Origin of the sequence: Enterobacter sp. Bisph1 (genome assembly GCF_000814905.1) — a bacterium.
Classification (GTDB): Bacteria; Pseudomonadota; Gammaproteobacteria; order Enterobacterales; family Enterobacteriaceae; genus Kosakonia.
The window spans coordinates 57,189-172,009 of the sequence record NZ_JXAG01000032.1 but is presented as its reverse complement, the minus strand read 5'-3'; the positions used below and the strand labels follow the sequence as shown (position 1 = coordinate 172,009).

107 protein-coding genes, 5 pseudogenes and 1 other annotated feature (1 of these 113 only partly in view) are annotated in these 114,821 nt (G+C 53.4%); of the genes and pseudogenes, 55 read left to right on the top strand and 57 right to left on the bottom strand.

Features of this window, described 5'->3' with window-relative positions; genetic code table 11:
- A protein-coding gene (gene adhE, locus RW65_RS07570; protein WP_039056090.1) for a bifunctional acetaldehyde-CoA/alcohol dehydrogenase crosses the window boundary here: on the bottom strand, positions 1–2,455 show its 5' portion. 224 nt of this gene lie to the left of the window's left edge; the window shows 2,455 of its 2,679 coding nt (coding positions 1–2,455); the start codon lies at positions 2,453–2,455; its stop codon lies beyond the left edge, outside the window.
- A gap of 477 nt (positions 2,456–2,932) precedes the next feature.
- On the opposite strand from adhE, the gene RW65_RS07565 reads away from it, so the two are divergent.
- The 6 genes from RW65_RS07565 (at position 2,933) to oppF (ending at position 10,058) form a co-directional block, all read left to right on the top strand.
- Complete coding sequence (locus RW65_RS07565; RefSeq protein WP_039056111.1) at positions 2,933–3,580, top strand: YchE family NAAT transporter; 648 nt, start codon at positions 2,933–2,935, stop codon at positions 3,578–3,580.
- 849 nt (positions 3,581–4,429) lie between these two features.
- A complete protein-coding gene (gene oppA, locus RW65_RS07560; RefSeq protein ID WP_039056089.1) occupies positions 4,430–6,061 on the top strand; it encodes an oligopeptide ABC transporter substrate-binding protein OppA in 1,632 nt (543 codons plus the stop codon).
- A gap of 127 nt (positions 6,062–6,188) precedes the next feature.
- Positions 6,189–7,109, top strand: coding sequence for an oligopeptide ABC transporter permease OppB (gene oppB / locus RW65_RS07555; RefSeq protein ID WP_039056088.1), 921 nt, complete (start codon positions 6,189–6,191; stop codon positions 7,107–7,109).
- A gap of 14 nt (positions 7,110–7,123) precedes the next feature.
- A complete protein-coding gene (oppC, locus tag RW65_RS07550; protein WP_039056087.1) occupies positions 7,124–8,032 on the top strand; it encodes an oligopeptide ABC transporter permease OppC in 909 nt (302 codons plus the stop codon).
- Positions 8,033–8,043: 11 nt separating this feature from the next.
- Complete coding sequence (locus tag RW65_RS07545; protein ID WP_039056086.1) at positions 8,044–9,057, top strand: ABC transporter ATP-binding protein; 1,014 nt, start codon at positions 8,044–8,046, stop codon at positions 9,055–9,057.
- A complete protein-coding gene (oppF, locus tag RW65_RS07540) occupies positions 9,054–10,058 on the top strand; it encodes a murein tripeptide/oligopeptide ABC transporter ATP-binding protein OppF (RefSeq protein WP_039056085.1) in 1,005 nt (334 codons plus the stop codon). Before RW65_RS07545 ends, oppF begins: the two co-directional genes overlap by 4 nt.
- Positions 10,059–10,114: 56 nt before the next feature.
- Here oppF and RW65_RS07535 read toward each other — a convergent pair whose 3' ends face one another.
- Both RW65_RS07535 and cls read right to left on the bottom strand, forming a co-directional pair.
- Positions 10,115–10,444, bottom strand: coding sequence for an HI1450 family dsDNA-mimic protein (locus RW65_RS07535; RefSeq protein ID WP_016495844.1), 330 nt, complete (start codon positions 10,442–10,444; stop codon positions 10,115–10,117).
- A gap of 30 nt (positions 10,445–10,474) precedes the next feature.
- Complete coding sequence (cls, locus tag RW65_RS07530; RefSeq protein WP_039056083.1) at positions 10,475–11,935, bottom strand: cardiolipin synthase; 1,461 nt, start codon at positions 11,933–11,935, stop codon at positions 10,475–10,477.
- A gap of 139 nt (positions 11,936–12,074) precedes the next feature.
- On the opposite strand from cls, the gene RW65_RS22605 reads away from it, so the two are divergent.
- A complete protein-coding gene (locus RW65_RS22605; RefSeq protein WP_156123980.1) occupies positions 12,075–12,248 on the top strand; it encodes a YciY family protein in 174 nt (57 codons plus the stop codon).
- A 166-nt stretch (positions 12,249–12,414) separates the two neighbouring features.
- On the opposite strand, the gene RW65_RS07520 is transcribed toward RW65_RS22605, so the two are convergent.
- Positions 12,415–12,711 (bottom strand): YciI family protein, encoded by a 297-nt coding sequence (locus RW65_RS07520; protein WP_039056080.1) that lies wholly within the window; start codon positions 12,709–12,711, stop codon positions 12,415–12,417.
- 220 nt (positions 12,712–12,931) lie between these two features.
- On the opposite strand from RW65_RS07520, the gene tonB reads away from it, so the two are divergent.
- Positions 12,932–13,651 (top strand): TonB system transport protein TonB, encoded by a 720-nt coding sequence (gene tonB / locus RW65_RS07515; RefSeq protein WP_039056079.1) that lies wholly within the window; start codon positions 12,932–12,934, stop codon positions 13,649–13,651.
- 30 nt (positions 13,652–13,681) lie between these two features.
- On the opposite strand, the gene yciA is transcribed toward tonB, so the two are convergent.
- From yciA to RW65_RS21715, 4 genes are all read right to left on the bottom strand, one after another.
- A complete protein-coding gene (gene yciA / locus RW65_RS07510; RefSeq protein WP_039056078.1) occupies positions 13,682–14,080 on the bottom strand; it encodes an acyl-CoA thioester hydrolase YciA in 399 nt (132 codons plus the stop codon).
- A 100-nt stretch (positions 14,081–14,180) separates the two neighbouring features.
- A complete protein-coding gene (locus RW65_RS07505) occupies positions 14,181–14,723 on the bottom strand; it encodes a septation protein A (RefSeq protein WP_039056077.1) in 543 nt (180 codons plus the stop codon).
- 51 nt (positions 14,724–14,774) lie between these two features.
- Entirely contained in the window at positions 14,775–15,518 is a 744-nt protein-coding gene (locus RW65_RS07500; RefSeq protein ID WP_039056076.1) for a YciC family protein, read from the bottom strand.
- A gap of 15 nt (positions 15,519–15,533) precedes the next feature.
- Complete coding sequence (locus tag RW65_RS21715) at positions 15,534–15,947, bottom strand: YkgJ family cysteine cluster protein (protein ID WP_072037718.1); 414 nt, start codon at positions 15,945–15,947, stop codon at positions 15,534–15,536.
- 280 nt (positions 15,948–16,227) lie between these two features.
- Between RW65_RS21715 and ompW the strand changes: the two genes are divergently transcribed.
- Positions 16,228–16,863 (top strand): outer membrane protein OmpW, encoded by a 636-nt coding sequence (gene ompW, locus RW65_RS07495; protein ID WP_039056075.1) that lies wholly within the window; start codon positions 16,228–16,230, stop codon positions 16,861–16,863.
- A 50-nt stretch (positions 16,864–16,913) separates the two neighbouring features.
- Here ompW and RW65_RS07490 read toward each other — a convergent pair whose 3' ends face one another.
- From RW65_RS07490 to RW65_RS07465, 6 genes are all read right to left on the bottom strand, one after another.
- Positions 16,914–18,185 carry an MFS transporter gene (locus RW65_RS07490; protein WP_052250286.1) on the bottom strand — a complete coding sequence of 424 codons (1,272 nt, stop codon included), beginning with the start codon at positions 18,183–18,185 and terminating at the stop codon, positions 16,914–16,916.
- A gap of 366 nt (positions 18,186–18,551) precedes the next feature.
- Positions 18,552–19,361: a tryptophan synthase subunit alpha gene (gene trpA / locus RW65_RS07485; RefSeq protein ID WP_039056074.1), complete on the bottom strand. Its 810-nt coding sequence runs from the start codon at positions 19,359–19,361 to the stop codon at positions 18,552–18,554.
- Complete coding sequence (trpB, locus tag RW65_RS07480; protein WP_039056073.1) at positions 19,361–20,554, bottom strand: tryptophan synthase subunit beta; 1,194 nt, start codon at positions 20,552–20,554, stop codon at positions 19,361–19,363. Before trpB ends, trpA begins: the two co-directional genes overlap by 1 nt.
- A gap of 11 nt (positions 20,555–20,565) precedes the next feature.
- Positions 20,566–21,924 (bottom strand): bifunctional indole-3-glycerol-phosphate synthase TrpC/phosphoribosylanthranilate isomerase TrpF, encoded by a 1,359-nt coding sequence (trpCF, locus tag RW65_RS07475; protein ID WP_039056072.1) that lies wholly within the window; start codon positions 21,922–21,924, stop codon positions 20,566–20,568.
- Between the two features lie 3 nt (positions 21,925–21,927).
- On the bottom strand, positions 21,928–23,523 hold the full coding sequence (gene trpD / locus RW65_RS07470) for a bifunctional anthranilate synthase glutamate amidotransferase component TrpG/anthranilate phosphoribosyltransferase TrpD (protein ID WP_039056071.1): 1,596 nt from the start codon (positions 23,521–23,523) through the stop codon (positions 21,928–21,930).
- Positions 23,523–25,085, bottom strand: a complete 1,563-nt coding sequence (locus RW65_RS07465; protein WP_039056070.1) for an anthranilate synthase component 1 — start codon at positions 25,083–25,085, stop codon at positions 23,523–23,525. Before RW65_RS07465 ends, trpD begins: the two co-directional genes overlap by 1 nt.
- Positions 25,086–25,107: 22 nt before the next feature.
- Positions 25,108–25,202: a sequence feature (Trp leader region), on the bottom strand.
- Between the two features lie 146 nt (positions 25,203–25,348).
- On the opposite strand from RW65_RS07465, the gene rnm reads away from it, so the two are divergent.
- The 3 genes from rnm to rluB all read left to right on the top strand — a co-directional run bounded on the left by rnm (position 25,349) and on the right by rluB (position 27,861).
- Complete coding sequence (gene rnm / locus RW65_RS07460; protein ID WP_197058873.1) at positions 25,349–26,245, top strand: RNase RNM; 897 nt, start codon at positions 25,349–25,351, stop codon at positions 26,243–26,245.
- Entirely contained in the window at positions 26,242–26,862 is a 621-nt protein-coding gene (locus tag RW65_RS07455; RefSeq protein WP_039056068.1) for an L-threonylcarbamoyladenylate synthase, read from the top strand. Before rnm ends, RW65_RS07455 begins: the two co-directional genes overlap by 4 nt.
- Before the next feature lie 99 nt (positions 26,863–26,961).
- On the top strand, positions 26,962–27,861 hold the full coding sequence (gene rluB, locus RW65_RS07450) for a 23S rRNA pseudouridine(2605) synthase RluB (RefSeq protein ID WP_039056067.1): 900 nt from the start codon (positions 26,962–26,964) through the stop codon (positions 27,859–27,861).
- A 54-nt stretch (positions 27,862–27,915) separates the two neighbouring features.
- Here the strand turns inward: rluB and cobO are convergent, their stop codons facing one another.
- Both cobO and RW65_RS07440 read right to left on the bottom strand, forming a co-directional pair.
- On the bottom strand, positions 27,916–28,506 hold the full coding sequence (cobO, locus tag RW65_RS07445) for a cob(I)yrinic acid a,c-diamide adenosyltransferase (RefSeq protein ID WP_039056066.1): 591 nt from the start codon (positions 28,504–28,506) through the stop codon (positions 27,916–27,918).
- Positions 28,503–29,258 carry a YciK family oxidoreductase gene (locus RW65_RS07440; protein ID WP_039056065.1) on the bottom strand — a complete coding sequence of 252 codons (756 nt, stop codon included), beginning with the start codon at positions 29,256–29,258 and terminating at the stop codon, positions 28,503–28,505. The genes cobO and RW65_RS07440 overlap by 4 nt, the downstream gene beginning before the upstream one ends.
- 214 nt (positions 29,259–29,472) lie before the next feature.
- Between RW65_RS07440 and sohB the strand changes: the two genes are divergently transcribed.
- On the top strand, positions 29,473–30,519 hold the full coding sequence (gene sohB / locus RW65_RS07435) for a protease SohB (protein WP_039056064.1): 1,047 nt from the start codon (positions 29,473–29,475) through the stop codon (positions 30,517–30,519).
- Positions 30,520–30,550: 31 nt separating this feature from the next.
- Here the strand turns inward: sohB and RW65_RS07430 are convergent, their stop codons facing one another.
- Complete coding sequence (locus RW65_RS07430; protein ID WP_039056063.1) at positions 30,551–30,802, bottom strand: YciN family protein; 252 nt, start codon at positions 30,800–30,802, stop codon at positions 30,551–30,553.
- Between the two features lie 394 nt (positions 30,803–31,196).
- Here RW65_RS07430 and topA point away from each other — a divergent pair, with 394 nt between their 5' ends.
- The 6 genes from topA to acnA all read left to right on the top strand — a co-directional run bounded on the left by topA (position 31,197) and on the right by acnA (position 38,684).
- Positions 31,197–33,794, top strand: coding sequence for a type I DNA topoisomerase (topA, locus tag RW65_RS07425; RefSeq protein WP_039056062.1), 2,598 nt, complete (start codon positions 31,197–31,199; stop codon positions 33,792–33,794).
- Between the two features lie 181 nt (positions 33,795–33,975).
- Entirely contained in the window at positions 33,976–34,950 is a 975-nt protein-coding gene (gene cysB / locus RW65_RS07420; RefSeq protein WP_039056061.1) for an HTH-type transcriptional regulator CysB, read from the top strand.
- Between the two features lie 315 nt (positions 34,951–35,265).
- Entirely contained in the window at positions 35,266–35,427 is a 162-nt protein-coding gene (locus RW65_RS21705; RefSeq protein ID WP_082022416.1) for a YmiA family putative membrane protein, read from the top strand.
- 1 nt (position 35,428) lies between these two features.
- Positions 35,429–35,599: a YciX family protein gene (locus tag RW65_RS23345; protein ID WP_502685546.1), complete on the top strand. Its 171-nt coding sequence runs from the start codon at positions 35,429–35,431 to the stop codon at positions 35,597–35,599.
- 138 nt (positions 35,600–35,737) lie between these two features.
- Positions 35,738–35,836, top strand: coding sequence for a small membrane protein YmiC (gene ymiC, locus RW65_RS23005; RefSeq protein ID WP_231564368.1), 99 nt, complete (start codon positions 35,738–35,740; stop codon positions 35,834–35,836).
- Positions 35,837–36,008: 172 nt separating this feature from the next.
- Positions 36,009–38,684: an aconitate hydratase AcnA gene (gene acnA / locus RW65_RS07415; RefSeq protein ID WP_039056060.1), complete on the top strand. Its 2,676-nt coding sequence runs from the start codon at positions 36,009–36,011 to the stop codon at positions 38,682–38,684.
- A 46-nt stretch (positions 38,685–38,730) separates the two neighbouring features.
- On the opposite strand, the gene ribA is transcribed toward acnA, so the two are convergent.
- Positions 38,731–39,318 carry a GTP cyclohydrolase II gene (gene ribA / locus RW65_RS07410; RefSeq protein WP_039056109.1) on the bottom strand — a complete coding sequence of 196 codons (588 nt, stop codon included), beginning with the start codon at positions 39,316–39,318 and terminating at the stop codon, positions 38,731–38,733.
- A gap of 196 nt (positions 39,319–39,514) precedes the next feature.
- Between ribA and pgpB the strand changes: the two genes are divergently transcribed.
- From pgpB to yciH, 5 genes are all read left to right on the top strand, one after another.
- A complete protein-coding gene (gene pgpB / locus RW65_RS07405) occupies positions 39,515–40,279 on the top strand; it encodes a phosphatidylglycerophosphatase B (RefSeq protein WP_039056059.1) in 765 nt (254 codons plus the stop codon).
- A 141-nt stretch (positions 40,280–40,420) separates the two neighbouring features.
- Positions 40,421–40,729 (top strand): LapA family protein, encoded by a 309-nt coding sequence (locus RW65_RS07400; protein ID WP_039056058.1) that lies wholly within the window; start codon positions 40,421–40,423, stop codon positions 40,727–40,729.
- Between the two features lie 6 nt (positions 40,730–40,735).
- Positions 40,736–41,905, top strand: a complete 1,170-nt coding sequence (lapB, locus tag RW65_RS07395) for a lipopolysaccharide assembly protein LapB (protein ID WP_039056057.1) — start codon at positions 40,736–40,738, stop codon at positions 41,903–41,905.
- A 186-nt stretch (positions 41,906–42,091) separates the two neighbouring features.
- Positions 42,092–42,829, top strand: a complete 738-nt coding sequence (gene pyrF, locus RW65_RS07390; protein WP_039056056.1) for an orotidine-5'-phosphate decarboxylase — start codon at positions 42,092–42,094, stop codon at positions 42,827–42,829.
- Positions 42,829–43,155, top strand: coding sequence for a stress response translation initiation inhibitor YciH (gene yciH / locus RW65_RS07385; RefSeq protein WP_039056055.1), 327 nt, complete (start codon positions 42,829–42,831; stop codon positions 43,153–43,155). The genes pyrF and yciH overlap by 1 nt, the downstream gene beginning before the upstream one ends.
- 106 nt (positions 43,156–43,261) lie before the next feature.
- On the opposite strand, the gene osmB is transcribed toward yciH, so the two are convergent.
- From osmB to yciZ, 3 genes are all read right to left on the bottom strand, one after another.
- Entirely contained in the window at positions 43,262–43,480 is a 219-nt protein-coding gene (osmB, locus tag RW65_RS07380; RefSeq protein WP_039056108.1) for an osmotically-inducible lipoprotein OsmB, read from the bottom strand.
- A 257-nt stretch (positions 43,481–43,737) separates the two neighbouring features.
- A complete protein-coding gene (gene yciT, locus RW65_RS07375; protein WP_039056054.1) occupies positions 43,738–44,496 on the bottom strand; it encodes a DNA-binding transcriptional regulator YciT in 759 nt (252 codons plus the stop codon).
- A 93-nt stretch (positions 44,497–44,589) separates the two neighbouring features.
- Positions 44,590–44,772, bottom strand: a complete 183-nt coding sequence (yciZ, locus tag RW65_RS07370; protein WP_039056053.1) for a protein YciZ/DeoL — start codon at positions 44,770–44,772, stop codon at positions 44,590–44,592.
- A gap of 193 nt (positions 44,773–44,965) precedes the next feature.
- On the opposite strand from yciZ, the gene RW65_RS07365 reads away from it, so the two are divergent.
- A complete protein-coding gene (locus tag RW65_RS07365) occupies positions 44,966–45,832 on the top strand; it encodes a crotonase/enoyl-CoA hydratase family protein (RefSeq protein ID WP_039056052.1) in 867 nt (288 codons plus the stop codon).
- On the opposite strand, the gene pdeR is transcribed toward RW65_RS07365, so the two are convergent.
- The 3 genes from pdeR to RW65_RS07350 form a co-directional block, all read right to left on the bottom strand.
- Positions 45,829–47,820 (bottom strand): cyclic di-GMP phosphodiesterase, encoded by a 1,992-nt coding sequence (gene pdeR, locus RW65_RS07360; RefSeq protein WP_039056051.1) that lies wholly within the window; start codon positions 47,818–47,820, stop codon positions 45,829–45,831. The genes RW65_RS07365 and pdeR overlap by 4 nt on opposite strands.
- 298 nt (positions 47,821–48,118) lie before the next feature.
- A complete protein-coding gene (locus tag RW65_RS07355) occupies positions 48,119–50,053 on the bottom strand; it encodes an exoribonuclease II (protein WP_039056050.1) in 1,935 nt (644 codons plus the stop codon).
- 133 nt (positions 50,054–50,186) lie between these two features.
- Positions 50,187–51,347 (bottom strand): CMD domain-containing protein, encoded by a 1,161-nt coding sequence (locus tag RW65_RS07350; RefSeq protein WP_039056049.1) that lies wholly within the window; start codon positions 51,345–51,347, stop codon positions 50,187–50,189.
- Here RW65_RS07350 and RW65_RS07345 point away from each other — a divergent pair.
- Entirely contained in the window at positions 51,346–51,531 is a 186-nt protein-coding gene (locus RW65_RS07345) for a hypothetical protein (protein ID WP_039056048.1), read from the top strand. The genes RW65_RS07350 and RW65_RS07345 overlap by 2 nt on opposite strands.
- Here the strand turns inward: RW65_RS07345 and fabI are convergent.
- The 8 genes from fabI to pspF form a co-directional block, all read right to left on the bottom strand.
- Complete coding sequence (gene fabI, locus RW65_RS07340) at positions 51,524–52,312, bottom strand: enoyl-ACP reductase FabI (protein WP_039056047.1); 789 nt, start codon at positions 52,310–52,312, stop codon at positions 51,524–51,526. The two genes, RW65_RS07345 and fabI, sit on opposite strands and share 8 nt — an antisense overlap.
- Before the next feature lie 418 nt (positions 52,313–52,730).
- Positions 52,731–53,684: a glycosyltransferase gene (locus tag RW65_RS07335; RefSeq protein WP_052250285.1), complete on the bottom strand. Its 954-nt coding sequence runs from the start codon at positions 53,682–53,684 to the stop codon at positions 52,731–52,733.
- Between the two features lie 318 nt (positions 53,685–54,002).
- The gene (gene sapF, locus RW65_RS07330; protein ID WP_039056046.1) at positions 54,003–54,809 is read right to left on the bottom strand and encodes a putrescine export ABC transporter ATP-binding protein SapF; all 807 of its coding nucleotides are present in this window, start codon (positions 54,807–54,809) and stop codon (positions 54,003–54,005) included.
- A 1-nt stretch (position 54,810) separates the two neighbouring features.
- Positions 54,811–55,803, bottom strand: coding sequence for a putrescine export ABC transporter ATP-binding protein SapD (sapD, locus tag RW65_RS07325; protein WP_039056045.1), 993 nt, complete (start codon positions 55,801–55,803; stop codon positions 54,811–54,813).
- Complete coding sequence (sapC, locus tag RW65_RS07320) at positions 55,803–56,693, bottom strand: putrescine export ABC transporter permease SapC (protein ID WP_039056044.1); 891 nt, start codon at positions 56,691–56,693, stop codon at positions 55,803–55,805. The genes sapD and sapC overlap by 1 nt, the downstream gene beginning before the upstream one ends.
- Positions 56,680–57,645 carry a putrescine export ABC transporter permease SapB gene (sapB, locus tag RW65_RS07315; RefSeq protein WP_039056043.1) on the bottom strand — a complete coding sequence of 322 codons (966 nt, stop codon included), beginning with the start codon at positions 57,643–57,645 and terminating at the stop codon, positions 56,680–56,682. The genes sapC and sapB overlap by 14 nt, the downstream gene beginning before the upstream one ends.
- Positions 57,642–59,282, bottom strand: a complete 1,641-nt coding sequence (gene sapA, locus RW65_RS07310) for an ABC transporter substrate-binding protein SapA (RefSeq protein ID WP_039056042.1) — start codon at positions 59,280–59,282, stop codon at positions 57,642–57,644. The genes sapB and sapA overlap by 4 nt, the downstream gene beginning before the upstream one ends.
- 98 nt (positions 59,283–59,380) lie before the next feature.
- Positions 59,381–60,361 carry a phage shock protein operon transcriptional activator gene (pspF, locus tag RW65_RS07305; RefSeq protein WP_039056041.1) on the bottom strand — a complete coding sequence of 327 codons (981 nt, stop codon included), beginning with the start codon at positions 60,359–60,361 and terminating at the stop codon, positions 59,381–59,383.
- 167 nt (positions 60,362–60,528) lie between these two features.
- Between pspF and pspA the strand changes: the two genes are divergently transcribed.
- The 7 genes from pspA (at position 60,529) to tyrR (ending at position 66,248) form a co-directional block, all read left to right on the top strand.
- Complete coding sequence (pspA, locus tag RW65_RS07300) at positions 60,529–61,197, top strand: phage shock protein PspA (RefSeq protein ID WP_039056040.1); 669 nt, start codon at positions 60,529–60,531, stop codon at positions 61,195–61,197.
- A gap of 52 nt (positions 61,198–61,249) precedes the next feature.
- Entirely contained in the window at positions 61,250–61,474 is a 225-nt protein-coding gene (gene pspB / locus RW65_RS07295; RefSeq protein WP_039056039.1) for an envelope stress response membrane protein PspB, read from the top strand.
- On the top strand, positions 61,474–61,833 hold the full coding sequence (gene pspC / locus RW65_RS07290; protein WP_039056038.1) for an envelope stress response membrane protein PspC: 360 nt from the start codon (positions 61,474–61,476) through the stop codon (positions 61,831–61,833). Before pspB ends, pspC begins: the two co-directional genes overlap by 1 nt.
- 9 nt (positions 61,834–61,842) lie before the next feature.
- Complete coding sequence (gene pspD / locus RW65_RS07285) at positions 61,843–62,079, top strand: phage shock protein PspD (RefSeq protein ID WP_039056037.1); 237 nt, start codon at positions 61,843–61,845, stop codon at positions 62,077–62,079.
- 39 nt (positions 62,080–62,118) lie between these two features.
- Entirely contained in the window at positions 62,119–63,516 is a 1,398-nt protein-coding gene (locus tag RW65_RS07280) for a YcjX family GTP-binding protein (RefSeq protein ID WP_039056106.1), read from the top strand.
- Complete coding sequence (locus RW65_RS07275; protein WP_039056036.1) at positions 63,513–64,562, top strand: YcjF family protein; 1,050 nt, start codon at positions 63,513–63,515, stop codon at positions 64,560–64,562. The genes RW65_RS07280 and RW65_RS07275 overlap by 4 nt, the downstream gene beginning before the upstream one ends.
- Positions 64,563–64,706: 144 nt before the next feature.
- Positions 64,707–66,248, top strand: a complete 1,542-nt coding sequence (gene tyrR / locus RW65_RS07270) for a transcriptional regulator TyrR (protein ID WP_039056035.1) — start codon at positions 64,707–64,709, stop codon at positions 66,246–66,248.
- A 54-nt stretch (positions 66,249–66,302) separates the two neighbouring features.
- Here the strand turns inward: tyrR and tpx are convergent, their stop codons facing one another.
- Positions 66,303–66,809: a thiol peroxidase gene (gene tpx / locus RW65_RS07265; RefSeq protein ID WP_039056034.1), complete on the bottom strand. Its 507-nt coding sequence runs from the start codon at positions 66,807–66,809 to the stop codon at positions 66,303–66,305.
- A 117-nt stretch (positions 66,810–66,926) separates the two neighbouring features.
- Between tpx and ycjG the strand changes: the two genes are divergently transcribed.
- Positions 66,927–67,892 carry an L-Ala-D/L-Glu epimerase gene (ycjG, locus tag RW65_RS07260; protein ID WP_039056033.1) on the top strand — a complete coding sequence of 322 codons (966 nt, stop codon included), beginning with the start codon at positions 66,927–66,929 and terminating at the stop codon, positions 67,890–67,892.
- On the opposite strand, the gene mpaA is transcribed toward ycjG, so the two are convergent.
- A complete protein-coding gene (mpaA, locus tag RW65_RS07255) occupies positions 67,883–68,596 on the bottom strand; it encodes a murein tripeptide amidase MpaA (RefSeq protein ID WP_039056032.1) in 714 nt (237 codons plus the stop codon). The two genes, ycjG and mpaA, sit on opposite strands and share 10 nt — an antisense overlap.
- A gap of 188 nt (positions 68,597–68,784) precedes the next feature.
- Here mpaA and RW65_RS07250 point away from each other — a divergent pair, with 188 nt between their 5' ends.
- The 3 genes from RW65_RS07250 to RW65_RS07240 all read left to right on the top strand — a co-directional run bounded on the left by RW65_RS07250 (position 68,785) and on the right by RW65_RS07240 (position 72,234).
- Positions 68,785–70,401 (top strand): peptide ABC transporter substrate-binding protein, encoded by a 1,617-nt coding sequence (locus RW65_RS07250; protein WP_039056031.1) that lies wholly within the window; start codon positions 68,785–68,787, stop codon positions 70,399–70,401.
- 262 nt (positions 70,402–70,663) lie between these two features.
- Entirely contained in the window at positions 70,664–70,852 is a 189-nt protein-coding gene (locus tag RW65_RS07245; RefSeq protein WP_039056030.1) for a YdiH family protein, read from the top strand.
- Between the two features lie 371 nt (positions 70,853–71,223).
- A complete protein-coding gene (locus RW65_RS07240; RefSeq protein ID WP_039056029.1) occupies positions 71,224–72,234 on the top strand; it encodes a hypothetical protein in 1,011 nt (336 codons plus the stop codon).
- Positions 72,235–72,468: 234 nt separating this feature from the next.
- On the opposite strand, the gene RW65_RS07235 is transcribed toward RW65_RS07240, so the two are convergent.
- Entirely contained in the window at positions 72,469–74,610 is a 2,142-nt protein-coding gene (locus RW65_RS07235) for an EAL domain-containing protein (RefSeq protein ID WP_039056028.1), read from the bottom strand.
- A 450-nt stretch (positions 74,611–75,060) separates the two neighbouring features.
- On the opposite strand from RW65_RS07235, the gene RW65_RS07230 reads away from it, so the two are divergent.
- From RW65_RS07230 to dbpA, 4 genes are all read left to right on the top strand, one after another.
- Positions 75,061–76,248: a methyl-accepting chemotaxis protein gene (locus RW65_RS07230; protein ID WP_039056027.1), complete on the top strand. Its 1,188-nt coding sequence runs from the start codon at positions 75,061–75,063 to the stop codon at positions 76,246–76,248.
- 153 nt (positions 76,249–76,401) lie between these two features.
- Complete coding sequence (zntB, locus tag RW65_RS07225) at positions 76,402–77,385, top strand: zinc transporter ZntB (protein ID WP_039056026.1); 984 nt, start codon at positions 76,402–76,404, stop codon at positions 77,383–77,385.
- 271 nt (positions 77,386–77,656) lie between these two features.
- Positions 77,657–77,830 carry a proline-rich small protein YnaL gene (gene ynaL, locus RW65_RS22600; protein ID WP_156123979.1) on the top strand — a complete coding sequence of 58 codons (174 nt, stop codon included), beginning with the start codon at positions 77,657–77,659 and terminating at the stop codon, positions 77,828–77,830.
- Between the two features lie 30 nt (positions 77,831–77,860).
- Positions 77,861–79,234 carry an ATP-dependent RNA helicase DbpA gene (gene dbpA, locus RW65_RS07220; RefSeq protein WP_039056025.1) on the top strand — a complete coding sequence of 458 codons (1,374 nt, stop codon included), beginning with the start codon at positions 77,861–77,863 and terminating at the stop codon, positions 79,232–79,234.
- 36 nt (positions 79,235–79,270) lie between these two features.
- Here the strand turns inward: dbpA and ttcA are convergent, their stop codons facing one another.
- Together ttcA and RW65_RS23000 are read right to left on the bottom strand one after the other, a co-directional pair.
- Complete coding sequence (ttcA, locus tag RW65_RS07215; protein WP_039056024.1) at positions 79,271–80,206, bottom strand: tRNA 2-thiocytidine(32) synthetase TtcA; 936 nt, start codon at positions 80,204–80,206, stop codon at positions 79,271–79,273.
- A gap of 106 nt (positions 80,207–80,312) precedes the next feature.
- A pseudogene (locus tag RW65_RS23000) lies at positions 80,313–80,584 on the bottom strand (site-specific integrase); the annotation flags it as partial.
- Positions 80,585–80,589: 5 nt separating this feature from the next.
- On the opposite strand from RW65_RS23000, the pseudogene RW65_RS21700 reads away from it, so the two are divergent.
- From RW65_RS21700 to RW65_RS07205, 3 genes and pseudogenes are all read left to right on the top strand, one after another.
- Positions 80,590–80,700 (top strand): annotated as a pseudogene (locus RW65_RS21700) (IS3 family transposase); the annotation flags it as partial.
- Between the two features lie 37 nt (positions 80,701–80,737).
- Positions 80,738–80,926 (top strand): annotated as a pseudogene (locus tag RW65_RS07210) (DUF4376 domain-containing protein); the annotation flags it as partial.
- 234 nt (positions 80,927–81,160) lie between these two features.
- Positions 81,161–82,474, top strand: a complete 1,314-nt coding sequence (locus RW65_RS07205; RefSeq protein ID WP_039056023.1) for an AppA family phytase/histidine-type acid phosphatase — start codon at positions 81,161–81,163, stop codon at positions 82,472–82,474.
- A 365-nt stretch (positions 82,475–82,839) separates the two neighbouring features.
- Here RW65_RS07205 and nifJ read toward each other — a convergent pair whose 3' ends face one another.
- Positions 82,840–86,364: a pyruvate:ferredoxin (flavodoxin) oxidoreductase gene (gene nifJ / locus RW65_RS07200; RefSeq protein WP_039056022.1), complete on the bottom strand. Its 3,525-nt coding sequence runs from the start codon at positions 86,362–86,364 to the stop codon at positions 82,840–82,842.
- A 330-nt stretch (positions 86,365–86,694) separates the two neighbouring features.
- Between nifJ and RW65_RS07195 the strand changes: the two genes are divergently transcribed.
- Positions 86,695–86,961 (top strand): putative hemolysin, encoded by a 267-nt coding sequence (locus RW65_RS07195; protein WP_039056021.1) that lies wholly within the window; start codon positions 86,695–86,697, stop codon positions 86,959–86,961.
- On the opposite strand, the gene hslJ is transcribed toward RW65_RS07195, so the two are convergent.
- The 3 genes from hslJ to RW65_RS07180 form a co-directional block, all read right to left on the bottom strand.
- Positions 86,955–87,377, bottom strand: a complete 423-nt coding sequence (gene hslJ / locus RW65_RS07190) for a heat shock protein HslJ (protein ID WP_039056020.1) — start codon at positions 87,375–87,377, stop codon at positions 86,955–86,957. The genes RW65_RS07195 and hslJ overlap by 7 nt on opposite strands.
- Positions 87,378–87,487: 110 nt before the next feature.
- Positions 87,488–88,477, bottom strand: coding sequence for a 2-hydroxyacid dehydrogenase (locus RW65_RS07185; protein WP_039056019.1), 990 nt, complete (start codon positions 88,475–88,477; stop codon positions 87,488–87,490).
- A gap of 130 nt (positions 88,478–88,607) precedes the next feature.
- On the bottom strand, positions 88,608–88,793 hold the full coding sequence (locus RW65_RS07180) for a hypothetical protein (RefSeq protein ID WP_039056018.1): 186 nt from the start codon (positions 88,791–88,793) through the stop codon (positions 88,608–88,610).
- 171 nt (positions 88,794–88,964) lie between these two features.
- Here RW65_RS07180 and RW65_RS07175 point away from each other — a divergent pair, with 171 nt between their 5' ends.
- The 3 genes from RW65_RS07175 to RW65_RS07165 are packed head-to-tail and all read left to right on the top strand — an operon-like array spanning position 88,965 to position 92,126.
- A complete protein-coding gene (locus tag RW65_RS07175; RefSeq protein ID WP_039056017.1) occupies positions 88,965–91,604 on the top strand; it encodes a YdbH family protein in 2,640 nt (879 codons plus the stop codon).
- Entirely contained in the window at positions 91,601–91,792 is a 192-nt protein-coding gene (locus RW65_RS07170) for a YnbE family lipoprotein (protein WP_039056016.1), read from the top strand. Before RW65_RS07175 ends, RW65_RS07170 begins: the two co-directional genes overlap by 4 nt.
- 7 nt (positions 91,793–91,799) lie before the next feature.
- Positions 91,800–92,126 (top strand): YdbL family probable chaperone protein, encoded by a 327-nt coding sequence (locus tag RW65_RS07165; protein ID WP_039056015.1) that lies wholly within the window; start codon positions 91,800–91,802, stop codon positions 92,124–92,126.
- Between the two features lie 135 nt (positions 92,127–92,261).
- On the opposite strand, the gene azoR is transcribed toward RW65_RS07165, so the two are convergent.
- Entirely contained in the window at positions 92,262–92,867 is a 606-nt protein-coding gene (gene azoR / locus RW65_RS07160; RefSeq protein WP_039056014.1) for an FMN-dependent NADH-azoreductase, read from the bottom strand.
- Between the two features lie 201 nt (positions 92,868–93,068).
- Here azoR and hrpA point away from each other — a divergent pair, with 201 nt between their 5' ends.
- Positions 93,069–96,971 carry an ATP-dependent RNA helicase HrpA gene (hrpA, locus tag RW65_RS07155; protein ID WP_039056104.1) on the top strand — a complete coding sequence of 1,301 codons (3,903 nt, stop codon included), beginning with the start codon at positions 93,069–93,071 and terminating at the stop codon, positions 96,969–96,971.
- Between the two features lie 6 nt (positions 96,972–96,977).
- On the opposite strand, the pseudogene RW65_RS22595 reads toward hrpA, so the two are convergent.
- Positions 96,978–97,085: pseudogene (locus tag RW65_RS22595) on the bottom strand (methyltransferase); the annotation flags it as partial.
- A gap of 1 nt (position 97,086) precedes the next feature.
- Here RW65_RS22595 and RW65_RS22995 point away from each other — a divergent pair.
- Positions 97,087–97,277, top strand: a pseudogene (locus RW65_RS22995) (recombinase family protein); the annotation flags it as partial.
- A gap of 37 nt (positions 97,278–97,314) precedes the next feature.
- Here the strand turns inward: RW65_RS22995 and RW65_RS07145 are convergent.
- The 4 genes from RW65_RS07145 to RW65_RS22590 all read right to left on the bottom strand — a co-directional run bounded on the left by RW65_RS07145 (position 97,315) and on the right by RW65_RS22590 (position 100,249).
- A complete protein-coding gene (locus RW65_RS07145; RefSeq protein WP_039056012.1) occupies positions 97,315–97,722 on the bottom strand; it encodes a cupin domain-containing protein in 408 nt (135 codons plus the stop codon).
- Between the two features lie 78 nt (positions 97,723–97,800).
- Positions 97,801–99,000 (bottom strand): multidrug effflux MFS transporter, encoded by a 1,200-nt coding sequence (locus tag RW65_RS07140; protein ID WP_052250284.1) that lies wholly within the window; start codon positions 98,998–99,000, stop codon positions 97,801–97,803.
- A gap of 86 nt (positions 99,001–99,086) precedes the next feature.
- Complete coding sequence (locus RW65_RS07135; protein WP_039056011.1) at positions 99,087–99,917, bottom strand: SDR family oxidoreductase; 831 nt, start codon at positions 99,915–99,917, stop codon at positions 99,087–99,089.
- A gap of 161 nt (positions 99,918–100,078) precedes the next feature.
- Entirely contained in the window at positions 100,079–100,249 is a 171-nt protein-coding gene (locus RW65_RS22590) for an NAD(P)H-binding protein (RefSeq protein ID WP_072037715.1), read from the bottom strand.
- A 132-nt stretch (positions 100,250–100,381) separates the two neighbouring features.
- Here RW65_RS22590 and RW65_RS07130 point away from each other — a divergent pair, with 132 nt between their 5' ends.
- Positions 100,382–101,275, top strand: coding sequence for a LysR family transcriptional regulator (locus RW65_RS07130; protein ID WP_039056010.1), 894 nt, complete (start codon positions 100,382–100,384; stop codon positions 101,273–101,275).
- A 79-nt stretch (positions 101,276–101,354) separates the two neighbouring features.
- On the opposite strand, the gene RW65_RS07125 is transcribed toward RW65_RS07130, so the two are convergent.
- The 4 genes from RW65_RS07125 to RW65_RS07110 form a co-directional block, all read right to left on the bottom strand.
- Positions 101,355–102,344: an aldo/keto reductase gene (locus RW65_RS07125; RefSeq protein WP_039056009.1), complete on the bottom strand. Its 990-nt coding sequence runs from the start codon at positions 102,342–102,344 to the stop codon at positions 101,355–101,357.
- Positions 102,345–102,369: 25 nt separating this feature from the next.
- Positions 102,370–103,221, bottom strand: coding sequence for an aldo/keto reductase (locus RW65_RS07120; protein ID WP_039056008.1), 852 nt, complete (start codon positions 103,219–103,221; stop codon positions 102,370–102,372).
- Positions 103,222–103,341: 120 nt separating this feature from the next.
- Positions 103,342–103,779: a nuclear transport factor 2 family protein gene (locus tag RW65_RS07115; RefSeq protein ID WP_039056007.1), complete on the bottom strand. Its 438-nt coding sequence runs from the start codon at positions 103,777–103,779 to the stop codon at positions 103,342–103,344.
- Between the two features lie 29 nt (positions 103,780–103,808).
- On the bottom strand, positions 103,809–104,375 hold the full coding sequence (locus tag RW65_RS07110) for a DapH/DapD/GlmU-related protein (protein WP_039056006.1): 567 nt from the start codon (positions 104,373–104,375) through the stop codon (positions 103,809–103,811).
- Positions 104,376–104,526: 151 nt separating this feature from the next.
- On the opposite strand from RW65_RS07110, the gene RW65_RS07105 reads away from it, so the two are divergent.
- Positions 104,527–105,432: a LysR family transcriptional regulator gene (locus tag RW65_RS07105; protein ID WP_039056005.1), complete on the top strand. Its 906-nt coding sequence runs from the start codon at positions 104,527–104,529 to the stop codon at positions 105,430–105,432.
- A 13-nt stretch (positions 105,433–105,445) separates the two neighbouring features.
- Here the strand turns inward: RW65_RS07105 and RW65_RS07100 are convergent, their stop codons facing one another.
- The 5 genes from RW65_RS07100 to RW65_RS07080 all read right to left on the bottom strand — a co-directional run bounded on the left by RW65_RS07100 (position 105,446) and on the right by RW65_RS07080 (position 110,507).
- Positions 105,446–106,030: an NAD(P)H-binding protein gene (locus tag RW65_RS07100; protein ID WP_039056004.1), complete on the bottom strand. Its 585-nt coding sequence runs from the start codon at positions 106,028–106,030 to the stop codon at positions 105,446–105,448.
- Positions 106,031–106,174: 144 nt separating this feature from the next.
- Complete coding sequence (locus RW65_RS07095; RefSeq protein WP_039056003.1) at positions 106,175–106,354, bottom strand: hypothetical protein; 180 nt, start codon at positions 106,352–106,354, stop codon at positions 106,175–106,177.
- Between the two features lie 25 nt (positions 106,355–106,379).
- On the bottom strand, positions 106,380–107,756 hold the full coding sequence (locus tag RW65_RS07090) for an efflux transporter outer membrane subunit (protein ID WP_039056001.1): 1,377 nt from the start codon (positions 107,754–107,756) through the stop codon (positions 106,380–106,382).
- Positions 107,753–108,835 carry an HlyD family secretion protein gene (locus RW65_RS07085; RefSeq protein WP_039056000.1) on the bottom strand — a complete coding sequence of 361 codons (1,083 nt, stop codon included), beginning with the start codon at positions 108,833–108,835 and terminating at the stop codon, positions 107,753–107,755. The genes RW65_RS07090 and RW65_RS07085 overlap by 4 nt, the downstream gene beginning before the upstream one ends.
- Before the next feature lie 19 nt (positions 108,836–108,854).
- Positions 108,855–110,507 carry an MFS transporter gene (locus RW65_RS07080; RefSeq protein ID WP_039055999.1) on the bottom strand — a complete coding sequence of 551 codons (1,653 nt, stop codon included), beginning with the start codon at positions 110,505–110,507 and terminating at the stop codon, positions 108,855–108,857.
- A 244-nt stretch (positions 110,508–110,751) separates the two neighbouring features.
- Here RW65_RS07080 and RW65_RS07075 point away from each other — a divergent pair, with 244 nt between their 5' ends.
- The 3 genes from RW65_RS07075 (at position 110,752) to aldA (ending at position 113,727) form a co-directional block, all read left to right on the top strand.
- Positions 110,752–111,213 carry a GNAT family N-acetyltransferase gene (locus RW65_RS07075; RefSeq protein WP_039055998.1) on the top strand — a complete coding sequence of 154 codons (462 nt, stop codon included), beginning with the start codon at positions 110,752–110,754 and terminating at the stop codon, positions 111,211–111,213.
- A 75-nt stretch (positions 111,214–111,288) separates the two neighbouring features.
- Positions 111,289–112,089 carry a YdcF family protein gene (locus RW65_RS07070; protein WP_039055997.1) on the top strand — a complete coding sequence of 267 codons (801 nt, stop codon included), beginning with the start codon at positions 111,289–111,291 and terminating at the stop codon, positions 112,087–112,089.
- Positions 112,090–112,287: 198 nt separating this feature from the next.
- Positions 112,288–113,727: an aldehyde dehydrogenase gene (gene aldA / locus RW65_RS07065; protein WP_039055996.1), complete on the top strand. Its 1,440-nt coding sequence runs from the start codon at positions 112,288–112,290 to the stop codon at positions 113,725–113,727.
- 33 nt (positions 113,728–113,760) lie between these two features.
- Here the strand turns inward: aldA and RW65_RS07060 are convergent, their stop codons facing one another.
- On the bottom strand, positions 113,761–114,687 hold the full coding sequence (locus tag RW65_RS07060) for an alpha/beta hydrolase (RefSeq protein WP_039055995.1): 927 nt from the start codon (positions 114,685–114,687) through the stop codon (positions 113,761–113,763).
- Positions 114,688–114,821 lie beyond the last annotated feature (134 nt).

Here is a 114,821-nt window from a genome sequence, read left to right as displayed (position 1 = left end):
CTGCTTCACGGATAGATTTCGGAATACCCAGTTCAGCTTTCAGACTTTCAAGCCATGCCAGCAGTTTCTCGATTTTCGCTGCGGTGCGGTCGCCAGGTGCGCTCAGGCCCAGGTGATCGGCAATTTCTGCGTAGCGACGACGAGCCTGCGGACGGTCATACTGGCTGAACGCGGTCTGTTTGGTCGGGTTATCGTTCGCGTTATAGCGGATAACGTTGCTGATAAGCAGGGCGTTAGCCAGACCGTGCGGAATGTGGAACTGCGAACCCAGTTTATGTGCCATGGAGTGACACACGCCGAGGAAGGCGTTAGCAAACGCGATACCGGCGATGGTCGCTGCACTGTGAACACGCTCACGGGCAACCGGGTTTTTCGACCCTTCGTTGTAAGAGGCTGGCAGGTTCTCTTTCAGCAGTTTCAGCGCCTGCAGCGCCTGACCGTCAGAGAACTCGGAAGCCAGTACGGAAACGTAAGCTTCGAGTGCGTGAGTGACCGCATCCAGACCGCCGAAGGCGCACAGTGATTTCGGCATTTCCATAACCAGGTTGGCGTCGACAACCGCCATATCCGGCGTCAGCGCATAGTCTGCCAGCGGGTATTTCTGACCGGTAGCGTCATCAGTTACCACCGCAAACGGGGTGACTTCAGAACCGGTACCGGAGGTGGTGGTGATAGCAATCATTTTTGCTTTCACGCCCATTTTCGGGAACTTGTAGATACGTTTACGGATATCCATAAAACGCAGCGCCAGTTCTTCGAAATGGGTTTCCGGGTGTTCGTACATAACCCACATGATTTTCGCGGCATCCATCGGGGAACCACCACCCAGGGCGATAATCACATCCGGTTTGAAGGAGTTCGCCAGCTCAGCGCCTTTACGTACAACAGTCAGCGTCGGGTCTGCTTCAACTTCAAAGAAAACTTCAGTTTCTACACCAGAGGCTTTCAGCACGGAGGTGATCTGGTCCGCATAGCCGTTGTTGAACAGGAAACGGTCGGTCACGATCAGTGCGCGTTTGTGACCATCAGTAATCACTTCGTCCAGCGCGATAGGCAGTGAGCCACGGCGGAAGTAGATTGATTTCGGAAGTTTATGCCACAACATGTTTTCAGCTCGCTTAGCAACGGTTTTCTTGTTGATCAGGTGTTTCGGACCAACGTTTTCAGAGATGGAGTTACCACCCCATGAACCACAACCCAGAGTCAGGGAAGGCGCGAGTTTGAAGTTATACAGGTCACCGATACCACCCTGAGAAGCAGGGGTGTTAATCAGGATACGCGCGGTTTTCATCATCTGACCGAAGTGCGCGACGCGTTCCGGCTGGTTATCCTGGTCGGTGTACAAGCAAGAGGTGTGACCGATACCGCCCATGGCGACCAGTTTTTCTGCTTTCTCAACGGCGTCTTCGAAATCTTTTGCACGATACATCGCCAGCGTCGGCGACAGTTTTTCATGTGCAAACGGCTCGCTTTCGTCAACGACAGTCACTTCGCCAATCAGGATCTTAGTGCTGGCCGGAACGGTAAAGCCCGCCAGTTCAGCGATTTTATACGCTGGCTGACCTACGATAGCGGCGTTAAGGGCACCGTTTTTCAGAATGATGTCCTGAACGGCTTTCAGCTCGCTGCCCTGCAGCATATAGCCACCGTGGCTGGCGAAACGTTCGCGAACGGCATCATAGACAGAATCAACCACGACAACAGACTGTTCAGACGCACAGATTACGCCGTTATCGAAGGTTTTAGACATCAGCACAGAAGCGACTGCGCGTTTGATATCTGCCGTTTCATCAATAACAACCGGCGTGTTACCTGCACCTACACCAATCGCAGGTTTACCGGAGCTGTACGCTGCTTTAACCATGCCCGGCCCGCCAGTGGCGAGGATCAGGTTGATATCCGGGTGATGCATCAGGGCGTTGGACAGTTCAACGGACGGTTGGTCAATCCAGCCAATCAGGTCTTTCGGCGCACCGGCGGCAATAGCAGCCTGCAGAACGATGTCAGCCGCTTTGTTGGTGGCATCTTTAGCACGTGGATGCGGGGAAAAGATGATCGCGTTACGGGTTTTAAGACTGATCAGTGATTTAAAGATGGCGGTGGACGTTGGGTTGGTCGTCGGAACGATACCGCAAATAATACCGATAGGTTCTGCGATTGTGATGGTGCCGAAGGTATCATCTTCAGACAGCACGCCGCAGGTCTTCTCGTCTTTATATGCGTTATAGATATATTCAGAAGCAAAGTGGTTTTTAATAACTTTGTCTTCTACGATACCCATGCCGGATTCAGCAACGGCCATTTTAGCAAGCGGGATACGAGCATCTGCGGCGGCCAGAGCGGCAGCACGGAAGATTTTATCAACTTGCTCTTGAGTGAAATTGGCATATTCACGCTGGGCTTTCTTCACGCGTTCAACGAGTGCGTTAAGTTCAGCGACGTTAGTAACAGCCATAAATGCTCTCCTGATAATGTTTAAACTCTTTTAGTAAACCAGCTGCCCAATAGGAAAGTATAGACAGAGAGGCTTCAGGTTGCGTAAATTCTGGTAAAACAAAGACTTAACGCTTTAACCAATCACCACTGTTTTACTGAAAGAGCCTCACGGAAATAATGCACTTACTAACACTTTTGAGCTCTTTATCGTGTCATCAAGGTTACTCACTTCTGAGTAACTAATGCGTGATCTACATCAAATTTCGATGAAGCTGACACCTTTCAGCAGCCCGTTTTTGGGCATTTGTAGCAGTTGTTAACGGCATCTGGCCAGGCGCCATCTAAGATTATCACAATTACCACAACTGAATAACATATTGTATTAAAGAGAATTTCGGGCGAAATGAGGATGAACTGCGCGACGAAAACGCGTATCTTCTGCGTGGATTTTCCTGATTTGCCGCCAGGCTATGTTTACTACGTTACGCAAACCATTGTGGAGCACACCGTGTTCGATCTTCCTCTCTACTTTAAATTTTTTATTGGCTTATTCGCCCTGGTTAACCCGGTCGGCATCATCCCGGTCTTTATCAGCATGACCAGCTATCAGATGGCCGATGCGCGGAATAAAACGAATCTCACCGCCAATTTATCCGTGGCCATTATTCTCTGGACCTCGCTGTTTCTGGGCGATGCGATACTGCAAATTTTTGGTATCTCAATTGATTCGTTTCGCATTGCAGGCGGCATCCTCGTGGTGACGATCGCCATGTCGATGATCAGCGGGAAGCTGGGGGAAGATAAGCAAAATAAACAGGAAAAGTCGGAGACAGCGATCCGTGAAAGCGTCGGCGTGGTGCCATTAGCCCTGCCGTTGATGGCCGGACCAGGCGCCATCAGTTCCACTATCGTTTGGGGAACGCGCTATCACACCGTTGAGCACCTGTTTGGTTTTTCAGTGGCGATTGCGCTGTTTGCGTTCAGTTCATGGGGACTGTTCCGCATTGCTCCGTGGCTGGTGCGTATGTTGAGGCAAACCGGCATTAACGTTATCACCCGTATTATGGGTTTGCTGCTGATGGCGTTAGGGATCGAATTTATCGTCGCCGGGGCAAAATCCCTTTTTCCAGGTTTGCTGAACTGATTCACTTCTTCCTTATATATAGAGAAATAGTGATAACCCTTAAATCGCTATTTCTTTATTTATATAACGAGCATAGAAGCCGCTTAAAAAGTAAGGTAACGCGGCGCGTATAATCAGCAAAAGTTATGATGCTTTCGCAAATGGGCAGAAACTATAACAAATCGCACTAATCAGAGAATCTGTTTTCAATCAGTACATTATAAGTGTTGCGAATCGCTGCTGTGCGGAATTCGCGCAATCGAGCCTGTTATTTCTGTCACATAATACTATTGGGCTTGCCGAGACATAATTGAAATGATATTAGTACTTTCAATCTTCTCGCAGATGAATGTGCTAAAAAGTAGTCAATTGTTGCTTTTATGTACAAAAAGGCGCGGCATCTAACGAAAAGCATCACACGGCGGTGATGATCATTTATCTCATTGATAATAATAGATAAAAATCAAACAGGGAGGCTGAAAAGCTATCTTCTGAAGGTTGCTGCTGTGTAGCAAAAGAGAAATGGTTAACAAATTTGCAAAATGTATTGGCGGGCGCGGAAGGCATTTGTTATTTTCCGCCCATTATGTTTCTCGCCCTTATAATTTGCAGAATAAATAGAATAGATGAGAATCGTTTTCATTAACGATTCTCAAAAAAATAAAACGCGGCTCGACAGGGGAGACGCGTTACCGAATCGACGCAAGGTTGCCGCTTGAGCAATCAGTAATAAAAAAGTCGGTGATAGCAGCAGTAAAAAAAGATGTCTGGTAGCGCCAAAAAGCTCCTGCGCTATACAGGCCCCCAACAGGGGATGAAAAACAGGCTGGCGAAAACGTCAGTAATTATAATGAGTGGAGTAACAACACAATGTCCATCATCACAAAAAAAAGTCTGGTAGCGGCGGGGATTTTGACTGCGCTAATTACCGGAAACGCGGCGTTGGCTGCCGATGTACCGGCAGGCGTCCAGCTGGCGGAGAAGCAAACGCTGGTACGTAACAACGGTTCTGAAGTGCAATCTCTCGACCCGCATAAAATCGAAGGGGTTCCGGAATCTAACGTCAACCGCGATCTGTTTGAAGGTCTGCTGATTTCTGACGTACAGGGGCACCCGTCAGCGGGCGTTGCCGAATCGTGGGATAACAAAGATTTTAAAGTCTGGACTTTCCATCTGCGTAAAAATGCAAAATGGTCCGACGGCACGCCTGTAACGGCGCATGATTTTGTTTATAGCTGGCAGCGTCTGGCGGATCCGAAAACCGCCTCTCCCTATGCGAGCTATCTGCAGTACGGCCACATCGCCAATATCGACGATGTGATCGCTGGCAAAAAACCGACCAGCGAGCTGGGTGTTAAAGCTATCGATGATAATACTTTCGAAGTAACCCTTAGCGAGCCGGTGCCTTATTTCTACAAACTGCTGGTTCACCCGTCCGTGTCCGCTGTACCTAAAGCCGCTATCGAAAAATTCGGCGACAAATGGACGCAGCCGGCGAATATCGTCACCAACGGCGCGTATAAACTGAAAGATTGGGTGGTCAACGAACGTATCGTTCTTGAGCGCAACACCAATTACTGGGATAACGATAAAACCGTTATTAATCAGGTGACCTACCTGCCGATCTCTTCTGAAGTGACTGACGTGAACCGCTATCGCAGCGGTGAAATCGACATGACCTATAACAACATGCCGATTGAACTGTTCCAGAAGCTGAAAAAAGAGATCCCGAAAGAAGTTCATGTTGATCCGTACCTGTGTACTTACTACTACGAAATCAACAACCAGAAAGCCCCGTTCACTGACGTTCGCGTGCGTACCGCCCTGAAGCTGGCGTTGGATCGTGATATTATTGTTAATAAAGTGAAAAACCAGGGCGACCTGCCGGCATATAGCTACACCCCGCCGTATACCGATGGTGCAAAACTGACCGAACCGGAATGGTTCAAAATGAGCCAGGAACAGCGTAACGCTGAAGCGAAAAAGCTGCTGGCCGAAGCGGGCTATACTGCGGACAAACCGCTCTCCTTCAGCCTGCTGTACAACACCTCCGATCTGCATAAGAAACTGGCGATCGCTGTAGCGTCAATCTGGAAGAAAAACCTCGGCGTAGACGTTAAGCTGGAAAACCAGGAGTGGAAAACCTTCCTCGACACGCGTCATCAGGGCACCTTTGACGTGGCGCGCGCAGGCTGGTGTGCGGACTATAATGAACCGACTTCCTTCCTGAATACCATGCTGTCCGACAGCTCCAACAACACCGCGCACTATAAGAGCCCGGCGTTTGACAAGCTGATTGGCGATACGCTGAAAGTCACTGACGAATCCCAGCGCGCCGATCTCTATTCCAAAGCTGAACAGCAACTGGATAAAGACTCGGCTATCGTCCCGGTTTATTACTATGTGAACGCCCGTCTGGTGAAAACCTGGGTTGGTGGCTACACCGGTAAAGACCCGATGGATAATATCTACGTTAAAAACTTGTATATTATCAAGCATTAATGGCAATGAGTGGGGCAGGGCAACCTGTCCCACAGTGTCTTATTTTTAGCGCACCAGAACACATCAATCGCAGGGTTAATCTCCTGAAAGAGAATGTGTAAAAGGCACAGGCCAGAAGGTACGGGCAATGTTGAAATTTATCCTACGTCGCTGTCTCGAAGCGATCCCAACGCTTTTTATTCTTATTACCATCTCGTTCTTTATGATGCGTCTCGCCCCGGGAAGTCCTTTTACCGGTGAGCGTGCGCTGGCGCCAGAAGTTATGGCCAATATCGAAGCGAAGTATCATTTAAACGACCCGATCACCACCCAGTATTTCAGCTACCTGAAGCAGCTGGCGCATTTCGATTTCGGACCGTCGTTTAAATATAAAGACTACACTGTGAATGATCTGGTGGCGGCTAGCTTCCCGGTTTCCGCAAAATTAGGCGCAGCGGCCTTTATCCTGGCCATTGTCTTCGGCGTGACCGCCGGGGTTATTGCAGCGCTTAGGCAAAATACTAAATGGGACTATGCGGTAATGGGGCTGGCAATGACCGGGGTGGTTATTCCAAGCTTCGTCGTTGCGCCGTTATTAGTGATGATTTTCGCCATCATACTGAAGTGGCTGCCGGCGGGCGGCTGGAACGGCGGGGCACCGCAGTTCATGATCTTGCCGATGGTGGCACTGTCTCTGGCCTATATTGCCAGTATCGCGCGTATTACCCGCGGTTCGATGATTGAAGTGCTGCACTCAAACTTTATCCGTACCGCGCGCGCCAAAGGTTTGCCGATGCGCCGAATCGTTTTACGCCATGCGTTAAAACCCGCGCTGCTGCCGGTACTGTCCTATATGGGGCCGGCGTTTGTCGGCATTATTACCGGTTCAATGGTTATTGAAACCATTTATGGTCTGCCAGGTATTGGCCAGCTGTTTGTTAACGGCGCGCTGAACCGTGACTATTCCCTCGTGCTGAGCCTGACCATTCTGGTCGGTACGCTGACCATTATGTTTAACGCGATCGTTGATGTGCTGTACGCCGTTATCGATCCGAAAATCCGTTATTAACACTGGAGTTCGCCATGATGTTAAGTAAGAAAAACAGCGAGGCGCTGGAACACTTCAGTGAAAAACTGGAAGTCGAAGGACGAAGCCTCTGGCAGGACGCACGCCGTCGTTTTATGCATAACCGCGCTGCGGTGGCAAGCCTGTGTGTACTGGTGCTGATTGCGCTGTTTGTAACCCTGGCACCGATGCTTTCACAATTCAGCTATTTCGATACTGACTGGGGCATGATGTCCAGCCAACCGGATATGGAATCGGGGCACTATTTCGGGACCGACTCATCCGGGCGCGATCTGCTGGTGCGCGTCGCCATCGGCGGGCGCATCTCGTTAATGGTCGGCATCGCCGCCGCGCTGGTGGCGGTGCTGCTCGGTACGCTGTACGGCTCCCTGTCCGGCTACCTGGGGGGCAAAACGGACTCGGTAATGATGCGTCTGCTGGAGATCCTTAACTCCTTCCCGTTTATGTTCTTCGTTATCCTGCTGGTGACCTTCTTTGGGCAAAATATTCTGCTTATTTTTGTCGCCATCGGCATGGTGTCGTGGCTGGATATGGCGCGTATTGTGCGCGGTCAGACCCTGAGCCTGAAACGTAAAGAGTTTATTGAAGCCGCGCAGGTTGGCGGTGTTTCCACTGCCAATATCGTGGTACGCCATATTGTGCCGAACGTACTGGGCGTGGTGGTGGTGTATGCCTCATTGCTGGTGCCGAGCATGATCCTGTTTGAATCCTTCCTGAGCTTTCTCGGATTGGGTACCCAGGAGCCGCTTAGCAGCTGGGGCGCTCTGCTGAGCGACGGTGCAAACTCAATGGAAGTCTCACCGTGGCTGCTGCTGTTCCCGGCGGGTTTCCTCGTGGTTACCTTGTTCTGTTTTAACTTTATCGGCGATGGCCTGCGTGATGCCCTCGATCCGAAAGACCGTTAAGGAGTGCGGGTATGAGTATCACTGAAACCTCATTTGCGTCGGCGACGCAGCAGCAATCCTCACTTCTGCTGGATGTGAAAGATCTGCGAGTCACTTTTCAGACCCCCGATGGCGATGTTACGGCGGTCAACGACCTGAACTTCTCGCTGCGTGCCGGTGAAACGCTGGGTATTGTCGGCGAGTCCGGCTCCGGTAAATCGCAGACCGCCTTTGCCCTGATGGGGCTGCTGGCGACAAACGGGCGAATCGGCGGTTCCGCCACCTTCAACGGTAAAGAGATCCTTAATTTACCGGAAGCTGCGTTGAACAAGCTGCGTGCCGAGCAGATCTCGATGATTTTCCAGGATCCGATGACCTCGCTGAATCCCTATATGCGTGTCGGCGAGCAGTTGATGGAAGTGTTGATGCTGCATAAGGGCCTCAACAAAGCGGAAGCGTTCGAAGAGTCTGTCAAAATGCTCGACGCGGTAAAAATGCCGGAAGCGCGTAAGCGCATGCGCATGTATCCGCACGAATTCTCCGGTGGGATGCGCCAGCGCGTGATGATTGCGATGGCCCTGATGTGCCGACCCAAACTGCTGATTGCCGATGAACCCACCACCGCGCTGGACGTGACGGTTCAGGCACAAATCATGACGCTGTTGAACGAGCTGAAGCGTGAATTCAATACCGCGATTATTATGATTACCCACGATCTGGGCGTAGTGGCAGGTATCTGCGATAAAGTGCTGGTGATGTATGCCGGGCGCACCATGGAATACGGTAAAGCGCGGGATGTATTCTATCAGCCGTCGCATCCGTATTCGATTGGCCTGCTGAATGCGGTTCCCCGTCTTGATACCGAAGGCGAAGCGCTGTTGACCATTCCCGGCAACCCGCCAAACCTGCTGCGCCTGCCGAAAGGCTGCCCGTTTAAGCCGCGCTGCCCGCATGCGATGGAGATCTGTAACAATGCTCCACCGCTGGAGGAGTTTGCCCCGGGCCGCCTGCGTGCCTGCTTTAAGCCGGTGGAGGAACTGGTATGAATACCTCAATTGAAGAGAGAAAAGTTCTGCTGGAAATCGCCGACCTGAAGGTGCATTTCGATATCAAAGATGGCAAACAGTGGTTCTGGCAGCCGCCAAAAACCCTGAAAGCCGTCGATGGCGTCACTCTGCGGTTATATGAAGGGGAAACCCTCGGCGTGGTAGGTGAGTCCGGCTGCGGTAAATCCACCTTCGCGCGCGCCATTATTGGCCTGGTAAAGGCTACTGACGGAAAAGTGGCCTGGCTGGGCAAAGATCTGCTGGGGATGAAGCAGGAAGAGTGGCGCGACGTGCGCAGCGATATCCAGATGATTTTCCAGGATCCGCTGGCGTCACTGAACCCGCGTATGACCATCGGCGAAATCATCGCCGAGCCGTTACGCACTTATCATCCGCGCATGCCGCGTCAGGAAGTGCGCGACCGTGTAAAAGCGATGATGATGAAAGTGGGTCTGCTGCCGAACCTGATTAACCGCTATCCCCACGAATTTTCCGGCGGTCAGTGTCAGCGTATCGGTATCGCCCGGGCGTTGATTCTGGAACCGAAGCTGATTATCTGTGACGAACCGGTCTCCGCGCTGGATGTATCGATTCAGGCGCAGGTGGTGAACCTGCTGCAGCAGCTGCAACGTGAAATGGGGCTGTCGCTGATCTTTATCGCCCATGATTTGGCCGTCGTGAAGCATATCTCTGACCGTGTGCTGGTGATGTATCTGGGCCATGCGGTAGAGTTGGGCACCTACGATGAGGTTTACCAGAACCCGCTGCATCCTTATACCCGCGCGCTGATGTCAGCGGTGCCGGTGCCGGATCCGGATTTGGAAAAGAACAAAACCATCCAGCTGCTGGAAGGGGATCTCCCGTCGCCGATCAATCCGCCGTCAGGCTGCGTGTTCCGTACCCGCTGCCCAATTGCCGGACCGGAATGTGCGCAGACGCGCCCGGTGCTCGAGGGCAGCTTCCGCCATGCGGTTTCCTGCCTGAAAGTCGATCCGCTGTAACAGCGGAATAAAAAAGGGCTGACCGTTTAGGGTCAGCCCTTTCTCTTTTCTGTCGCTTATTCGCGCCAGAGAATATGGCACAGCTTATGATCTTTTTCGCGGCACAATAATACGCGGGCAAAAATATCATTAATCTCGCCGCCATCGGTATCCGCAAGGCCAATGACCACTTCTGCGAAGAAGTCCGGGTTTAAGTCGTAATCGACGTGTTCCTGCCAGTCTTCGCCCGGATCGAACAACTCCGCACCGCCACGCTCTTCAAACTGCAAATTGAACAGAATGATGTCCGCAGGGTCAAGATTATCCGCCGCCAGTTCGAGGAAGATATCGTAGGCCTGTTCCAGGGTTTCGTCTTCTGTCAGGCGATTATTCAGATCCATTTCCATGATTACCTCTTAGCGTCTGTTGGGCACGTTTTACAGCAACGGACTGAAGAAGTAAAACAGTCGTTCAGCAATGCGGTGCCAGAACGGCCGTTTTATCCACAAACGTGGATCCAGCAAACGCGAACGGGAGATATAATCATCCTGCACTGCCGCAAGATCGCCGCCAAAACCGGCATCGTCAATCGCCAGCGTAATTTCAAAATTAAGCCATAAACTGCGCATATCCAGATTCACCGTCCCCACGAGGCTTAATTCACCGTCAACCAGCACGCTTTTGGTATGCAATAATCCGCCTTCAAACTGGTAGATTTTCACCCCCGCTGCTAACAGTTCACCAAAAAATGCCCGACTGGCCCAGCCGACCAGCAGCGAGTCGTTTTTACGTGGCAGAATAATACTGACATCCACGCCGCGCTGTGCTGCGGTACAGATCGCATGCAGCAGATCGTCGCTCGGCACGAAATAGGGCGTAGTCATAATCAGATATTCCCGTGAGGCATACACGGCGGTGAGCAACGCCTGGTGAATCAAATCCTCGGGAAATCCCGGCCCGGACGCAATGGTATGAATGGTGTGCCCACTGGCCTCTTCAAAAGGCATAATATTGGCATCCGGCGGCGGAGGAAGAATGCGCTTGCCGGTCTCTATCTCCCAATCGCAGGAGTAAACAATGCCCATTGCCGTCGCGACCGGGCCCTCCATGCGCGCCATTAAATCGACCCATTGCCCTACGCCCGCGTCCTGCTTAAAGAAGCGCGGATCGACCAGATTCATGCTGCCGGTGTAGGCAATATAGTTATCAATCAGCACTATTTTACGGTGCTGGCGTAAATCCATGCGTCGCAGAAAAACACGCATAATATTCACTTTTAAAGCCTCGACGACTTCCACACCGGAATTGCGCAGCATGGTCGCCCACGGGCTGCGGAAAAAAGCTACGCTGCCTGCGGAGTCCAGCAACAGGCGGCAGTGCACGCCACGCCGCGCCGCAGACATTAACGATTCCGCGACCTGGTCCGCCATCCCGCCAGGCTGCCAGATATAGAACACCATCTCAATATTGTGTCGCGCCAGTTGAATATCGCGGATCAGCGCCTGCATAACATCGTCGGTCGAGGTAAGCAGCTGCAGCTGGTTGCCTTTTACTCCGGCAATGCCCTGGCGACGTTCGCAGAGTTTGAATAACGACGCGGCGACGTTGCTGTTTTCCGTCGCGAAAATGCGCTTAAAACTCTTTAAGTCGTTTAGCCATTTCGCCGTTGACGGCCACATGGCGCGGGCACGTTCTGCGCGGCGTTTGCCCAGATGTAATTCACCGAGGGATAAATAGGCGATGATGCCCACCAGCGGCAGGATGTAGATAATCAGTAGCCACGCCATTGCGGAGGTTACCGCACGGCGTTTCATTAATATGCGCAATGTCACACCAGCAATCAGTAGCCAGTAACCTACAAAAATCAGCCAACTCATTACCGTGTAAAAAGCGGACATAAATAAAAATCCTTTTAAAAACCGTATTTCATGAGTGTACGCATCCGCATCCATCTGGCAAATAAAAACGCCGAAAACCGCTGGTCTGGCGCAGGCCAGCGGCTATAATGGCCCTTTCGTTAAGTCTCGAGTTGTAAAAATGAAGCGGAGTAGAACGGAAGTAGGACGCTGGCGTATGGTGCGGCAGACAAATCGCCGTAAAGCACGCTGGCTGGAAGCGCAATCCCGCCGCAATATGCGCATCCATACCATCAGGAAATGCGGCACCAACCGCCATCGTAATGTGCTGTTATTCGCCATCTACGATCTTTGATAGCCGGGCACCGAACAGGTGCCCGTGTTGTTTTAGCGCTTTATCGTTGGCGCTGAGTAAGCATTGATCATCGTGGATGGGCGACAGCCTGCTGTTACAAAGCGCTGCCCAGGCGATTAAACAGAATCTTTGGAAGTTTAAGACCCGCAGCTGGCGGGTCCTGGTGTTAGAAGACTTTTTTGAACGGTTTCACCGTCACGTTCTGGTATACCCCGGCGGCAACGTAGGGGTCGGCTTCTGCCCAGGATTTCGCCGCTTCCAGCGATGCAAATTCAGCAATCACCGTTGATCCGGTGAAACCGGCAGCGCCCGGATCGTTGCTGTCAACAGCAGGCATCGGGCCCGCCGTCAGCAGGCGGCCTTCATCACGCAGCAATTGCAGGCGCGCCAGATGGGCCGGGCGCACTGACGAACGTTTTTCGAGTGAGTCAGCATTATCTTCAGCAAAAATAACGTAAAGCACGGGCAGAGCTCCTAACAGATAAGAAAGCCATACCCTATGTGAAAGGTGACGCAACTGCAACGCAAAGATAGTGAAGGTAAAACTCACCCTGCAATTTGTGCGGTTTTATTGTCCATTTACCGAACTAAATAGCCGGCGCAGGCGATGGCTTGTTGAATATGATTGCTATTTGCATTTAAAATCTAGCCCTGGCTTTTTAACTGACATAAATATGACTTCAATGACCCTTGATTTACCTCGCCGCTTTCCCTGGCCGACGCTGTTGTCCGTTGCTATTCACGGTGCCGTCGTGGCGGGTCTGCTTTATACCTCGGTACATCAGGTTATTGAACTGCCCGCACCCGCGCAGCCCATTTCTGTCACCATGGTTGCGCCTGCCGAGCTGGAACCGCCGCAGGTGGTACAGCCGCCGGAGCCGGTCGCGGCACCAGAACCCGAGCCGGAACCGGTCCCTGAACCGCCGAAAGAAGCCCCGGTGGTGATTGAAAAGCCCAAACCGCAGCCGAAGCCAAAACCTAAGCCGAAACCGGAGAAAAAGGTTGAGCAGCCGAAGCGTGAAGTAAAACCGGTCACGCCGCAGCCTGCTTCGCCGTTCCAGAATAACGCGCCGACTCGCACTGCGCCTGAGGCGGCACCGTCGACGGCAACGAAGCCGGCACCGTCTGTTCCAGCGGGTCCGCGCGCCCTGAGCCGCAACCAACCGCAGTACCCGGCACGGGCGCAGGCGCTGCGTATTGAAGGGCGGGTGAGGGTGAAATTTGACGTTACGGCAGATGGCCGCGTGGAGAACGTAGAAATTTTATCCGCACAACCGGCGAATATGTTTGAACGCGAAGTGAAAGCGGCGATGCGCAAATGGCGCTATGAACCCGGAAAACCCGGTTCAGGCCTGATCGTTAATGTGGTGTTCCGTCTTAATGGCGGGGCGTCAATGGAATAAAAATCAGCCTCCGCCAGGAGGCTTTGTTTTTCAGGCCTGCGGTAGCGGGCGCGGTTTTCCTTCACTGTCCACCGCAACATAAATAAACAGCGCTTCCGTTGCTTTATAGCGCTGGCCAATCGGCTCGGAAGAGACCTTTTTGACCCAGACTTCAATATTGATGGTTACCGAGGTATTGCCACGCTTCACGCAACGCGCGTAGCAGCACACCACATCACCGACCGCGACCGGGCGCAGAAATGTCATCCCATCCACCCGAACGGTTACCACGCGACCCTGGGCAATCTCTTTAGCCTGAATCGCGCCGCCAATATCCATTTGCGACATTAACCAGCCGCCGAAGATATCACCGTTGGCATTGGTATCTGCGGGCATTGCTAAGGTGCGTAAAACAAGCTCTCCTTGCGGAGTCTCTTGAGGGGTTGTCATTGTTATCTCTTCTGTTATGCGGGATTTCGGGCGGGATGCTACTACGAATGCGGGGTGTTCGGAAAGAAAAAAGCCAGGCGCTGCGGCCTGGCTTCCAGTATCAGGATTTATCGTCCTGAGCGGGCATATGGCGGTAGATATAGACGCCGCTCAGTACAGTGAAGAGCAGCGTCAGGGCAGTTAAGCCAAACACTTTGAAATTTACCCAGATATTTTGCGGCAGCCAGAAGGCAATATAGATATTTGCCAGCCCACACAAAATAAAAAACAGCGCCCAGGCAATATTCAGCCGGCCCCAAACGTGGCCCGGCAATGCTATCTCTTTACCCAGCATGCGCTGGATAAGCGGCTTTTTCATTACCCACTGGCTGAAGAGCAGCGCCGCTGCAAACAGCGCGTAAATAACCGTGACCTTCCATTTAATAAACTCATCGTTATGGAAGAACAGGGTCAGCCCGCCGAACACGGCGACCAGCACAAAAGTGATCAGCGCCATTTTTTCCACTTTACGATAGCGCAGCCAGCTGTAAATCAGCACGATGGCGGTGGCAATAATCAGCGCGGTAGTCGCCGCGTAGATATCGTACAGTTTGTAAAAGGCGAAAAAGACCACCAGCGGCAGAAAATCAAGAAACTGCTTCATTCTACGATTCCATCATAAGGGGTTGCCCACCGACGCGGGCAACCGGAACAATCACGAACGTATCAACATATACAGGCGGTAGAGATACACCAACAGCGCCGCCGACATCAGATTGCTGAGGGTATTGGCGATAATCGCTGCCACTTCCGGGGAAAACATAATCAGTTTATGCGCAAACAGTAACAGCAGCGTCTTGCCCAGCAGCCATGCCATGACCGCAGGCGCCACCAAACGCATATTGTCCCGGCTCACGCGCATACTTTGCCGCATGGCGCCGAACACCCCCATTTTATCCTGCACCATCATCACCGGGGCAAAGGCCAGCAGAATGGCCAGAATCACGCCGGGGACGACAATAAACATAATGCCGAGCTGCACGATAAAGGTGGTTAACAGGATCAGTAACAGCAGCTTTGGCAACAGCGGCGCGCTGGCACCAATCGCACGCAAGGCGCTGACGCGTTGACCTGCGGAGATCATCTGGATCATCATTAGTACGCCGCCTGCCAGCAGAGCGTTGGCAATCAGCCCGGCAAACGTCGATGCCGCAGAGGCATGTAACAGCACATTCTGCTGCTCCGGCGTCATATTCTGCACCAGCTCGAATAAGCCAACTTCACCCGTCAGGTCATTCCCTTCGCTCAAAATGGAAAGCTGCGCGTCGCTGGGCGAAAACGCATGCCCAAGCGCGACGGAGATCAATGCGCATAATAGTGCGATCAGTAAAAACGTCATGAACTGATTACGAAAAAAATTTCCCGTGTCACGGTAAACGGACTTCGCCGTGATAGACATGCACTCTCCTTGAGTTTAGCGGTGTTGAACTGCGGGCGATTGTACCCCGAATAGGCCCTCAGTGGCAGCATCACCGGTTGTATGGAAAAGCATATCTTTGTAAAGAGGCGCTAATCCGTAGCGCGCACGGGCGCGATCGCAGGCTTCATTCACCTGTCCGTATTCCCCCGACATGGCAAACTCCCGGCACGGCGACGGCCGATTTTCATAAATGCTGCAGCTAGCCGACTCGCCTGGCGTACCTTGCAGCGCGGTGCAGCGGCACTGTTTTTGATTGGTGCCGCTCATGCAGCGCAGAAAAGGGGTTAACGGCTCGGTAAGCGCGGCCGGGACAGGGCCGCCAGCGTCATCCGCTTCCGCCCAATAGAAAGAGACTCGAAAATACGCACAACATGCTCCGCACGACATGCACGGGTTAAGTGAACTCATAGCGCACCTGCATTTAACGACGCATCAACAAATATAGTCAGGCCACTAAATTATCTCCGCCGCAAAAGGGGCACAAGATGGCAACGCGGAAATTTTTTAACGCGTTAAAAAGCCGAAAATTGATGTAATTACAGAAATTAGTAGATATCCGTGCGGGTGAAAATTAACTCAGATCAATGAATGTTAAATTACGTCGCTGAGTGTGATCTGTGATAGATCACTTTGTACTCAGTAATGAGTATATTCACGGCGCAATAAAAACCTCAAACATGGAGTGGATATGAATAAGTTAGCCGTGGCAGCATTGATCCTGAGCACTTTTTCCGCCGGCACCTACGCACATGACGCGGGCGAATTTTTCCTTCGCGCCGGTTCCGCAACCGTGCGTCCAACGGAAGGTTCTGATAACGTTCTGGGGAGTCTGGGCAGTTTTAACGTCAACAATAATACCCAGCTCGGTGTGACGATGACATGGATGGCGACCGACAATGTAGGTATTGAATTGTTAGCGGCCACGCCGTTTCGCCATCGTGTTGGTACCGGGCCGACCGGCGATATCGCCACCGTGCGCCACCTGCCGCCAACGTTAATGGCGCAATGGTATTTCGGCGATTCCCAAAGCAAACTGCGTCCGTATCTTGGCGCGGGTGTGAACTACACCACCTTTTTTGATGAGAAATTTAACGATAACGGCAAAGCCGCCGGGCTGTCGGATTTAAGCCTGAAAGATTCGTGGGGCGTCGCCGGACAGGCGGGGGTGGATTATTTAATTAACCGCGACTGGCTGATTAACATGTCGGTATGGTGGATGGATATTAATACCGATGTGCGTTTTAAAGCGAACGGCGTGCAACAAAGCGTGAGTACGCGTTTGGATCCGTGGGTATTTATGTTCTCGGCAGGTTATCGCTTCTAAGGGTTGTGCGGAAACGGGTTTGAGATGCACCCGTTTCCATATTTTCCTGCTTATTGACTTTCCTGCATGACGAGTGGCGCTTCCTGTGGCGTTTTCAGCAACGTCCACAACACAATTGCGCCCACAACATCAAACACCGAGAGTACGGCAAACAACGGGCTAAAACCCAGCGTATCCGCCAGCGCCCCAACCACCAGCGCAAATAGCGTGCTGGCGCTCCATGCCGCCATGCCGGTAAAACCATTGGCGGTGGCCACTTCCCCCGAATCAAACATATCTGAAGAGAGGGTAATTAAAGCACCTGAAAGAGATTGGTGCGCAAACCCGCCCACGCATAGCAGGGCAATGGCCACCATCGGATTATTAAATAATCCCACAGTACCGGGCAGGATCATCAGCGCTGCGCCAAGGGTCACCACCAGTTTACGGGAGACTATGATATTCACGCCGAACAGTTTCTGGAACAAGCCCGGTAAGTAACCACCGATGACGCATCCCATATCGGCGAAGAGCATCGGGATCCAGGCGAACATGGCAATATCTTTTAGATTGAAACCATAAGCATGGGCCATAAACATCGGGATCCAGGCGTTAAAAGTTCCCCAGGCCGGCTCAGCCAGAAAGCGCGGTAGCGCAATCCCCCAGAATTTACGCTGGCGCAGCAGCTGACCAATGCGCACTTTTTCCACCCGAATTTTTTCGGGCTGACCACCGGTAATAAAACGGTACTCTTCTGTGCTGAGGGTTTTGCAGTGAGCAGGGCGTTTGTAGACCAGCAGCCAGCCGATCCCCCACAGAATGCTGGCGCAGCCGACAATAATAAATGCCAGCCGCCAGTTCTGCGTAAAGATCGCCCATGCCACCATCGGCGGCGCAATCACCGCGCCGATTGAGGAGCCGACATTGAAATAACCTACGGCGACTGAACGTTCGCTGTCCGGAAACCATTCAGTAACGGATTTTAATCCTGCCGGAATCATCGCGCTTTCCGCAAAACCGCCCAGCCCACGAAACAGCGCCAGCCCTTTCCAGCCGGTGGCGAAGGAAGCGCCAATACAAAACACGCCCCATAGCACACCAAATACGGCGTAGCCCGCTTTGGTTCCCAGCGTATCGAGCACGTAGCCTGCGATGGGTTGGGCAATGGTATAGCAGGCGGAGAAGGTGGCGATAATATAGGAATACTGCTGCGTCGTAATATGCAGATCGCTTTGCAGCGTTGGCGCAGCGGCAGAGATGGTGTTCCTGGTTAAATAGCAAAGAATGGTACCCAGCGTTACCAGCGATAACATGTACCAGCGCATATGCCCTGTTTTGCGCATAACTTACCCCTTATTTTTTTATATAGGGTGCCTGGCTGCGTAACGGCAGCAGACACATAAATACGCAGAGGAATTGCATTAAAGCGGCGCTGTAGTGGGCGTCGGGAAAGGGTTAACGCTTTTTGTGGTGTGAATTATTGAATGCTCATCACACTTTTTTATGATGATGAACTTACGTTTCAATAAAATTAGTGATCTGGCTCAATTTAAGTGGCAAGGCATACCACTTTGGACGTGTTAGTGTGATCACTATCACAAATATGCTTAGGTTCAAACCCTTACTGCACTTAAAGCAGGCACGTGAACGAGGGGGGGAACGCTAAAAGAAAGCGCTGCGCCGCCTGGGTTATCAGACGGCGCAGAAGGTTACTGCGGCAACGTGGCGGCTTTCAGGCTCTGTACAAAGGCTTTCAGTTCAGCGAGCATCGCGTCCGGGTTGGCGAGGTTCTTCTCGATAATTTTGACAATCGCCGAGCCGGAAATAGCACCCGCCGCGCCCGCGTCGACGGCAGCGGTCACCTGATCCGGCGAGGAGATACCAAACCCTTGTAACGCCGGTGCGGCGTGATATTCATTCAGTTTTTTCACCAAATGATGCAGCGGCAGAGCGGCGCGGTTTTCCGCACCGGTTACCCCGGCACGCGAAAGCAGATAGGTGTAACCACGACCGTATGAGGCTATCTGGCGCAGCAGCTCGTCATCCGCATTGGGCGGGCAAATAAAGATCGGCGCAATATTATGGCGCAAAGCCGCCTGGCGGAAGGGCGCCGACTCTTCAATCGGTACATCCGCCACCAGCACGGAATCAACGCCGACTTTTGCGCACTGCGCGTAAAATTCATCGACGCCACGGCTAAATACCAGATTAGCGTACATCAGCAGGCCAATGGGAATGGTGGGGTGTTTCTGGCGAATAGCGGCCAGCATCTCAAAGCATTGTGACACCGTAACGCCAGCGGCAAAGGCGCGCAAAGTCGCATTCTGAATGGTTGGCCCATCCGCCAACGGATCGGAGAACGGGATCCCCAGCTCCAGGGCGTCCGCGCCCGCATCAATCAATGTATCAATAATCTTTAGCGACTGCTCAGGCGACGGATCGCCGAGGGTAACAAAGGGAACAAAGGCACCTTGCTGGCGCGCGTTCAGCTGTTTAAACAGGTTGTCATAGCGTTCCATCAAATTTCCCCTCGCGCTTTCAGAATGTCATGTACGGTAAAAATATCTTTGTCGCCGCGACCGGAAAGGTTAACCACCAGCAGTTGCTCTTTATCCGGATTCTCGCGCATCATTTTGAGGGCATGGGCAAGGGCGTGCGACGACTCCAGCGCCGGGATGATACCTTCATGGCGACACAGGGTTTTAAATGCTTCCAGCGCTTCGTCATCGGTAATAGAGACATAGTCCGCGCGACCGATGCTGTTCAGATAAGCATGCTGCGGCCCAACGGAGGGGAAATCCAGGCCCGCCGAAAGGGAGTAAGACTCTTCAATTTGCCCTTCCTCGGTTTGCATCATCGGCGATTTCATACCGAAGTAGATGCCCACGCGGCCATGTTTCAGCGGCGCGCCATGCTCGCCGGTTTCGATGCCGTGACCCGCCGGTTCAACACCAATCAGGCCAACGGAGGTTTCATCGATAAAGTCCGCAAACATGCCGATGGCGTTAGAACCGCCGCCAACACAGGCGATCACCGCATCCGGCAGGCGTCCCTCTTTTTCCAGAATCTGCGCTTTGGTCTCTTCGCCGATCATCCGCTGGAACTCGCGCACAATGGTCGGGAACGGGTGCGGACCGGCGGCGGTACCCAGCATATAGTGCGCGGTTTCATAACTGCCGGACCAGTCGCGCAGGGCTTCATTACAGGCATCTTTCAACGTCGCGGAGCCGCTGTGCACCGGGATCACTTCCGCGCCCATTAAGCGCATACGGAAGACGTTCGGCGACTGGCGCTCAACATCTTTTGCACCCATATAGATGCGGCACTTAAGCCCCAGCAGGGCACTCGCCAGCGCCGAGGCCACACCGTGCTGACCCGCGCCCGTCTCGGCGATGATTTCTGTTTTGCCCATCCGTTTTGCCAGCAGCGCCTGACCGAGCACCTGGTTGGTTTTGTGCGCGCCGCCGTGCAGTAAATCTTCACGCTTGAGATAGAGGGTGGTGCGTGTCCCGGCGCTTATATTCTGGCATTTTGTCAATGCCGTCGGCCGACCGGCGTAGTTTTTTAGTAAATCATTAAATTGTTGTTGGAAATCCGCGTCGCTTTGTGCGCTGACAAAGGCTTCTTCAAGCTGGCGTAGCGCGGGCATCAGGATCTGCGGGACGAACATTCCGCCAAACTCGCCGAAGTAGGGATTCAGTAGTGTTGTCATTCTCTTTTTCCTTAATATGCGCGCAGCGTACGGAACACCGAAGCCAGTTTGCTGGCATCTTTAATTCCCGGTTCCGCCTCTACGCCTGAATTAAAATCGAGTCCGGCACAGCCGGCTTTCGCTGCCTGGACGCAGTTATCCGCGCCTAAGCCGCCAGCTAAGATCACATTATCGAGGGACTCGCCCGCCAGCAGCGACCAGTCAAAGCTTTTCCCGCTGCCGCCCTGGCCGTTATCAAAGACATATTTATCGACGTGCTGAAAGTCCCGCAACGGCAGGCGGTCGGCGACGCTCAGGGCTTTCCAGATTTGCGTCTTAGCCGCAAGCTGTTCGCGCAGCGTATCGATATAGGGCTGATCTTCATCGCCGTGCAGCTGTACGGCAAAAAGCCCCAGCGTCGCGGCTTTTGCCGCTACTGCTTCTGGCGCTTCATTGCGAAAAACGCCGACATAGTGCAGCGGTGCAGCGTCGATCACCGCCTGAGCTTGTGACTCGCTTACCACGCGCGGGGAGCTGGCAACAAAGATCAGCCCACCGTAAATCGCACCCGCCTGAAAGGCTGCCTGTGCATCCTGCGCACGGGTAAGGCCGCAGACTTTGTTTTCACCCAACAGCACGCGCTTCACCGCCGCGTCGAGATCGTCGTGGGACATCAAGGCGGAGCCAATCAGAAAACCGTTGGCAAAATGGCTCAGTTCACGCACCTGCGCATAGGTATTAATGCCCGATTCGCTGATCACCGTCACCCCAGCGCCCAGGCGCGGCGCAAGCTGCCGGGTGCGGTTGAGATCAATCGACAAATCGCGCAGGTCGCGGTTGTTAATACCGACAACTTTCGCTTCCAGGGCGATTGCGCGCTGCAGCTCCTCTTCATTACTGACTTCCGTCAGTACGCCCATATTCAGGCTGTGGGCAACAGCGGCCAGCTGACGGTACTGCTCATCATTCAGTACCGAGAGCATCAGTAGACAGGCATCGGCCTGATAATGGCGCGCCAGATAGATCTGATAGGCATCAATAATAAAATCTTTGCACAGGATCGGCTGCGGCGCGATGCTGCTGACAATCGGCAGGAAATCAAAACTGCCGTGAAAATATTTTTCATCCGTCAGCACGGAAATGGCGCTGGCGTGATGCTTGTAAATTTCAGCGATGCGCGCCGGGTCGAAATCATCGCGAATCACCCCTTTCGAGGGTGACGCTTTTTTACACTCAAGAATAAACGCGGTGCGCGCACCTTGCAGGGCATCGTAGAAGCGGCGCGTGGATGGCTCGATAGCGTTCTGAAAACTGGCCAGCGGCTGTTGCTCTTTGCGCGCCGCAACCCATACGGCTTTATCGGCAACGATTTTCGCTAAAACGGTCTGCATTTTTTACCCTCTTGCCGCAAGTGCGGTGACTTTGTCATAGGCTGCTCCGCTGTGCAGCACATCCAGTACTTTTTGCGCATTGGCCCGCAAATCCTCTTCGCCGTGCAAACGCATCAGCATGGCGACATTGGCCGCGACGGCGGCCTCATGCGCGGCCTCACCTTTACCCTGGAGTAAGCGTGTCAGAATGTCACGGTTTTCTTCCGGCGTTCCCCCGGCCAGCGCTTCCTGATGATATGGCGTGAGGCCAAAATCCGCCGCGCTAAGCTGGTAGCTTTTGATTTCGCCATCGTGTAATTCGGCAACCAGCGTAGGCGCATGTAACGAGACTTCATCCATCCCGCCACTATGGACCACTGCCGCACGCTGATAACCGAGCACGCGCAGGGTTTCCGCAATCGGCAGCACCAGTTCCGGGCTATATACGCCGATGAGCGCCAGCGGCGGATGCGCCGGGTTAATCAACGGGCCGAGGACATTAAACAGCGTACGCGTTTTTAACTGCTGGCGTACCGGCATCGCATGGCGAAAGCCGGTGTGATACTTCGGCGCGAAGAGAAAACAGACGCCCAGTTCATCTAACGCATTGCGCGACTTATCGGCATTCATATCGAGGTTGATACCAAACGCCGCCAGCAAATCGGAGGAGCCGGAACGGCTGGAAACGCTACGGTTGCCGTGCTTAGCCACTTTCATACCGCAGGCGGCGGCAACGAAGGCGCTGGCGGTAGAAATATTGATGCTGTTGCTGCCGTCACCGCCGGTGCCGACGATATCGGCAAAGGGGTAATCCGGGCGCGGGAAGGGGGCCGCATTTTCCAGCAAGGCGGTGGCGGCACCGGCAATCTCGTTTGGATGTTCACCGCGAATCTTCATGCTCACCAGCGCCGCCGCCAGCTGTTCCGGTTTCAGCTCACCGCGCACCACAGCGGTAAAGAGCTGATGGCTCTCCTGCTGACTCAGGGTTTGCGCCTGGTAGAGTTTCTCCAGAATCGGTTGCAGGGTGTTGGTCTGCTCAAGTTTTTGCAGCGCCCATGCCAGGGTTTGTTCAAGCAGACGCGCGCCCTGGGTGGTCAGAATCGATTCCGGGTGGAACTGAAAACCGCATACCCGATCCGTGTCATGACGTACTGCCATGACCATGCCATTGAAATGGGCGTTAATGGTTAATCCGGCCGGGATATTGCTGCCGACCAGCGAGTGGTAGCGCGCCACCGGCAGCGGATTGCTTAATCCGGCGAACATCGCCTGGCCATCGTGCTCAATGCTGGAGGCTTTGCCATGCAGGATCTCGCCGGCCTGGCCAACATAGCCGCCGTAGGCTTCAACAATCGCCTGATGACCGAGGCAAATACCAATAATCGGTAATTTGCCGCGCATACGCGTTAATAATTCCGGCATACAGCCCGCTTCTGACGGCGCGCCAGGGCCTGGCGAGAGCATCAGCACCGGGTTTTGCATCGTTGCAAGCCGCTCAATTAAGGTTTGCGCTGGCACATGGTTGCGGTAGATCACCACATTATGTCCACTCGCACGCAGCTGATCCGCCAGGTTATAGGTAAAAGAGTCGATATTATCGAGCAGCAGAATATCAGCCATCAGAAGGTCTCCTGTGCGTGGTGGGCGGTGGCGATAGCGCGTAACACCGCGCGGGCTTTATTACGCGTTTCATCGGCTTCAGACTGCGGCACGGAATCCAGCACCACGCCTGCGCCCGCCTGAATCGTGGCGATACCGTCTTCGACCCACGCCGAGCGGATGACAATGCAGGTATCGAGATCGCCATGGGCGGTGAAGTAACCCACTGCGCCACCGTAGCTGCCGCGTCGTGCGCCCTCGGCGTTGGCGATTAACTGCATCGCGCGAACTTTAGGCGCGCCGCTCAGTGTGCCCATGTTCATGCAGGCGCGGTAAGCATGGAGTACATCAAGATCCTGACGCAGTTCGCCCACCACCCGCGACACCAGATGCATCACATAGGAGTAACGATCCACTTTGGTCAAATCCGCAACGTAGCGGCTGCCCGGCGTACAGATGCGCGCCAGGTCATTGCGTGCAAGATCAACCAGCATTAAGTGCTCCGACAGCTCTTTATGGTCGGTACGCATGTCCAGCTCAATGCGGCTATCGAGATCGCGATCCAGTGAACCATCCGGGCGGCGACCGCGCGGGCGGGTGCCGGCGATAGGATAGATCTCAATCTGACGGCTGCGGGCGTCGTATTTCAGCGAGCTTTCCGGTGACGCGCCGAACAGGGCGAAATCGCTATCCTGCATAAAGAACATATACGGGCTGGGATTGCTCTTTTTCAGCACCTCATAGGCGGCCAGCGGGGACGGGCAAGGCAGGGTGAAACGACGGGACGGCACTACCTGGAAAATTTCCCCTGCGCGAATCGCTTTTTGCATTTCGCGCACTACCGCGCCGTACTCTTCATCGCTCTGGTTAGTGTCACACCGCATATGGGCAACGGTTTCAACCGGTAATGGCTGAGCAGGGATATCCAGCTGCTGGCGCAGGGTTTCGATACGTTCGAGCAGGCGTGCTTTTTCCCCTCCTAAAGGGGTAAAGAGACTCGCCTGGATGCGCGTTTGCTGTTTCTGATGATCGATCACCAGTAAGGTTTCCGCCAGGTAGAAGCAGTAATCCGGGCAGCGGCGATCCTGGGCAAGCTCGGGTAAGTCTTCAAAACCGGCGACCAGGTCATAGGCGAACAGGCCGCCGAAGAACATCGCCTCGCGCTCTTCTACGGGAACGTTCACTAAACTTTGTAAAAAACGAAAGGCGTCGAACACCGAGAGCGAGCAGAGGCGGGCGTCCTCATCCAGCAGGTTACTTACCGGCGGGAAGCGTAATTGACGTCCGTCTTGCAGCGCGGTGTTTTCCACCCCGGCGGGCAGTACCTGATCCAGCAGCGGCAGCAGCGAGGCGCCATTCTGGCTAAGGGCGGTAATTGTGACAGTGTCACCTAAAGCGGTAATGCGCAGCGCACTGTCGACTAACAGCAGGCTTTTAAGATCGCTTTTGCTGTCGATATCCGCCGATTCCAGCAGCAGGGTTGCCGGACGGTTGCCGCACAGTTGATGAAACAGCGCCGTCGGGTTGCCCCGGTAGGCCGCGTTGCTTGCCAGAAGTTCGAGTGCCGGTTTTTGCGTTTGCATAGTCGCTCTCATTATTGTGTTCAAAAAAAAGCCCGCTAACTGAGCGGGCCTGGTATCGGTATGCTGAATGCGCACGTGATCTCACAGCCCTTATTCGGGAGTGCGCCACCAGCGTTTAACAGAGACGTAAGCATTCATATTGACGATACCTTGTTGTGTGAACTTGCGTACTAGTTAACTGGTTCATGAAAAGAAAGTCAACCCTCCAATTCAGAAAATAGGGTTCGGGCTGTATGATAGCCAGTAAACAGACGTCCTGATGAATTAGCGGAGCCGCTTTGAGCGACACGAATTACGCCATTATTTACGACCTTCATAGCCATACCACTGCCTCCGATGGTTTGCTCTCTCCCGAACAACTGGTGCACCGCGCGGTGGAAATGCGCGTCGGTACGCTGGCAATAACCGATCATGACACCACCGATGCGATTCCGGCAGCCCGCGCTGAAATCGCCCGCGCCGGGCTCGATTTACAGCTCATCAGCGGCGTGGAAATTTCCACCCTGTGGGAAAACCATGAAATACATATTGTTGGTCTGAATATTGATATTGACCACCAGGCAATGCGTACTTTTTTACAGGGACAATCACAACGTCGCGTTGAGCGGGCGCGATTGATCGCTGAGCGTTTAGAAAAAGCGCACATTCCCGGTGCCTGGGAAGGGGCGCAGCGTCTGGCACAGGGCGCGAACGTGACGCGCGGCCATTTTGCGCGCTTTTTAGTGGAGCAAGGTAAAGCGAATAATATCGCCGATGTATTTAAAAAATATCTGGCGCGCGGGAAAACCGGCTACGTTCCGCCGCAGTGGTGTACAATAGAACAAGCTATTGATGTGATTCATGATTCTGGTGGGACAGCGGTAATGGCCCATCCTGGGCGTTATAATCTGTCTGCTAAATGGTTGAAAAGGTTGTTGGCGTATTTTGCTCAGTGCGGCGGTGAGGCGATGGAAGTCGCCCAGTGTCAGCAGGCTCCAAATGAGCGAACTCAGCTCGCCGATTATGCCCGCCAGTTTGCTTTACTGGCCTCGCAAGGTTCGGATTTCCACCAGCCCTGCCCGTGGATTGAACTGGGGCGTAAACTCTGGCTTCCTGCCGGTGTGGAAGGGGTATGGAGCAAATGGGAGCAGCCGCAACAGAACAAAGAGAGGGAAGTATGAGTCAGTTTTTTTATATTCATCCGGACAACCCCCAGCCGCGGTTGATTAACCAGGCGGTTGAAATTGTGCGTAAGGGCGGCGTGATCGTGTATCCCACCGATTCCGGCTACGCGCTGGGATGCAAACTTGAAGACAAAGGCGCGATGGAGCGTATCTGTCGTATTCGTCATCTGCCGGACGGGCACAATTTCACGCTGATGTGTCGCGACTTGTCTGAACTGTCGACCTACGCCTTCGTGGACAATGTGGCGTTTCGGCTGATTAAAAATAACACGCCGGGTAACTACACATTTATTCTCAAAGGGACGAAAGAGGTGCCGCGTCGGTTGTTGCAGGAGAAGCGCAAAACCATCGGTCTGCGTGTGCCGTCGAATCCGATTGCGCTGGCCCTGCTGGAAACCCTCAACGAACCGATGCTTTCCACCTCGTTAATGCTGCCGGGCAGTGATTTTACCGAGTCCGATCCCGATGAAATTAAAGATCAGCTGGAAAAACTGGTGGATTTAATCATTCATGGCGGCTATCTCGGTCAGCAACCGACCACGGTGGTTGATTTAACCGAAGACGAGCCGAACGTTATCCGCGAAGGGGTTGGCGACGTTAAACCTTTCTTATAGTGGCGCAAGCCGCTATACTACGCGGCCATTTCAGCAGCGGCTTCGCCGAACTGATGACCCTATTCGACGCCTGTGAAGGCGACACTTGAAGGATGCTCTATGAGCGAAAAACTACAGAAAGTGCTGGCGCGAGCTGGTCACGGTTCCCGCCGTGAAATCGAATCTATTATTGAAGCCGGCCGCGTTAGCGTGGACGGCAAAATAGCCACTCTCGGCGATCGTGTGGAAGTGACACCGGCGCTGAAAATCCGTATCGATGGTCATCTCATTTCGGTGAAAGAGTCCGTTGAGCAGATCTGCCGTGTGCTGGCGTACTACAAGCCGGAAGGCGAACTTTGTACCCGCAGCGATCCGGAAGGCCGCCCGACGGTGTTCGACCGTCTGCCAAAGCTGCGCGGCGCGCGCTGGATTGCGGTCGGTCGTCTCGACGTTAATACCTGCGGTCTGCTGCTGTTCACCACCGATGGCGAACTGGCTAATCGCCTGATGCACCCGAGCCGTGAAGTTGAGCGTGAATACGCGGTGCGTGTCTTTGGGGAAGTGGATGACGCGAAACTGCGCGACCTGTCGCGCGGCGTGCAGCTTGAAGATGGTCCGGCGGCGTTTAAAACCATCAAGTTCAGCGGCGGCGAAGGCATTAACCAGTGGTATAACGTCACCCTGACAGAAGGGCGTAACCGTGAAGTTCGCCGCCTGTGGGAAGCCGTTGGCGTGCAGGTTAGCCGCTTGATCCGCGTACGTTACGGCGATATTCCGCTGCCGAAAGGCCTGCCGCGTGGCGGCTGGACCGAACTGGATCTGGCGCAGACCAACTATCTGCGCGAGCTGGTGGGTCTGGACGCGGAAACCCAGTCTAAAGTGGCGGTAGAAAAAGATCGTCGCCGCATGAAAGCGAATCAGATTCGCCGTGCGGTGAAACGTCACAGCCAACCGACGGGAAAACCGACCGGGAAACCCGGCAGCCGCCGTCCGGGCAGTACACGTAATAAAAACGATTAAATGAAAAGGGGCGTAAGCCCCTTTTTGCTGTAGTGGATAAACGGATTTTCGCCCTCAGTAATCAATACCGATTTGCGCTTTTACGCCCGCGTCGAAAGCGTGTTTCACCGGCCGTAGCTCGCTAACGGTATCCGCCAGTTCAATTATATCGCGGTGGCAACCGCGCCCGGTAATAATCACCGTCTGGTTTACCGGACGGCTGCGCAGCGCTTCCAGCACCGTTTCTAACGGCAGATAATCGTAAGCCACCATATACGTGAGTTCATCAAGCACCACCATATCAAGGGTAGCGTCCTTCAACATCCGTTCGGCATGCTGCCATACCTCAAGACAGGCGGCGGTATCGCTTTCCCGGTTTTGCGTGTCCCAGGTAAAGCCGGTCGCCATTACCTGAAATTCCACGCCCAGCGGCTCCAGCAAGTTACGTTCGCCGTTCGGCCAGGTACCTTTAATAAACTGGATGGCGCCCACTTTTTTACCGTGGCCTACCGCACGGGTGGCGGTACCAAACGCGGCGGTAGTTTTTCCTTTACCATTTCCGGTGAAGACAATAATGATCCCTCGCTCATCCTGCGCGGCGGCAACACGCGCATCTACGCGCTCTTTTACGCGCTGCTGGCGCTGCTGATAACGTTCTTCACTCATGATGAAATTCCTGGTTTGCGCCCCGGCTGAGCGTCAAAGCTCATCCCGGTTTTACGCCGGCTGTCATTGCCCATCAGCCACAGATAGAGCGGCATAATATCGGCAGGGGTTTTCAGTTTTTGCGGATCTTCTGTCGGAAACGCGCTGGCGCGCATTTTGGTGCGCGTACCACCAGGATTAATGCAGTTCACCCGCAGACGATTTTGATACTCTTCGGCAAGCACCTGCATCATCCCTTCGGTAGCAAACTTTGACACCGCGTAGGCGCCCCAGTTAGCGCGTCCCTCGCGACCAACGCTTGAGGAGGTAAAGACCAGGGAACCGCAATCGGACTGGAGTAATAAAGGAAGAAGCGCCTGAGTTAAATAAAAGGTGGCATTCACATTAACCTGCATCACTTCATCCCAGACGGCCGGATCTTGTTCGGCCATCGGGCAAACATCGCCTAATAACCCGGCATTATGCAACACGCCGTCCAGACGCGGCGTGGTCGCCGCAATGGACTGGGCCAGTTGCTGGCACATCTGTGGTGTGCAGTGGCTCATATCAAGGGTAAAGCACTTCGCTGACCGACCTTCCTGCTTAACCCGCTGCGCCACCTGCTGTAGTTTGTCTTCGTTTCTGCCAAGCAGAATTAGGTTGGCACCGTGGCGCGCATAGGTCAGCGCCGCCTCTTTGCCGATTCCGTCGCTGGCACCGGTCACCAGAATGATGCGATCGTTTAACAAATCACGTTGTGGCTGATAATACACAATTTCTCCTCAGGCCAGAGCCTGTTATCGCCTTCATATGTTGGCTTTATGCCTTAAACAGAGGGCTATTTCAATCATCCAGCGGGAGAGTTGCGCAACCTTTACGAAAAGATTCAGCAACATGGGACCTTATACCGGTGGCTTGGGCAAGACGCGCATGTCGCGCTGATGTACACTGGTGCGATTGTCGAGAGATGTAATCAAGGTGGTATGCATGGAGTTACTGTCTGAGTATGGTCTGTTCCTGGCCAAAATCGCGACCGTGGTGGTGGCGATTGCCGTGGTAGCAGTCCTGATTGTCAATTTGACCCAGCGTAAACGTCAGCGGGGGGAACTTAAAATCACCCGTTTGAGTGAACAATATAAAGAGATGCAGGAGGAGATGTCCGTCTCTTTGCTGGATTCTCATCAGCAAAAACAGTGGCATAAAGCGCAGAAGAAGAAACTGAAGCAGGAAGCGAAAGCGGCCAAAGCCAAAGCGAAGGCCGGAGAACCAGAAGGAAAGGGCGGATCGCGCGTCTATGTACTCGACTTTAAAGGCAGTATGGACGCCAACGAAGTCAATGCCCTGCGCGAAGAGATTACCGCCGTGCTGGCGGTGGCAACGCCGCAGGATCAGGTGGTGGTTAGGCTGGAAAGCCCCGGCGGCGTGGTACATGGCTACGGTCTTGCCGCTTCTCAGCTGCAACGTCTACGCGACAAACAGATCCCGCTAACCATCGCGGTTGATAAAGTGGCCGCCAGCGGTGGCTATATGATGGCCTGCGTGGCGGATAAAATTGTCGCTGCGCCATTTGCAATTATTGGTTCAATCGGTGTCGTTGCCCAGATCCCTAACTTTAACCGCTTCCTGAAAGGGAAAGAGATTGATATTGAGCTGCACACGGCGGGTCAGTTCAAGCGCACCCTGACCTTGTTGGGGGAAAACACGGAAGAGGGACGGCAGAAGTTTCGTGAAAGTCTCAACGAAACCCACGATCTGTTTAAAGAGTTTGTCCATCAAATGCGCCCGGCGCTGGATATTGAAAGCGTGGCGACCGGTGAACACTGGTACGGTTCACAGGCCCTTGATAAAGGGCTGGTTGATGCGGTAGGCACCAGTGACGATCTGCTGCTGGGGCTGATTGAAGAGCATGAAGTGATTGGCGTGCGCTATCAGCAGCGTAAAAAAATGATGGATCGCTTTACCGGCAGCGCGGCGGAAAGCCTCGATAAATTAATGCTGCGCTGGTGGCAGCGTGGGCAAAAACCGCTGATGTAAAAACGCGAGGCTTCGGCCTCGCTTTTCGTTGTTAATCAATTAAATGATATTTTTCAGAAAGTTCATGGGCTAAATATTTGAACATATTAAATACAGCGGTGCTTTTTGCCGTGGGTAAGCCCTGTTCATCCAGATAGTATTCGCCGCTAAACACCAGCACGCCGTTACGCTGGGTGACGTCGGCGGCTTCGATACCGGCCAGGGTGTCTTCATGCTCGCGAATCAGTTTATTAGCCAGTTCAAGCAGAGACTGGCGGTCGATAGGCTGTGATATTTGTTGCATTTTCCCCTCCTCAACAATCGCGTCAGTTTAACGCCGGGACCGTTGCGGGGCAAATATTCCCTGTCTTAGCAAGGGTTTTGCCCGGGCATTGTTCTGGCGCGATCCGCTTTTGCATGCTAATAAAGTTGCGTAACAAATTTTATCAGGTACAGTGTGACGCTTTCGTCAATCTGGCAACAGAATTGCTTGACATTCGACCTTTACATCGTTGTGCTACATCACCCTTGCGTGAAAAAACCTGTAATATCAGTAACATGAACGTTCCGTTTTACGCGCTAAGTAAAAAAAAGGGTTGATATCCATTGACGCCGCCGCAATATTGACTGCTCGTCGCCGGTGGGTATGAAGCAACAAGCGACGAATTTCTGGAAGAATTTAATTAGGTAAGGTGAATATGGGTAAAGCTCTCGTTATCGTTGAGTCCCCGGCAAAAGCCAAAACGATCAATAAATATCTGGGAAATGACTACGTGGTGAAATCCAGCGTCGGTCATATCCGTGATTTGCCGACCAGTGGCTCAGCAACCAAAAAGAGTGCAGACTCAGCCTCCACCAAAACGGCTAAGAAGCCTAAAAAGGATGAACGCGGCGCTCTTGTCAATCGCATGGGCATCGATCCATGGCACAACTGGGATGCGCACTATGAAGTGCTGCCCGGTAAAGAGAAGGTGGTTTCCGAGCTGAAAGCGCTGGCGGAAAAAGCCGACCATATCTATCTCGCAACCGACCTTGACCGCGAAGGGGAAGCCATTGCCTGGCACCTGCGGGAAGTGATCGGCGGCGATGAAAAACGCTACAGCCGCGTAGTGTTTAACGAAATTACCAAGAATGCGATTCGTCAGGCTTTTGAAACGCCTGGCGAACTCAATATCGACCGTGTGAATGCCCAACAAGCGCGCCGCTTTATGGATCGCGTTGTGGGCTATATGGTGTCACCGCTGCTGTGGAAGAAAATTGCCCGCGGCCTTTCCGCCGGTCGTGTACAGTCCGTGGCCGTGCGCCTGGTGGTCGAACGCGAACGCGAAATCAAAGCGTTCGTGCCGGAAGAGTTCTGGGAAATTGATGCCGCCACCTCAACGCCGGGCGGCGACACGCTGCCGCTGCAGGTGACCCACGAAGGGGACAAACCTTTCCGCCCGGTTAACCGTGAACAGACGATGGCGGCGGTAAGCCTGCTGGAAAAAAGTCGCTACACGGTGCTGGATCGCGAAGATAAGCCGACCAGCAGTAAGCCTGGCGCACCGTTTATTACCTCTACGTTGCAGCAGGCTGCCAGCACGCGTCTGGGGTTTGGCGTCAAGAAAACCATGATGATGGCGCAGCGTCTGTATGAAGCGGGCTATATCACCTATATGCGTACCGACTCAACCAACCTGAGCCAGGACGCCGTATCGATGGTGCGCAGCTATATTACCGACAACTTCGGTAAAAAATATCTGCCGGAAAACGCTAATCAATATGCCAGCAAAGAGAATTCTCAGGAAGCGCACGAAGCGATTCGCCCTTCGGACGTCGCGGTACTGGCAGAGTCATTAAAAGATATGGAAACCGATGCCCAGAAGCTGTATCAGCTTATCTGGCGTCAGTTTGTCGCCTGTCAGATGACGCCTGCCCAGTATGACTCCACCACGCTGACCGTGGCGGCGGGTGATTTCCGTCTCAAAGCCCGTGGGCGTATTCTGCGTTTCGATGGCTGGACCAAAGTGATGCCGGCCCTGCGTAAAGGCGATGAAGATCGTACTTTGCCGGCGGTGAACAAGGGCGATGTCCTGTCGCTGATTGAACTGACACCTGCGCAGCACTTTACCAAACCACCGGCCCGTTTTAGTGAAGCATCGCTGGTTAAAGAGCTGGAAAAACGCGGTATCGGCCGTCCGTCCACCTATGCGTCGATCATCTCGACCATTCAGGACCGCGGTTACGTACGCGCTGAAAACCGCCGATTCTACGCGGAAAAAATGGGTGAAATTGTTACCGATCGTCTGGAAGAGAACTTCCGCGATTTGATGAATTATGATTTTACCGCCCAGATGGAAGACAGCCTCGACCGCGTGGCGAATCACGAAGCAGAATGGCGCAAAGTGCTCGACAGCTTCTTCGGTGATTTTACGCAGCAGTTAGAACAGGCTGAACAGGATCCTGAAGCGGGCGGGATGCGTCCGAATCAGATGGTGCTGACCAGTATCGACTGCCCAACCTGCGGTCGCAAAATGGGTATTCGTACCGCCAGCACAGGGGTATTCCTCGGTTGTTCTGGCTATGCGCTGCCGCCGAAAGAGCGCTGCAAAACCACCATTAACCTGGTGCCGGAAAACGAAGTGCTTAACGTGCTGGAAGGCGACGACGCGGAAACCAACGCGCTGCGCGCCAAACGCCGTTGCGTGAAATGCGGAACGGCGATGGACAGCTACTTGATCGATCCGAAACGTAAACTGCACGTGTGCGGCAATAACCCCACCTGTGACGGCTACGAGATCGAAGAGGGCGAATTCCGCATTAAAGGCTATGACGGCCCGATCGTTGAGTGTGAAAAATGCGGCTCTGAAATGCACCTGAAAATGGGGCGTTTCGGTAAGTACATGGCCTGCACCAACGAAGAATGTAAAAATACGCGTAAAATTCTGCGCAACGGTGAAGTCGCGCCGCCGAAAGAAGATCCGGTGCCGTTGCCTGAACTGCAGTGTGAAAAATCTGACGCATATTTCGTCCTGCGTGATGGCGCAGCCGGGGTTTTCCTCGCAGCCAATACGTTCCCGAAATCACGTGAAACGCGCGCGCCTTTGGTAGAAGAGCTGTACCGTTTCCGCGATCGTCTGCCGGAGAAGCTGCGCTACCTGGCCGATGCCCCGCAGGAAGATCCGCAGGGCAATAAAACCATCGTGCGTTTTAGCCGCAAAACCAAACAGCAATATGTTGCTTCCGAGAAAGAGGGGAAAGCGACGGGCTGGTCTGCGTTCTACGTAGATAAAAAATGGGTTGAAGCGAAAAAATAATATTTTTCAGCGATATAACGTTAAGGGCCGGGTAACCGGCCCTTTTTATTTTCAACGTTATTATTGTTTATTAGCTGCTATACACGGAAGTTATAAGTGATATAGTTGTTATAGCTAGCCGCTTTTTTATTATCAAATCGTATTAAGCGAAATCCCGTTTGCGTACTCCGGATGGTCTGTTATGAAACTACAGCAGCTTCGTTATATCGTTGAGGTGGTCAACCACAATCTCAACGTTTCTTCTACGGCAGAAGGGCTCTATACCTCTCAGCCGGGCATCAGTAAACAAGTCCGCATGCTGGAAGATGAACTGGGCATACAAATCTTTGCCCGCAGCGGCAAACATCTCACCCAGGTGACGCCGGCCGGACAGGAAATCATCCGTATTGCACGTGAAGTGCTTTCAAAAGTGGATGCGATTAAATCCGTTGCGGGTGAACATACCTGGCCGGACAAGGGCTCGCTCTACGTTGCCACCACGCATACGCAGGCGCGCTATGCGCTGCCGAACGTCATTAAAGGGTTTATCGAACGCTATCCCCGCGTCTCATTGCATATGCATCAGGGATCGCCGACGCAGATTGCCGAGGCCGTCTCTAAAGGCAACGCGGATTTCGCTATCGCCACCGAAGCGCTGCATCTTTATGATGACCTGGTGATGTTGCCCTGTTATCACTGGAATCGGTCAATTGTCGTTACGCCCGACCATCCGCTGGCGGCAAAGTCTTCCGTGACCATCGATGAGCTGGCGCAGTATCCGCTGGTGACTTATACCTTCGGCTTTACCGGGCGTTCGGAACTGGATACCGCCTTCAATCGCGCCGGGTTAACGCCGCGCATTGTCTTTACCGCCACCGACGCAGACGTCATAAAAACTTATGTCAGACTCGGGTTAGGCGTCGGGGTTATCGCCAGTATGGCCGTTGATCCGCACTCGGATCCGGACCTGGTGAAGCTCGATGCTCATGAGATTTTTAGCCATAGCACCACCAAAATTGGCTTTCGTCGCAGCACTTTCTTACGCAGCTATATGTATGATTTTATTCAGCGCTTTGCCCCACATTTAACCCGCGATGTGGTCGACGCAGCCGTCGCGTTGCGCTCAAATGATGATATCGAGGCCATGTTTAAAGATATTAAGTTGCCACAGAAATAATGACTGAGGGTATCTTTGTAAAAGAAAAGATACCCTTAACTCTGCCTAAAGCTAAATTAGAATTGTTATTAACTTTTTTTAAATCACCCATCATAGTGATTAACATCACATCTTCTGACTGATACCGTCACCCTTTAGCGACAAAAATAGAAACGAAATTGCCGCTCTGCAAATTTATTACTCCAATTATTTATTTCGGGTCAAAAGATTAAATATTTCTTTAGATCTACTGAGTAAATTCACTGGATTTTCGGCTAAAGTTCTTTTAGGATTTGTCTCATGTCTGATTAATTACACCGATTGTTGGTAGCCAAAATGATAAGTGATGTCGATTGTACGAGGTTAGCAATGCCATCAGGAAGTGAAGAGCCGCAAAGGGACCCTGAGCTGAAGCGTAAAGCCTGGCTGGCGGTATTTCTGGGCTCTGCCTTGTTTTGGGCAGTCGTTGGTTTATTGATCTGGAACTTTTGGGGCTAAAATGGCGACAGCAGGTCGATACGAACCCGTTAAGCGAGTATGTCAACTTCATGACACGCCGCCTAAAGCGAAAAAGCAGCCTGTGACATGCATTCCGGCTTCCTGGAAGCTAACGCCGCAGCAGCAAGCTTTTATTGACAGTTTCTCTGAAGACGACATTAAAAAACAATAAACATATCATCAGAATAAACGTGGAACATTATCTGCGCTATTCATCGATGCGATCTTTTGTACTCTTTAATTAATACACAGCATAAATGAATTGAGTTGTGACTCAGTTTTGATGAATAGATTTTCGGGTAATGAACTTATGAACAATGCTTACGCAATGAAATATTGGTCGTGGATGGCGGCATTTTCGATTTCCATCCTTTTCTGGGGGCAGGTGGTCTGGACCGCCCTGCGGTAATGAATTGAAAAACCTCGCATCTGCGGGGTTTTTTATTGTCCCTTCTGTGACAGATTTTCCCTTTTGTAGCAATTTTGGTTGTTATCAAAACGTTACGATATGTTTGTGTTATCTTTAATACAGACCCTGAAGAGCATCAGGGTAAGCAATCCCTGTCATTAAGGAGGAGCACATGTCGTCAACTCTACGCGAAGCCAGTAAGGACACATTGCAGGCTGAGAACAAAACTTATCACTACTACAGCTTGCCGCTGGCCGCTAAACAACTCGGGGACATCTCCAGGTTACCCAAGTCGCTAAAAGTATTATTGGAAAATCTTATTCGTTGGCAGGATGAGGAGTCCGTCACCGAAGAGGATATCCGCGCGCTTGCCGGCTGGCTTGAAAAGGCCCACGCCGATCGGGAAATCGCTTATCGCCCGGCGAGGGTGTTAATGCAGGACTTTACCGGGGTTCCCGCCGTCGTCGATCTCGCCGCCATGCGTGAAGCCGTCAAAAGGCTCGGCGGCGATACCGCCAAAGTGAACCCGCTGTCACCCGTCGATTTGGTCATTGACCACTCGGTCACCGTCGATCATTTCGGCGACGATGACGCCTTCGAAGAAAACGTCCGCCTCGAAATGGAACGTAACCATGAGCGGTATGTTTTCCTGCGCTGGGGCCAACAGGCGTTTAGCCGTTTCAGCGTTGTGCCGCCGGGCACCGGTATCTGTCATCAAGTCAATCTGGAGTATCTCGGCAAAGCCGTATGGAGCGAACTGCAGGATAAAGAGTGGGTGGCTTATCCTGATACGCTGGTCGGCACCGATTCCCATACCACCATGATCAATGGCCTCGGCGTACTGGGTTGGGGCGTCGGCGGGATCGAAGCTGAAGCCGCGATGCTGGGGCAACCGGTCTCGATGCTTATCCCGGATGTGGTCGGTTTCAAATTGAGCGGCAAATTGCGCGAAGGGATCACCGCCACGGACCTGGTTCTGACGGTCACCCAGATGCTGCGTAAACACGGCGTTGTCGGTAAATTTGTCGAATTCTACGGCGACGGGCTTGATTCGCTGCCCCTTGCTGACCGTGCCACCATTGCCAACATGGCACCGGAATATGGCGCGACCTGCGGCTTTTTCCCGATCGACAGCGTGACCCTCGAATATATGCGTCTCAGCGGTCGTAGCGATGAGCAGGTGGAGCTGGTTGAAACCTATGCGAAGGCGCAGGGGATGTGGCGTAATCCGGGCGATGAACCGGTATTTACCAGTACCCTTGAGCTGGACATGGGGACGGTAGAAGCGAGCCTTGCAGGCCCGAAGCGTCCACAGGATCGCGTTGCCCTCGGTGATGTGCCGAAAGCGTTTGCCGCCAGTTCAGAGCTCGAACTGAATACTGCGCAAAAAGATCGTCAACCCGTTGAATATGTCCACAACGGGCATACTTATCAGTTGCCTGATGGCGCGGTGGTGATTTCCGCCATCACCTCTTGTACCAACACTTCAAACCCCAGCGTCTTAATGGCGGCCGGGCTGCTGGCGAAAAAAGCCGTCACCGCCGGGCTAAAACGCCAGCCGTGGGTGAAAGCTTCTCTGGCACCGGGTTCAAAAGTGGTGTCTGATTATCTGGCGCAGGCGCGGTTAACCCCTTATCTCGACGAACTGGGCTTTAACCTTGTTGGTTACGGCTGTACCACCTGCATCGGTAACTCCGGACCGCTGCCGGAACCCATTGAACAGGCGATCCGCAAAGGCGATCTTACCGTTGGCGCAGTCCTTTCGGGAAACCGAAATTTTGAGGGCCGTATTCATCCGCTGGTCAAAACCAACTGGCTGGCGTCACCGCCGCTGGTGGTGGCCTATGCGCTGGCGGGTAACATGAATATCAACCTCGCCACCGATCCTCTCGGCCATGACCGCAAAGGGGATCCGGTTTACTTGAAAGATATCTGGCCCACCAGCAGTGAAATTGCCCGCGCTGTTGAACAAGTATCAACGGAGATGTTCCGCAAAGAGTATGCCGAAGTATTTGAAGGGACGCCGGAATGGAAATCGATTCAGGTTGATCACTCCGATACCTATGGCTGGCAGAGCGACTCGACCTATATTCGTTTATCGCCCTTCTTCGACGATATGCAGGCGCAACCGAAGCCGGTGGAAGATATTCACGGCGCAAGGATCCTCGCGATGCTGGGGGATTCCGTTACCACCGACCACATCTCACCTGCCGGCAGTATCAAAGCAGATAGCCCGGCCGGCCGCTATTTGCAAAGTCATGGCGTTGAGCGCGGCGATTTTAACTCCTACGGCTCGCGACGCGGTAACCACGAAGTAATGATGCGCGGTACCTTTGCCAACATTCGCATTCGTAACGAAATGGTGCCGGGCGTGGAGGGCGGAATGACGCGCCATCTGCCGGGCAGCGAAGTGGTCTCTATATATGACGCCGCGATGCGCTATCAGAAAGAGGGTACGCCGCTGGCGGTGATCGCCGGGAAAGAGTATGGATCCGGCTCCAGCCGCGACTGGGCAGCGAAAGGGCCGCGTTTGTTGGGGGTTCGCGTCGTCATTGCGGAGTCTTTCGAGCGCATTCATCGCTCCAACCTGATCGGTATGGGCATTCTGCCTCTTGAGTTTCCGCAGGGTGAAACGCGAAAAACGCTGGGCTTAACCGGTGAAGAGAGGCTGGATATTGTGGATCTGCAAAATATCACGCCGGGCGGGACGATGGCCGTCTCATTAACCCGCGCCGATGGCAGTCAGCAGACGCTGCAGTGTCGCTGCCGTATCGATACGGCGACGGAGCTGACCTATTACCGTAACGACGGTATCCTGCATTATGTTATTCGTAATATGTTGAATTAAAAAAGGCCTGCAGTGGCAGGCCTGTTCAACGTCAGCGGGGCGCGTGCTATTTCAGCAGGTGCCCCATTTTTTCGGCTTTGGTATCCAGATAGTGCTCGTTTTTCGGGTTACGGCCAACAATCAGCGGTACGCGCTCGACAATGTTGATCCCCGCTTCGGTGAGGATCTCGACTTTTTTAGGATTATTGGTCAACAGGCGCACTTCGTCGACCGCCAGCAATTTAAACATATCCGCACAGAGCGTAAAGTCGCGTTCATCGGCGGCAAAACCCAGCTGATGGTTCGCCTCGACGGTATCGTAACCCTGATCCTGTAAAGCGTAAGCGCGGATTTTATTCAGTAAGCCGATATTGCGCCCTTCCTGACGGTGATAAATCACCACGCCACGGCCTTCTTCTGCAATATGATTCAACGCTGCTTCAAGCTGGAAGCCGCAGTCACAGCGTAAGCTGAACAGCGCGTCGCCGGTCAGACACTCGGAATGCACACGTGCGAGCACGGGCAATTGCCCGGAAATATCACCAAAAACAAGGGCGACATGATCCTGCCCGGTTGCCAGTTCTTCAAAGCCCACCATGAGGAAGTCGCCCCATGGGGTTGGCAGTTTGGCTTCTGCCACACGTTTCAATTGCATGTGAATCTCCGAATTTTTGCTAGTGCTGTGCGCACCGTCAGCCTGTTGGCCTTCTGTATACATTCATTTTGCCACAATGCATCAAGCATCGCCTACTGCCGACCGGCCCATTGCGGTTTAAAAGCACAAATCCGCAGCTTTCTGCGCAAAATTTGATTTTCGGTTATATTGAGACGCTTACTATCAAGGAGGAAAGATGCTTTTAATTGCCAAAAGAACCACAGCGGGTGCGGCTATTTTATTGATAATGCCGTTAATAATATGGTTTTCCGGCTGGAGCTGGGAACCAGGACAAACGCGCTGGTGGCTGCGTGTTATGTACTGGATGACGGAAACGGTCACTCAGCCCTGGGGAATTATCACCCATGTGGTGCTTTGCGCATGGTTCCTTTGGTGCCTGCGGTTTCGTCTTAAAGCTGCGCTGATGCTGTTTGTGATTCTCGGTTGCGCTATCGTGGCCGGGCAGGGCGTAAAGTCCTTCGTCAAAGAGCGGGTACAAGAGCCGCGGCCTTTCGTTTTGTGGCTGGAAAAAACGCACCATATCCAGCCTGATGAGTTCTACACTTTAAAACGCAAAGCGCGCAGCGATCTGGTGAAAAGCCAACTGGCGAACCAGCATGATATCCCCGGCTTCCTGCGTCACCATTGGCAAAAAGAGACCGGATTTGCGTTTCCTTCTGGCCATACAATGTTTGCCGCCAGTTGGGCTCTCCTGGCCGTTGGGCTACTGTGGCCGCGCAGGCGCACATGGACCATTGCCATTCTACTGGTGTGGGCGACAGGCGTAATGGTCAGTCGTCTGCTGTTGGGCATGCACTGGCCGCGGGATTTGGTGGTGGCAACGCTGATTTCCTGGCTGCTGGTCACCGTTGCCACCTGGCTTGCCCAGCGCATTTGTGGGCCGTTAACGCCACCGACGGAAGAAGTACCTGAAATCGTCGCTCGCGACGAGGAGGGTTGATTTTCGGTATTTTGTCCGCAAATCAGAACATAACATCGCGCCTTGCCATTTCATGCCGGGCGCTAAAATGGTAGTTTATAAGGCTGACTGCAGTTCGTTGCCTATTAATTAATCGCTCGGCAGCACATAACGGGACGTAATGTGAAATATCTACTCATTTTCTTACTGGTGTTAGCGATTTTTGTCGTTTCTATTACGCTTGGCGCGCAAAACGATCAGCAAGTGACGTTCAACTATCTGCTTGCTCAGGGTGAATACCGCATCTCAACGCTGCTGGCCGTGCTCTTCGCCGCTGGTTTTGTTATTGGCTGGCTGATTTGCGGGCTTTTCTGGCTTCGCGTTCGCGTCTCTCTGGCGCGCGCTGAACGTAAAATCAAACGTCTTGAGCACCAGCTCACTCCTGCCACCACTGTTACGGCTACCACCGGCTCTACGGCAGTGAAGGAATAATATTCTATGCTGGAGTTGTTGTTTCTGTTGTTACCTGTCGCGGCTGCCTACGGCTGGTATATGGGGCGCAGAAACGCTCAACAGACCAAACAGGACGAGGCTAACCGGCTGTCACGTGAATACGTCGCCGGGGTTAACCTTTTACTGAGCAATCAGCAAGACAAGGCGGTGGATCTGTTCCTCGATATGTTAAAAGAGGACACCGGCACCGTTGAAGCGCATCTCACTCTGGGTAATCTTTTCCGCTCTCGCGGCGAAGTTGACCGTGCCATACGCATCCATCAAACGCTGATGGAGAGCGCTTCTCTCTCCTATGACCAGCGTCTGCTGGCGGTTCAGCAGCTTGGCCGCGATTATATGGCGGCCGGTATGTACGACCGCGCGGAAGATATGTTCAATCAACTGGTCGATGAAACCGACTTTCGCATCAGTGCTCTCCAGCAGCTGCTGCAGATTTATCAGGCCACCAGCGAATGGCAGAAAGCCATTGATGTCGCCGAACGGCTTGTAAAGCTGGGTAAAGATAAACAGCGTGGCGAAATCGCGCATTTTTACTGCGAGCTGGCCCTGCAGCAGATGGGCAATGAAGATATGGATCGAGCGATAGCGCTACTGAAAAAGGGTGCCGCTGCCGATCGAGACAGCGCGCGCGTCTCTATCATGATGGGCCGAGTCTTTATGGCGAGCGGCGATTACGCCAAAGCGGTCGAGAATCTGCTGCGCGTTATCGATCAGGATAAAGAGCTGGTCAGTGAAACCCTGGAGATGCTGCAAAGCTGCTATCTGCAGCTGGGTAAAAATGATGAGTGGGCCGCTTTTCTCCAGCGTTGCGTTGAGGAAAATACCGGTGCGACCGCTGAATTGATGCTGGCGGAGATCATTGAGCGCCGCGAAGGGGCGGACGCTGCGCAAAACTATGTTACGCGCCAGCTGCAGCGGCATCCCACCATGCGGGTTTTCCATAAGCTGATGGATTACCACCTCAACGAAGCCGAAGAGGGGCGTGCCAAAGAGAGCCTGATGGTGCTGCGTGAAATGGTGGGCGAACAGGTTCGCAGCAAACCCCGTTATCGCTGCCATAAGTGTGGTTTCACCGCTTTTACCATGTACTGGCACTGTCCTTCCTGTCGTGCCTGGTCGACGGTTAAACCGATTCGCGGCCTCGATGGACAGTAATTTTTAAAAACCGATACATTAGTTACAACATACTAATAAAGAATTTAAAATCATAGCCACTCCTCTGCCAGCTTGTGTCGGGCAGGGCAAAATGGAGCCTGTTATTTCCGCGCCTGCACGGGTAGAATGCTCGCCGTTTATTCTTTTCGCGCCTGAGCGGGTGCCCTCATTTCAGAAGGTCTGATCATGACGTCTACTGGTTTATCGACTTCCCGCACCGTTACTGCTTCCCCGATTGTTGTGGCTCTTGATTATGATAATCGCGACAAAGCTCTGGCCTTTGTCGACCGCATCGATCCTCGTGATTGCCGTCTGAAAATCGGCAAAGAGATGTTTACCCTATTTGGACCGCAACTGGTGCGCGATTTGCAGCAGCGGGGCTTCGATATTTTCCTTGATCTAAAATTCCATGACATTCCCAATACCACCGCGCACGCGGTAAAAGCGGCAGCGGATTTAGGCGTATGGATGGTGAATATCCACGCTTCCGGCGGTGCGCGTATGATGACTGCGGCGAAAGAGGCGCTGGCCACCTTTGGCAACGATGCGCCGTTGCTGATTGCGGTCACCGTGCTGACCAGCATGGAAGGGAGTGATTTGCAGGATCTCGGTATCACCATCCCGCCTGCGGAGCATGCAGAGCGGCTGGCGCGTCTGACGCAACAATGTGGCCTTGATGGCGTTGTGTGCTCCGCGCAAGAAGCGGTACGCTTTAAAACCGCACTCGGAAAAGAATTTAAACTGGTGACGCCGGGGATTCGTCCGGCAGGCAGCGAAGCCGGCGATCAGCGCCGCATTATGACGCCAGAGCAGGCGCTTGCCGCCGGGGTAGACTATATGGTGATCGGCCGTCCCGTGACGCAATCTGCTGACCCTGCGCAAACCCTGAAAGCAATCAATGCATCCTTAGGCATGGAGGCGTAATGAAAGACGATAACAGCCGTCTGGTTTATTCGACGGACAGCGGACGCATTGAGCAACCAAAAGAGCAGATCGCCCGCCCGACGGGTGACGGTATTGTGCGCATTCAGCGCCAGACCAGCGGCCGTAAAGGCAAAGGCGTGTGCCTGATTACCGGTATCGATGCGGATGACGAAACGCTGGTAAAACTGGCCGCCGAATTGAAGAAAAAATGTGGCTGCGGCGGTTCAGTAAAAGAGGGCGTGATTGAAATCCAGGGCGATAAGCGTGATTTACTCAAATCCTTGCTGGAAGCTAAAGGCATGAAAGTAAAACTGGCGGGTGGTTGAGTCGATAAACAGAAAGGCCGCAGTTATTACTGCGGCCTTATTAGCGAATCTGTGAAACGTAGACCTGAAAAGAAAGTATATTTTATTATTATCGCCGTTTGACTAATTACTTACCAACCTGATGGCCAACGATACCGCCAACAGCTGCACCGCCCAACGTACCCAGCGTGCTTCCATCAGTCAGTACAGCACCGCCAAGCGCGCCCGCACCCGCACCAATAGCGGTATTACGATCGCGTTTAGACCAGTGACCACAAGCACTCAGAGACATTGCGAGGGTAACTGCCAGCACTGCTGCGGCCATTTTTTTACTTGTTAACATCATCATACTTTCTCCTGAATAATCGATTCACGAAAAAAATGTCCCTTCAAGTATAGTGCCTGTGAGCGTACCTAAAGGTTTTCCGTGTAACCTTGCTGCGCAGGCGCCATTCAATCACGGGGGTGATAGTTTCTTCCTGTTATATCGCTGTTAATAATTTTACGCGCAGGGGACTAACAAGACAGGTAAATAGTCTTAATCGAAGCGTCGGAATACTCTCAGAAATGAGTAAGATAGCCCGCATTAACGGGCCAGCAGGATCAGCGCACGATGCTTGTTTCGACGATATCGACAATCAGCCCTTTCTGTTGCAGCTGAAGATGGGCTTCGGGTTTGAGGGCCGCGTCGGTGATCACCCGCTGAAAGCGCTCATCGGGGCCAAGCATGTAAGGATGCACGATGCCGAATTTAGAGCTATCGGTAAGCACAATCGCTTCGCTGCCTTTCTCAAGCACGGCGTTAACCACATCGGTACGCATCATATCGCGCCCGGTGAAGCCCGTTTCCGGCTGCCAGCCATCAATACCGATAAACGCTTTGCTGAAATGCACCTGCGAAATGTACTGGCGGGTCAGCGGGCCGACCATGCTTTCGCTTTTTTTCTGATAAATACCGCCGAGCAGGATCACTTCACATAAGGCATCTTTGAGCAGATGAGCAATATAGCTACTGACGGTAATAATCGTGATATCCCGCTGTTCACCCAGTTTGCGGGCGAGCAGGGCGTTGCTGCTGCCATTTTCGATAAACACCGTCTCGCCAGCGCTCACCAGTGAGGCGGCAAAATCGGCTAAATTACGCTTCACGCTGTAGTTATTCATCATGCGCGTTTCGACGTCATCGGTATCAAGAGGTACAGCGAAACCGTGAGTGCGTCGCAGATAGCTCTGTTTTTCCAGGGTATTCAGATCCTGGCGAATCGTCACTTCAGACACCCCGGTCAAGCGGGCAAGATCGGTAACACTCATTTGGCCCTTGTCGATGACCGTCTGCAAAATAAATTGTTGTCGGGAATTCATAGCCACAAATTTCTAATAATGGTTTGGGGTGCGGGTATTGCCAGCGCGCGCGTCACGTTCCTTGCTGCTGCGTGTTAGCGAAAATAAGCGCGTTTAAATTTCCCAGGGCGTTTTGGGCGCACCTGAAGAGGACATTTTATCGTTATTGTCGATCTTCAATAATTCCGCCTTCAAAATTTCCAGGTTTCGAATGGCGGATTGATAATCCCCCGCGACCAGAATATCGAGAACGGTATCAATCCTGCCGGCAAGGTGTTTCACGTCGATGTCTGCCATATCTTCACCTTTAAGTCGAAAAACGAATAAATTCAATGATGCAGAAAAGAGTTTAAAAAGAGAAGGAAAAAAAACAAATCTCAAAAACGTCTATCCCGCAATTATATATTCATAACCTCACGCAAGGGCGGCTTCGCTGGTGGATTAGGCTTGCTGTGCGCGCTATGCGCTTTAATTCGTGGAGGATAGAACGATGACAGTTATCAACCAGACCACCTGCAAACTCTTTACCGATGACCAGCGCTTTACGCAACTTTGCGGTTATTACGAAGAGGAACGACGTACCGTATGGATGATGCTGCGCGCAAGGCCCAGACCGTGCTTCAACCACGCGCTGATCGAGGAGATCATGAATATGTCATGGCTTGTCAGACAAATGGGATTTGCGGTGGATTTCTGGGTTACCGGTTCCCTGGTACCCGGCATGTTCAATACCGGCGGCGATCTGCATTTTTTCGTAGATTGTATCAAGAACGGTCGACGTGAAGCCTTACGCGCTTATGCCCGCGCCTGCGTGGACTGCGTTCACGCCGCGTCGAGAGGCTTTGATACCGGTGCTATCTCGCTGGCGATGGTCGAAGGAAGCGCGCTTGGCGGCGGTTTTGAAGCCGCGCTGGCGCACCATTTCGTACTGGCGCAGCGCGACGCGCGGCTCGGCTTTCCGGAAATCGCCTTTAACCTGTTTCCCGGAATGGGCGGTTATTCGTTGGTAGCGCGACGGGCGGGGATGAAGCTGGCGGAGGATCTTATCTATAAAGGGGAATCGCACACGGCAGAATGGTATGAGCAGCAAGGGCTTATGGATCTCACGTTCGAATCCGCACAGGGATTCCTTGCGACGCGTACCTTTATCGATACGCTTCAGCCCCGGCTTAACGGCGTTCGTGCTATGCTGCGCGCCCGGCAACGGGTGTTACAGCTGCCGCGCAGTGAATTGATGGACATCACGGAAGATTGGGTCGAAGCAGCCTTCTGTTTAGAGCAGAAAGATATCGCCTATATGGAGCGGTTGGTCCTTCTGCAGAATCGACACACGGCGGTTGCCCTGAAAGCGGGCTAACGCGCTTTTCGTGCCTGATAACGTTTAAACCAGCGCTCGAATACGGCAGCGGGCATCGGTTTAGCAAAGAGGAAACCCTGCCGTTCGTTGACGCCATTCTTCGTTAGAAAGGCGTCTTCTTTAACATTCTCCACACCTTCGGCAATCACCTGCAAATTGAGCGCCTGCGCCACGGCGACAATCGCCCGTACCAGCGATTGGGACACCGGTTGTTTATGCACTTCACGCACAAAAGACTGGTCGAGTTTAATGGCATCAAGGGGAAAGCGTGCAAGCTGCGAGAGGGAAGAGTAGCCCGTGCCGAAATCATCCAGGTGCACCTGTGCGCCCAATTCACTGAACTGGTTAATTACCGACAATGCCAGCGTTTCGTTTTCAATCAGGCAGCTCTCCGTTAATTCCACATCGATGGGGCAATATTCAAAGTTGAGATCCTGGAGCGCCTGCTTCAAATCACTAAAAATAGTTTGATCAACCAGTTGCCGCGCAGAAACATTGACTGCCACGCGCACGCAAATCCCCATATCACGCCATTTCGCCACCTGGCGTACTACATCCAGCATCACCCAGCGCCCCAGCGGCACAATCAGCCCGGACTCTTCGGCGTAGGAGATAAAATCCAGCGGCGGGATTAAACCCCGCTCCGGCGATTGCCAGCGCACCAGCGCCTCAAGGCTTCGTACCTCGCCGCGCCAGGTGACCTTCGGCTGATAGTGGATAATCAACTGCTCTTTTTCCAGCGCTTTGCGCAAATTGGTATCGAGCCATAAATATTCAAACACTCGTTGATTCATCTCTGGCGAGAAGACGCAAAATTTGCCGCGGCCATTCTCTTTGGCGTTGTACATTGCCGTATCCGCATTGCGGATCACGCTCTCACGATCGTTGCCGTGCTGCGGCGCGAGGGAAATGCCCAGCGAACAGCCGCTGTAGATCTCAATTAATCCAATGCGAAAGGGCTGGCGTAAGCGGGTAAGAATGCGCGACGACATCGCTTCCAGCTGACTTTGTGACGTATTGGTGGCCAGCACAATAAACTCGTCACCGCCCAGTCTGGCAAGCACCTGGCCTTCCTCAAGGCAACTGAGAATGGCCAGCGCCACGGCCTGTAAAAGCTGGTCGCCAACCATATGGCCGTAGGCATCGTTCACTTTTTTGAAATTATCGAGATCGAGGTAGACAATTCCCACCTGGGTATCGCCGCGGGCATCAATCGCCTCGCTAATCAATTCATGGATCGCATTGCGATTGGGTAAACCGGTTACCGTGTCGGTGTTGGCAAGAACCCGCAGCCGCTCCTGTGCGCGCCGCTCTTCGGTAATATCCGTCCCTGAGCAAATAAGAAAAATTTCATTCTTGCCGCTGCCACTGTGGACAAATTTATTGCGAAACAAAAAGAGCCGCTGGCCTTTACGGGTTTTCACCCAGCGCTCGACTTCGTAAGGGGTTCCGTTAAGAAAAAAACCGGAGATATTGCGCCTTGAAGCCGTGGCTTCACTACGGCTCATAAACAGCTTAAATACGTTTTGCCCGATAACCTCTTGCTCTTTCATGCCGGTATACTCTTCGCTCAGGCGATTAAAGCGCTGAATCTTACCGTGTTTATCGAGGATGACGATCACCGAGTTCGCTTCCGAGACAACCTGTTCTGCAAACGAGAGTCCCTGCACCAGATCGCGCGCGACGGCGCGAGTATCGTGCCAGGCTGACGCGCTGCCCGCCCACGCCTTACGGGAAATTTTCCTGCCGACCAGATGGACGGCAATAGTATCGCCAAATAAAGAGAGATGCATTGAGAGGCTGGAAGTAATCACCGTCATTTCGCGGATCTGCGCCGCTTGTTCTTCACTAAGCGCCACCACCTGGCTGACGTCGGCATGTTCATCGGGGGCAAAATGCAGCGCGTTACTGTCGGCGGTTAAGCGCCAAAAGGGGCTTGTTGAGCCTAAATATCGATACAGCAGATTCTGTTCCTGCAAGTCTTTCATGCTCTCTCCCAGTCCACATAAAAGCGCAACGGATAGATGATTTGTAGACGGATCTCCGCCGGTAAAAGAGTGCTGACAGTCAAAAGCTATTGTTTTTTCGAAGAATTTTTACAAACCAGACCTGGTAACGGAAACAGAACGACAAAAAAGACATAAATCCGCAGTAAACAAACGGTTGCCTCTGTTTTTATTGTGGTCGTTTTTACGGGAATAGGGAAAGAATAGCGGAAAAATGCGTGTTATATCTCAACAGCGAGTCGGCGTCTTCCAGAGCTGAAAGACGCCATAAAGCAAACTGTTACAGCACCGGGCGGGCGATGACGCTGCGGGTTTCCATCCGGACTTCGGCAATAGTGACATCTATAACGTCCGTCACTTTAAATACCGTTTCACCTTTAATTTGCACCGTGCCGTTTTCCTGGCTGCAGACCAGTTCATCACGCACAGCATGGATAAACGGAGCCGGAATAAACGCCACGGCGCCATTATCCACCAGCCGCACGCGCATACCGCCGCGGCTGACATCGATAATCTCCGCCGCGAAGCGGGTATCGGTGCCGGCTTTGTTTTGCAGGAAGCGAGCATACAGCCAGTCACCGACATCGCGTTCCGCCATGCGATTCAGGCGACGGCGCTCGGACATCTGCACGGTAGCATCTTCCTGCGGGCGTTTCGGCGTTTCGCCTTTGATAATCGCTTTCAACAGGCGATGGTTAATCATGTCGCCATATTTACGAATCGGCGAAGTCCAGGTTGCATACGCATCCAGCCCGAGGCCGAAGTGCGGACCGGGTTCGACGCTGATTTCCGCAAAAGACTGGAAGCGGCGAATACGGCTGTCCAAAAAGCCCGACGGCTGTGCGTCAAGTTCGCGGCGTAATTTGCAAAAGCCTTCCAGGGTCAGCACTTCTTCGGCATCCACATGCATCCCGTGAGTTTTCAACATCGCAGCAAGCTGTTCACTGTTTGCCGGGTCGAAACCAAGATGCACGTTATAGATACCAAAGCCGAGTTTGTCGCGCAGCACGCGTGCGGCACAGATGTTGGCGGCGATCATCGCTTCTTCAACGATGCGATTCGCGATGCGACGCGGCTCGGCGACAATATCCAGCACTTCGCCTTTCTCGCCAAGCACGAAGCGATAATCCGGGCGGTCTTTAAATACCAGCGCGTGATTTTGACGCCACTGGGCGCGCAGCTGGCTCACACGCTGCAACAGACGGATCTGCGCGGCGATAGCCTCATTGGTCGGCTGCCAGCTGCCTTTGTTTTCCAGCCAGTCGGAAACATCGTCATAGGCCAGTTTCGCTTTCGATTCAATTGTTGCGACAAAAAATTCGATATTGTCTTTAATCGCGCCTTCCGCATCGAGCGACATGCGGCAAATCAGCGCAGGGCGCACCTCATTGGCACGCAGTGAGCATAGATCGTCGGACAATTCGCGCGGCAGCATCGGGATATTGAACCCCGGCAGATAGTTGGTGAAAGCGCGGATCTTCGCTGCATTGTCGAGTTTGCTGCCTTCGGCAATCCACGCGGTGGGATCGGCAATCGCCACCGTCAGCTGCAGTTCGCCCTCGGCGCTCTCTGTAACGTACAGCGCATCGTCCATATCTTCGGTGCTGGCGCTGTCGATGGTGACAAAATCCAGCGCGGTCAAATCCACGCGCTGCAAACCGTCATCCAGCATTTCGGTTGCCGCACCGTTTGGCGCTTCTTTTTCCAGATTATGACGGGCGAGGGTAACCCACCAGGGGGCGAAATGATCGTCGCCGACGGTAATGAACTGCATCAGATCCGCATAAAAACCGCGATCGCCCTTCAGCGGGTGACGGCGCATCTCGGCTACGGCCCAGTCGCCCTCTTTGAAATCATGCTCAACGCCACGTGCGGCGCGGCAGGGAATAGCATCTTTTAACAACGGATGATCCGGCACAATCGACAGACGGTCGTCTTTCTTTTGTACTTTGCCAACAAAACGGGTCAGAAACGGCTCGACCAGCTCTTCAGGCTCCGCGCTTTCACGGTCTTTATCGCTGTGGATGACAGCAATAATTTTATCGCCGTGCATCACTTTTTTCATTTGCGGCGGCGGAATGAAGTAGCTTTTTTGCGCGTCGACTTCCAGAAATCCAAAACCTTTTTCAGTGCCTTTGACAACACCTTCCGCACGCGGGGTTTGGGAATGAAGTTGCTGTTTAAGCTGCGCTAGCAGCGGGTTATCCTGAAGCATAATTATGTATTTTCGTGGCTAAAAGAGCGGCTGACAGTTTTACGCGATTCTTCCTGCTGCGGCAAGCGCTGTTTCTGTAAAATCGTGTCGGGTGATCGGCGGCTACACCGCCAGCGCTGCGCCTTACAAGCCATCACGACGGGCATTTCCCGAGAGCAATATGCAGGCGATTAAGCCAGCCGTTCAGCGCACAGGAGATCAGTAAATCGATCGCCGCCTGGCGGCTAACGCCTTGCTCGAGTAGCTGTGAAAAGTGAGCCGGACTAAACCGATCGGGGGCGCAGGTAAGCAGCTGCACTGCTTGCATCAGGGCGCGCTCTTTACCCATTTCAGCCAGCGTACGATTTAATGCCTGGCTGCCCGTGCGTAGTGCTTCCACCAGTGCCATATCCAACGTGTTTTGTTGCAGATGCCAGGAAAAACAGCTGCTGCTGCCGTTGATCCGCGCCGTGTAGGCCGCCACCAGCCCGCTAAGTCGCTTGTTTGGCGTGCGCTGAGCAATATGCTGACAAAGCGCGCCGAATTCATTAAGGAGCAAATGTTCATGGGCCAGCAGCGGCGCGAGCCGACGCAATTCTGCCAGCGGTTGCCAGCGCGCAAGGGTATCCATTTGCGCCGTGCTGGCGAGGCGTAAATCGGCAACATCGATGCCCGGCAGCCATTTCGTCTCGCCAGGGCTGAATAGCGCAGCATCGGCTTCTTGCTGTCTCTCCATGCCGGGGATAATGCGCACCGGCTGCCCGCTCATCGCCTGCAGCACGGCAATGACGCGTGCCTGGAAAGCCACAAAACCAATTATCTGATTAATCACCACCAGATCATAAAACGTCAGACCTACATCTTCTAACTGCTGACGCGCACGCGAATCGATCACCGAAGGTGACGCGGCAAGCTGACGGGCGTGTTGGGTAATTTGCGCTAACCGATAGTTACTCTCGCGGGTAGAATCCGGGCCTGATAAGGGTGCAAGGCGCGCGGCGTAGTGATTGCACAGACGTTGCACGCCAAAGACTTGCGCCGCCGTCAGCGCGGTGCTGAGACGATCGTAGGCGCTGAAGGTGCGTAAACGGCTGAGGGAAACACGCGGCGGAAAGAGCAGGGCATATATTTTTCGCGCTGGCGAAGCGATGCCCTCAAGGGCGAGTTTGGGTTTATCTGCCAGGTCGAGGTCAAGCAGAAAAGGATCGCTGACGGTGGCCGCTTCGGGAACCAACGGTAGCGCGTTCGTCCGGCTGGCGCTTGACTGGGTCTCATGATACCAGTGGCTTTTGCCTGCAATCCGGCGTTGTTCCATGGTCGTTCCTTGGTCTGAAAGTGGCGATCCGGATACGACGGCATGTCTGGGCGCCGGATCTGTTTTGCTGCTTAATCCTGGCGTAATGGCGATGAGGGATAAAAGAATGTTAGGTGATAATAAATATCAGAAAGGCATATCGAAAAACGCCCCTTCATCAGAAGGGGCGTTGGGGATTATTTAATTTCCAGCTCGTTCATCGCCGCGATGTTGAAACCGCCGTCGACATGAACCACTTCACCGGAGATACCGGCGGAGAGATCGGAGCACAGGAACGCGGCAGAGTTGCCCACGTCTTCGATGGTGACGGTACGGCGAATCGGCGTAACCGCTTCACAATGCGCCAGCATTTTACGGAAATCTTTAATACCGGAGGCGGCCAGCGTACGGATCGGACCGGCGGAGATACCGTTAACACGGATGCCTTCCGGGCCCATCGCGTTCGCCATATAGCGCACGTTGGCTTCCAGAGAGGCTTTCGCCAGGCCCATCACGTTATAGTTCGGGATCGCACGTTCAGCGCCGAGGTAGGAGAGGGTCAGCAGCGCGGAACCTGGGTTGAGCATTTCGCGGCAGGCTTTGGCCATCGCAACAAAGCTGTAAGAGCTGATGTCGTGAGCGATTTTGAAGCCTTCGCGGGTTACCGCGTTAACGTAATCGCCATCCAGCTGATCGCCCGGTGCGAAACCGATGGAGTGAACGAAGCCATCGAATTTCGGCCAGCTTTTTGCCAGGTCGGTGAACAGGGCATCGATGCTTTCATCTTTTGCGACATCACATTCCAGAACGATGCTGGAACCCAGCTGGGCGGCAAACTCTTCAACGCGGCCTTTCAGCTTGTCATTCTGGTAGGTGAAGGCCAGCTCCGCGCCTTCGCGATGCATTGCCTGCGCGATACCGTATGCGATGGAGAGTTTGCTGGCAACGCCAGTCACCAGAATGCGCTTACCGGAAAGAAAACCCATAGCTTTAATCCTTATATTCATTGCTTATTATGCGCCTTGTAAATCATAGCGTTACAGGCAGCATTTCAAAATAGTGCGAAATTATATCCCACTCACGACCCTTTGTGTCACGCTATTTCTCAGGCGTTTCTCGCGGCTGAGGTCCCGAAAGCTGCCACGGGAGCGCCCCGGCAAAGGGAGTGGCTAAAGTTGCAGCAGAGATGCCGAATACGTATAGCGGATAAAAATACACTTTTACCTTTTCATCTCTGCCAGCACTGCTCCAGTATATCACCGGCTAACAGGTTCGCCTCATCCAACCAGAGAGAAAGGATCGCTACTTTTACAGCCGTTTTTATTTCAGCTCACGGCTGGGTATGAATCTGTTATTACCACCCTTTACCCGTACGCGAATTCTGTCACCCGACCAGCACAGGGGTTATTTTTTCTTCAGCCGGACAACGGTATTGAGATATAAAGGCAACATCACAATTTGTACTTTACGGGACGCTTTAAAGTAATAAATAAAAGGCAGCAGCGCTGCACGTAACGATTTCTGTTCGGATAAAAGGAGTTCTGCGCCTTCGTTTCTCACCAGCGTATATTTGATGAAGTTGAAAATTCTTTGCATGGTCGGAAAGAGCGTTTTTTTTATCTCTTCTTTGCCTTCCGCCAGCTGTGCAAGAGATTGAGCAGCATAAACTAAATCAATTAAATCCTTTTGTCTGAAGGTTTGCGTGATACTTTTTTTATGATAGCGATAGCCTATCAGCGATTTATTAATGCCATAAATGACTTTACTCTGCAAATAAATAGCCGGAATGGTGCTCATATCCTCGTACAATCTACCGACAGGGAACGCAATATTAAAATCACGGGAAAAAGAAGTCTTATATACTCGCGCCCAGGGATACCACTTGCAGCGTTTAAATGCTGGCGTCAGTTGTTGAACGGATGTAATCTCTATTCTACCCGAAAATACTGAGCTATCAATATGTTCGACAATATTTGAAACCGTACCTTCGAATTGATTGGCGTTGAATTCGACGATATCAATGGTCGAGTCATTAATTATCGGTAAAATTTCATCCCAGAAATCAGGATAAAAGAAATCATCAGAATCTAATAAGGCAATATATTCCCCTGTGGCAGCGGCTATTCCTTTATTTCTTGCTACTGAGAGTCCGGCATTTTTCTGATGAATAACCATGATGTTGTCATGATTCTGGGTTAAACGATCGATAATCGCTGGGCTGTCATCCATGGAGCCGTCATTAACAATAATAAGTTCAATATCGCCCGTTAAATGCGGAAAGATAGAGTTAAGGCATTCAGCAATGTAATCACGTGAATTATAATAAGGAACGATAATACTCAATTTAATCTTACGCATTAACAATGCCTTACTCCTCAAATCTGCATGATGTTCAACACTCTTGCAACTTTGGGGTTTCTTTTACGCGCATAACGCGAGGTTCAGGCGCGCGTTATGAACCGCCAGGCATTATTTTATAAGCAGCAGACGACAAAAATTTGGCGCAAAAAATAATCTTTTATTGCAAGAAAAATATTCACCTGGTGAAAACAGGATGATTATTTAGTGAATAATTAACCCTTCAAAGCATTGTGCCATGAAAGTATTATTTCCCGCATTGAAGATTAACACCCGGCGCTCAGATTGTGCGCTGCCGGGTGAGTTAATGCAGTGACATCAGCGGTCTTTTCGCCATGCATCGGCGGTTAACGCCTCGCCAAAATGGCCAGCGATAAGGCGTTTTGTTAAATCATGCAGCGGCGACGCGAGCACATCGGCGGTACTGCCGCGCTCAACCACTTCCCCTTGATGCATCACCAGCAGTTGATCGCTGATATGTTTCATCATACCGATATGCTGAGTGACATAAATATATGAAATACCCTGTTTTTCCTGTAACTCCAGCATCAAATTAATTAATTGTGAACGCATCGACATATCCAGCGACGCCAGCGCTTCATCAGCAATAATGACTTTGGGGCGCAGGATCAGCGCCCGTGCCAGCCCGAGACGCTGTTTTTGCCCCGGTGCCAGCATATGCGGGTAATAACTAACATGATCCGGTAGCAGACCGACCATGCGCAGGGTTTCAAGAATGCGCTTGCGTCGCGCTTCCGGCTCAAGTTCCGTATTCAGCCGCAGCGGGAAATCGAGAATTTGTGACAGGCGCTGGCGCGGATTAAGGGAGGTAGTCGGGTCCTGAAAAATCATGCGAATATGCTGGCTACGAAAGGTGTAATCGCCGTAACGCAGCGGCTGGTCGTCAATAACCAGTTCACCCGCTGAGGGCTCGATCATCCCGGCCAGCATTTTCGCCAGCGTCGATTTGCCGGAACCGTTCTCGCCGATAATCGCCAGCGTTTGGCGCTCACGCAGGGTAAAACTCAGCGGTTTAACCGCTTCCACCGTCTGGCGGCGAAACCAGCCGGTGCGGTAGCGGAAGGTCTTACTCAGGTTGCGCACTTCAAGTAATGTTTCGACCATCTTATTCACTCTCCATATTCAGCGGGAAATGGCAGGCGAAGAGATGGTTTCTTGCTCCGGCTAACCGCGGTGTTTCCACACATTTACGCTGAGCGTAAGGGCAGCGAGGCCCCAAACGGCAGCCAATGGGCAAGTGCTCCAGCAAGGGGATCGCGCCGGGCATCGTATTCAGGCGACTTTTATGTGGCATTGCGCTGCCGAAGTCTGGAATGGCGCGGATCAGCGCCTGGGTATAGGGATGATGCGGCGTCGCAATCAGCTCTTCGCTGGGGGCAGTTTCGACGGTCTGGCCGCAATACATTACATTGATGCGGTCGGCCCATTTGCTGAGCATTTGCAGATCGTGGCTAATCAACATAATGGTGGTGTTGTTATTCTGATTAAGCCTGTCGAGCAGACGGAAAATCTGCGCCTGCGTGGTTGGCTCCATCGCGTTGGTGGGTTCATCGGCAATCAACAAACGCGGCTGGTTAGCCAGCGCGATGGCAATCATCACTTTCTGACATTCACCTTCCGTCAGCTCGTAAGGGAAGCTGCGCATGGCATCTTTATGATCTTTAATCCCCACGCGGTGCAGCAGCTCAATGGCGCGGCGCTTACGCCAGCCGATCCGTTGCCACCAGCGGCCTTTCCACGTCCAGCCGGGGATATTCTGCATCAGCTGTTTGCCCACGCGTTCGGAGGGATCGAGACACGATTGCGGTTCCTGGAAGATCATCGACACGTTGTGGCCGAGCAGCTTACGCCGCTCGCGGGCGGAGAGGCGCAGCAGATCGATATCGTCAAAGCGCATACGGTCTGCGGTAACGCGCCAGTTATCTTTGGTCACGCCGCAAATGGCTTTGGCGATTAAACTTTTCCCCGAGCCGGATTCACCCACCAGACCGCGGATTTCACCTTCCGCCAGCGTCAGGCTGATGCGATCAACGGCTTTTACCCAGTCATCACCGGTTTTGACTTCGATGGTCAGATTACGAATATCAAGAAGCGGCATTATTCCACCTCCGCCACAATCGCACGGCGGATCCCGTCGCCCAAAATATTAATCAGCAGCACGCTCACCATAATCGCCGCACCCGGCAACATCACGGTCCAGGGCGCAACGTAAATAAGCTCCAGCGCATCGCCAAGCATTGCGCCCCATTCCGGCGACGGCAGCTGTGCACCGAGGTCGAGAAAACCGAGAGCCGCAATATCAAGTATAGCCATCGACAGCGCGCGGGTAACTTCTGTCACCATCCCGGCGGTAATGTTCGGCAGCACGGCAAACCACAAAATATTCAACGTCGACGCGCCATCCAGGCGGGCTGCAACCACATACTCTTTTTCCAGTTCATCATGCACCAGGCTATAGACCGAACGCACCATGCGCGGCAGCAGCGCCAGCCAGACGGCAAACATGGCGTGGGAAAGATGCGGGCCGAAAAATGCCACCACAATAATCGCCAGCAGCAGCGAGGGAATCGACAGCAGGGTATCAAGAATATGGTTTAGCACCGCAGAACGCAGGCCATGGGTCGCACCGGCAAAAACGCCAAGGCCCAGCCCACAAAGGGTTGCCGCGAGCGTTACGATAAATGCGCCGCCCACGGTGGGCGCCGCGCCGCTCAGTATACGGCTTAATACATCGCGCCCTAAATCATCGGTGCCGAGGAAAAAGGAGACATCGCCATAGCGCGACCAGGAGGGCGGCAGCAGCTGATAACCGAGGAACTGCTGGTCAATGCCGTAAGGGGCAAACCAGTGACCGAACAGACACAACAGCGCCAGCGCGCCGCAGCCATACAGGCCGATCATCGCCGCAGTATCGGCATAAAAATTGCGCCACGCGGTACGCAGCGTGCCGGGCGGGCGCTTTTCGCTGTAGACGTTATCGTAAGGCATACCATTCCTTATGTTTCAACGGATTGGCCAGTGCGCCGAGAATATCGGAAAGCACATTAACAATAATAACCAGCGAGCCTATCACCATCACACCGGCGGAAATCGCCGCATAATCCTGCTGGCGAATCGCGTTAATCATCCAGCGCCCAAGCCCAGGCCAGCTAAAGACCATTTCGGTGATCATCGCCAGCGTCAGCATGGTGGAAAACTGCAGCCCCAGACGGGGGATAACCGGTGGCAACGCGTTATGTAACACATGGCGGCGCAGAATGGTAAAACGCGAAAGACCGCGCGTAGCCGCCGCTTTGATGTAGTTCTTATCGAACACCTCGGTAGTGCTGATACGCATCAGGCGAATCACTTCTGTCGTGGGCACCACCGCCAGGGTTAACACCGGCAATACGAGGTGGCGCAAGGCGCTTATCATCATTTCGTCGCGCCAGGGCGAATCGGACAGCCACGCATCCACTAACGAAAAGCCGGTGACCGTTTTCACTTCATACAGCAGGTCGAAACGGCCGGAAACCGGCAGCCAGCCGAGATTAAGGGAGAAAAAGAGCGTCAGCAGCAGCGCCAGCCAAAAAACCGGAATCGAGAAACCCAGCAGGGCAAAGGCGCTGATTGCTTTATCCTGCCACTTGCCGCGCATCACCCCGGCGTACATCCCAAGGGGAATGCCGATAATGAGCGCCGCGCCAAACGACAGCAGACACAGCTCCATGGTGGCGGGAAAGACCTCTTTGAGCTGCTCCGAAATCAACTGACCGTTAATACTGGAAACGCCAAAATCCCACTGCAGCAGGCCGTTAAACCAGAACACCCAGGCATTCCACAACGAAGCGCCCTGTAGCGGGGCATGCGGGGTGAAATAGCTGAGGCTAAAGCCGACAAAGGTGAGTAAAAATAGCGTGACCAGCAGTAATAGCAGGCGGCGCAGAGTGAAGATAATCATGGCGGTGATACCTCTTGTTTTTCCCGCGATACACCGGCAAAAGAGGCGCTGCCGAACGGGCTCAGCACCAGCCCTTTAATATCATAACGATAGGCCTGCAAGCGCAGGGAAGAGGCCAGCGGCAGCACCGGTAGTTCGCGCGCCAGAATCTGTTGCGCTTCATCATAATCATCAATTCGGGCGGCAAGCTGCTGGGAAGCGAGCGCTTTTTGCAACACCTCGTCAAATTCGCGATTGCACCAGTGGGCAAAATTGGTCTGCGAGTTGATTGCCGCACAGCTCAGCAGCGGGCGGAAGAAACTGTCCGGGTCGTTACTGTCCGTCGCCCAACCGGCGAGGGTTAAATCATGATTCATATCCATCAAACGCGCTTCCTGGAAGCGACCTTCGACCGGGACAATCACCACTTTCACGCCCACCTGAGCCAAATCCGCCTGGATAAGCTCGGCGGTTTTCAGCGGACTCGGGTTCCAGGGCTGCGAACTGGTCGGCACCCACAGCTGCAGCGTCAGATTCTCCACCCCCAGCGCTTTTAAACGCTCGCGGGATTTTGCCGGATCGTACTCCGTTACGCGGGCATCGTTATCGTAGGCCCAGGAGGCGCGGGGTAAAATTGAGGCGGCGGTTTCTGCGGTGCCGTAGTAAATCGACTGCATCAGACGCTGGTTATTGATCGACAGGGCCAGCGCATGACGAACATCCGGGTTATCCAGCGGCGGTTTATTGGTGTTAAACGCCAGATAGGCAATGTTCATCCCCGGGCGCAGCGTCAAACGTAAACGCGGGTCGTCGCGCAGAATCGTTAACTGGCTGGCGGCAGGCCAGGCCAGCACATCGCACTCGCCGGTGAGCAGCTTCGATAAACGGCCGGTGCCGCCGGAGCCAAGATCGACCACCACCTGTTGCATCAAAGGCTTACCGCGCCAGAACTTCTCGTGACGTTGTAACCGAATATATTGCCCCGCGCGGTATTCATCCAGTTTATAAGGTCCGGTTCCGACCGGTTGTCGATCTAACTGTTCCTGACGATCGCTCTTTTCCAGCTGGCTGGCATATTCCGCGGACATGATCGAAGCATAATGAGTTGCCAGATGCCATAAAAAGGAGGCGTCCGGTTTTTTCAGGCGAAACTCGACGGTACGGTTATCCAGCTTGCGTACGCTGTCGACAGAGTCGGCAAACTGCAAACTGTCGAAATAGGGGAAATCATCGCCGTTAACGTTATGCCACGGATGGTTACGCGAAAAGATGCGTTGAAAGGTGAACACCACATCATCGGCATTCAGCGAGCGGTGCGGCGTAAACCATGCGGTTTTCTGGAAAGGCACACCCTCGCGCAGACGAAAACGATACGTTGCGCCGTTATCCAGCACTTCCCAGCTTTCCGCCAGCTCTGGCACCAGTCGGTAGGTATAGGGATCGACATCCAGTAAGCGGTCATAAAGCTGTGCCGCCAGCGTATCGACAATCAGACCGCTGCTCACTTTTTGCGGATTGAAGGTGTCAACCTGGCCATTAACGCAGTAGACAAAGCCGCTGTCGCGAATATCCGCTTGCTGAGGAAGCGGTGGCGCTGCCTGCGCAAATCCTGTCGCCAGGCTTGCGGTCAATAGCAGAGAAGAGAAAACCAGACGCATGCTTTTTTCAACGTATTTAGATTCATGTGCAAAGTGTATCGCACTTGCTATGGCTTCGTACAAATGTCTGCTAACGACTGCTGCTATTGTCGACGATTTCAATTAATTTGATGTTTTTTCAACAGCGCCCGCAGCTGATGATAGGTGAGGCCGAGCAATTCGGCGGCGCGTTTTTGGTTGAATTTTGCCTGCTGCAGGCTGGCTTGCAGCAATTCCCGCTCTTGCTGGAGCTGAAACTGACGTAAATCCAGCGGCAGCGTCGGCTGCATCGCGTTTGCCGTCGCAACGGGTGTTTCACTGAGGCTTTCACGGTTAAAGGGATCGAGGATGATGGAATCCAGTGGGGTATCGCTGCTGCCGTGGCGGTAAACGGAGCGCTCGACAACATTTTTAAGCTCGCGAATATTACCCGGCCAGGCGTAATTAAGCAGCACATCGCGGGCATGATCCGTAAAGCCCGGGAAGAGGGGTAACTTCAGTTCACGGCACATTTGAATGGCAAAATGATCCGCCATTAACATGATGTCACTCTGACGCCGCCGCAGCGGGGGAAGCTGCACGACATCAAAGGCCAGCCGGTCGAGCAGATCGGCGCGGAATAAACCGTCCGCCACCATTTGTGGTAGATCGGCGTTGGTGGCGCAGATAAGCCGTACGTTGACCTGCAACGGCTGGCTGCCGCCCACGCGTTCCAGCTCGCCATACTCAATCACCCGCAACAGTTTCTCCTGCACTAACATCGGTGCGGTGGCCAGTTCGTCAAGAAACAGCGTTCCGCCATCGGCGCGTTCAAAACGGCCAGGATGGCGTTTTTGCGCGCCGGTAAACGCCCCGGCTTCATGACCGAAGAGTTCGGAATCCAGCAGATTTTCATTTAACGCCGCGCAGTTAAGGGAGATAAATGGCCCTTGCCAGCGGGGCGAGAGGAAGTGCAGGCGGTTGGCAATCAGCTCTTTACCGGTGCCGCGCTCGCCGATCACCAGCACCGGCTTATCAAGGGGGGCAAGGCGTGAGACTTGTTCCAGCACCTCAATAAAGCTGTTGGCTTCGCCGAGCAGATTATCTTTAGGTTCCGTCATGATGAAATTCGCCACATGTTAGTGAGATTAACTACTGTAGCCCAGGTTAGCGTTGGGGTAAAACGATTGATAAGCTTTAATTTCAATAACATAAAAAGTTGGCACGAAGATTGTAATAACACAGCAGCAGGGCCTTGCCCGATTACATAAATCAAGAGGAACAGATTATGGGTATTTTTTCTCGTTTTGCCGACATCGTGAACGCCAACATCAATTCGCTGCTGGAAAAAGCCGAAGATCCGCAAAAACTGGTGCGCCTGATGATTCAGGAGATGGAAGACACGCTGGTTGAAGTGCGTTCGACGTCCGCTCGCGCGCTGGCAGAGAAAAAGCAGCTGTCGCGTCGCATTGAGCAGGCCAGCGCGCAGCAGACCGAATGGCAGGAGAAAGCTGAGCTGGCGCTGCGTAAAGAGAAAGACGACCTGGCGCGTGCGGCGCTGATTGAGAAGCAAAAACTGACGACGCTTATCGCTTCCCTCGAAGAGGAAGTGACGCTGGTGGACGAAAGCCTCACGCGGATGAAAAAAGAGATTGGCGAGCTGGAAAATAAACTCAGCGAAACCCGCGCCCGTCAGCAGGCGTTAACCTTACGTCACCAGGCGGCCAGCTCTTCCCGTGATGTTCGCCGTCAGCTCGACAGCGGTAAAATCGATGAAGCGATGGCACGTTTTGAGTCCTTTGAACGTCGTATCGATCAGATGGAAGCCGAAGCGGAAAGCCACGGTTTTGGTAAACAGAAAACGCTGGATCAGCAGTTTGCCGAGCTGCGTACCGATGATGAAATCAGCGAGCAGCTGGCGCAGTTGAAAGCCAAAATGAAGCAGGATAATCAATAATAAAACGGCGGCATCAGAAGATGCCGCGCATCATTCGCTGTAAGGAGTACACATGAGCACGCTTTTTCTGGCTATTCCCCTGACACTGTTCATTTTGTTCGTGTTGCCGGTCTGGTTATGGCTGCATTACAACAACCGCACATCGCGCAGCGAACTGCATCAAAACGAGCAGCAGCGGCTGGTGGAGCTCGCACAAGAGGCAACCCGCATGCGCGAACGTATTCAGGCGCTGGAAGATATTCTTGATGCTGAGCATCCGAACTGGAGAGACCGCTAATGGCGACACTGGATCTGAATAAAAAACTCTGGCGAATCCCTCAGCGCGGCAAAATCGGCGGCGTCTGTGCCGGTATCGCCGAGTATCTGGATATTCGCGTTAAAGTGGTGCGTATTCTCGCCATTCTGGCGATGTGTTTTGGCCTGTTTTTCTTTGTGGTTGCGGCCTATATCGTGCTGTTCTTTGTGCTCGATCCGCAGCCGGAAAACTACGCCGAAAACGCCGATGCGCCAGACTACCGTGCATTGCTTGAAACCGTTGACGCCGAGCTTTCTGCCGGTGAAACCCGTTTGCGTCAAATGGAACGTTATGTCACCTCAGACACGTTCTCGCTGCGCAGCCGTTTCCGCAAGCTTTAGGAGAGAAAGATGAATCAACGTTGGCAACCCGCGCGTCGCAGCGTTAAACCCGGTTTGCAGATTGTCGGCAAGCTCGCACTGCTGGCGGCCCTGCGTTTCGGTCCGGCTGGCGTTGCGGGATGGGCGATAAAATCCGTCGCGCGCCGCCCGTTAAAAATGGCGCTGGCGTTTGCGCTGGAGCCTTTGTTAAAACGCGCCGCGGATAAATTTTCCCGCCGCTTTATCAGTGAAAACCATTTAAAATAAAGCTTTACGGCTACAGCTTTAAGGCAAAACGCAATGGCGATGGATCGACTTCGTACAGAATTTAACGCGCTGGTTAACCGTGGCATGGATCGGCATCTGCGCCTGGCGGTAACCGGCCTGAGCCGCAGCGGCAAAACCGCCTTTATCACTGCGCTGGTCAATCAACTGCTCAATCTCCATGCCGGTGCGCGTTTGCCGCTGCTTAGCGCGGTGCGTGAAGAGCGGCTGTTGGGTGTGAAACGCGTTCCGCAGCGCGATTTTGGGATTCCCCGTTTTACCTATGACGAAGGGCTGGCGCAGCTTTACGGATCGCCGCCGGTCTGGCCTACGCCCACGCGCGGCGTCAGTGAAATCCGCCTGGCGCTGCGTTTTCGCTCCAATGACTCGCTGCTGCGCCATTTCAAAGAAACCTCCACGCTGTATCTGGAAATTGTCGATTACCCCGGCGAATGGCTACTGGATTTACCCATGCTGGCGCAGGATTATCTGAGCTGGTCGCGGCAAATGAACGGGTTGCTGCAGGGGCAGCGGCTCGGCTGGTCGCAGAAATGGCGCAATCTATGCGCCGGGCTGGATCCGCTGGCTCCGGCGGATGAAAACCGCCTGGCAGATATCGCTGCGGCGTGGACCGACTATTTATATCAATGCAAACAGGAAGGATTGCATTTTATCCAGCCAGGCCGTTTTGTGCTGCCGGGCGATATGGCGGGCGCGCCGGCGCTGCAGTTTTTCCCGTGGCCGGACGTTGACGCCACCGGTGAGGCAAAACTGGCGCAGGCGGATAAGCATACCAACGCCGGGATGCTGCGCGAGCGTTACAACTACTATTGCGAGCATGTCGTTAAAGGCTTCTATAAAAACCACTTCCTGAAATTCGATCGCCAGATTGTGCTGGTCGACTGCCTGCAACCCCTCAATAACGGGCCGCAAGCTTTCAACGATATGCGCCTGGCGCTCACCCAACTGATGCAGAGTTTTCACTACGGGCAGCGCACGCTGTTTCGCCGCCTGTTTGCGCCGGTTATCGACAAGCTGCTCTTCGCCGCGACCAAAGCCGATCACATTACGATTGATCAACACGCCAATATGGTGTCGCTGTTGCAACAACTGATTCAGGACGCCTGGCAAAATGCGGCGTTTGAAGGCATCAGTATGGATTGCCTTGGGCTGGCCTCGGTGCAGGCGACGCAAAGCGGTTTGATTGAAGTGAATGGCGAAAAAATTCCGGCGCTGCGTGGCCACCGTTTGAGTGATGGCGCGCCGCTAACCGTCTATCCGGGCGAAGTGCCGGCGCGACTGCCGGGCCAGGCGTTCTGGGATCGGCAAGGGTTTAATTTTGAAGCTTTTCGCCCGCAGACGCTGGACGTGGATACGCCGTTGCCCCATATCCGTCTCGATGCGGCGCTGGAGTTTTTGATTGGAGATAAATTGCGATGACCGAGCCGCTAAAACCGCGAATCGATTTCGCCGGACCGCTGGAAACGGAAAACAGCGTCGTGTTTAAGCGCGCGCAGACCTTTGATGACCAGCAGGCGGAAAATTTTGCCCCTGCCGCGATAGACGATCTTCCCGAGGAGGGGCAAGCGGAAGCCGTTGTTGAGGCCGCGCTACGCCCGAAACGTAGCCTGTGGCGAAAAATGGTCACCGCAGGCTTAGCCCTGTTCGGCGTCAGCGTGGTGGGGCAAGGCGTCCAGTGGGCAATTAACGCCTGGCACACCCAGGACTGGGTTGCCCTCGGCGGGTGTGCTGCTGGCGCATTGATCATTGGCGCGGGCGTGGGTTCGCTTGCCAGCGAGTGGCGGCGGCTGTGGCGCTTACGCCAGCGGGCGCACGAGCGTGATGAAGCCCGTGATTTACTGCACAGCCACGGCGTGGGCAAAGGGCGCGCGTTCTGTGAAAAGCTGGCGCAGCAGGCGGGCATCGATCAGGCGCACCCGGCGCTGCAGCGCTGGTATGCCGCCATACATGAAACCCACAGCGATCGTGAAATCGTCAGCCTGTATGCCCATCTGGTGCAGCCGGTGCTGGACGCGCAGGCGCGGCGGGAAATTAGCCGTTCCGCGGCGGAATCGACCTTAATGATTGCCGTCAGCCCGCTGGCGATGGTGGATATGGCGTTTATCGCCTGGCGTAATCTGCGGTTAATCAATCGTATCGCCACGCTGTATGGTATTGAGCTTGGCTATTACAGCCGCCTGCGTTTGTTCCGCCTGGTGTTACTCAATATCGCCTTTGCTGGTGCCTCTGAACTGGTACGGGAAGTCGGCATGGATTGGGTATCGCAAGATTTAGCCGCCCGGCTTTCCGCCAGAGCCGCGCAGGGCATTGGTGCCGGGTTGTTAACCGCGCGCCTTGGCATCAAAGCGATGGAGCTGTGTCGACCGCTGCCGTGGCTGGCTGATGATAAACCGCGCCTCGGCGATTTTCGCCGCCAGTTAATTAGCCAGCTTAAAGAGACGCTGCAAAAACGACCGGCTGCATAAAAAAGCGGCGCTGCGCGCTTAACGTTACAGCGCCGCGCCGCTTTTTGCGCCATGCTGTCAATATTTGTTGACAGAAATCTTCCTGCTTTCGCTGAAGTGGCTTATCATCCATTAAATATGTGTATGAACAGGGGTGATATTCCCATGCGTCTTGAAGTTTTTTGTGAAGACCGGCTTGGTCTGACCCGCGAATTGCTGGACTTACTGGTGCTTCGCGGCATCGATCTGCGCGGGATTGAAATCGATCCCGTCGGGCGAATCTACCTCAATTTCGCCGCGCTTGAATTTACCACTTTCAGCAGCCTGATGGCCGAAATCCGCCGGATCCCGGGCGTAACGGATGTGCGTACCGTGCAGTGGATGCCGTCCGAGCGGGAACACCGCGCAATGAGCGCGCTGCTGGAAGCGTTGCCGGAACCGGTATTGTCGCTGGATATGAAAAGCAAAATCGAACTGGCGAACCCGGCGAGCTGCCAGCTTTTCGGCCTTGACGCGGACAAGCTGCTCAGCCAAAACGCCGTGCAGCTGATAGCTGGCTTTAACTTTCAGCGCTGGCTCGAAGGCAACCCGCAAACCTCCCATAACGAGCATGTGGCTATTGCCGGGCAAAATTTTCTGATGGAAATAACGCCGGTGCATCTGGAAGGCGAGACCGGCGAACCGGTGCTGACGGGGGCGGTGGTGATGTTGCGATCGACCATTCGGATGGGACGGCAATTACAAAATATCAGCCAGCAGGACCTTAGCGCGTTCAGCCAGATTGTTGCAGTGAGCCCAAAAATGCGTCAGTTGGTGGAGCAGGCTCGCAAACTGGCGATGCTCACCGCACCGTTGCTGATCACCGGCGATACCGGGACCGGTAAAGATTTACTTGCTCACGCCTGTCATCTCGCCAGCCCACGGGCGGCGAAACCTTACCTGGCACTGAACTGCGCCTCGATTCCGGAAGAGTCCGTTGAAAGCGAGCTGTTTGGTCACGCGCCGGAAGGCAAGAAAGGCTTTTTTGAGCAGGCGAACGGCGGTTCGGTGCTGCTGGATGAGATCGGCGAAATGTCGCCGCGCATGCAGGTGAAACTGTTGCGCTTTCTTAACGATGGCACTTTCCGCCGCGTCGGGGAAGATCATGAAGTGCATGTGGATGTCCGGGTGATCTGCGCTACACAGCGCAACCTGGTAGAGTTGGTGCAGAAGGGGCTCTTTCGCGAGGATCTCTACTATCGTCTCAATGTGTTAACGCTCTCTTTACCGCCGCTGCGCGATCGTCCGCAGGATATCATGCCGCTCGCCGAACTGTTTGTGGCTCGTTTTGCCGATGAGCAGGGCGTGCCGCGGCCGAAACTGTCCCATGATTTGCATCAGTTGCTCACCCGTTATGGCTGGCCGGGCAACGTCCGTCAGCTGAAAAATGCCATTTACCGGGCCTTAACTCAGCTCGACGGATATGAACTGCGCGCCCAGGATATTCAACTGCCGGATTATGAGGCTACATCGGTGCCGGTCGGTGAGGATGCCATGGAAGGATCGCTGGATGAGATTACCGGCCGTTTTGAACGTTCGGTGCTGATTCAGCTTTATCGCAGCTACCCAAGTACGCGTAAGCTGGCGAAACGGTTAGGGGTTTCCCATACCGCCATTGCCAATAAACTGCGGGAATATGGCCTTAGCCAGAAGAAGGGCGAAGAGTAAGACGAGTAAAAAGCAAAAGCCTCCTTGCGGAGGCTTTAAAGACTTTAGCGAAAGTTAGCCTTTCAGCACGTCCAGCGCGGCCGCGTAATCCGGCTCGTTGGTGATTTCATTGACCAACTGGCTGAATACTACCGTGTCGTTTTCATCAATCACTACCACAGCGCGCGCGGCCAGGCCTTTCAGCGCGCCATCAGCGATGCCAACGCCGTAATTTTCGAGGAAGTCAGCGCTGCGCAGCGTAGACAGTGTGATCACATTGCTCAAACCTTCCGCACCGCAAAAACGGGACTGCGCAAACGGCAGGTCAGCGGAAATGCACAGCACCACGGTGTTGTTCATTTCGGTCGCCAGCTGGTTAAATTTACGCACAGAGGCTGCGCAAACACCGGTATCGATACTCGGGAAAATGTTCAGCACTTTACGTTTACCAGCAAACTGGCTCAGCGCAACGTCAGACAGATCTTTCGCCACCAGCGTGAAGGGCTGCGCTTTTGCGCCAGCCTGCGGAATTGCGCCTGCAACGGGAACCGGATTGCCCTGAAAATGAACGAGTTGTGACATATTATCTTCCTGTTTACATATAGTTAACGTCGGCGCTAGTGTATGCCATCCGCGGAGATCACGGCAAACCAAATTTCATATCTATACTGGTTTACATCAGCGGCAAAGGAGCGAGTAATGAGAAGCGTCAAAGTATATGAAGAGACCTGGCCGCTACACACGCCGTTTGTGATTTCGCGCGGTGCACGCAATGAAGCGCGCGTGGTGGTGGTGGAACTGGAAGAGGACGGTATCAAGGCCGTTGGCGAATGCACGCCGTACCCGCGCTATGGCGAGAGCGAAGCCTCGGTAGTGGCGCAAATCATGACTATTATGCCGCAGCTGGAAAACCGTCTTACGCGCGAAGCGCTGCAAACCTTGCTGCCGCCCGGCGCGGCGCGCAACGCCGTGGATAGCGCACTCTGGGATCTGCAGGCGCGCAAGGCGGCGCTCACCCTTGCCCAGGCCGTTAACGTCAGCCTGCCGGAAACCATTATCACCGCACAAACGGTGGTGATTGGCACGCCGGATCAGATGGCGGCCAGCGCGGCCGCGCTGTGTGAAAAAGGGGCCCGGCTGTTAAAAATCAAACTCGACGATCATTTGATCAGTGAAAGGCTGGTGGCAATCCGGGCCGCTGCGCCTGAGGCCACGCTGATTGTCGATGCCAATGAGGCCTGGCACAGTGAAGGCCTCGCCGCCCGCTGCCAGTTGCTGGCGGATTTGGGCGTCGTGATGCTTGAACAACCTTTGCCGGCGGGTGATGACGAGGCGCTGAGCAATTTTATTCATCCTTTACCGATCTGTGCTGACGAAAGCTGTCACACGCGGGAAAATCTGGCGAGCCTGCATGGCCGCTATGAGATGATCAATATTAAGCTCGATAAAACCGGCGGATTAACCGAGGCGCTGGCGCTGGCGCAGGACGCTTCCGCGCAGGGCTTCTCTTTAATGCTTGGCTGTATGATCTGCACCTCGCGCGCCATCGCGGCGGCGCTGCCGCTGGCCAACCGCGTGCGCTTTGCCGATCTCGACGGCCCAACATGGCTGGCGGTGGATGTTGAACCGGCGCTGAGCTTCAGCACCGGTAAACTTCACCTTTGAGGATCCCAGTGCAGCAGCGCCGTCATGGCTTCCAGGTATTGCTCGCTGGCCTGATCCGCGGAAACCGGCGGGAACTCCACGGTGATGCAGTGCAAATTAATATCGGCGCACCAGCTGCCAAAGGATCCCGGCGTTTCATACCCAACGCTGCTGACTAACGGCAGGGAAAAGCGCGCCGACAACCATTGTCCTAGCGCACTTTTATGCGGATCTTCAACGCAGGCCAGCGGATCGTGGAACGATACCACCCACGCCGGGCGAATCGCGTGAATAAGCTTGCACAGTGCCTGGGTTTCCGGCTCCGAGCCGGGTGCGTCGCCCGTTTGTAGCACCACATCACGCGCTTCTGCGGCGCTGTTCCAGCGATAGACAGTTTCACCGGATTTCCAGTTCGCGGCCGGAAAGTTGCGGTTAAGATCCACGCCGTTCGCATTAGCGCGCAAACCGAGCTGACAGCCGTCCGGGTTAACCGCCAGCACAACATGATGGTGGCGTAAATCCGCCTTCAATGTGCGTAGCGCACAGGAGAGGGTAACAACGGAAGAATTTTCATCCCCATGCGTCCCGGCGATGATAAGCCCACTTTCTCGGGTGGCAATCGGCGCGGGAAACCACAGCAGCGGCGCGCCTAACAGCGAGCGGCCAAATTCTTCACGACCAATGGAAAATGCGCCTCGTTGAGCGCGCGGGCGGGTGGCTGGCATAAAGGTCCTTTTATTATTGTTGGCTTACAGCAAGTGTTAAGCATAAAGCGATGCCGCGCAAATCATGCCACGGGGGAGAAACAGGCGTCCAGCGTCAATTTTCCCGCACAGCAGGTTTGCATTCTCCCAAGTTAAAACAAATAATTACCTCATCTTTCGCCGGGAAAACAGACCAATAAGGGGATCCCATGAAGCATCGAATTTCAGCCCTCAGCTGTGCGCTATGGCTGTGTGGGTTTTCAACGCTTGTACATGCTGCCGATGTGCCGCCGGGTACTAAACTGGCGGCGAAACAAGAGGTTGTGCGCCATCTTAAAGATGAGCCCGCATCGGTAGATCCGGCTAAAGCGGTGGGATTACCAGAGATCCAGGTTCTCCGCGATCTGTTTGAAGGGCTGGTGAACCAGAATGAGAAGGGCGAAATTATTCCGGGCGTTGCCAGTAAATGGCAGAGCAGCGATAACCGGACCTGGGTTTTTACCCTGCGTGATAACGCCCGCTGGTCCGATGGCTCGCCGGTAACGGCGGCGGATTTTGTCTATAGCTGGCAGCGGTTGGTTGATCCTAAAACTACATCGCCTTTTGCCGGGTTTGCTGCGCTTGCCGGTATTAGCAACGCCAAAAATATTGCCGATGGCAAAGGCGCGGTGGATAAACTCGGCGTCAGCGCCATCGATGCGCGCACGTTGCGGGTGCAGCTCGATCGCCCTGTGCCGTGGTTTCCCAGTTTAGCCGCCAGCGTTGCCTTTTACCCGGTACAAAAAAACAATGTGCAGAGCGGCGCAGACTGGACGCGTCCTGGTCGGCTGGTCGGCAATGGCGCCTATGTGCTGGCCGATCGTGTGGTCAACGAAAAGCTGGTGCTGGAACGCAATAAAAACTACTGGGATAACGGGAAAACGGTTATTCAGAAAGTCACTTTCGTGCCTATCAATCAGGAATCCGCAACGACTAAACGCTATCTGGCCAACGATATCGACATCACCGAATCGTTCCCCAAAAACCTCTATCAGAAGCTGCTGAAAGATATTCCCGGCCAGGTCTTTACGCCCCTGCAGCTGGGTACCTATTACTACGCATTTAATACCCAGAAAGGGCCAACGGCCGATCCCCGTGTGCGCCTTGCGTTAAGTATGACTATCGACAGAAGGGTGATCGCCGAGAAAGTGTTGGGTGCCGGGGAAAAACCAGCATGGCGCTTCACCCCGGATGTGACTGCCGGCTTCACGCCGCAGCCGTCACAGATTGAAACGATGAGCCAGGCGGAACTCAACGCGCAGGCGAAAACACTGCTGCAGGCGGCGGGTTATAGCGCGCAACGTCCATTGAAACTGAAGCTGCTGTATAACACTTCGGAAAACCATCAAAAAATTGCCATTGCCGTCGCGTCGATGTGGAAAAAGAATTTGGGTGTGGATGTTCAGCTGCAAAACCAGGAGTGGAAAACCTATATTGACAGCCGTAACAGCGGCAACTTCGATGTGATCCGTGCGTCTTGGGTTGGCGATTATAATGAACCCTCTACTTTCCTGACCCTGCTAAGCTCGAGTAACAGCGGTAATATCTCGCGCTTTAACGATGCGGCATATGACAAGGTACTGGCGCAGGCGACGCAGGAAACCGACATCAAAGCACGCAACGCGGACTATAACCAGGCGGAACATATTCTCGCAGAAAAAGCGCCTATTGCGCCGATTTATCAGTACACCAACGCACGGTTGATCAAGCCGTGGCTGAAGGGTTATCCGATTAATAACCCGGAAGATGTCGCTTATAGCCGGACGCTGTATATCCTTCAGCACTGATAAAAAAATCCCCTTACGTCACGGGAAGTAAGGGGAAACTCATCGATTACGGGATGCTTCCTGTCTTTAGCAGGAGTGGTAAAAATTTTACTTAGGTAATGTGAGGGGAGGATGGAGAAAATAAGGAGACGCCCGTAGGGAATTTTTCATTAAAAAACCGCTTCGTTGGCAGAAAGAATGCCGCCTCTTTTACGATTTTGGTCAAAAAAGAACCACTGAATTGTGCTATAGTGGTCAGGTTTTCACCAACCAAGAGGATACTATGGAAACTGAATTGGACCCAACCCAACTGGCCATTGAATATCTGCGCCGTGATAAAACAGCACTCACTCCAGCGGAATATCTTAAGAAACTGAAACTGTTGCGCCTTGAATTTGAGGATTTGCTGACGCTGTCCCACAGCGAACTAAAAGAAGAGATTGATTTTGCCTGGCGACTGGGGATTCACTAACTCAGCAATATCGCTACAAGGCGCCCGTAAGATGGGCGCTATTTTTTTGTCTGCTGCACCGGCAGGTGAAGCAAACGCTAAACGCAGTGAATATCTTCTATTCGATATCGCGTCTTATTTCAAAAATATCATATAAAGTAAGAATTGTTCATTATTATCGCCATAACGGCTGTGGCTAAATGATCTTATATTCACTGAAGATTATGACGCAGATTAAGCACACAATACTCATTAAATAATGATGCCTAAATTATATATATCATTAACTGGCCTGACCGGATGAAATACTATTGATTTTAGTGAGCGCACTTTTGAACGATTTTTCGTAATTTGTGCTTATATATGACAAGCGTATACGCAATGGAGGACCTATGGTTCTTAAGCCAAGAATTGATGCCAAAAAACATGGAGTTTCAGTTGCTTTGCATCTTAAGCGCGATACAGAGCTTTTATCCGCGAAAACAGTCAATAAATTGCTGCAAATTATTTACGATGATCTGCGAGATATTATTAATGTTGTTTACGCGGCGCGCTCAGAGGTTAATTATACTCTCCCCGGCTCTATCGTGACGGCAAACCTTGCGCGGCGGTTTATTATCGAGGCCGGGGAAAGAGATGAGCGAGGAATGCTGGTGCCTGAAGATTGGCGCTATTTCCAAAACTGGCATTTTTATACCGACACCACGTGCATGATGGATGGATATGAGTCCTGTCACTTATTGATAAAAAAGATGTTTTCTAAATGTCTTTTTGTCAGCGAACTCGAAAAAGCGAAAACCATATTAGCTAACAGCCCATATTTGCAGAGCGATCCAAATCGCAGGCAGATCGAGGACTTTATTCTCAGGGCAGAGGTGAAGGCGAAACAACAAAAAAACCACGCTATTAATGATGCGATGGAGCGAATGCGTACTATAGGGCTATTTAGAAGTGAGAATTTAACGGCTTTTAAGCAGATAGTCAGCGAGTATATCGCCAGAGAATTTGATACCAATAAATCTACTCTAACCATGAACAGTTATAAAATGATGATGAAGCGAAAAGTAAAACACTTCATTTTATTGGATACGGCACAATTAAAAGAAAGGATTGACACTATTTTATCAGATTACCCGGATTCCGATCCTTTACAAAAGGAGATGGCGCTTTGGTATAAGCTCATGCAACTCGGCGCGAAGGGCGATGAAAAATACCAGATCGGCGAAAGCGTGACCCTTTATTTTACCGGTATACGCGGAGAGCTGGACTGGTGGACAAAAGAAGAGTGTAGTGAAAAAGGTTACGCGACACTGCGTCCTGAAACCAGAACCATTCCATCTGAAAAGGACTATCTCCTTGAAGTGAATAGGTTAAGCGTAAATTTTAACGCGCTGCAACCCTAGCCAGCCAGCTATTATCAGCGTGTTCTATAAAGGTGATACATGGAAAGAAAGGTAAACCCCTGGCGAGGACTATTTTTACCTTCGTGAGGACATTAAACGCCGCTGGGTCGTCCCGGCACATCAGCGGCATGATGGACTTTCAAAGCGAACCTCAGTGTTAATCTTTATCCATCATAAGGCATAATATTAATCGTTCACTCGGATGCGGCTTTTCCGCTGGCTAATTGTTTAAGATTAGCGTCCCGGGCAGGCTTTTTTTTGCAACGTCTCTGAGCTTTCCTGCGAATAGTGGAAGTTATTTTGCTCCAGCAATGCGGAAACCTTCTCCACCGGCATAGGGCGCGCATAAAGAAAACCCTGCAGATAAGCACAGCCCATATTGGTCAGCAGCGCCTGCTGTTCGACAGTTTCAATTCCTTCTGCAACCACATGCATATTCATCGAGTGGGCAATATCAATGATTGTCGACACAATCTTCACGTTACGGCTGTTGTCGCGAATATCCTTAACAAAACTGCGGTCAATTTTTAATTCGGTCGCCGGTAGCCGCTTGAGCATCAGCATATTGGAATAACCGGTACCAAAATCATCAATCGCCACCGTAATGCCCAACTGAGCGAACTGGTGAAGAAGCTGCACGCTACGATCAAGATTTTTAAGCGCGGTATTTTCGGTAATTTCCAGGGTCAACTGGAGCGGGTTGAGCCGGTATCGCAGCAACGCGTCGGTGATTTGATCGTAAATGTCATGCTGTTCAAACTGGCTGGGTGAGAGATTAATTGCCAGCGTCAGATGGCTAAAGCCCTGGTTATTCCATTCATGTAACTGTCTGCATGCTTCCTCGATCACCCAGTGCCCGACAGAAATAATTAACCCGGTTTTTTCCAGCATCGATAAAAAGGCCGCCGGCGGCAGAATTCCCTGAGTGGGATGATGCCATCGCAACAGGGCTTCGAAGCCCGTGAGCATTTGTTCCGGCGCGCTATATTGCGGTTGATACCACAGCTCAAATTGATCGCGGGCTAAAGCCTGCGACAGATCTTGCAAAAACAGCGGATCGTCGACGGTTTTTTGTGCCATTCCCGGCTGGAAAACGGCCCAGCCGTTGCGGCCTTCCTGTTTAACGCTGTACATCGCGGTATCGGCTTTTAATTTCAGCTCGTGCGCGCAGTCGCCATGTAGTGGGGAGTAACAGATGCCAACGCTAAGCGAGACGTTCAGGACATGGTTCAATTCGTAAAACGGCTGTTGAATCGTTGCCACCATTTTTTTTACCAGCGTCTCAATCTCCTCTTCGCAAGTGTCCGGCACGAGCAGGGTAAATTCATCGCCGCCAAGGCGTGCCAGTACCATCTTTTCACTCAAACAGGCGGACAAACGCCCGGCGACGGCAATTAACAGGCGGTCGCCGATATGATGCCCCCAGGCATCATTCACCAGCTTAAAGCGATCCAAATCCATATAGATTAGCGCTAAGGCTGTCTCTTTTTCTAACCGTTCGCGAAGGGCGCTCTCGAGCGTATTCTCAAATTGGGTGCGGTTGGGCAGGCCGGTGAGGGGATCAAACCAGGCCTGTTTTTCAAGCTGCTGATTAAGCTGGCGCAGGCTGTCCGTCAGACGCGCGGTGCGCAGTTGAGAATCAATCATTGAAATAAACAACATGATGCCGAAAATGACCAGCGTGGTGGTCGCCACCCATAATGAAAGCCCCAGTTCACCAACACCATTATGGATAAGCGTCGGTGCCTCATGGAGCACGCTGGTTGAGCCGTTATGATTAAATGTCGCGGCGCTCATGGCGGTGTAATGCATTGCACTTATCGCCACACCCATTGCCAGCGCCGCCAAAAGACGATTAATAAACACGCCGTGGGTATTTTGCCGCAGGCTGAATGCCAGCCACAGAGCAACCCAGGCGCTGATCAGAGCAACAGCGACAGAAAGCGCAATTAGCCCGATATTCCAGTAAATGGTGATAAACCCCATCATCGCCGCCATGCCCAGGTAGTGCATCGACACGACCCCGGCGCTAAGTAGCAGGGTGGCCAACAGCAGGCGTTTGATGGGCAATGTTTTGCCCGCCACGGCTATATTGATGGCCATAATAGAGGTCAGCATCGCGGCAATAAATGACAGCAGCGTAAGTTGTAAGTCGTAATGCATCATCACCGGCATTTTCATCGCCAGCATGCCGACATAATGCATTGACCAGATGCCCATGCCGAGCGTCGCCCCACCGGCGAAACGCCAGAATAACGCACTACGCGGTCCTGACGTCGCCACTTTACCTGCACTGTCCAATGCCACAAAGGAAGCAATGAAGGCCACCATAAAAGAGATGCCGATCAACACCGGGTCCCACGACACATTGAGCATCAGACAATCCACACAGGTAATAAGTAATATCTAATCCTGGCATTAAATTGCGCAGCTAACCTGATGAATTTAATGGCTACGCAGTTTTATTTTTTGTCAGGGGCGAATACATCACAAATAAATTTTGCTTTATTCATCGGCAGCGCAGGCAATAACTTAAATAAAGTGAACGGTTTATCAAGGGTTAATTTCATTGAGTGATGAATATATTATTTGCCAGGGTATTAAATTTTGCTATTTTTTATATGATATATTTCTATGAACATCATAAATTCGATAGATTTTACTTATTCAGAGTCGTATTCAGGTTGTGAAAGCAGTAAAATGACGACTTAAGCAAAACTTTCATTATAAAAATGCAAACATCCATCGGTATCAATTTCGCCGTGAAAAAGCGAATTCTCAATGTTATAAGAATTCTACTTCCCCGGTGTTTATGCAGGTTTCGCTATGTTTAGAAATATTAGTGTCAGAACATTTATCATTTTATATTTTTTAATTTCTTTAATTATTTTAGATGCATTAGTGATCGTTGTCTCAAAAAATATTTCACTTTTTATCGCAGCCTGCGCTGTATCGATAATATCCCTGGTATTACTCTGGGTTTATATGACGCAATATTTAGTCACGCCGATAAATACCGTTAAAAAAAGTATTGAAAACGTGACATCAGGGGATCTTTCTATTGTTATTCCTGAGTTTGGTAATAATTGCGCCGGTCGATTAATTCCAGGTATTAATAGCCTGTCAGCCAGTATTGCATGCCTTGTCAAAGAGATCCGCTCATCATCGGATACGGCCCTTGAGCTTTCCGCGCAGCTGGCTTCACGTAGCGCCGATCTTTCTGTCAAAACCGAAGAGCAGTCCGCCGCGCTGGTGCAAACGGCATCCAGTATGGAGCAGATGGCTTCGAGCACCAAAAACAACGCCGACAATACCCGACTCGCCAGTACCCGGGCTAAGGACGCCACCGACTGCGCGCAGAAAGGGGGCCATTTAATGAGTCAGGTAGCGAAAAATATGCACTCGATTACCGATTGCACCGAGCAGATGAGCGAAATTATCTCTCTGATCGATGGGATTGCTTTCCAGACCAATATTCTGGCGTTGAATGCGGCGGTAGAAGCCGCGCGCGCTGGCGATCACGGGAAAGGTTTCTCCGTGGTGGCGGCGGAAGTGCGTCATCTGGCTCAGCGCAGCGCGCAGGCGGCGAAAAACATTAAATCCCTGATTGCCGTCACCACCGATAACGTTAATCAGGGTGCAACGGTGGTTAGCGAAGCAGAACAGAATATGCACGATATTCTCTCCGGTGCGAGTGTGGTGAGTAAGTTAATGGATGAGATTGCCGTGACCACGTTGCAGCAGGAGAAGGGGATTTCGCAGATTACCCTTGCGTTAGCGGAGCTGGAAAAAGTGACGCAAAGTAACGTCACGATGGTGGATGAACTGGCGGGTTCGTCCGATGTCTTGCAGCACCAGGTTGAAGGGCTGCTGCAACGTGTCGGTAAATTCCGCCTCGACGAGGGGAGAAAACCGGTAATCGGCCAAAAAACGACGCAGCCGGAAAGAACGTCTGTACGTGCGATAGCCGAACCGCTGTTAGCCAAACAGGAAAATTACTGGCACTCTTTTTAATCCTCACCCCTCAGCGCATCAAATGAATGGCCCGATAATGCGGGCCATTTTCATTGCAATCGTATTTAATTTGTTAACAAATTCAGCGTGATGATTGCTTAACCTTGCCATATAGCTAGACTTGCAAAATACCATGCGTATTGGGGAGGCTGTGTGGAAGCAATTAAAGGAACAGATATGAATGTTCCGGATGCCGTATTTGCCTGGCTTTTTGACGGCAAAGGCGGGGTAAAACCGCTGGAAAACAGCGACGTCATCACCACGGGTACCCCGTGTTGGGTACATTTAAACTATACCAACCGGGAAAGTGCCCAATGGCTGGAGACCACACCGGTATTGCCAAACAGCGTACGTACGGCGCTCGCGGGCGAAAGTACGCGCCCGCGGGTAAGCCGGATGGGTGAGGGAACTTTACTCACGCTGCGCTGCATCAATGGCAGTACGGACGAAAGGCCGGATCAGCTGGTGGCGGTGCGCGTTTATATGGACGAGCGGATGATTGTCACCACTCGCCAGCGTAAAGTGCTGGCGCTGGATGACGTGGTCAGCGAACTCGAAGAGGGCTCCGGCCCGACAGATTGTGGCGGCTGGCTGGTGGATGTGTGCGATGCGTTAACCGATCACGCCAGCGAATTTATTGAATCACTGCATGACCGGATTATCGACCTTGAAGATGATTTGCTTGATATGCAAATCCCGCCGCGCGGCATGCTGGCGCTGCTGCGCAAACAACTTATCGTGATGCGTCGCTATATGGCACCGCAGCGGGATGTGTTTGCGCGCCTCTCAAGCGAACGTCTGCCGTGGATGAACGATGATCAGCGCCGGCGTATGCAGGATATTGCCGATCGGCTGGGACGCGGACTGGATGAAATTGATTCCTGCATTGCACGTACCGGCGTGATGACCGATGAGATAACCCAGGTGATGCAGGAGTCGCTGGCGCGGCGCACCTACACCATGTCGCTGATGGCGATGGTTTTTTTGCCCAGTACTTTTCTAACCGGCCTGTTTGGCGTCAATCTTGGCGGCATTCCCGGCGGCGGCTGGCATCTGGGTTTCGCCTTTTTTTGCTTAATGTTAGTGGTGCTGATCGGCGGGGTTACCTGGTGGTTGCATCGCAGTAAATGGCTGTAAAATTTCACTTTTTTAACAAAATATGAACATAAAAACGCTTTATTCATTGAGCGAGGTCAATAAATGCAATACCCATTCAGGGCAATATTCATCTCGCAGGTGAATGCAACGTCAAGCGATGGGCGTTGCGCTCCATATTGTCTTACTTCCTTTTTTGAATTACTGCATAGCACAATTGATTCGTACGACGCCGACTTTAATAGTCGGCTTTTTTTTGCCTCTGACCTGCTGACGTCTACGCTTAACGAGTAGACCACCACAGGAGGTAATGATGAACGTACGCTATTTCGCCTCTCCACAGATGAGCGATCCGATTCCGACGGATCCGGTACCGATTCCCGACCCGATTCCCCGTCCGCAGCCGATGCCCGATCCGCCACCGGATGAAGTACCGATTAAAATGTCGCGTTACCAGGGCAGATCTGAGAGGATACGCGCCTGCTAAACGTAAGCCATTTTATCGCGAGAAAACACAGTGACCGCTTTTTCAACCCTCAATACTTTGCCTCAAGCCCAGATCGACAACCTGACCGAGCTGGGCTATCTCTCTATGACGCCTGTCCAGGCGGCGGCGCTGCCTGCCATTCTTGCGGGTAAAGATGTGCGGGTGCAGGCGAAAACCGGCAGCGGTAAAACAGCGGCGTTTGGCTTAGGGCTATTACAGCATATCGATGCCAGCCGCTTTCATACCCAATCATTGATCTTATGCCCGACGCGCGAGCTGGCGGACCAGGTAGCGAATGAACTGCGCCGTTTAGCGCGTTATAAACCTAATATCAAAATCCTGACCTTGTGCGGCGGACAGCCGTTTGGCGCACAGCGTGACTCTTTACAACATGCGCCGCATATTATTGTCGCCACCCCCGGACGCTTGCTTGACCACCTGCAAAAAAGCACCGTTTCGCTGGATAATCTGCAGACGCTGGTGATGGATGAAGCGGATCGCATGCTCGATATGGGCTTTAGCGACGCGATTAATGAGATAATCGCCTTCGCGCCAGCATCACGCCAGACGCTGCTGTTTTCCGCGACCTGGCCGGAAGCCATCGCCGCGATTAGCGGTCGCGTACAGCGCAACCCGGAAACTATCGAGATTGACACCGTTGATGCGCTGCCCGCCGTTGAACAGCAGTTCTTTGAAGTCTCCCGCGGCGGTAAAGCTAGCCTGCTGCAAAAGCTGCTCAGCGAACATCGCCCGGCATCCTGCGTGGTGTTCTGTAATACCAAAAAAGATTGCCAGGAAGTCTGCGATGCGCTGAATGCGGCCGGTCAGGATGCGCTGGCGCTGCATGGCGATCTGGAGCAGCGCGATCGCGATCAAACGCTGGTGCGTTTCGCCAACGGCAGCGCTCGTGTACTGGTTGCTACCGACGTTGCCGCACGCGGGCTGGATATCAAATCCCTTGAGCTGGTGGTGAACTACGAACTGGCATGGGATCCGGAAGTTCACGTTCACCGTATTGGGCGCACCGCGCGCGCCGGTAACAGCGGGCTGGCTATTAGTCTTTGTGCGCCGGAAGAGGCGCAGCGGGCGAATATTCTGGCAGAAATGCTGCAGCTTAAGCTGAACTGGCTGAATCCGCCGGCAAATGGCAAAGTCATGCCGCTGGAAGCTGAAATGGCGACCTTGTGCATTGACGGCGGTAAGAAAGCCAAGATGCGCGCCGGGGATGTTCTCGGTGCGTTAACGGGTGAGATGGGATTTGATGGCGCGGATATCGGCAAAATTACTATCCATCCTGCGCACGTATATGTGGCCGTACGTCAAAGCGTGGCGCGTCAGGTGTGGAAACAGCTGCAAAGCGGCAAAATTAAAGGCAAGGCTTGCCGCGTGCGTTTGCTGAAATAAACTCAAGCCTCTCTGGCGTATCAGAGAGGCAAAGCATCACTTCACTTCAATCACGTTAAGGCGCAGTTCGTCGAGCTGCGCATCGTCCTCTTCCGGTTGCCAGCCCGCAGGCTGCATTGGGATCTCTTCACGATCGAATGCCAGATCGCCGCCGTTCACCACTTCTGAACCGTGGGTGATCCCTTTAAAGTCAAACAGGCTGGTATCGCTCAGGTGCGACGGCACCACATTCTGCATCGCGCTAAACATGGTTTCGATGCGCCCCGGATAGCGTTTATCCCAGTCACGCAGCATATCGCCAATCACCTGACGTTGAAGATTCGGCTGGGAACCGCACAGGTTACACGGAATAATCGGGAAGCCTTTCGCTTCGGAAAAACGCTCGATATCCTTCTCGCGGCAGTACGCCAGCGGACGAATGACGATATGTTTGCCGTCGTCGCTCATCAGTTTCGGCGGCATACCTTTCATTTTCCCGCCGTAGAACATATTCAAAAACAGCGTTTGCAGAATGTCATCCCGATGGTGACCAAGGGCAATTTTGGTAGCACCCAGTTCTGTGGCGGTGCGGTAAAGAATGCCACGGCGCAGACGAGAGCAGAGCGAACAGGTGGTTTTGCCTTCCGGGATCTTCTCTTTCACAATGCCGTAGGTATTTTCTTCGACAATCTTGTATTCAACGCCGAGAGAATCGAGATACTGCGGCAGAATATGCTCCGGGAAGCCCGGCTGTTTCTGATCGAGATTAACGGCCACCAGCGAAAAGTTAACCGGCGCGCTCTGTTGCAGATTGCGCAGGATCTCCAGCATGGTGTAGCTGTCTTTGCCGCCGGAAAGGCAGACCATAATGCGATCGCCTTCTTCAATCATATTGAAGTCGGCAATGGCTTCGCCCACGTTGCGACGCAGACGCTTCTGCAGCTTGTTGAGGTTGTATTGTTCTTTCTTCGTATTTTTTTGATTTTCAAGCATTATTTAGTATCTCAGGAAGCTTTAGTGGCACCATAGAGGCAAACCATCTTCACAGGACCAGGCGGTCATTCGGCATGCCGATCTGATCCTGGTTCATTTCCTCTATCTATGCACCGTAAATTTCATAAACCATCTGTGCGTTTTCATGCCTCTTGGGCGGGCTATGAAAGACGGATTGCACCGGCAGTAAAAGCAATCAGGCAAAGGTATGGCGCGTATGGTACGGATTACGGCGGCGAATACCAGCACGTTTTACAGCAGCGTTAATCTTGTCACCGATACATGATACAGAGTAATGGGCTTTTGGACTCCTTTCCGTGGGCTAGGCATGAACACAAAATGTACTTTTTGTAGTTCCATCGATCCGTATTCCCGGTGAGCTGAAACAGGCGGTATGCGAGTACATCCACTATTACAATCATGGATGTATCAGCTTAAGGCTAAAAGGCCTGAGTCCGGTAGAGTACCGAACCCAGGCACTGAAGGCCGCTTAATATGAACTATCCAACTTTATGGGGGGCAGGATCAGGCTGGAGTGACGCGTCAAATGACGCCGTATCGATGACAATGGCACAGCTACAGGAACTGGCAGCGGCAATGGCGCAGGCACAGGTGGCGAGAAATGATGAGATATATAAGCGTCAGCGGGAGATGAAGGATGAGCTGGATAGATGCGATGATTTAAGCTCAATGAAAAAGTTTGCCATCATCAGTGATTAGCACTCGATTCTGGACTTTTGTGCGCGATAACTCAATTCGGAATTGAGCGCTAATTAGTCCCGGGAAAATGAGAAGTTACAGTTTGAGACACAGGTAAACTATAACTTAATGATAATTTAAACTGTTGGATAGTTGTGATTACAGGGGTAAGATAAATTCTATCTGGCAGTAATGTCTAAACAATATTTTATTTGGGATACTAATTTTTTCATTCATGAGAAAGGAGTGCTGATAATGAAAGGGTTGTTTATTCGGTTGTTATTTCCTGTTCTTATATTTGGATCTAATTCATTATATGCTGAAGAATCAAACGAAATGAAGCTTGAGCGGGTAGTGATAGTAAGTCGCCATGGAGTAAGAGCACCTACAAAGCTCCCCCCTTTAATGCAGGAAATAACGCCTTATCAGTGGCCGAAATGGGATGTTCCTCTCGGATGGTTGACCCCACGAGGTGGAGAGCTTACTTCTAAATTGGGAGCGTTTCAACGTTTTCGCCTGGTGGAGAAAGGTCTGCTAGCTAACCAAACTTGTCCATCTGCAGACCAGATTGCCATTATTGCTGACACAGATCAAAGAACACGTAAAACTGGAGAATCATTTGTAGCCGGGTTCGCACCAGAATGTCAAATACAAATACGTTATCAAAAGGATGCAGCAAAAAAAGACCCTCTGTTTAATCCAGTTCGGATGGGGGAGTGTTCGTTCAATACATTGACGGTTAAAAAAGCTATTCTGGAAAAGGCCGGAGGAAGTATTGAGCAGTATAGCCAGCGTTTTCAATCCGGGTTTGAGGCTTTAGAAAATGTGTTAAATTTCTCACAGTCTAAGTTATGTAAGGAGGCAGGGAACCCAGAGAGGTGCACATTACAAAATGTCTTACACTCTGACCTGAAGGTAACGCCTTATAGCGTATCTTTGCCTGGTTACTGGAGTCTTTCATCAATGCTGACTGAGATCTTTCTTTTGCAAGAGGCTCAGGGAATGCCACTGGTAGGTTGGGGGCGTATTAGCCGAGAAAAACAATGGAAAGAGTTATTAAGTTTACATAACGCACAGTTTGACCTTTTACAACGAACTCCGGAAGTTGCACGTATCAGGGCAACGCCACTACTCGATTTAATTAATAATGCATTAGCGACAGAGGGTACGACATTAAAAAAATACGACCTGAAGTTACCCGTATCTCTATTGTTTATAGTGGGCCATGATACTAATCTTGCCAATATCAGTGGGGCATTAGATCTTAACTGGTCTCTCCCGGGCCAACCAGATAATACCCCTCCTGGCGGGGAACTTGTTTTTGAAAGATGGAAAAGGGCTAGCGATAATACTTATTGGGTTCGTGCTTCTTTTGTTTATCAAACGCTTAAGGATATGAAGGATATTACTCTAAATAATCATCCAGCAAAAGTTGATGTTGAGATGAGGGCATGTGAAGAGAAAAATATGCAGGGGATGTGTTCATTAAAAAGTTTTTCCAAACACATTGAGGCGGTCCGTATACCAGAATGCACATTAATAGATTCAGCATCTTTTTTGGGAAATTGACTGCTCTCAACCGTAAATGGTGAATATTACAACTTTTAAAAAAACGAACCACCCGAGCGTTTTTGCCTGAAAATCAAAGCCACAACTGCTGAAAATGGTGGCAAGAAAAAGGCTCAATTCAGTTTTTTTAGCGCCAGCTGTTACGGCAACGCTGACAGACATACGCTATCAGGGCTGGATTGTCGCAATGCTTTGCGTTGGAGGCAGGCTTTTATCACGCCAACCGGGCCGCCTCAAGTTGCTCCTCAGCAATAAACACCTTCAATACGATAAATTCACCGCTGTGGCTGTCGCGCGTACAGGCAGTTAAATGCAGCCAATAAAAAAGCCACCGACAGTTATCGGTGGCTTTTATCGTAGAGAATTTACTCCGCTGCGCTTTTATCGGTTTTACCGGCCAGCTGCGCCAGAAAATCGTAGCGTTTTTGCAGGTCGGCCGCGGCGTCTTTCCATAACTGTTCGGCGACCTCCGGCTGCTGAGCGTTCAGGCGACGGAAGCGCTGCTCATTGAGCAAGGTTTCCGCCAGCGCATCTGACGGCGGGCGGGAATCCAGCGCCAGCGGGATTTTACCTTCCGCTTCACGACGGGGATCGTAGCGGTACAGCGGCCAGAAACCGGTGGCGGTGAGCTGACGCATCTGATCGTGGCTCAGAGCCAGATCGTAGCCGTGCTCTTCGCAGGGGCTGTAAGCAATAATCAACGAAGGACCGGGATAAGCTTCCGCTTCCTGAATGGCTTTCACCGTCTGATTAAGCTGCGCGCCGAGGGAAATCTGCGCCACATAAACATGCCCGTACATCATCATACTGACGCCGAGATCTTTACGCGCTTTGCGTTTACCGTGCTCGCCAAACTTGGTCACCGCGCCCAGCGGCGTCGCTTTTGAAGCCTGGCCGCCGGTATTGGAATAACACTGGGTGTCAAGCACCAGAATATTGACGTTCTCTGTCAGGCTCAGGACATGATCGAGGCCACCAAAGCCGATGTCATAAGCCCAGCCGTCGCCACCAATCAGCCAGATCGATTTTTCCACCAGCGCATCGGCATCCGTTAGCAATTGTTGCGCGTCAGCGACGTCGGCCAGCGCTGTGCGTAATTCAGCAACCTGGGCCCGACGCGCTTCGGGCGTCGCTTCAGCGTGTAATGCAGCGTTTAATTCCGCCGGAATATGTTCAGCAAACTGAGCAACCAGCCGCATCACGCGCGTGCGGTGCTGATCGACGCTTAAGCGGAAGCCAAGGCCGAACTCGGCGTTATCTTCAAACAGCGAGTTCGCCCATGCCGGGCCGCGCCCGGCGGCATCGGTGGTGTAGGGCGTTGAAGGCAGGTTGCCGCCATAGATGGATGAACAACCGGTGGCATTGGCGATCATCATCCGGTCACCATACAGTTGCGTCAGCAGTTTGATATAGGGCGTTTCACCGCAGCCGGAACAGGCACCAGAGTATTCAAACAGCGGGGAAATCAGCTGCGAGGTGCGAATATCAATGCGCTCAAGGCTGCTGCGGTCAATCTCCGGTAGATCGAGGAAGAAGTCGTAATTCACTTTCTCCTCTTCAACGTGTTCGAGGCGCGACTTCATATTGATCGCCTTGATATCCGGATTCTGCCTGTCTTTCGCCGGACATACTTCTACGCACAGATTGCAGCCGGTGCAATCCTCCGGCGCGACCTGCAGCACATACTTCTGCCCGCGCATATCGCGGGATTTGACATCCAGCGAATGCAGGCCGGCGGGGGCGTTTGCCAGGGCTTCTGGCGAAACCACTTTCGCGCGAATAGCCGAGTGCGGGCAGGCGGCGACGCAGTGGTTACACTGGGTACAGAGTTCCTCTTTCCAGATCGGGATCTCTTCAGCGATATTGCGCTTCTCCCAGCGCGTTGTACCAACGGGCCATGTGCCGTCCGGCGGTAGCGCAGAAACAGGTAATGCATCGCCCAGCCCGGCCAGCATGGCTGCGGTAACGGTTTTGACAAAATCCGGTGCGGAATCGGACACCACCGGCGGCCGGTGGGCGCTGTGCGGGTCGACCGCTTCCAGCGGCACGTTAAACAGCGATTCGCGGGCCATTGCCAGCGCCTGCCAGTTACGTTCCACCAGTTCCTGGCCTTTACTGCTGTAGCTTTTGGCGATAGCGCCCTGCAGTTCAATCAGCGCGCTGTCGCCCGGCAGGACACTGGTCAGATGGAAGAACGCCATCTGCATAACGGTATTAATACGCGCCGCCAGCCCGCATTCGCGAGCGATTTTTGCCGCGTTGATAACATAGAAACGCGCTTTTTTCTGATTCAGTACCGCCTGCACTTCCTGCGGCAGACGTGACCAGACTTCCTCCGCGCCATAAGGGGTGTTAAGCAGGAAGATACCGCCCGGTTTCAGGCGTTCAGCCATTTGGTATTTGTCGATAAATTGCAGTTGGTGGCAGCCAACAAAATCCGCCTGTGACACCAGATAAGCGGAGTTGATTGGTTTTTCGCTCACCCGCAGATGCGAAACCGTCAAACCCCCGGCTTTTTTCGAGTCATAGACGAAATAACCCTGCGCATACCACGGCGTCGAGTTACCGATAATTTTAATATTGTTTTTGGTGGCCGACACGCTGCCGTCGCTGCCCAGCCCATAGAACAGGGCTTCCAGTTTCGCATGGGACGGCAGGGTATTTTCCGGCAGCGGCAGAGAAAGATTGGTCACATCATCATAAATGCCGACGGTAAAGCGCGGTTTCGGTTTCGCCTCGCGCAATTCGTTAAAGATGGCCAGTACACATTCAGGACCAAACTCTTTTGAAGAGAGACCGTAGCGACCGCCTATTACGCGCGGTAATCTATCGCGCTCGCCCTGGTTAAACGCTTCCGCCAGCGCCGTCATCACATCCAGATAAAGAGGTTCGGCATGGGCACCGGGCTCTTTGGTACGATCCAACACCGCCACGGTTTTCGCGCTTTGTGGCAGCGCCGACAACAGATGCGCAGCGCTGAACGGACGATAGAGGCGCACCTTCAGCACGCCGACTTTTTCACCGCGCGTGAGCAACTCATCTACCACTTCTTCACAGGTGCCGATCGCCGAACCCATCAGGATGATTACGCGTTCGGCCTGCGGATGTCCGTAATATTCAAACGGCTGGTAACTGCGACCGGTGGCGTCGGCGAAATCCTTCATCGCCTGCTCAACGTGCGCATATACCGCGTTGTACCATGGGTTGGTGGCTTCACGGGACTGGAAATAGGTATCGGGATTTGCCGAAGTGCCACGGATAACAGGATGTTCCGGGTTCAATGCGCGGGCGCGGTGCTCGTCAATTTCATGCTGCGGCAGCAGGTTTCGGATAGTGTCGTCCGACAGCGGCATGATTTTGTTAATTTCATGGGAGGTGCGAAAACCATCAAAGAAATGAATAAACGGCACGCGGCTTTTCAGGGTCGCGATATGCGAGATAAGGGCGAAATCCTGCGCTTCCTGCACGCTTCCCGCCGCCAGCATTGCGCAGCCGGTCTGGCGAACGGCCATCACATCGGAGTGATCGCCAAAAATAGAGAGCGCGTGGGTTGCCACGGTGCGTGCGGCAACGTGCAGAACAAACGGCGTCAGTTGCCCGGCCAGTTTGTAAAGCGTTGGGATCATCAGCAGCAAGCCCTGCGATGACGTAAAAGAGGTGGAAAGCGCACCGGTCTGTAATGCACCGTGCACGGCGGCAATCGCGCCGGCTTCCGACTGCATCTCAACAACGCGGGGCGTATCACCCCAGACGTTTTTCAGCCCGTTTCCGGCCCACGCGTCAGCCTGTTCAGCCATGGTTGAACTGGGCGTTATTGGGTAGATGGCGATAACTTCACTGGTGCGGAAAGCGACTGACGCGACCGCGCCATTACCGTCAATAGTAATCATATGGGTGCTCTCATTACTCAAAAGTAGAGGCCTGGTAAACGGCGACAAGCCCTATCGTTATCTTTCTATTTTAGCAAACCGCCGCGCGGCCAATTTTCGCTTTTGTGTCCTGCGGTATAACGGGAATCAATGAATGGCGATTTAGAGCTCAGCGAAGCGGTGTAAAGATAAGATACGGGACACAAACCAGAGCACCGCTCAACAAAAGCGCAAAAAATTGTTTCAGAGGGCGATAAAGTTGCTTTTCAGCTCTCGACGGATTGTGCTGGTCTGCCTATGATGCTTGGGTTTCGCAATATTATCCTGAGGACACAGGGCAGGGGGAGAGCAATGCGCTCAGCATTTTTTATCGGGTGTGCCGCGTTATTTTTATCGGCATGCAGCAATGAACCCGTACAGCAGGCGACCGCCGCGCACGTAGCGCCGGGACTAAAAGCCGCCATGTCTAGCGGCGGGCAGGCGAACTGCGCAATGATTGGTGGTTCGTTATCGGTAGCGCGACAGCTGGATGGGTCGATGACAGGAATGTGTGCGCTGCCCAATGGCAAGCGCTGCACAGAGCAGTCCCTTGCCACCGGCAGCTGCGGCAGTTACTGAGCTTTCGCTGCGCGCGTATAAATCAGGGTCTGCGATGAAGTCGCCAGCGTCAGCTGATCGCCAGTGAGATCGATCTGCGCGCCATCAGTGAGCATGGTATTGATGGTGTGATCCAGTTCGTTAAGCTGCGGCTCAACGCACATCATCATCGTCATACCCATGTGTTTCACGGTTAATGTGCCATCAGAGAGTTTTCCCTGGCCCATAAAGCGGTTACACATTTTGCCCGCAACGCGCAGGTCTTTATCAAAACTTATCTCTGGCGCGCCGGTTGTCGTATGAACGGCCTGGCCATTAACGGTGGTCAGCACAAAACGCTGATCCACAAGCTGCTGTGGTTTAAGGGTATCGGTGCGTGAACTGACGCAGCCAGATAACGCTACGCTCAAGGCAAGCAAAGTCATTAGTTTTTTCATCTCATCCTCTAAGGGCTTATCCATAAGTTGGGGAATATTAACATACTGCGCCCGGGCGTCATCGGAGTGAATCCGAAAGGGTTCCTCATTCCCCTGAGGAACCTTTCGCGTCAGGCCAGCACGTTCGGGCAGTTCTCGCCGTCGCGTAATTGACGCAGATTTTCCAGCGTCGTTTCAGAAATACTGATCAACGCTTCGGCCGTCAGAAACGCCTGGTGACCGGTAAACAGCACGTTGTGGCAGGCCGATAAACGACGGAACACATCGTCCTGAATAACATCGTTAGATTTATCTTCAAAGAACAAATCACGCTCATTCTCATAAACATCCATCCCGAGCGCGCCGATTTTTTGGGTCTTTAGCGCCTCGATTGCGGCTTGCGAATCGACTAATCCGCCGCGGCTGGTGTTAATGATCATCACGCCATCTTTCATTTGCAAAAAAGCGTTACGATCCAGCAGATGGAAGTTTTCCGGCGTCAACGGGCAGTGGAGAGAGATAACATCCGCCTGAGAAAACAGCGTCGCTAAATCGACATACTCGACGCCCAGTTCAAGGGCCGCCGCTGACGGATAGGGATCGAACGCCAGCAGGCGCATACCAAAACCTTTTAGAATACGCAGGGCGGCAATACCGATTTTGCCGGTACCGATAACGCCCGCCGTTTTACCGTACATGGTAAAACCCGTTAGTCCTTCCAGCGAAAAGTTTGCATCGCGGGTACGCTGATAAGCGCGGTGGATACGGCGGTTAAGGGTCATCATCATACCAATGGCATGCTCTGCTACCGCTTCAGGCGAGTAGGCAGGGACGCGCACAACCTGCAAACCTAACTCTTTTGCCGCCTCGAGATCGACGTTATTAAACCCGGCGCAGCGCAGCGCGATCCATTTCACCCCGTGCTTTTTTAACTCTTCCAGCACCGGGCGGCTGCCATCGTCGTTAACAAAAATACAGACGCCTTCGCAGCCGTTGGCGGTTTTGGCCGTTTTTTCCGTTAACAGAAAGTCGAAAAATTCAAGATCGTAGCCATATTTCTCGTTTACCTGCTGCAAATACTTTTTATCGTATTGCTTTGTGCTGTATATCGCGAGTTTCATAAGACTTTCTCCAATGGTTTTCTGCCCACATTATCACGCATCAAAAATATGATGTAAACGTTCAACTTTAATTGATGGTGCCAGACCAGCGCAGGCGTATGGATCCAGTATATCCCCTATTGGACGAGTGTTAGCGTAATTGCTTTAATGCACTGCCTGCGCCAAAACTAATGGCGAAAGCGGCAATCACACCGATGAGCCACGGGATTTTGGAGTCGTGAAAATAGTGAGCGCTGAGATAATCGCTGAAGGTAAAGCAGGTGAAAATGGTGGCACCGATAAACCAGCCGCGAATCAAAGAGCCTTTAGTGAACATACGCAAAATCCATAAATTAATGATAGTAAAGAATTATTTTCTGCCACTACTGAAAGGGCAACCGTCGGACTATGATTAAAACGGCTCGCGCCTTCAAAGGGGCGGCAAAACATGACACAATAATCGCCCGAACCGGCTTAATCATATGAAAAATCAGGATATTAGCTGCCCATGAAGGGTAAATACAAAGCCGCCATCGCCCTGGTGTTACTGCTTATTTTGCTGCCGCTTACGCTGCTGATGACCCTTGCGCAATGGGTGCCGACGCTGGTTGGCATCTGGCTGCCGGTCGGCACGCGCATCGCCCTGGAAGAGAATCCACGCATCACACGCCACGCATTACTGATTCCTGAACTGCGTTATTTTGCGGATGACTGCGCGCTGGCGACGTTACATAACGCTGAGCTTACCCATCCCAGCCGCTGGCAGCTGCGAATTAGCGCGCTGGATATTAACACTGCCTGTATTAATAAACTGCCACAAAATGAAACTGATTCTACCGCGCCGCGCACGCTGGCCGAATGGCAGGCGATGTTGCCCAAAAGCTGGCTGACGGTAGAGAAGTTTACCCTTTCGCCGTGGCAAGCCTGGGGAGGGAAATTATCCCTCGCGCTCACGCCGGACACTCAGCAGCTCAGCTACACAGGCGATCGCATTGAACTCAATGCGCGCTTGCGCGGGCAGGCTCTTAGCGTTAACGGTCTGACGCTGCAGCTGTTTGACGCGCAGCCACCGCTGACGCTGGGCGGTGAATTTACCCTGCCGATGGTTCCCAACGGCGTGCCGGTTAACGGGCATATGGAAAGCACCGTCACCCTGGCGCAGCAGCCGGGCGTCGTCGATGTCGATCTCGACTGGCGTGAAAACGCCGGGCAACTGGTCGTCATGGCGCGTGACGGCGGCGATCCGCTGCTCGATCTGCCGTGGCAACTCACCCCTCAGCAACTGACCATCAGCGATGGGCGCTGGAACTGGCCTTATCAGGGTTTTCCCCTTAGTGGCCGCGTGGGCTTAAAAGTCGACAACTGGCAACAGGGACTGGACAAAGCGCAGTTCTCCGGGCGCTTAAACGTCTTAACCCAGGGCGATGCCGGGAAAGGCAATGCGGTATTAACGCTGGGACCGGGCCGTCTTGGTACTGAGCGTAATGAGCTGCCGCTGCAGCTGACCGGGGAAGCAAAGCGGGGCGATCTGGTGCTGTATGCGGTGCTGCCGGCGCAGCTGAAGGGCACCCTTAGCGAGCCAGAACTGATTTTTGCGCCGAGCGCGCTGCTGCGCTCGCGCGGGCGGATAATTGATTCCCTTAATATTGATGAGGTGCGCTGGCCGCTGGCGGGCGTCAAACTGACCCAGCGCGGTATTGACGGGCGTTTACAAGCCATCCTGCGTGCCCATGAGAACGCGCTGGGGGATTTTCGTCTGCATCTTGACGGCCAGGCGGACGATTTTTTACCCGACAACGGTCTGTGGCGCTGGCGCTACTGGGGCGAGGGGCATTTCACCCCGATGAATGCGCGCTGGGATGTCGCCGGGCGCGGCGAGTGGCGCGATAACACCATTACCCTTACGGATCTGTCGACGGGCTTCGACCAGCTGCAATATGGCGCGATGCATATGGCGACACCCAGATTAGTGCTGGAGTCGCCGGTACAATGGGTACGTGATAAAGACAACCCGCAGTTTACCGGCGCGCTGACGCTGGATGCCGGGCAAACCACCTTTAGCGCAGGCAGCGTATTGCCACCTTCGACGCTGAAATTTAGCGTTTCCGGTAGCGAGCCGACATTTTTCCAGTTTAAAGGCTCGCTGCAGGCCGACAATATTGGCCCGGTGCAGGTCAATGGCCGCTGGGACGGCGAGCGTCTGCGCGGCCAGGCGTGGTGGCCGCAGCAGGCGCTGTTTGTTTTCCAGCCGCTGCTACCGCCAGAGTGGAAAATGAAGCTGCTGGACGGCAATTTGTACGCCCAGGTGGCCTTTTCCGCGGCCCAGGATCAGGGCTTTGAAGCGGGCGGACATGGGGTGCTAAAAAACGGCGGCGTCTGGACGCCCGATAACAAAATCAGCGGCGTCGATTTTGTGCTGCCATTCCGCTACCGCGAAGGGAGCTGGCTGCTGGGAACCCACAGACCGGTGTCACTGCGCATCGGCGAGATTACCAATCAGGTGACGGCAAAAAACATTACCGCCGATTTGCAAGGCGCCTGGCCATGGAGCGAAGAAAACCCGCTGGTGCTGAGCGATGTCAGCGTCGATGTGCTGGGCGGCAAAGTGACGATGCAGCAACTGCGTATGCCGCAGCACGATCCGGCATTGCTGCGCCTCAAACATATCTCTGCCAGCGAGGTCATCAGCGCTGTCAATCCCAAACAGTTCGCCCTTTCCGGGCCGTTTGACGGTGCGCTGCCGCTGTGGCTGGATAACCCGCAATGGATTATTAAAGATGGCTGGCTGCATAACCCCGGCCCAATGACGCTGCGAATGGATAAAGATACCGCCGATGCGATAGTCAAAGATCATATGACAGCAGGCGCGGCGATTAACTGGCTGCGCTATATGGAAATCGCCCGTTCATGGACAAAAATCAACCTGGATAATCTGGGAGTATTAACCCTGCAGGCCGTGCTGAGCGGCACCAGTTTTGTCGACGGCAAAAGCAGTACCGTAAATTTGAACTATACCCATGAGGAGAACGTATTCACCTTATGGCGCAGTCTACGTTTTGGCGACAATTTGCAGTCATGGCTTGAGCAACACGCGGCGCTGCCAAAAGCCCGCTGTGCGAAGGGCGAAGAGTGTGAGGATAAACAATGAAAACCCTGAAAGCCGTGCCCGTTATGATAACCACCATAATGCTGGCCGCCTGTACGCCGCGCATCGAAGTGGCGGCACCGAAAGAGCCGATCACCATCAATATGAATGTGAAGATTGAACATGAAATTCATATTAAAGTGGATAAAGACGTGGAAACCTTACTGAAAACCCGCAGCGATCTGTTCTGAGGCGATCATGAAAAAATGTATCGTAACCGCATTGCTGGTGCTGAACCTGTATAGCCTAAGCGCGCTGGCGCTGACCCTCGACGAGGCGCGTTCCCAGGGGCGCGTCGGGGAAACCCTCAACGGCTACCTTGCGCCGATAAGCCAGGATAAAGAGACCCTCATGCTGGTAGATCGCATCAATAAAGCGCGCACCGAGAGTTATCAGCAGTTAGCCGAGCGCAATAATATCGCCATTGATGATGTGGCAAAAATGGCCGGGCAGAAACTGGTGGAGCGCGCCAGGCCCGGCGATTATGTGCAGGGCATCAACGGTAAATGGCTGAAGAAACCCTAAGCGGCGTGCTGAGGACAACGCGTAATCAGACACCAGCGTGGTGTGAATCTTGTCGCGTTTATCTTAGAAGCGGTCGGAAGGGTTTACACAGTGGGGCATAAAAACCCTCCCACCGGGCGGTGAGAGGGGCAGATCTTAAGCGGCTACCAGGCTATCGATCGCGGCTTTCGCGTCGGTCTGCGCTTTACTCGCCACTTCCGGTCCGTAAGCGATGCCTTCAGCGAAGACAAAGTTCACATCGGTAATGCCGATAAAGCCGAGGAACAGTGTCAGGTACGGCGCAATCAGGTCAGAAGGGGTATCTTTATGGATGCCGCCACGGCTGGAAACCACCACCACACGTTTACCTTTCACCAGGCCTTCCGGGCCCGCTTCGGTGTAACGGAAGGTCACGCCCGCACGGGCGACCAGGTCAAAATAGTTTTTCAACTGGGTCGGAATATTGAAGTTGTACATCGGGGCATTAATCACGATCACATCGTGAGCCTGCAGTTCTGCAATCAGCTCGTCGGAGAGATTCAGCGCGTCCTGCTGACGCGGCGTCAGCGGTGCATCGCTCGGGCGCAGCGCGCCAACCAGTTCGCCATCCAGTACCGGAATCGGGTTCGCCGCCAGATCGCGCACGGTGACCTCGTCGCCCGGGTGTTTTTCACGCCATTGCTCAACGAAATAATCGGCTAACTGACCAGACTGTGAATACCCTGCCAGAATACTGGATTTAAGAACCAAAACTTTGCTCATTGGCTGTTTCCTTTGTTGTTATTGCTGTGGGTTGCCCCGTGACGTCATGACACTCTATTCACTATTTAACAACATGAATAGCGCAATATATCGAATCCTATGTTCGAATTTCTTGAACAAGAAAAGGATTACGGCGATGTGCTATCCTGTTGCGATTGGAAACTTTAGATGTATTCCGGCAGCGCTCTGCCCAATAACGCGATGACAGAACAACAGAAATTGACCATTACCGATCTTCAAAAACAGCTCGGCGCGCTAATGCTGCGCGATCAACAGCGCTTTTCCCGCCGCCTTCATGGCAGCAAGAAAATCAAAAACCCTGAATCTCAACAGGCGCTATTGCAGCAGTTGGCGCAAGAGATAGGCGAATCCGCCGCTAAAGTGACGCAGCGCGAGGCCGCGCGGCCGGCTATTGATTACCCGGATAACCTGCCGGTCAGCCAGAAAAAACAGGCGATCCTCGAAGCCATCCGCGATAACCAGGTGGTGATAGTGGCGGGGGAAACCGGTTCCGGTAAAACCACCCAGCTACCGAAAATCTGCATGGAGTTAGGGCGCGGAATCAAAGGGCTGATCGGCCATACTCAACCGCGTCGTCTGGCGGCGCGCACCGTCGCTAACCGTATCGCCGAAGAGTTGAAAACCGAGCCGGGCGGCTGTATCGGCTACAAGGTACGCTTTAGCGATCACGTCAGCGACAACACGATGGTCAAACTGATGACCGACGGTATTCTGCTGGCGGAAATCCAGCAGGATCGGATGCTGATGCAGTACGACACGCTGATTATCGATGAGGCGCACGAACGCAGCCTGAATATCGACTTTTTGCTGGGCTATCTGCGCGAGTTATTGCCGCGTCGCCCGGACCTGAAAGTCATCATTACCTCAGCGACCATCGATCCGCAACGCTTCTCGCGCCATTTTAACAATGCGCCGATTATCGAAGTCTCCGGGCGAACCTATCCGGTAGAAGTGCGTTATCGCCCGATTGTCGAAGAAGCTGATGATACCGAGCGCGATCAGCTACAGGCGATTTTCGACGCCGTAGACGAGCTGGGGCGCGAAAGCCCCGGCGATATCCTGATCTTTATGAGCGGCGAGCGCGAAATCCGCGATACCGCCGATGCTCTGAGTAAGCGCGATCTGCGCCATACAGAAATTTTGCCGCTCTACGCTCGTCTATCGAATAGCGAGCAGAACCGCGTGTTCCAGCCCCACGGCGGGCGGCGCATCGTGCTGGCGACCAACGTGGCGGAAACCTCGCTGACGGTGCCGGGGATTAAATATGTGATAGATCCCGGTACGGCGCGTATCAGCCGCTACAGCTATCGCACCAAAGTGCAGCGTCTGCCGATTGAGCCGGTTTCGCAGGCTTCTGCTAACCAGCGTAAAGGGCGCTGCGGACGCGTCTCTGAAGGGATCTGTATTCGTCTCTATTCGGAAGATGATTTTCTCTCGCGCCCGGAATTTACCGACCCGGAGATCCTGCGTACCAACCTCGCATCGGTCATTTTGCAGATGACGGCGTTGGGACTCGGCGATATCGCGGCCTTCCCGTTTGTTGAAGCACCGGATAAGCGCAATATTCAGGACGGCGTACGGCTGCTGGAAGAGCTTGGCGCGATTGCCAGCGATGAGCAGCAAACGGCTTATAAACTGACAACCCTAGGTCGCCAGCTGTCACAGCTGCCCGTCGATCCGCGTCTGGCACGCATGGTGCTGGAAGCACAAAAACATGGTTGCGTACGCGAAGCGATGATCATCACCTCGGCGCTGTCGATTCAGGATCCGCGCGAGCGGCCGCTGGATAAAAAACAGGCCTCGGACGAAAAGCACCAGCGCTTCCACGATAAAGAGTCTGATTTCCTCGCCTTTGTGAACTTGTGGAACTACATCGGCGAGCAGCAAAAAGCACTCTCTTCTAATCAGTTCCGCCGTCAGTGCCGGGTCGATTACCTCAACTATTTACGCGTGCGTGAATGGCAGGATATCTACACCCAGCTGCGCCAGGTGGTGAAAGAGCTGGGGATCCCGGTAAACAGTGAACCGGCGGAATACCGCGAAATTCATATCGCCTTGTTAACCGGTCTGTTGTCCCATATCGGTATGAAAGATGCCGAGAAGCAGGAGTACACCGGTGCGCGTAATGCCCGTTTCGCCATCTTCCCGGGTTCCGGCTTATTTAAAAAGCCGCCGAAGTGGACGATGGTCGCCGAACTGGTGGAAACCAGCCGCCTGTGGGGGCGCATCGCCGCGCGCATCGATCCGGAGTGGGTTGAGCCGGTGGCGCAGCATCTGCTTAAACGTTCCTGGAGCGAACCGCACTGGGAGCGGGCGCAGGGCGCGGTAATGGCGATGGAAAAAGTGACGGTTTACGGTCTGCCAATCGTCGCCGCGCGCAAGGTGAACTACAGCCAAATCGATCCGGCCCTGTCCCGTGAGTTGTTTATTCGTCATGCGCTGGTGGAAGGCGACTGGCAAACCCGCCACGCGTTCTTTCGCGACAACCTGAAGCTGCGCTCGGAAGTGGAAGAGCTGGAACATAAATCCCGCCGCCGCGACATTCTGGTGGATGACGAAACCCTGTTTGAGTTCTACGACCAGCGCATCAGCCACGAAGTTGTCTCGGCGCGCCATTTCGATAGCTGGTGGAAAAAGGCCAGCCGCGAAATGCCCGATCTGCTCAATTTCGAAAAGAGCATGTTGATCAAAGAGGGTGCCGAAGGGGTCAGCAAACTCGACTACCCGAACTTCTGGCACCAGGGCAACCTGAAGCTACGCCTGAGCTATCAGTTTGAACCGGGCGCGGATGCCGACGGCGTAACGGTACATATTCCGCTGCCGCTATTAAACCAGGTGGAAGAGAGCGGTTTCGAGTGGCAAATTCCCGGCCTGCGCCGCGAACTGGTGATTGCGCTGATTAAATCGCTGCCGAAGCCGACGCGCCGCAATTTCGTTCCCGCGCCGAACTACGCCGAAGCATTCCTCGGTCGCGTTACGCCGCTTGAACTGCCGCTGCTGGATGCCCTGGAGCGCGAGCTGCGCCGGATGACCGGTGTGACCGTCGATCGCGATGACTGGCACTGGGATCAGGTGCCGGATCACCTGAAAATCAGCTTCCGTGTCGTGGATGATAAGAACAAAAAACTGCGCGAAGGGCGTTCCCTGCAGGCGCTGAAAGATAGCCTGAAAGGCAAAGTTCAGGAAACCTTGTCGGCGGTGGCCGACGACGGTATCGAGCAGAGCGGGCTGCATCTGTGGAGTTTTGGTCAGCTACCGGAAAATTACGAGCAGAAACGCGGCAATTACCAAGTGAAAGCCTGGCCGGCGCTGGTAGACGAGCGTGACAGCGTGGCGATCAAGTTGTTTGATAACCCGCTGGATCAGCAACAGGCGATGTGGGGCGGCCTGCGCCGTCTGCTGCTGTTAAATATTCCGTCACCGATTAAGTATCTGCATGAAAAGCTGCCCAATAAAGCTAAGCTGGGGCTCTATTTCAACCCCTACGGCAAAGTGCTGGATCTGATTGATGACTGTATTTCCTGCGGCGTCGATAAGCTGATTGCCGAAGCGGGCGGCCCGGTGTGGACAGAGGAGGCCTTCGCCGCGCTGCACGAAAAAGTGCGTGCAGAGCTGAACGAAACGGTGGTGGAAATTGCCAAACAGGTCGAACAGATCCTCACCGCAGTGTTCAATATCAATAAGCGGCTGAAAGGGCGCGTGGATATGACCATGGCGCTGGGGCTGTCGGATATCAAAGCGCAAATGAGCGGGCTGGTGTATCGCGGCTTTGTCACCGGCAACGGTTTCCGCCGTCTTGGCGATACGCTGCGATATTTGCAGGCGATTGAAAAACGGCTGGAGAAACTGGCGGTCGATCCCCATCGTGACCGGGCAATGATGCTGAAAATCGAGCACACCCAGCAGGCGTGGCAGCAGTGGCTGAATAAACTGCCGCCCGCGCGCCGGGAAGATGAAGAGGTGAAAGCGATCCGCTGGATGATCGAAGAGCTGCGCGTCAGCTACTTTGCCCAGCAGTTAGGCACGCCTTATCCCATCTCCGATAAACGCATTCTGCAGGCAATGGAGCAAATTAGCGCCTGATGTCAGTCAGGCGTTCACCCATGCCAGCGTAAACCCATCCCAGCCTTTGACGCCCACCGTTTGCATCGCGGTGGCCGTCAGGCGCGGATCGGCCCCGATCATCTCAATAAAATAAGGGATTGAACGGGCGCATACGTTGGGTAAATACCGGGGTAAGCAGGCTGACAAGGAACAACACCAGAAGGTGCTGTACTACCGTAAGGTGAAGAAATTGAGTATTCGGGAAACAGCGGATGCGACAGGATATAGCCCCGGATATGCCGTACCCAGGCAATATACCGACAGCAGGATAATACAATGCCATGACCACTATTTCTGACAGAAGGATAGTCATGGCATCACCTTATTTCAGCAGGTTATATTGTTCCTCATCCACGGGCTCCAGCCACTCATTTGAAGCCCCTTCTGCAGGAACCTCCACCGCAATATGGGCAAACCAGCTGTCTTTAGCTGCGCCATGCCAGTGTTTGGTGTCAGGGGGAATATTGACCACATCACCGGCAACCAACTGTCGGGCGGGCTGACCCCACTCCTGATACCAGCCGTAGCCACCGGTTACCAGCAAAATTTGTCCACCTTTGTGGTGAATATGCCAGTTATTACGACACCCCGGCTCAAACACCACATTGCCGATAGCGACGCCTGTCGTGGAGAGCATATTCAGATAACTTGTCCCCTGGAAGTATTGTGCATATGCCTCATTTTTCGGCCCCTTCGGGAAAATACCATTACCATCAAATTTTCCGTTCATTACCGTCTCCTGATATTTCACATTGTATTAAGAATCCGTCTGGCATCGGTCGCCTGCGCCGATAAAGTCCGCTCTGGGTCAGCACTCCCGCTTTGCCGTCAGTGCCAGTAACGCCCCGACAGTCGTAAACAAACCGATAACCCAGCTCATGGTCCAGGGGGTGTTATCGCTGAACAACGCCAGTAATCCGGTAGAAACAATGCCGCTGCCATACTGTAGCGCGCCAATGAGTGCTGAGGCGGATCCGGCAATTTCCGGGACCTCATCCAGGGCGGCGGCTGTTGAGGTCGCGGCAATTACCCCATTCATCGAGAACGTGATAAACATCATCACCGCCAGAAAGGCAATTCCCCCTGTTTTCAGTCCGGCAGCCAATGTCAGCAGAATGGCGGCGATAGCGGCAATGCTCAGAGATGTTCTCAGCAACGTATCCAGCGAGTACCGCTGTACCAACTTCCGGTTGACTGTGCTGAGCAACATGACGCCGACGATATTGATAGCGAATAACCAGCCGTAATGCTGCGGCGAGACGCCGTAATAGCTGATGTAAACCAGCGGAGACCCGGCGATAAAAGCGTAAACCGCCATGTAATAGGACGTCAGGCTCAGCGTATAGCGCATAAAGCGTCGGTTTTTTAGCAAAAAGACATAGTTACCGAAAGCACCTTTCAGCGTGGCGCGTATACGACGCTCTTCAGGCAGCGTCTCCGGTAACGTCAGCAACGCCAGGAACATCACCACGCCTGTCGCTGATAGCAGCCAGAAAATCATCGGCCATGTGCTGAACTTTATGATCAAACCACCCAGCAGCGGGCCGCCAATCGGGGCTATCGCCATCACGATCATCAGCGTGGAAAGCATCTGGGCGGCGCGAGAACGATTGAATAAATCTCTTATCATAGCCCGGGCCAGCATCGGCCCCGTGCAGGCTCCCATAGCCTGAAAGACCCGCCAGAACACCATCTGCATCATGGTGGTGGATGTGGCGCAACCGACAGAGCCCACGACAAACAGGACCATCCCGATAAACAGCGGGATTTTCCGGCCCAGATGATCGCTCACCGGACCCCAGATCAGTTGAGCAAGGGTAAAACCGATTAAGAAACCGGTAATGGTCAGTTCGGCATCGCCGTGAAGCGCCCTTGCCATAACCGGCATCGCGGGCAGATAAATATCGGTGGAGAGCGAAGTTAGCGCCATCAGCGCGCTGAGCAGGATAATAAAACCTGCGCCCACCGCGATCCGGGAACGGGAAAGCATAGCGGTATTTTCAGACATAGTGAGAACCACAAAAGTAGAGTCAAACAGCAACGGAATGGCATGCGAGTTGAAAGCAGCAGACGACCTGCCTGCCGCTTTCGGTATCAGCTACGGGGTTTTAAATCACCGTACCAGTATGAGGCTGTGACACCACCATCCATCAGAAAATCACTGCCGGTAATAAAGGTGCCTTCAGGCCCCATCAGTAATGCGGCCAACGCGCCGACTTCATCCGGTGTACCCCCTCGTCCAGCCGGAGATTTCTTCAGCATCTGACGGTAACCGGCCCCCCGGGGGCCACTGAGTTCATCATTGGCCAGCGGGGTGAAAATAATACCGGGGCTGATGGTGTTCACCCGGGCGCCGCGTTTACCCCATTTAACCGCTTCAGCCATAACGCGCAGGGCATTGCCCCGCTTTGAATACTGATAGGCCAGAAGCGGATCGGTTATTTGCTCCGGCTGTAACATAGGCAGCGTCAGCAATGCTTCAACAGGCGTGGTGGCCAGTGCCTCGCTCTGTTCTGTTGTGAGCGGCCCCAGACGATGGCCTGATTGGGAAGCAATAACGATGCCGCTGCCGCCCGGGGCGATAATCTGCCCAAACGTGTCAAGTACCAGCGCAGTACCGTAAAGATCCACCTTCAGAATGGTTTCCGGCGAGGCCTGTGACGGAGAAACACCCGCTGAGTGAACCAATCCGGTGACATTACCCAGCGACTGAGCCTGTCTGGCCAATGCTTCAACCGAAGCACGTTCAGCCACATTGGCGATGGCCGTACTGACAGTAAAACCAGCATTTATCAGTACCGTCGCTGCGGCTTCAGCATTCTGCTGGCGAAGATCCGCCAGCAGAATATGTTTACCGGCGCTGACCCGGCGGGCAATCGCCTGGCCAATAGAGCCAGCACCGATGACAACAATGATATCGTTCATGATTTTTATCCTTTGCCTGAAGTACTAGCGAAAGCGAGAGACCATGGCGTTCAGTTCTTTCAGTACACACTCAGGCTCATCGGCAAGCGGCATATTATTGATATCGCCAATGGCATCCGGCTTTCCGGGGGGATCCGCGCGAAGCGCGGCAAACAGCGGTTTCAGGTCGTGCTGAGCATTGCCGCGCTCAGCCACCAGTTCAAAGGAGCGGGCAGCAGCGCGGCTTTTTGCGGGGTTCTCACGATGGCCCGGGCCTGATATCCCTGCGCCAGCATGGTATTGACGACAAGGCGTCCGATACTGCCTGTGGCCCCTGCAATTAATACTTTCATTATCTGGCCCCGTTCATCTGGCAGAATTTCTGCGATGAAAAAAGGATACCAGTGGTCATTATTCTGAGTAACGGGGCTACAATGATTGCGTCTATGAATGAATCTCATGAATCTGGCCGTTGAGGAAGTGTCTTGCTGAAAGAGAATTTTAATGAGCTGCAATTTTTTCTGGTCGTGGCGAAAGAGCGCAGTTTTACTAAAGCGGCGGGGAAACTCGGCGTATCACAATCGGCGCTGAGCCATGCCGTCAAGGCGCTGGAAACGCGGCTGAATTTGCGGCTGCTGACCCGCACAACCCGGAGCGTGGCGCCGACGGAAGCCGGAGAGCGCATTCTCGCCTGCCTGGAGCCCGGGCTGGCGGTACTGGAGCAGGACCTGGAAAATATTGTCCAGATGAACGGCATTGCATCAGGCAACATCCGGCTTTCTGTCGGTGAACACGCCATGGGCAGTCTGCTGTGGCCGAAACTGAAACCGTTTCTGCGCGAATACCCGGAAATTCACGTTGAACTGGTGGTGGATAATGGTTTTGTCGATATTGTCCAGGGCGGTTTTGATGCAGGCGTCCGGCTGGGGGAAAGCGTGGATAAAGACATGATCGCCGTGAAAATTGGCCCGGATATGCGCCTGGTGACGGTGGCGTCACCGGGCTATTTAAGCCAGCATGGCGCACCGCAGACGCCCCATGATTTGCAGGATCACTGCTGTATCAATATGCGTCTGCCCACGGCAGGCGGCGTTTACCACTGGGAGTTTGAGAAAGAGGGAAAACCGCTACGCGTAAAAGTGGAGGGACAGTTAACCCTCAACCGGCTGACAGAGCGCATTGATGCGGCGCGGGAAGGTTTTGGCATTACCTGTGTGCCGGAGGATTCGGTCGCGGAGCATATCCGCACCGGCGCGCTGGTTAAGGTGCTGGATGAGTGGAGCCCGTCCTTTGCCGGTTACTATCTCTATTATCCCAGCCGCAGACAGCACCCACTGGCCTTTACGCTACTGATAGAAGCGTTGCGTTATACCGGATAGCGGTATCTTCGCCTGCAGGGCGCCAGCTCCTCTCCGGTGAAAGTCGCTGGCGGAAAACCCGCCAGCCAGTCTCGCAATACTAACGACCCACCCGGGCCTGAAGCGCCGCAGGATAACGCTCGCCCACGATGTCTATTGCATCAAGCGCCTGGGTTATTTTGCGCAAATCTTCCGTCGCCAGCGTGAGTTCTGCTGCTGCGAGGTTTTCTTCCAGTCGATATTGTTTCGTGGTTCCAGGGATCGGCACAATCCACGGTTTTTGCGCCAGTAGCCAGGCCAGCGCGATTTGCGCGGAGGTCACCCCTTTTTCACTCGCAAGCTCGCCCAGTAGGGTAACCAGTTTTTCATTGGCTTCAAGCGCCTCTGCCGCAAAGCGCGGTACTTTGCTGCGGAAATCATCCTGCCCAAAGGTGGTTCCGGTTTTAATCGCCCCGGTCAGAAAACCTTTACCTAACGGACTGAACGGCACAAAACCAATACCCAGCTCTTCCAGCAGCGGAAGAATGTCCTGCTCAGGCTCGCGCCACCACATGGAGTATTCACTCTGTAGAGCAGCAACGGGCTGTACCGCATGAGCGCGGCGAATAGTCTCTACTCCCGCTTCAGAGAGACCAAAGTGTTTCACTTTACCTTCCGCAATCAAATCTTTCACCGTGCCAGCCACGTCTTCAATCGGCACGTCGGGATCGACACGGTGCTGATACAACAGATCAATGACATCCGTTTTGAGGCGCTTAAGCGATCCTTCGACGGCTTTACGGATATGCTCCGGGCGACTGTTTAAAATCTGCTGTTTGTTGTCATCACCGAAGGTAAAACCAAATTTGGTGGCAATCACCACCCGGTCGCGAAACGGCTTCAGCGCCTCACCGACGACTTCTTCATTCAGATAGGGGCCATAGACTTCGGCGGTGTCGAAGAAGGTCACGCCACGTTCAACGGCGGCGCGGATGAGTTCGATTGCCTGACGGGTATCGGTCGCCGGGCCATAGCCGTGGCTCAGCCCCATGCATCCCAGCCCCAGCGCGGAGACTTCAAGCCCGGATTGCCCAAGATAACGCTTTAGCATAAAAACTACCTCTGTTGAGTCGGCGTTAAACGTCGAGTTTTCGATCTGCCAGCCACTCTACGATGGCGGGGTCGCGATGCGAGAAGAAAGCGCTGGTTGCAGTATCCAGCGCGGTAATTCGCTGCATGTCATCAGTACTCAGTTCGAAGTCGAGGATATGGATATTCTCTGCCATTCGTGCTTTACGTACTGTTTTCGCCAGCGACACAATACCGCGCTGATATAGCCAGCGCAGAACAACCTGTCCCACACTTTTGCCATATTTTTCGCCCACGGCTGTCAGTTCCGGGTGCTGGAACAGCCCATTTCGTCCCTCGGCGAAAGGAGCCCAGGCTTCAGGCTGAATACCCCGACTCCGCATCCACGGCACGGCATGCAGTTGCTGGTTGAACGGATTGACTTCAACCTGGTTGACTGCCGGAATGGCCTGACTGAAGGCGATAAGATCGGCCAGCCGGTCCGGGTGAAAGTTGCTGACGCCGATCGCACGAATTTTTCCGGCACGATACAACTCTTCCATTGCGCGCCAGGCACCATGGACATCACCGTATGGCTGATGAATCAGATATAAATCAACATAATCCAGTTGCAGGCGGTTCAGGGAACGTTCGAACTGTGCTTTAGCACCGTCATAACTGGCACCCTGAAGCCAGAGTTTGGTAGTAATAAAGAGTTCGTTACGTACAATACCGCTTTGCTTAAGCGCATTTCCGACCTGCGTTTCATTCTGGTAGGATGCTGCCGTATCAATCAGGCGATAGCCTGTTTCGATGGCATCAAGTACAGCATGCTCACATTCGGCAGCATCCGTCATCTGATAAACGCCGAAACCCATCAGGGGTATTTTGACACCGTTATTCAGTGTGGCAGTCTGCATCATGGTCTCCTTAAATGCGTGGCAGACCCAAAGCATAATCCAGGCTGGCATTAACGTTTAGCGTGCAAAATCTGATAGCACTAATGAATGGTGTTCATCAATACACGGTCAGCACAATACTTACGATATTGGATGAATATCTGTCCACATAAAGTCCGATAGCCGCTCGGCAATCAGCCATTGGCTGTCCTGGTAAACGTATCGATCGCGATAACGCACGCCACTGGTCTGCTTAAGGCGCTGGCCGTCCTCTTCTTTAATCAGGGTGACCTGACAGTAAGCGATCCCCTGCGCAGTGTTACCATCAATGCTGACCGTTTGCTGACCGTTTTGATGGTAGACAATACTGAACTGAGAAAGATAACCGCTGAAAGCTTCATTGATCTGTTCACGGCCATACAGTTCGAAAACCACCTTGCCATCCATTACGACGTTGACATACGCATCCGGGGTAAAGAGGGGCATCTGCGCAGCCACGTCTTTTTCATCTGCCAGGTTTGAAAAGGTATCAACCAGTTCTTTTAGCGCCAGACGCTGCGCGATTTCATGTTCAGTCACGATTTTATCCTCATATCGTTTGTTAAATTTTAATCCAGGCGCTTCAGCACCCGTGCCGGAGAGCCACCCACAACAACATCAGGCTCCACGTCTTTGGTGACAACAGCGCCCCCGGCAATCACCGCATTTTCACCTACTGTCACACCCGGCAGGATGAGCGCGCGGGCCCCGATCCAGACATTGCGTTTGATGTGAATGGGTTTACACAACAGCGTAAAACGGTCATCAAAGTCATGATTAGTGGTTGTCAGCGTGACCTGCGGCCCAATCTGCACATCATCGTCAATAACAATACCGCCTGCGGCCATCATGGTGCAGTTGTGGTTGATAAACACTTTTTTACCTACCCGAACCTGCGGACCAAAATCGACATAGACCGGTGGCAAAATCTGGCTGGAACTGTCCAGTTCCCGACCAAACAATTGGTCAAATAACGGATGGAGCGAGCCATCCAGAAAAGTGTATTCCGCACGGTTAATCGCGGTGTTGATTGCCCATGACGCTCCCATGTCATGAATGGCTTCATGGTATTCAGGTGATAACATACTGACTGGCTCACCGCCGGACAGTCGATGATATAACGTAGTATTTGACATGGTATTTCCTGTTACACCGAAGGGTGCCCTCGTTTCGATAAGAGAAATTATCCCCAGGGGATAACTACAAAACCATGAATTGTTTTTGCTTTCAGTATTCCTGATTTTGATATAATAGGGGCATTCAAAGACGCAAAACAGGAACCGGGTAGTGCTGGATAAACTCGACGCATTAAAGATATTTTGTACGGCGGCAGAAACACTGAAATTCCGGGAAACCGCGAACCGACTGGGTCTGGCTCCGCAGATAGTCACCCGCGCCATTGCGGAGCTGGAAAAACAACTGGGAGAGATGCTATTTCTGCGCAATACCCGGCAGATGACACTGACCCCTTTCGGGCAACAACTGTGGCCGAAAGCGGAAAAGTTGCTGGCTGAAAGCGAGACGTTATTCAATGCTGACAGAACGCAGAACAGCCGGGATATGACTGGTCGGGTCCGGGTGACACTGCCGCCGTTATTTGAAAACCAGGATATCGTGCACCATCTGCTACGCACGTTGTCACCTTATCCCGATTTAACCATTGAGTGGCTTCCCACCGATGCGCATCTGAACATCATCGATGAGCAGATTGATATCGGCATTCGTGTCGGTTCAGTGCCTGATAACCGTTTTATTGTTAAAACGGTCCGCTCCGTAGGCTCCTGTATTGTCGCTGCGCCGGAGCTGATTAACCGCCTGGGCGAACCCGAGTCCTTACGATCCTTGCAATACGATTATCCACTGAGCGCGCTGAACAATAGAAATTCCGGGCGGGTCTGGCCATGGCAGTTCGCAGACGGTAGTTCATTCTTTCCGGTAAAACCTGCGTTTATTGCTAATGATATCGGTAGTGAACTGGCTGCTGCGCTGGCAGCCAGGACCTTCAGCCAGTTGCCGGATATTACAGTGCGCCCTTATCTGCAACGCGGGGAACTGGTTAATCTCTTTCCAGAGCAGAATTTTTCACCTTACCAGTTATATATTTTCCGCCCGCATCAGCCGCTCATCCCAATGCGCATTCGTGTGGTATTCGATGCACTTACGAATATTCTGCGTGAACTGTTCCATGAATAGTGGAGCATGTTTATCAGACCCGGGCGATCCCCAGACTCTCCCGCACGTATAATTCGGGTGTTGTGACCAGACGTGTAATCAGATCTGCAATACTGAGCCGAGACACGCTCTGCCCAAGAAAGGGCTCACATTTATGCGTCAGGGTGTAATTTACCTCATCACCGTTAGTGAACCATCCCGGACGGAGTAGCGTGTACTCCAGCCCCGATGCCTCCACGACGGTGGCGGCCTCCCGGTAAGTTGCCAGCTCGTTGCCGTAATTCTCACCCGGAACTTCATCATAAATGCCCATTGAACTGATGAAAATCAGCCGGTTGAGGTGCCGGGCTTTCATCGCCCGAATAATATTTTCTGCCTGTGACGCAATATTACCGGAGAGGCTGGCACAGACCACATCCTGGCCTTCCATAGCGGCTTCCAGCCGATGGCTGTCCATCACATCTCCTTCAACGATGGTGACGCGAGACATGTCTGGAAAACTCAGTCTTTCAGCATTGCGTAAATAAAGGGTGAGATGAGTATCAGTATGTGCCAGCAGGTAGCGGGTAACTACTCGCGCCAGTGAACCTGCAGCACCAAGGATCAGTACACGGGTCATCAGTTATTCCTCTGTCAATAAAACAGCCTTAATTCTGATCAGATAACCTGGTGTTGTATATGGACGGAGTTTGATTTCAATGTTCGCATTTGAGGAATGATGAGTGTGATTACACCGCTTGTCGTCGGTGGTCAAAAATCGGGCTTAACGGACAATATTTCCCGTTTCCCAAACGGAGTCCAGTAACTGCCCCTGGGTGGGCAAAACATCAATTGCCAGTAGTCCGGCGCGCTGGTTGTTCGCCAGCACCCGCTGCAGGATTTCGTCCTGTTCAATTAACTGCTTTTCAAAATACTCATCAACCATGGACCATTTCTGCTGCATAGCATTACTCCTGGTTTATGGAAATTTAGTTCAGACCGGACCAGCCGCCGCCGAGGGCGCGATAGAGATCCACCTGCGCCAGCAGCAGATTGTTTTTAACCTGCACCGCGCTCAGTTGGGCGGAAAACAGCGTGCGCTGGGCGTCCAGCACCTCCAAATAGGAGGAATAACCATTGTGGTAACGGTTTTGCGCAAGACGTAACGTCTCCTGCGCGACATCCACTTGCCCTGTCAGTTCGCCGAGTTGCTCACCCAGGCGTTGCATCGCATCAAGGCTGTCGTTCACCTCTTTAAACGCGTTGCGCACGGTCTTTTCATAACTGTAAAGCGCCTGGTTACGCTGGGATTGCGAGATATCAACCTGGGCGTTAAGCGCCTGACGATTCAGCAACGGCGCAAGAATACTGCCGCCAATACTCCACAACCGTAGCGGGTTATCCAGCAAACCGGGCAGGGTGTTATCCTGGATACTGCTGGTTGCCGTCAGGTTAATTGACGGCAGCAATTTCGCCTGTGACGTCGCAAGGGTGGCGTCGGCGGCCACGAGCTGGCGCTGCGCCTGTACAATATCCGGTCGGCGGTTCAGCAAGGTGGAGGGCAGCTGTGACGGCAACTGAAGCGGCGTTAGGGCGTTAAATTCTCCGCGCTTCACTGCACCGGGATTGTCACCAAGCAGCAGGCTCAGCGCATTTTCCTGCTGGGCGATTTGATGTTGCAGTACCGGTATCTGCGCACGGGTCGCGCGTAGCTCGCTGTCGGACTGCATCAGCTCCAGCCGTGAAGTATAGCCTGTTTCGTACTGACGGCGGGCCAGCCGCAACGCGTCCTCCCGCGCCTGCAGCGTGGCCTGGGTTACCCGCAACTGCTCATCGAGGGATAACAGCGTCAGATAGCCGGTGGCGACGTTGGTAGCGACCGTCAAATCAGCGGCGGCAGCAGCGGCCTTTTGCGCCTCAAGCGAAGCATCCGCTGCGCGCGAGGCGCTGCGGCTCGCGCCCCAGATATCGACGTTATAACTGGCGGTCAAATTGCCTTTATACAACGTGCCGTAAATCGGCTGACCGGTAACCGACGACTGAGAACGGGCGCGGGTGCCGGACAATCCCGCATCCAGCTCGGGGAACAGGGCGCTATCGGCGGCGTAGACCCGGGCCTGATATTCTTTGATGCGCTCGCGGGCAATCAGCACATCGCTGTTATAGCGCAGGGCCCGATCGACATAGTGGTTGAGCTGGCTGTCATGAAAATTGCGCCACCAGACGCTGTCGGTTTTGCTCAGAGGGCCGCTGCTGCTGCGCCATGCCTGCGGAATTTGCAACGACGGGCTGGCCTGTTGCACATCGGCAGACTGGCAACCGGCAAGGGCGAAAGTGAACAGAATGGCCGGTAAACGCAGCTTCATTGATCCGCCTCCCGCGTATCAATAGAGACCTGCACCGACATGCCGGGGCGCAATGTGGCAATCTCGTCGGGTTTGGCATCGACGCGGATGCGCACGGGAATGCGCTGGGCGATTTTGACAAAGTTACCGGTGGCGTTATCGGGGCTGATGGCGCTAAATTCCACGCCGGTAGCGGGGGAAATACTCTCCACGCGGCCGTTAAAACTGCGCCCGTTCAGCGCATCGACGGTGAAATGCACCGGCTGACCGACCAGCACATTCGCCAGTTGGGTCTCTTTGAGATTGGCGATAACCCAGCGCTGGGAAGGCACCAGCGACGTAAGACGCGTGCCCGCCGTCACGTACGCGCCAAGGCGGACGCTGATTTGCCCTAGCTGTCCGTCGCGCGGGGCGACAATGCGGGTATTTTGCAGGTCGATTTGCGCCAGCTGGAGGGCGGCCTGGGCATTTTCGACATCCGCCTGTAACGACGCCCGATTAACTATCGTGGTTTGCAGATCCTGGCGCGACATCTCAAGGGTTGCCTGCGCCTGGGCTATGCTGGCGCTGTTCTGCGCGGCGGTGGCGAGCGCCGCATCCCGCTCGCGAATCGAGAGCGAACCGTCGGCGGTCAAGGCTTTTACCCGTTTTAGGTCGGCCTGCGCTTTTAAATCCAACGCTTTCGCACTGGCAAGGGCCGCTTCGTTACGCGCGATCACCGCCTGCGCGCTTTTACGCTGCTGGAGATTGTTATCCAGCGCCGCCCGTTTCATCGCCAGCGTCGCTTTCGCCTGATCGACGCGCTGGCGATAAATACGGTCATCAATCTGCATAATCAGATCGCCTTTTTTCACCATGGCAAAATCCTGTACCGGCACCTCGGTGATATAGCCGTTGACCTGCGGGCTAATAAAAGTCGTTTGCCCACGCACATAGGCATTATCGGTAAATTGTGTATGCCGGGTAAAAGGCGGTAGTTTCCAGGCATACAGAATCACCAGTACGCCCACCAGGCCAATCGCGGCGGCGGAAAACAGAGAAAGCACGCGCAAATTGCTGCGGGTGTTGGCGCGCTCTTTAGCGGCATCCTGCTGGCTCATAGATACTCCAGTAACATTATTATTTGCTGCCGGTGGCGCGTTTCAAACTCACCCGGGCAGTAATGCGCAGGCGCAACAAGCGCCATAAAATCCATACCAGCGTAGCGGCGGCAATGCTCGCCGTCAGCAGATAGGTATCGTTATAGGCCAGAATATTGGCTTCCAGCGTCGACACCGTTTGCAGCTGCGTCACCGCCTGGGTGCCCAACAGCGCGCTGTCGCCAAGCTGGCTTTGGAACATCTGGCTGTAATACTGCAAACGCTCATTGACCAGCGGATTTAACGTGGTGAGTTGATCTGCCAGCAGGCTCGAGTGATATTTCTCGCGCCAGGTCTGAAACGTGCCGAGGATCGCCGATCCCAGCAGCCCGCCAATATTCTGGCTCATACCAAACAGCACCGAGAAACTAACCAGGTTGCGCGGCTCCGCTACTACGCCGCCAATGCCTGCCAGCATCGCCGGAGCGATAAAAAAGGCGCTGGCGAAGCCGAGTAAAAACTGGCTCAGCATTAATTGATTGGGCCGCGTCAAACTGGTGGACTGGCTATCAAGCAGTGAAGCAACAATCATCAACACCAGCGAGGCGATAATCGGCCATGCCAGCCGCTGGGGCTTAATGGTCAGGCAGCTGGCGATGATCCCGCAGATAATGCCCGCCAGAATCGACCAGGCCAGATTAGTCATCTGTTCGTTTTGCAGCCCGACATATTGCAGCCAGCCAATCGCACCGGTGTTCTGCTCGGCGAGCACAATACGGATCAGCAGCATAATCAGCCCAAGGCGCACAATACTGCCGCTGGAGAGCCAGCGCGTATTAAGCAATGGATTGCTGCGGTTGTGTTCAAAGGTAATTGCGGCAACGATCAGCACCACCGCGCCCGCCAGCGACCAGCCGATCCATGGCGCTTCAAACCACCAGTCGAGCCGCCCCAGCGAGAGCACCGCGCACAGCAGCGCCATACCGGGCGCGAGGAGGAAAAAGGTAATAAAATCTTTCTTCTCAAAGACCTTTTTGCGATCCCCCGGCGGCAGCTTTAACGCCATCACGCACGCCAGCGAGACCAGCGCCAGACCCAGTTCGAACAAGTAAAGCCCGCGCCATTCGTCGAGTTGCAACAGCTCCGAAGAGAAGAGGCGGGCGATGGGAATGGCCAGCGACGATCCGGTGATGCCAATAGTGAGCGCTTTTAAGCGGTGTTTCGCGGGCCAGGCCTGTATCTGGTAATAGATCCCAAGGGAACTGAGGGCCGCCGCTACCATACCGTGGGCGGCACGCACCAGGATTGCCGAACTGAGATCGTTAATAAACAGATGAAAGAAGGTCACCAGCACATACAGCACCAGAAACCCTTCGGTAAAGGCACGCAGGCCATATTGCTGGCGAAACTTCACCAGCAGCAGGTTTATCGATACGTTGGTCATCACGTACACCGCGGGCAGCCAGGCAATTTCCGTCGACCAGGCGGCAAAGGTGCCCTGCAGATTTTGCAGATTGGCCGCCACCATCGCATTACCCAGCGCGCCGGTCATGCACACCAACAGGCCGACAATCCCATAGGCGATTCGCCGTGGCGTACTGTGGTACGGCGTGGAAGGTGAACCCAGCAGCATCGGTTTTTCATGGGGCTGCCATTCGCGCGGGGCATAAGGATCGCTTTTTGGCAGACGCATTTACTTTTTCCCAGCCTGAGGTAATCGAGAACGCGCGCGACAGAGGGATGTGCGCGAAGAAAAATTTCGGAGACAGCGGTTATTCATAAAGGAATGAAGGTTGCCAGTGTAAATAGTTAGTGGGCTAATGATTCTACGTGCGCCCCGTACAGCAATGCAAGGAGACTAAAAAAATATAGGTTATTGATGCTAAGTAATCTAATTTACTCATAAAAATAAACGCAACAAAGGTGACAACGTCACAATGGGTATTCTTACTATCTCTTTTACCGACGCCAACGATCCGGACTGTCTGGCAATGCAGGACGCGCTTTCTGACTACCTTTTACACTTGACCGGCAGCACCGGCAGAACCCCGTTCGATGGCAATGCGCTGGGCGAGCGCGGTTTCTTTTTGCTGGCGCGGGAAAACGGCGTCGCGGTGGGGTGCGTTGCGTTGCGCACCTTGTCAGCGGAGACGGGCGAAGTTAAACGGCTGTATGCGCGCCCCGGCACTCGCCTGGTGGGCAAGCAACTGCTGCAGACTCTCGAACACCATGCGCGGGCGCGCGGCTTTCAACAGCTGTGGCTTGAGACGCGTAAAACCAACCAGCGCGCGGTAGCCTTCTATTTACGTAACGGCTATCAGGTACGTGAAAACTACGGCAACTATATCGGCAGGCCGGGCGCGATGTGCTTCGAAAAAAAGTTGCGTACTGACGAATAGCCGCAATTCAGAGAGATCCCCTGTTTTCGTATCATCACTGCGTTAGGCTGGAAGCCAGAACACGAAGGAGGTTCTATGCTGATGACAACCTTTCCTGTGTTAGCCCAAAACTCGCTGGCGGCGGCGAACACGCTTGGCGCGTGGCTGGCGCGCAATGATTTTAGCGATAAACCAGCGCCGGTACGTGCGGATGTGGTGATTCTGGCGGGCAATGCCGTGATCCCGACTATCGACGCCGCCTGTCAGCTGGCGGCCGCCCAGCAGACGCCGCTACTGATCAGCGGCGGCGTAGGCCACTCCACCACCTTTCTCTATTCGGCCATCGCCCGCCATCCTCGTTACAATGTGGTACGCACTACCGGGCGCGGTGAGGCGGCGATCCTTGCCGATATAGCGCACAAATTCTGGTCCATTGATAACAAACAGATCCTCATTGAGGATAAGTCCACTAACTGTGGTGAAAACGTGCGCTTCAGTATGGATATATTGGCCGCGCAGGGAATAAAAGCCAAAACGGCGCTGGTGGTGCAGGATCCGACCATGCAGCGCCGCACAATGGCGACTTTCGCCCGCCTCAGCCAGCAGTGTGCCGATGCGCCGCATTGGTTAAGCTGGCCGGGCTTTACCCCCCAACTGGTGAATACGGCGAATGGCACCACCTTTGTGCCCCAGCAGCGCGGTCTGTGGTCGGTAGAACGCTATCTGTCGCTGCTGATGGGCGAGGTGCCGCGCCTGCGCGATGATGCCAATGGCTATGGCCCCAACGGACATGATTTCATCGTGCACGTTGATTTTCCACCCTCGGTGGAAGCGGCGTGGCAGATTTTAAGGACCGATACAACCCTGACTGCCGCGTTAGCCAACCGCGCATTATAACGGATGCCCGTTTGCGCTCTGCCTGCCGCAAACGGGCATTTTCGGCTGCCTGCCGGTCAATCATTTGTTGCTGTTATGTTGCTATTTTATGCGTCCCTTCACAAAATCCCGCTCCCTGAGTGAGAAAAATGCCCTGTGCCGATAGATTTTTAACAATGAATTCACTTGTTAAAAACAATGTCATTACAGGAGCGAGGCATGACAGCACCCGTACAGCACCCGATGTATATCGATGGTCAGTTTGTTAGCTGGCAAGGCGATAACTGGCTGGATGTCGTTAACCCGGCCACGGAAGAGATCCTGGCGCGCATTCCCGATGGCAGCGCCGAAGATGCGCGTAAAGCCATTGATGCCGCCGAGCGTGCGCAGCCCGACTGGGAAGCGCTGCCCGCCATTGAGCGTGCGGGCTGGTTACGTAAAATTGCCGCGGGTATTCGTGAGCGCGCCAGTGAAATCAGCGCGCTGATTGTTGCCGAAGGGGGGAAGATCAAACCGCTGGCCGAGGTTGAAGTCTCGTTTACCGCCGATTATATCGATTATATGGCCGAATGGGCGCGCCGCTACGAAGGTGAAATTCTGCAAAGCGATCGTCCCGGCGAAAATATCTTTGTGTTTAAACGTCCCCTCGGCGTCACCACCGGTATTTTGCCGTGGAATTTTCCCTTCTTCCTGATCGCCCGCAAAATGGCACCGGCGCTGATAACCGGTAACACCATTGTGATTAAACCCAGCGAATTTACGCCGAATAACGCCATCGCTTTTGCGCAAATTGTTCATGATATCGGCTTACCCAAAGGGGTATTTAACCTGGTACTGGGTCGGGGGGAAACCGTCGGTCAGGAGCTGGCTGGGAATGCGAAAGTGGCAATGGTCAGTATGACCGGCAGCGTTGGCGCGGGCGAAAAAATCATGGCGGCGGCGGCGAAAAATATCACCAAAGTGTGTCTGGAACTCGGCGGTAAAGCGCCAGCGATTGTTTTTGATGACGCCGATCTTGAACTGGCGGTGAAAGCGATCGTGGATTCCCGCGTCATCAATAGCGGCCAGGTGTGCAACTGCGCCGAACGCGTGTATGTGCAACAAGGGATTTACGATCGCTTTGTCAACCGCCTCGGCGAAGCGATGAAAGCGGTACAGTTTGGCGATCCGGCCCGGCGCGACGACATTGCCATGGGGCCGCTGATTAATGCGGCGGCGCTAAAACGGGTAGAAGAAAAAGTGGCGCGCGCGGTATCCGAAGGCGCGCGGGTGGTGCTCGGTGGTAAAGCGGTCGCAGGCAAAGGCTATTTCTACCCGCCGACGCTGCTGCTGGATGTTAACCAGCAGATGTCGATTATCCATGAAGAGACGTTTGGCCCGGTATTGCCGGTGGTTGCGTTCGACACGCTGGAAGAGGCGCTGGCGATGGCAAACGACAGCGATTACGGGTTAACGTCATCCGTCTACACACGGGATCTGAACACGGCCATGAAAGCCGTGCGCGGGCTGAAGTTCGGTGAAACCTATATCAACCGTGAGAACTTTGAAGCGATGCAGGGATTCCATGCTGGCTGGCGTAAATCGGGTATCGGCGGCGCGGATGGCCGCCACGGCCTGAATGAGTATCTGCAAACGCAAATGGTCTATTTACAGTCCTGATCGGTGCGCCCCCGTAACAAGCGGGGGCGCATTTCACACTTTGGTGGCGATCCACGCCATCATCAGCTCCGGCCATACCGCAACCGGCAAGCCCAGCGCATCGCGAATACCAAACCCGTGTTTGCCCTGTTCGAACAGGTGCATTTCAACGGGCACGCCAAGACGGCGCAGGGCGCTGAACATCACCACGCTATTTTCAACTTTCACCGCCGGATCGTCGACCGCATGCAGTAAAAAGGTTGGCGGCGTGTTGGCATCAACATTCTGTTCCGCTGAATAGCGGCGGATTTGCTCCTCATCCGGCGTTTCACCAATTAACTGCTGGCGCGACATCGGATGGTCAATCTCGTCCTGCATGGTAATGACCGGATAGACCAGCGCCATAAAGGCCGGACGGGCGTTCTGGTTATCCATCTCATCAAGGGCAGGATAGACCGACGCATTGTAGCGCGTACCAAGACTTGCTGCGGCATGGCCACCGGCAGAAAACCCCATCACACCGATACGTTCAGGATCCAGTCGCCACTCGGCGGCGCGTGCACGGATCACGCGCATCGCGCGTTGCACATCCGCCAGCGGCGCGTCTGCGCCTTCCGCATGTCCGTCGCCCGGCAAACGGTAGGTCATCACAAACAGGGTGTAGCCTTTGGCGTTGAAACACGGCGCCAGCGCACTGCCTTCTTTATCCAGCACCACGCGCCGATAAGAGCCGCCAGGGGTGACCAGAATACCGACGCCGTTGGGATTTTGCGGCGCATAGACAGTAATGTGCGGTGCGCGAACGCCGGTGACGGAACGATCAAAAGGTGAGGGGCCGGTATGATGCTCTTCAAGCTGAAACTGCACCGGGCTGAGGCCAGCGCCGGGGGCTTCACCGTTGGGCCAGACGGGGAACGTGGTGGCGTGTTGTACCGCTACGTTCATCAAAGTGAGTAAATCTTGCGGGCTGATATTTCTCATGCGCTGCCTGGTTGAGTTGGCCGGGTGCGGTGGGCAGACCCGGTTATGAAAGTGAGATTATTTTTTTTACACTCAGTAAGAGATAACCTGGCAGGCGTAATTGGGCAAATAAATCACCCATAAAGGACGATAAG

Excerpts from the sequence above, each read along its gene's own strand:
- oppA (WP_039056089.1), top strand. The coding sequence starts at position 4,430 with ATGTCCATCATCACAAAAAAAAGTCTGGTAGCGGCGGGGATTTTGACT.
- oppB (WP_039056088.1), top strand. The coding sequence starts at position 6,189 with ATGTTGAAATTTATCCTACGTCGCTGTCTCGAAGCGATCCCAACGCTT.
- oppC (WP_039056087.1), top strand. The coding sequence starts at position 7,124 with ATGATGTTAAGTAAGAAAAACAGCGAGGCGCTGGAACACTTCAGTGAA.
- RW65_RS07545 (WP_039056086.1), top strand. The coding sequence starts at position 8,044 with ATGAGTATCACTGAAACCTCATTTGCGTCGGCGACGCAGCAGCAATCC.
- oppF (WP_039056085.1), top strand. The coding sequence starts at position 9,054 with ATGAATACCTCAATTGAAGAGAGAAAAGTTCTGCTGGAAATCGCCGAC.
- RW65_RS07535 (WP_016495844.1), bottom strand. The coding sequence starts at position 10,444 with ATGGAAATGGATCTGAATAATCGCCTGACAGAAGACGAAACCCTGGAA.
- cls (WP_039056083.1), bottom strand. The coding sequence starts at position 11,935 with ATGTCCGCTTTTTACACGGTAATGAGTTGGCTGATTTTTGTAGGTTAC.
- RW65_RS22605 (WP_156123980.1), top strand. The coding sequence starts at position 12,075 with ATGAAGCGGAGTAGAACGGAAGTAGGACGCTGGCGTATGGTGCGGCAG.
- tonB (WP_039056079.1), top strand. The coding sequence starts at position 12,932 with ATGACCCTTGATTTACCTCGCCGCTTTCCCTGGCCGACGCTGTTGTCC.
- yciA (WP_039056078.1), bottom strand. The coding sequence starts at position 14,080 with ATGACAACCCCTCAAGAGACTCCGCAAGGAGAGCTTGTTTTACGCACC.
- RW65_RS07505 (WP_039056077.1), bottom strand. The coding sequence starts at position 14,723 with ATGAAGCAGTTTCTTGATTTTCTGCCGCTGGTGGTCTTTTTCGCCTTT.
- RW65_RS07500 (WP_039056076.1), bottom strand. The coding sequence starts at position 15,518 with ATGTCTATCACGGCGAAGTCCGTTTACCGTGACACGGGAAATTTTTTT.
- RW65_RS21715 (WP_072037718.1), bottom strand. The coding sequence starts at position 15,947 with ATGAGTTCACTTAACCCGTGCATGTCGTGCGGAGCATGTTGTGCGTAT.
- ompW (WP_039056075.1), top strand. The coding sequence starts at position 16,228 with ATGAATAAGTTAGCCGTGGCAGCATTGATCCTGAGCACTTTTTCCGCC.
- RW65_RS07490 (WP_052250286.1), bottom strand. The coding sequence starts at position 18,185 with ATGCGCAAAACAGGGCATATGCGCTGGTACATGTTATCGCTGGTAACG.
- trpA (WP_039056074.1), bottom strand. The coding sequence starts at position 19,361 with ATGGAACGCTATGACAACCTGTTTAAACAGCTGAACGCGCGCCAGCAA.
- trpB (WP_039056073.1), bottom strand. The coding sequence starts at position 20,554 with ATGACAACACTACTGAATCCCTACTTCGGCGAGTTTGGCGGAATGTTC.
- trpCF (WP_039056072.1), bottom strand. The coding sequence starts at position 21,924 with ATGCAGACCGTTTTAGCGAAAATCGTTGCCGATAAAGCCGTATGGGTT.
- trpD (WP_039056071.1), bottom strand. The coding sequence starts at position 23,523 with ATGGCTGATATTCTGCTGCTCGATAATATCGACTCTTTTACCTATAAC.
- RW65_RS07465 (WP_039056070.1), bottom strand. The coding sequence starts at position 25,085 with ATGCAAACGCAAAAACCGGCACTCGAACTTCTGGCAAGCAACGCGGCC.
- RW65_RS07455 (WP_039056068.1), top strand. The coding sequence starts at position 26,242 with ATGAGTCAGTTTTTTTATATTCATCCGGACAACCCCCAGCCGCGGTTG.
- rluB (WP_039056067.1), top strand. The coding sequence starts at position 26,962 with ATGAGCGAAAAACTACAGAAAGTGCTGGCGCGAGCTGGTCACGGTTCC.
- cobO (WP_039056066.1), bottom strand. The coding sequence starts at position 28,506 with ATGAGTGAAGAACGTTATCAGCAGCGCCAGCAGCGCGTAAAAGAGCGC.
- sohB (WP_039056064.1), top strand. The coding sequence starts at position 29,473 with ATGGAGTTACTGTCTGAGTATGGTCTGTTCCTGGCCAAAATCGCGACC.
- RW65_RS07430 (WP_039056063.1), bottom strand. The coding sequence starts at position 30,802 with ATGCAACAAATATCACAGCCTATCGACCGCCAGTCTCTGCTTGAACTG.
- topA (WP_039056062.1), top strand. The coding sequence starts at position 31,197 with ATGGGTAAAGCTCTCGTTATCGTTGAGTCCCCGGCAAAAGCCAAAACG.
- cysB (WP_039056061.1), top strand. The coding sequence starts at position 33,976 with ATGAAACTACAGCAGCTTCGTTATATCGTTGAGGTGGTCAACCACAAT.
- RW65_RS21705 (WP_082022416.1), top strand. The coding sequence starts at position 35,266 with ATGATAAGTGATGTCGATTGTACGAGGTTAGCAATGCCATCAGGAAGT.
- RW65_RS23345 (WP_502685546.1), top strand. The coding sequence starts at position 35,429 with ATGGCGACAGCAGGTCGATACGAACCCGTTAAGCGAGTATGTCAACTT.
- ymiC (WP_231564368.1), top strand. The coding sequence starts at position 35,738 with ATGAACAATGCTTACGCAATGAAATATTGGTCGTGGATGGCGGCATTT.
- acnA (WP_039056060.1), top strand. The coding sequence starts at position 36,009 with ATGTCGTCAACTCTACGCGAAGCCAGTAAGGACACATTGCAGGCTGAG.
- ribA (WP_039056109.1), bottom strand. The coding sequence starts at position 39,318 with ATGCAATTGAAACGTGTGGCAGAAGCCAAACTGCCAACCCCATGGGGC.
- pgpB (WP_039056059.1), top strand. The coding sequence starts at position 39,515 with ATGCTTTTAATTGCCAAAAGAACCACAGCGGGTGCGGCTATTTTATTG.
- lapB (WP_039056057.1), top strand. The coding sequence starts at position 40,736 with ATGCTGGAGTTGTTGTTTCTGTTGTTACCTGTCGCGGCTGCCTACGGC.
- pyrF (WP_039056056.1), top strand. The coding sequence starts at position 42,092 with ATGACGTCTACTGGTTTATCGACTTCCCGCACCGTTACTGCTTCCCCG.
- yciH (WP_039056055.1), top strand. The coding sequence starts at position 42,829 with ATGAAAGACGATAACAGCCGTCTGGTTTATTCGACGGACAGCGGACGC.
- osmB (WP_039056108.1), bottom strand. The coding sequence starts at position 43,480 with ATGATGTTAACAAGTAAAAAAATGGCCGCAGCAGTGCTGGCAGTTACC.
- yciT (WP_039056054.1), bottom strand. The coding sequence starts at position 44,496 with ATGAATTCCCGACAACAATTTATTTTGCAGACGGTCATCGACAAGGGC.
- yciZ (WP_039056053.1), bottom strand. The coding sequence starts at position 44,772 with ATGGCAGACATCGACGTGAAACACCTTGCCGGCAGGATTGATACCGTT.
- RW65_RS07365 (WP_039056052.1), top strand. The coding sequence starts at position 44,966 with ATGACAGTTATCAACCAGACCACCTGCAAACTCTTTACCGATGACCAG.
- pdeR (WP_039056051.1), bottom strand. The coding sequence starts at position 47,820 with ATGAAAGACTTGCAGGAACAGAATCTGCTGTATCGATATTTAGGCTCA.
- RW65_RS07355 (WP_039056050.1), bottom strand. The coding sequence starts at position 50,053 with ATGCTTCAGGATAACCCGCTGCTAGCGCAGCTTAAACAGCAACTTCAT.
- RW65_RS07345 (WP_039056048.1), top strand. The coding sequence starts at position 51,346 with ATGGTCGTTCCTTGGTCTGAAAGTGGCGATCCGGATACGACGGCATGT.
- RW65_RS07350 (WP_039056049.1), bottom strand. The coding sequence starts at position 51,347 with ATGGAACAACGCCGGATTGCAGGCAAAAGCCACTGGTATCATGAGACC.
- fabI (WP_039056047.1), bottom strand. The coding sequence starts at position 52,312 with ATGGGTTTTCTTTCCGGTAAGCGCATTCTGGTGACTGGCGTTGCCAGC.
- RW65_RS07335 (WP_052250285.1), bottom strand. The coding sequence starts at position 53,684 with ATGCGTAAGATTAAATTGAGTATTATCGTTCCTTATTATAATTCACGT.
- sapF (WP_039056046.1), bottom strand. The coding sequence starts at position 54,809 with ATGGTCGAAACATTACTTGAAGTGCGCAACCTGAGTAAGACCTTCCGC.
- sapD (WP_039056045.1), bottom strand. The coding sequence starts at position 55,803 with ATGCCGCTTCTTGATATTCGTAATCTGACCATCGAAGTCAAAACCGGT.
- sapC (WP_039056044.1), bottom strand. The coding sequence starts at position 56,693 with ATGCCTTACGATAACGTCTACAGCGAAAAGCGCCCGCCCGGCACGCTG.
- sapB (WP_039056043.1), bottom strand. The coding sequence starts at position 57,645 with ATGATTATCTTCACTCTGCGCCGCCTGCTATTACTGCTGGTCACGCTA.
- sapA (WP_039056042.1), bottom strand. The coding sequence starts at position 59,282 with ATGCGTCTGGTTTTCTCTTCTCTGCTATTGACCGCAAGCCTGGCGACA.
- pspF (WP_039056041.1), bottom strand. The coding sequence starts at position 60,361 with ATGACGGAACCTAAAGATAATCTGCTCGGCGAAGCCAACAGCTTTATT.
- pspA (WP_039056040.1), top strand. The coding sequence starts at position 60,529 with ATGGGTATTTTTTCTCGTTTTGCCGACATCGTGAACGCCAACATCAAT.
- pspB (WP_039056039.1), top strand. The coding sequence starts at position 61,250 with ATGAGCACGCTTTTTCTGGCTATTCCCCTGACACTGTTCATTTTGTTC.
- pspC (WP_039056038.1), top strand. The coding sequence starts at position 61,474 with ATGGCGACACTGGATCTGAATAAAAAACTCTGGCGAATCCCTCAGCGC.
- pspD (WP_039056037.1), top strand. The coding sequence starts at position 61,843 with ATGAATCAACGTTGGCAACCCGCGCGTCGCAGCGTTAAACCCGGTTTG.
- RW65_RS07280 (WP_039056106.1), top strand. The coding sequence starts at position 62,119 with ATGGATCGACTTCGTACAGAATTTAACGCGCTGGTTAACCGTGGCATG.
- RW65_RS07275 (WP_039056036.1), top strand. The coding sequence starts at position 63,513 with ATGACCGAGCCGCTAAAACCGCGAATCGATTTCGCCGGACCGCTGGAA.
- tyrR (WP_039056035.1), top strand. The coding sequence starts at position 64,707 with ATGCGTCTTGAAGTTTTTTGTGAAGACCGGCTTGGTCTGACCCGCGAA.
- tpx (WP_039056034.1), bottom strand. The coding sequence starts at position 66,809 with ATGTCACAACTCGTTCATTTTCAGGGCAATCCGGTTCCCGTTGCAGGC.
- ycjG (WP_039056033.1), top strand. The coding sequence starts at position 66,927 with ATGAGAAGCGTCAAAGTATATGAAGAGACCTGGCCGCTACACACGCCG.
- mpaA (WP_039056032.1), bottom strand. The coding sequence starts at position 68,596 with ATGCCAGCCACCCGCCCGCGCGCTCAACGAGGCGCATTTTCCATTGGT.
- RW65_RS07250 (WP_039056031.1), top strand. The coding sequence starts at position 68,785 with ATGAAGCATCGAATTTCAGCCCTCAGCTGTGCGCTATGGCTGTGTGGG.
- RW65_RS07245 (WP_039056030.1), top strand. The coding sequence starts at position 70,664 with ATGGAAACTGAATTGGACCCAACCCAACTGGCCATTGAATATCTGCGC.
- RW65_RS07240 (WP_039056029.1), top strand. The coding sequence starts at position 71,224 with ATGGTTCTTAAGCCAAGAATTGATGCCAAAAAACATGGAGTTTCAGTT.
- RW65_RS07235 (WP_039056028.1), bottom strand. The coding sequence starts at position 74,610 with ATGCTCAATGTGTCGTGGGACCCGGTGTTGATCGGCATCTCTTTTATG.
- RW65_RS07230 (WP_039056027.1), top strand. The coding sequence starts at position 75,061 with ATGTTTAGAAATATTAGTGTCAGAACATTTATCATTTTATATTTTTTA.
- ynaL (WP_156123979.1), top strand. The coding sequence starts at position 77,657 with ATGAACGTACGCTATTTCGCCTCTCCACAGATGAGCGATCCGATTCCG.
- ttcA (WP_039056024.1), bottom strand. The coding sequence starts at position 80,206 with ATGCTTGAAAATCAAAAAAATACGAAGAAAGAACAATACAACCTCAAC.
- RW65_RS07205 (WP_039056023.1), top strand. The coding sequence starts at position 81,161 with ATGAAAGGGTTGTTTATTCGGTTGTTATTTCCTGTTCTTATATTTGGA.
- nifJ (WP_039056022.1), bottom strand. The coding sequence starts at position 86,364 with ATGATTACTATTGACGGTAATGGCGCGGTCGCGTCAGTCGCTTTCCGC.
- RW65_RS07195 (WP_039056021.1), top strand. The coding sequence starts at position 86,695 with ATGCGCTCAGCATTTTTTATCGGGTGTGCCGCGTTATTTTTATCGGCA.
- hslJ (WP_039056020.1), bottom strand. The coding sequence starts at position 87,377 with ATGAAAAAACTAATGACTTTGCTTGCCTTGAGCGTAGCGTTATCTGGC.
- RW65_RS07185 (WP_039056019.1), bottom strand. The coding sequence starts at position 88,477 with ATGAAACTCGCGATATACAGCACAAAGCAATACGATAAAAAGTATTTG.
- RW65_RS07180 (WP_039056018.1), bottom strand. The coding sequence starts at position 88,793 with ATGTTCACTAAAGGCTCTTTGATTCGCGGCTGGTTTATCGGTGCCACC.
- RW65_RS07175 (WP_039056017.1), top strand. The coding sequence starts at position 88,965 with ATGAAGGGTAAATACAAAGCCGCCATCGCCCTGGTGTTACTGCTTATT.
- RW65_RS07170 (WP_039056016.1), top strand. The coding sequence starts at position 91,601 with ATGAAAACCCTGAAAGCCGTGCCCGTTATGATAACCACCATAATGCTG.
- RW65_RS07165 (WP_039056015.1), top strand. The coding sequence starts at position 91,800 with ATGAAAAAATGTATCGTAACCGCATTGCTGGTGCTGAACCTGTATAGC.
- azoR (WP_039056014.1), bottom strand. The coding sequence starts at position 92,867 with ATGAGCAAAGTTTTGGTTCTTAAATCCAGTATTCTGGCAGGGTATTCA.
- hrpA (WP_039056104.1), top strand. The coding sequence starts at position 93,069 with ATGACAGAACAACAGAAATTGACCATTACCGATCTTCAAAAACAGCTC.
- RW65_RS07145 (WP_039056012.1), bottom strand. The coding sequence starts at position 97,722 with ATGAACGGAAAATTTGATGGTAATGGTATTTTCCCGAAGGGGCCGAAA.
- RW65_RS07140 (WP_052250284.1), bottom strand. The coding sequence starts at position 99,000 with ATGTCTGAAAATACCGCTATGCTTTCCCGTTCCCGGATCGCGGTGGGC.
- RW65_RS07135 (WP_039056011.1), bottom strand. The coding sequence starts at position 99,917 with ATGAACGATATCATTGTTGTCATCGGTGCTGGCTCTATTGGCCAGGCG.
- RW65_RS22590 (WP_072037715.1), bottom strand. The coding sequence starts at position 100,249 with ATGAAAGTATTAATTGCAGGGGCCACAGGCAGTATCGGACGCCTTGTC.
- RW65_RS07125 (WP_039056009.1), bottom strand. The coding sequence starts at position 102,344 with ATGCTAAAGCGTTATCTTGGGCAATCCGGGCTTGAAGTCTCCGCGCTG.
- RW65_RS07120 (WP_039056008.1), bottom strand. The coding sequence starts at position 103,221 with ATGCAGACTGCCACACTGAATAACGGTGTCAAAATACCCCTGATGGGT.
- RW65_RS07110 (WP_039056006.1), bottom strand. The coding sequence starts at position 104,375 with ATGTCAAATACTACGTTATATCATCGACTGTCCGGCGGTGAGCCAGTC.
- RW65_RS07100 (WP_039056004.1), bottom strand. The coding sequence starts at position 106,030 with ATGACCCGTGTACTGATCCTTGGTGCTGCAGGTTCACTGGCGCGAGTA.
- RW65_RS07095 (WP_039056003.1), bottom strand. The coding sequence starts at position 106,354 with ATGCAGCAGAAATGGTCCATGGTTGATGAGTATTTTGAAAAGCAGTTA.
- RW65_RS07090 (WP_039056001.1), bottom strand. The coding sequence starts at position 107,756 with ATGAAGCTGCGTTTACCGGCCATTCTGTTCACTTTCGCCCTTGCCGGT.
- RW65_RS07085 (WP_039056000.1), bottom strand. The coding sequence starts at position 108,835 with ATGAGCCAGCAGGATGCCGCTAAAGAGCGCGCCAACACCCGCAGCAAT.
- RW65_RS07080 (WP_039055999.1), bottom strand. The coding sequence starts at position 110,507 with ATGCGTCTGCCAAAAAGCGATCCTTATGCCCCGCGCGAATGGCAGCCC.
- RW65_RS07075 (WP_039055998.1), top strand. The coding sequence starts at position 110,752 with ATGGGTATTCTTACTATCTCTTTTACCGACGCCAACGATCCGGACTGT.
- RW65_RS07070 (WP_039055997.1), top strand. The coding sequence starts at position 111,289 with ATGCTGATGACAACCTTTCCTGTGTTAGCCCAAAACTCGCTGGCGGCG.
- aldA (WP_039055996.1), top strand. The coding sequence starts at position 112,288 with ATGACAGCACCCGTACAGCACCCGATGTATATCGATGGTCAGTTTGTT.
- RW65_RS07060 (WP_039055995.1), bottom strand. The coding sequence starts at position 114,687 with ATGAGAAATATCAGCCCGCAAGATTTACTCACTTTGATGAACGTAGCG.